Consider the following 108,578-nt stretch of genomic DNA (forward strand, 5'->3'; position numbering starts at 1 on the left):
TTTTATATAAAAATGAGCTCTAATGATAAAATTTATGGATTTTTAATGTATTGCATAAAAATTAAATTTTATACATTAGTTTCCGTGACTACTCAACAAGTATAGTAAGACCAATAAGTATTTGTTTTGCTTATTCTTGCGGGTTTTTCAGTTCTAATAATTTTTTCTTAGTTTTACCTAAATTCCACATCAACTTGAATAACGCTATAATTTGATCTACCACTTCCCTATAAGGATATTTTTCGCTAAGCTTCATAATCACGGTTCTGGAAATAACAACTTTTTCTAACGGTAATTCAGTGCTTCTTATCCTCTTTAAATTATTTCAACCTATTTTCACTTCAATTATTTAAGGAAGTACTACAATATTATTCACTACAGGTCTTTCCTTTCCATCTGAAGGTTTATTTAGAATTCTACCATTATAATACATAGCACTTGAACCCCCACCATCTAGATTGTATGCATCTTTTACACCTAATTCTAACAGTTTATCCTGCAATCTTTCTAAAGTAATACCCGCGCTCCAATTTCCGCGTCTTCCATCTATCACGATTACAATCAAATCATCATTTGCATATTTCCCAATAATTGTTCTAGGATGTCTTGTCTTTTTCCATTCCGATGAAATTTCCTGTTTCTTGCCATTTTTTAATAAAACAGGTGCAAAACTTACTCCTTGATAGGGGGTAAGATTCATAATGTCTTTTTCTGCATGAGGTACCGTTCCTATAACTTCTCCATATTTATTAACCCCAGCGAAAAATAAGTCTCCTGGATACCCATTAAAGGGTTCTACCAACTTCCCATCTATGACTGTATTTCCTATCAATTGCGCATACATCTTGCCATTTTTTTTCTCTGTATAAAATCCGCCTCCATTAATTGCAAGTATCGCATTTTTCCGCTTTGCTGCTTGTGATGTTGTTTCCAACGCTCCAGGGGTATCTTTCCCTAATACAACTTTAAAGGCCTTTGGATCAAACAGTTTGATTTTAGCAATATAGCCTCTATACCCTAGTTCTGTTAATTCGAAAATTTTTATCTCTGTACGATTATTGATATGGTTCTTCACTGCTGGTCCTAGCATTTTTAATATCTTTTGTTCATAAATATCATCTGATAATTTTCTTTGTGCGTCACTAAATTTTGATAACTGGTTAATCTGTTCATCTTGATAATTAAAAACCTCCGCTTGGGTTTGTACAACCAATCCCATTTTTGCAATGTTCTCTTCTAGATCGGCAACTCCATCATATAATTGCTCTACATCTTCTTCCAGTACACTTGTAGAAAATTTTAGCCTCTGACTATCATTTTTAAAGTCTGCACTTACAAAAAACAACCCAATAAAAGGCGCGATCAAAAAAAGCATAAATATATTAATTTTGCCCATTTGGTGCCTCCCGTAATATTTTCAAACTTTTTTCTAGTGTTTTTAATTGCCCATCTAAATCCAATAGCTTTTTGTCGATTTTTTCCTGCACCACCGTAGAATCTGAAATCGTATCCCCCGTGTTTTCAATTCTATTTTTTAGATTTTTGATCTCTTGACTAAGTAATTCAATTTCTTCACTTAAATTCTGAATATTCAATGCATTTTGTTGTTGCACATTTTTTATAGACCCATCAATATAGTTTTTAGCATAAGTATATCCATAATATACTGCACCACTCCAAACCCCTACACTTACAAGAAAAATCAATAACTTAATCCATATTTTATTATTTTTCTTATTTTTCTTCTTTGAGCGTTCTTTGACTTGCCCTTCTTGTGATAAAGTCATATCCGTGTCCATCATCTCATCCTTTCTAAGCTTACGATTATACAAATAGGTTATCGCAAATATCAGCATTTATCAACAAGAATAAATTTACTACTTTTAAAAAGTTAGTTTTTATAACATTTTTATACATAACCACTCTATGACTAAAATTCAAGACAAAAAAATACACATCAACAATCTAACCATTGACGTGAAGAAACATAAGATGTCACTTCTCTAGTTTTGTAATATGTCCCTGTACTGTAAATATTTTTGTACCCTTTTATACATATGCATTTCTCCATCCTTGTTTTTTTCTTTATCATAAAAAGGATTTGATTTATAAATTATAAACTACTTCCTATTTTCCTTGCTTTGCTTAAAATTTTTTCAGAAATATTATTATTTATTTTCGTTCCAGGTTTTACAATTTTTCCCGTTACCTTATAACCACCATAATGCAGAACTTCTTTTACAGCGCTAACTGCTCCTCTACTTTCAGCTGCAATAAAGTTAAATGGCCAAGGAGTAGTACAAGAAACAACAATTACTGCTCTTTTTCCTTTCTGCTTTGCCAAAGGTATACCACTGGCTTTTTCACCCATAAAAACAGGAACATTCCGTTCAAATAGTACTTTTAGTTGTGCGCTCATATTTCCCCAATAAGTAGGCGTTCCAACAATTAGTACATCTGCTTTTTTTATCTTTTCCCCAACAATATGTGCATCATCTTTAGGTAGTACACATGTATCATCTGTTCTACATTTCATACATCCTATACAAGGCTCCATTTGTAGATTATATATATCAATCCATTCTATTTCATTGTTTTCTTCTGCACATTTTATGATTTCTTTTAATAAAGTATAAACGATACCATCTCTACGCGGACTTCCATTTAGTACAAGTATTTTGTTCATTTTATAATTTCTCCCCCTTTACGTTTTTATTGCCCTCACCATAAATTTGAAGGCCTCTTCTATTAATTGAGATGCTTCTACATCATGATAATGTCTTAGGTAGCTTTCTTTTTTGATAATATTATTAAAAACACCTGTAATACTTGCCCATAAAATAACTGCTGTATGATTTACATCTATATTTTCTAGTATGTCTCCTTCCACAATTCCTTGTTGAAGTATTTTTTTTAAACTGTCTAATGATTTCTCTCCTTCTTTATAACATGCGATGATTACCTTATCTTGACTATTAAAATCTAATTTTTGAATATGTATTTTTACATTCTCTGTTAATCATTCCATGAGATTTTTTCTTTTATACTCTAAAGAAAACATCCATTTGCTCCTCGTGCACCTCTATGTTTTGGCATAAAACATAGCGTATAATTTTATTCAAATGATATAGCAAGATTTCTATCAAACATGTACATCATTATGAATACTATTAAAAGCAGGCACAATGCCTGCTTTTAATAGTATTCTCATTCAATATTTTTCAACAAACTAGTATCGTTTAGAAATTTGATATACCTTACACAGCTTTCCATGTTTCGCATATATCCATGCTATTATATAAATGTTTCTTCTAAGGTTTCTTTCCAATTTTTTAATCCTATTTTATCATTACTAACATCTTCGATTATAAGATGATTTCCAAATTCATCTAATTTACCCTTAACTTTATTTATCATTCTCATTGCATCCTTATTCTTCAAGGTTGAAGTTCCTCTAATTTGCTCGTATACGGATGCATTATTAATAATAATTGTTATTTCTTTCTCTTTAAATTCTTCTAATCTCTTTAAAAGAGCAAGTAAAGCCATATGCTCTACGATCACTGGTTTTTTATATTCCTTAAAAGATGCTTCCTTAAATAAAAGCGCCCCCTCTTTAAAAACACAAAATCGAATTTCAATATCTTCACCTTCATAATAGCTTGGCATTCCTAGTAAATAAGCTGTAATCATATTTTTCCTCCCTCTAACGATTTATTGCTTATGCTTTTTTAGTATATCTATAAAGTATTGAATAGGCAATCTAATTTAGTAATTATTATCCCTTAACTATACTCAAGCCTTACCTTACTTCCATCTACGCTATGTTCTGCTGGTGTGACGATAATCTTTACAGGGACTCTATTTTTTAGTTCTTCTACATGGCTGATGATCCCTACTGATAGTTTGTCTGTATGGAGCTTTTCAAGAGATGTCATAACTACCTCTAAAAGATTCGCATCTAATGTTCCAAAACCTTCATCTAAGAAGAAAAATTCCAATGGGGCACTTCCCTTTAATTGTATTTGTGTTGATAATGAAAGTGCTAGCGCCAGTGACGTCAAAAAAGTTTCTCCTCCTGATAGTGAAGCTGTTTCTCTTACAACACCTCCATTTTTATCATCTCGTACTGTAAAGTTTCCTTCATCATCAATCTCTAAGGCATATCGATTGCCTGTAATGGACAACAATCTTCTCGATGCCTCTCTTGCTATATATTTAAGCTGATTCATCGCCACAAATTCTACAAATTTGTTTCCTTGAATAAGCTTATCCATATCATTTAAAAGGCTCAATTTATGTTCAATTTCTTTCGCTCTTTTGTTAAGTTCCTTTAATCCTTCTAAGTCATTTTTCATATGCTTCAATGTGATATCTAAAGCGCCAATTTGTGTGTGATTTTCTTTAAGGCATTCTTCATATTTTTTCTTATCTCCTAAAATTTTATTCCACATATCTCCATCTATGGTTTCATTGTCTAATTGCTTTTTAATTCTTTCAATATTATTCAAAGTATTTCTTAATTGCTCCTCATGTTCTTTTACTTCTTTGTTGCAGTTTTCTATCTTTTCTTTTGTAATGAATGCTTGTACTACCTGTTCTTTACTTTCAAAATCATATTCTTTTAGAAATTGCTCTAATTTTTCATTTCGTTCACTAAAGATCTTTTTGAGATTTTCTTTATTTTGTTGTTTACTGATTACCTCTTTTTCTATTTTTTCTTTTTGAATTTTTTCATTTTCCAATTGTTCGCTTAAAGTTTTTGCACATTCATTGATTTTTTTTATATTATTTCTTACTTCAATTATATATTCTGAAGGATTTTCACCATTTGTCAGTTTTTTTACTTCCCTTTTTTTATGATCAATATGTTCTCTTTTTTCCTGTCCTACATCCTTTACACTTTTTATATCTGCACTTAATCCCGCTATTTCTTTAGTAAATGCGTCCTTTTGTTTATTTATTTTTTCTATTTTATCTCTTAAAGTTTTTTGTTCCTTTTGTAATTGTTCCATTTCTTTTTCATGATCTTTTATTCTCTGCATTTCATCATGGAAATTCCCTATTGCAAGTTCTTTTTTTAAAGTTTCATAGGTATTCGTTAAGTCTTTAAATTCCTGATATTTTTGTGAAAATTCTTTTTTTAATTCTTCAATGGATACTTTATCATGATTTAACCCTTCTTTTATGGATGCCTCTTTTTTATCTATTTCATTTTTTTCATCTTTTAATTTATTCAGTTGTTCGTCTATATTCTTTTTTTCATCATTCCACTTATCTATCTCTTTTTTAAGGACTTCAAAAGCTATTTTCCTACTTTCATAGTCTTTATGAAATGTCTCTAAATCTATGTTTTCTAATTTTTCATCAATAGGCTGTATTTCATCTTTTAGTCTTATTTCTTCATTATTGTAATAAACAAATCGACTTTCTATCTCCCTTAAATTTTTATCTATATTTTTTATTTCACTGTCTAAAGCTTCTTTTTCTTCTTTTATCTTTTGTAGAACGTTGTTTTCTATGCCTACTGCTAATTTTTCATGATGTATAGAACCACATACAGGACAAGCATCACCTTTTTTAAGATTTGTTGCCAATAGTGATGCTATATTTTCCGTTTGTATTTTATCGATTTCTAATTCTAGTGATTTTTTTCTATTTTCTTTATCCTTTATTGCTTCAGTTATTTTCTTTAAATTTTCTTCAAACGTTATTTTGTTTTGATTCGCATCCTTATATTGAAACCTTAACGCATCTCTTTTCTTTACATTCTCCATATTTTCATTTAACTTTTTTTCTAATTGATTTAAATCAAATTGAGATTTCAATAAAATATCATGATCTCCTGGAAAACTTTCTTCTATATTTTTTTGTTTCTGTATAAACGTATGTAACTCTTTTTCCTTTTCTATTTGTCTAGTTACGATTTTACCATGTGCACCTTCATTATTTTTACAGCTTGTCTTTTTATCCTCTAGTTTTTTACTTAAGTCTTTTTGCTCCTTTTGTTGTTTCGTGTAATCACGCGCTACCTCTAAAGCTTTTTCAATTTTTTCTCTATATTCAATATCAATCTTTATTGCATTGCCTCTTTCTTCTTTTTCCGTAAGTTCTTTGTCCAAAATCTCTTTATTTTTTTTATTTTCATCTCGTTTTTCATCTAAATCTTTCTTATTATTATTCAACGCAGTATACTTTTTTAACAACGCATCTCTTTGTTCTTCTAAGTTTTTTATATCTTTTTCTATTTCAATCGCTCTATTTAATTCATTTTCTTTACTGATCAGCATAGGAATTTCAAGTTCTTTTTTTTCCTGTGCTTTTCTATGGCTTTCTTCTGTAATTATAATATTTTTTTTAATTGTTTCTAATTGTTGATTATACTGATTCAGTGCTGCGTCATTTATTTTCATTTCATTTTGTGTATGGATACATTCATCTATATATGGTTTGATTGTATTGGCTTTTTCACCTCTTAAGCTCCTAGCTTTGATATGTTCTATATGCTCTTTTTTATGATTTAAATGACTTAATTTATCATGATAATCTTTTAATTCGTTCTGAAACTTCCATACATCTTTGTATTTTTCATAATCATTTTCTGCTTTTTTCTTTTTCTCTATGATGTCTTTTTCTTCATTTTTTAATATTTCAAGTTCCTGTTTTTTCTCCTTATAACCTTCCTCAGATAGATTTTCAAATCTTTTCAATTCCCCATTTAATTCACTTTGTTTTTTAAGTTCTGTATTTCTAGCACCTTTTATTCTTTCGCCTAATTTTTTACCGTATTTTTCAAGCGCAAATATTCGCTCTAACATATCTCTTTTTTCTCTTCCTTTAAGCTTTAAGAATTCACTAAATTTCCCTTGCGGAAGCACTACTGAACGCGTAAAATCATCTAATGTAAGCCCTACAATTTTTTCAACCTGATTCTTTACCTCTGTAGGCTTTTCTGCTAAAATACATAGTTCTTCATTGGATTTTTTTAGCATGAGTCTTGCGTATTTTGTTTTGATATTGTTATTTTTATCTCTCCTAAAATTTCTCTCAGCTATATAGCATTTTCTATACGCTCCTAAACCAATCTCAAATTCATAGCCAACAAATAAATTATCACAATTTGTATTCATAAAGTCCCTATTTTTTCTTACAATCTCTCCAAATAAAGCAATGGTAACCGCATCTAATATGGTAGATTTTCCACTTCCTGTAGGTCCAAAGATTCCGAATAGGCCCTTATCTGTAAGCGTTTTAAAGTCTATTTTTTGCTCTTTCATAAAGCTGTTTAATCCTGATATTTTTAATGTGATTGGCTTCATCTATTCTTCCTCTCCTTCCTCATTTGCAATACTCAAAAATAAGTTCATTAACTCCTTTGTAGGATTTACTTTTCTCTGATTGTAGTAGAAATCTTTAAATAGTTCATCTATCTTTTTTTCATTTATATCGTAGTCATCTTGCTCTTCCTCATTTTCTCCACAAATAATTGGTTTGATTTCTAATATATCTTTCTTAAGTGCTTTCATGTTTTTTATATCTTCTTGACTAATATACTTATCTGTTTTAATCTCCAAATAAACCCATAGCTCTCTTTCACTGTTTTCTCTACACAGATGCATCGCATGTTCTACATTTTCACACTTCCATATTTCTATTGGCTTATAATTTTTAAATAATATTTTTTCAACACGCGCCTCAGTTCCTGCAACTACATCTACTAAATAGCAAGATTTACTATATCCGATCTCACTTTTACTGTACTGAAGGGGAGAACCTGCATAAAAGATTTTACACCCTTTATTTTTTATCTCTTGCGGTCGATGCAGATGTCCAAGCGCAATGTATTGTGCCTCTAAAGGTAATTTTGACGTGGTAACAGCTAAACTTCCTCCTAGTTGAATATTTCTCTCAGAGGCTGATTCTTCTCCGCCAATCACAAACAAATGCGATACAGCCAAGTTAATGGTATCTGCTCTATACTTTTGAGAAAGCTTTTTAAAAAGTTCTCCTAACCGATCACTATAGGTCCTTTGTCGATCTTCTTCCTCAATGCTGTGGTAGATCACTTCATTTAATCTTTTCTCACTTGGATAAGGTATTGCTAGAATCACTGCTCTTTCTCCATTAATCTCTACCTCCAAATGCCCTTCTCCCCCATCTACAATCTTATGTTTCCCACACTTACCTACCTGTACATGGCTCTTAGGCGTAGCAAGCATTATAATTCCTTGCTCATAAGCTAACGGGCTTGCTGCAACTAATCTTTCAGGATTATCATGATTTCCTGAAATAATTAAAATAATTCGTTCACCATCCTTAGATATTTCTTTTAATGCGCGATAAAACATTTTTTCTGCTTTCGCTGGTGGATTACTATGATCATAAATGTCTCCAGCAATAATCACCATATCTATATTATTTTCTTCAACAATCTCTACAAAATCATCTATAAATTTTTCTTGTTCGTCTATTCTACTCACATTTTCAAGATTTTTTCCTAAATGCCAATCTGAAGTATGTAAAATTCTCATTATTTCTTCTCCTCTTGTTTAAATTTACGTAATCTCTTTTTAAAATTTCTACAAATGATGAATTGTTTCCTTCTATATAGTTTGTTATTTATATTAAACGCTAAAATATTTCTATAAACTAATTATATCGTAACATACAAGTTCTATCCTTCTCATTTCTTGCATATATTGTTATAGGTGATGTGTGATGAATAATATAACTCATGTATTTTCAGACGATCCAAATGACAAAACGCTTGATGAAGTTCTTCTAAGTATATTAAAAATTATCGCAAGAGAAGAGGATGACTAACATTCTCTTCTTTTTAAATACCATAAATTAACAGTATCAATTCATCTATTTTTATAGAAACTAAACCTATGGAGAAGTATCCAATCTATGAAATATCAAAATTATAAAGATAGGTGATGATGAAAATGAGAAAAAAATTTATTGCTTCTATCCTCTTATTATTTATACTCACTGCTATTCCAGTATATGTTGAAGCTGTAGCCAATACTTATACCGTACAATCTGGAGATAGTATGTGGAAAATTGCTGTAAAATATGAAGTAGGATTAAGTGAGATCATTGCACAAAATCCTCAAATTAAAAATCCAAGTTTAATTTATCCAGGACAAAAGCTCAATATCCCAGATATTAAAGATATCAAAGTATTAGAAAATGAAGTAATCAAGCTTGTGAATATGGAAAGATCAAAAAATGGCTTACAACCGCTTACAACAAATTGGCAATTGTCTAGATGTGCACGATATAAATCACAAGATATGATCAATAAAAATTATTTTGCACATCAATCTCCAACTTATGGTTCTCCTTTTAAGATGATGGAATCTTTTGGACTACACTTTTCCGCAGCTGGAGAAAATATTGCGAAGGGACAAAGAACACCCCAAGCAGTTATGAATGCTTGGATGAACTCTCCTGGACATAGAAGTAATATCTTGAGTACTTCATTTAGCGAAATCGGAGTGGGCCTTGCCAAAGATAAATCTGGCGTATGTTATTGGACACAAATGTTTATGCGTGCTACTAAATAATAGCCTTATTAAAGTAATTTTCACATCTACACAACCTATGATAAATGTGAATTTCTAATTTTTTAAATATAATTCATATAAAAGGATGGAAATAGATCTAACTATTTCCATCCTTTTACTTTATACCTATTCTCAAAATTTTATTTGAGAATAATAAAAAAAATACGTAGTTATATATATTTTGTTTTAGCATAATATTAAAGGATTGCTTGATTAACTTATTAATGGAGGCGTTTTTATGAAAATAACTTATCTTCAGAAGATCATTTTTCTAAAAATTTTTACGTTCTGTCTATTTTTGAATACCAGTATGGTTTTTGCATTACAAGAAGGGAAAGATATTGAAATGCCTCAAAATGAATTCCCTACTAAAATTGATTGTAAAGAGTTAAATCATAAGGTTTCTATCCCATTAGAAACCCCTACTGTCTGTGATACGGTCTATGGTGTTGAAAAGTGTAGCAATGATTTCTATTCCTTCAAGTATAATGCGCATGAAATATTGGCTAAACCAGATAATTGTATTCTTTATCTTGGTCATCAAGAAATCTATTGTGAGAATCCTATAAGGATTGAAAACGATATGATTATTCTAAATCCTAATTTAAAATTTTTTTTGGATAATAATCTACCTACCGCTAAAGTATATAGGATTCAAAGAGGCATATTGATAGATAAAATTTCAAATCACAGTAAAATTCATGTTCGAAATACAATGGAGGGAAAAACAATCCGAGCATATTCTACAGGAACACCTGTTAGGATTCTTGAAAAATCATCTCATTCATGGGTAAAAATCATGTTACCTGATTTTTCAATAGGTTATGTACGAGAACTGTTTTTAAGTGCTGAAAATGTTTCAACAAACAATGATATAATAAAAATAGATATAATAAAGCAGAATAGTGATGGATTTTATCTTTTTACTTACGATAACAATCAGTTTTTAGCACACCCAGATCATGCCATCCTCTACATAAATAATGTTGAATTTTATTGTGAAAACCCTATATTCATTGAAAACACTACAATTATTTTGAATTCTGACTTGAGAAACTATTTAGATCATCGTACCCCAACCTCCAAAGTACACCCCATCATACAAGGAGAGTTAATTAATCAAGTAACAGAAAATAACTGCGTAAATATTCACGATGCCATAGATGGAAAAATTTCAAAAACATATAGAGCGAAGACAAAGGTAAATGTTCTTTATCAAAGTTTTGATGGATGGCTGCAAATCATGCTTCCTGATGGTTTCATAGGGTATATTGACGGAAGATATTTACGACTCAAAGAAGATGTAAGTTTACCGCCTGTTGATATACAATCCTTTATGCACAAAGAAATTAAAAGGGATTATATCCTTATCGTAAATCAACAAAATCAGAATTTGCAAATATATAAAAAATTAAACAATCAAACTTATACCCTTGATACTTCTTCAAAAGTTAGCACAGGTTTGTTTAAAACCCCTACCCCAAATGGTTGGTTTACCCTTAAAAGCAAAAGAGGTTCATGGATGTATATTCCTAAATTCAATGTGGGCATTGAATCCTATTCTTCTTTTAAAGGAAGTTATTTATTGCACGGTGTACCTGCAAACAAAAATAAACAACCCTTACGGGCTTCAATCAATAAATTAGGACGCAAGGCCTCTCACGGCTGTATCAGATTACCCATTCACATAGCAAAAAATATATATGATAATGTAGAAACTGGAAGTGTCATAATCATAGATGCTACCCCTCCCTTAATAGAAGATATTCTCTCTAGTTTTAACCAGTTAGAACAAATTTAGCTTATATTCTTTCTTTCAATGAATATTTTTTAATATTTTTGTTTCTTCTTCTTTTTTTGGGGTATTTAAATAAGGTCGTGAAATTTATATTCTATATTTACTATCTATTATATATCTTTTAAATAGCTAAATTCAAAATATTTTTATCTAATAGCACTTGACAAAATACATATATAGATTATAATTGAATTGTAATCATTACAAATTAGTTCTGGTTACATATTTATAACGACTTATCATTTATAAATAAATTTAAAATAGGGGGTTTTCATTATGAAAAAATTTGTCTGTAAAGTATGTGGTTATGTACATGAAGGAGAAGAAGCACCTGACGTTTGTCCTATATGTAAAGTAACAAAAGAAAAATTTGTTCTTCAATCTGAAGAGGTGCTAGCATGGGCTGATGAACATTTTATAGGGGTAGCAAAAGATGCAGACCCTGAAATTGTAGCAGGTCTTCGTGAAAATTTTGTAGGAGAATGTGCTGAAGTAGGAATGTATCTTGCAATGAGTCGTCAAGCAGATCGCGAAGGATTCCCAGAAATAGCTGAAGCCTATAAACGAATCGCTTTTGAAGAAGCAGATCATGCTGCAAAATTTGCAGAACTATTAGGCGAAGTAGTTACAGACAGCACACAAAAGAACTTACAAATGCGCGTAGATGCTGAACGTGGTGCTTGTCTTGGTAAAAAAGAATTAGCTACAAAAGCAAAACAATTGAACCTAGATGCAATCCATGATACCGTACATGAAATGTGCAAAGACGAAGCAAGACATGGTAAAGCTTTTGAAGGTCTATTAAATCGTTATTTTGGTTAGTAAATAAAAATAATGTCCTTTGATTCATCAAAGGACATTATTTTTTTATACATTTAGGACAAAACCCTTTAAAATAAATATGATGTTCATTGATTTTGAATCCCTTTAAATCTATTGTCTGCTTTTTCATTGTATTTATATCAATTCCTATATCATAGATCTCTTTACAACAATCACATTTAAAATGTCCATGAATACACTCGCCCCAATCATACCTTGTTTCATTTTCTTCTATAATGATTACATCTAAAATATTCTTTTCTACAAATAAGCTTAATGTGTTATAAACAGTAGTCTTTGACAATGTAGGGATTTCTTTTGCAACTTCTTCATAAATATCATTCACTGTTGGATGGTTTCTGTGCTTTACAAAATAAGTAAATATTCTCATCCTTTGAAAGGATACTTTTACCCCATGATCACTAAGATATTTAGAAATATCTATATCATTTTTTTTAATAAGACCACCCTTTTCTATAGATTCACATTACTATTTTGTATTCAGTTCAATTATGAATCAACTATAATATAATAATATCTTCCATTCATTTTTTTGTCAAATAGTGCTTATTTCTTCATAAAAAAAAGGATGCATCATGCATCCTTTTTTTTATGAAGTCTATTTTATTGTGGTACTATTTCATTTTCTTCTACTGTTTCTACGTCTGTTTCATAAGATTGCATAGCTGATTTCATTAAATCACTCAAATACATTGTATTTTCAAAAGTTAATGCAGGCTTGTCGATTTCAATCTCTTCATTAATGTTATACATCTTTGTATCAAAGTTTAAACCGATTTTGAATACACCTGTTTTATGTACCGGACTAGCTTTTTGCTCATTATCTATTTTTGTAGCTGCTTTTTCTATCGCTCCTAAATCAATATTTAAATCTATACTACCTTTTTCAGCAACAATAAATCCTTCTTCATTGATTGAATATTCAATTACAATTCCCTTATCTCCTATAATCTTCACATCATTAAAAGCATCCATAAACTGATTCATTTTTTCTTTAAATTCAGGAATATTTTTTTCTAGTTCATTTAATCCTTGTTCGATCTCTGCTTTTGCGTCTTCTTTCTCTACATCTTTTGTCTCTACCATATCTACTGCGATATTCATATACTCTTTTACAAATTTCATCGCATCTTCATTTTCTAACAAATTATTTGCTGAATATTTTATTAGCTTTTTAAATGATTGATCATCTAACTTTAGTTCGTAAACAGCTACATTTTTTCCATCTATTGATTGATTTCCTTTATATTCTACTATGTTTAATCCAGAATTAAATTGTTTCGCATAATCTTTCAAAAACGCTGTAAATTTAGGTTGTAAATCTTTACTAAAAGTCATTAATTTATTGTAATCGATTTTTTGACCTTGATCCATATTCATATCCATGATTTGATTAAAATCATAAACCAAATATTCTTTATTTTGGAATTCTGGTGAAGCTGCAGCCATTGAAGCCATTGCTATTGCAGGCATTTTTATAACTTCAACTAATTTAGGTGTCTTCCCTGAATTATCAACATCCACCCAAATGTTTGTATCGATTCCCATCCCACCAAAAGTCATTCCTAAATCTACTTTTGCTTTAGCAATTGTTTTCTCTTCATTTTGTATCATTTTTTGATGCAAACTAATTTTTGAATCTTTTAACATTGTCTGCATTTGATCAACTTGTTGTTGATCTTGTTGTGAAAGACCTTCCGTACCCAACGTAAAAGTAATGTCCGTATCGCTTTCCATTGATGTAATCTCTTGAGATTGTTGAAATGCATTATACAATTTCATTTCTTCACTACTACATCCAGTAAAGACCATTGCTACTACTAATAAAAGTGCTATGGTGCTTATCTTCTTCATATAATTTCCTCCTGTTTTGTAATTTATTTCTACCTAATTATATATTATACTTCATCATTTGTAAATCAACAAGTTCTGATTCTATAAGACTGTTTGTAAATATTAAGACAATCTTCCTATTTTTTCTTGATGTATTTTCGTGAGTCAATAGCTACTGCAATAATAATGATTAGCCCTTTAATAATGTATTGTAAATATGGATTTACACCAATAAATGATAAACCATATGCAATAACTTGAAATATTAGTACCCCAATGACGATGCCCCCTACGGTACCAATTCCTCCTGAAAAAGATAACCCTCCAACAATGCATGCAGAAATAGCATCTAATTCATACATATTTCCTGTGTTATTCGTTGCACTCCCTATACGCGCTGCTTCTAATGACCCTCCTAATCCATAAAGCATTCCTCCGAGGGTATAAACTATCAATAAGTATTTGACAACATCTACCCCTGATACGGTAGCAGCTTCTATATTTCCTCCGATCGCAAAGATGTTCTTTCCAAATTTTGTTTTATTCCACAAAACCCAAATCATTATGGTGATAATCACTGCATAAATAACAAGATATGGAATTTTAAATCCTAAAACTATAAAGGAACCTTGCGCAAAATTTGTGAAGGCTTTATCTAGTCCTCCAATTGGTTGTGCACCATAAGGTGGTCGATCAAAATAAATGGAGTTTACACCATAAACGATAACCATCATGCCTAATGTTGCAATAAATGGATCCACTTTTAATTTTGCAACCACAAATCCATTGATACAACCAAAAAAACCAGTAACAATCATCACAAACAATATCACTATAAAAATATTTAATTGTGGTAAGTTTGGATACATCTTATACGCATATTCAGATGATTGTAAAAGAGATGCTGATACTACAGCTGCAAGTCCTACTAAACGTCCTAAAGAAAGATCTGTTCCCTTCGCAACAATGATTCCTCCAACTCCTAATGCCATAATAACACGTGTTGACGCTTGAGATAATATATTTCTAAAATTCCTTATAGATATAAAATCAGGTGAAACAGAAATAATCATCATCAGTAAAGCAATAAGCACTACAAAAATAGCATTATTCATTATCCATCTCAAAACATCTTGTTTTGTGAAATGCTTAAAATTTTTCATATCCTTCCCCCTAACCTATAGGTATTTAGCTGATAATTTTAATATTTCTTCTTGCGTTGTTTCTTTTGTATTTACAATACCAGCTACCCTTCCATTACTCATGACTAATATTCTATCCGTAATCCCCAATAATTCAGGCATTTCTGAAGACACCATAATAACAGCCTTTTCTTTATTGGCTAAATGAATCATCAATTGATAAATCTCATATTTTGCACCCACATCAATGCCGCGGGTTGGTTCATCTAATAATAATATTTTAGGATCTGTTAATAACCAACGTCCAACAATCACCTTTTGTTGATTTCCCCCTGATAATGCACTTATTAATGTCTTATGGGATGGAGTTTTTACCCGCATACTATCAATCACCCAATCTGTATCTTTCGTGATTTTTTCCTCATCTAATACGATGCTATTTTTAATATATTTATCAATATTAGCAATAATTGTATTAAATCGAACATCTAGCGCAGAAAAAATTCCGGTTGCACGTCGTTCCTCTGTAACAAGTGCAAATCCATTTTTTATTGCAATATATGGATTTTTGTTTTCTAATTTTTCACCATTCAAATGAATGCTTCCAGATTTTATATGTCTTGCCCCAAAAATCGATTCTATCAGTTCTGTTCTTTTTGCACCTACTAATCCTGCTATTCCTAAAATCTCACCTTTCCTAAGCTTAAATGAAATATCTTGAATAGAGGGCTGATACGTTGCTGTTAAATGATTTACTTCTAATACTACATCTGTCGGATTATTTGTCTTTGGTGGAAACCGGTGTGTTAAATCACGCCCTACCATCAAGTTAATCATTTCATCCGTTGTTATATCAATAGAATCCTTTGTTGCAATCCATTTTCCATCACGCATGATGGTTACTTCATCAGAAATTTGTAGGATTTCTTCCATCTTATGAGAAATATAGATGATACCTACCCCTCTACTTTTTAATGCGCTTATAATCTTAAACAAATGCCGCACTTCTTTTTCTGTTAAAGATGATGTGGGTTCATCCATTACAATTATTTTTGAATGGTAAGAAACAGCTTTTGCAATTTCTACCATCTGGCTTTGTGACACAGGTAACGCGCCAATATTTTGCCGAGGATCTAATGCAATATCTAGCTCCTTAAAAATTGCTAATGTGTCATGATACATTTTTTCTTCATCAATAAAGAATCCATTTTTCGGAAATCGTCCTAACCAAATATTGTCCATGATGTTTGTACTTTGTACTTGATTCAATTCTTGATGTACCATTGAAACCCCATTGTCTAAGGCTTGCCTAGAGGACTCAAAATTCACTTCTTTTCCTTCTAATATTATTTTCCCGTCATCTTTATTGTAAATCCCAAACAAGCATTTCATCAAAGTTGACTTACCTGCACCGTTTTCTCCCATCAACGCATGCACCGTTCCACGTCTAACCTTCAAACTCACGTTATCTAATGCTTTCACACCCGGAAATGCTTTAGATATATGAAGCATTTCAAGCAAAAAATTTTCTTCTTTCATAAACAAGTCCCCCCCCTTTCTTATTTAAAGCTTCCTTAAATATATGAATAAAAGATGCATATGCATTTAGAATGCACCCTGCATCTCTTATATGATCTTTTATTTGTAAATTGAAATAATTATTCTGAATAACAATCCTTTGCAATTTGAATATTATCTAATGTAATCGGTAAGTAAGGTACACGAACTGCTTTTTTGTCATCAAGCTTCCACGTTGTTCCATCTAGTAGTTCTTTTCCTTGCGCAACATTTAGTGCCAAGTCTACAGTAGCTTTTCCTTGGTTTGCTGCATCATTCAATACACTACCCACTAAAGTTCCTGCTTCAATTTGGGTAAGTGCATCTGGAATCGCATCTACACCCACTACAGGCATAAACTTATCCCCTTCAAAATATCCCTCTGCTTTTAATGCGTTCATTGCGCCTAATGCCATTGCATCATTATTGGCAATAACAAATTCAATTCCATCTCCATGCTTAGCAAGCCATGCATCCATCAATTCTTTTCCTTTAACACTGTCCCACATACCTGTTTGAAGTTCTAATTCTTCAACTTCTATGCCTTCAGAAACAATCGTTTCTATAGAATATTTTGTACGTGCTTCAGCATCTGGATGTCCTGGTTCGCCTTTTAATAATACATATTGTATTTTCCCATCACTATTTTTATCCCATTCAGGATGCGCTTTCCAAGAATCAGCAATTAATTTGCCTTGGATTACGCCTGATTCAGATGAATCCGTTCCTACATACCAACATTTATCATAAGATGCCATATCCTCTGCACTTGGCTCTTTGTTGAAGAATATTACTGGTACCTCTTCCTCTTTTGCTTTAGAAATAATTGTTGCTGCTGCTTGTGGATCGACTAAGTTGATGGCTAAAGATTTAACCTCTTTAGAAAGCATCATTTCAACTTGTTCATTTTGTTTTGCTTGGTCATTTTGTGAATCATTTAATGTTAATTCTGCTTTTCCATCCGCATTTTTTTCAATTGCACGGCGTACGAATGACATAAAGTTGTCGTCAAATTTATAAATAGTTACACCAATTTGTGGAATCGCTTCTGCATTTTCAGCCGTCGCTTGTTCTTTTGGGTCACTTTCAGTAGGTGCTTGTTCGCCTCCACCACATGCTACCAATGAAAATGTTAGTAATAGAACCATTAGTAATGCTAATAATTTTTTCATACCTATTCCCCCCATTTCGAATGATTGATATTTCTTATTAAAAAACTATTCCTTATATTATATTTTGTGACATGAGAAATAGAAGTACTTTTTTGTACATTTTTAATATTTGTACATTTTTTATATCTACGATTATTTCATTAACCCTCATATGGTCTTTTGCATACGCTATATTATGGAAGATCTGAAAATTCATAAAGATATAAAATAAAGAGGAGGTATTCAAATGTATTATCATTCTATGGTAAATCCAACTTTATTTCCTAGTGATCACATGGATGAATATGCACAATTCATCCATCAATATGGAGATAAACCAGAATCCTATATTTGGGAGGAAATTACGCGTGTAAAAAATCTTGTTTCTGAAGAAGTATTGCAAAGGTATATGAAAGACCTCAGCTTGTTTTCTAAGATGGATGCATTCATGACAGATACTCAGAAACAAAATATCGATAGACTACAAAGTATGTTAGCAGCACCATCAAATTCTCAAGCTATGTACCAATCTGTTGTTACAAGTGAATCTTTTGGCACAAGTTTATTATTATGGTTTCTAATCCTCACAGCAATATGGCCAAGACCATCCTATCCTCGCCCTAAACCATATCCACCCTATAGGCCCTATCCTCCGTACAGACCACCCTACAGTCCTTTTGGGTTTTTCTAAATAAAAATTAGGCTAAAGAGATCAATTTTTCATCTCCTTAGCCTATAACTTTGTCTAAAGCCTGCAATCATAATCTTCTTTATGCATCTAAAACCTGTTTGGTACTTCCTATTTTTACGATTTGACCTTCATTGAGAACCGTTACCCTGTCAGCAACCATGCACGCTAAATTATTTCTTTTTTCACCAACACATACAAAAGAACAAATCCTGCTATTATAAACAAAGCTGTAAAGACCGCCTCATAAAGTAAATCCATCTTCATTCACCTCATTAATTTTTTTATTTAAGCATAGTATTCTCAAAGAGTAACAAAATAATATATAACGGCTGAAGCTTTATCCATGCTAAATCAATCTATATGGGAGTTGATACAAAGTGAAATTATATTTAGAAATTGTCATTCAAACTTTTTTAGCTTTTTTTACAATCTTGTTCGTTACGAGACTTTTAGGAAGGCAACAGATCTCACAATTAACATTTTATGAGTACGTAAATGGTATTACTTTTGGTTCAATTGCTGCTACATTGGCTACAGATCTTGATGGTAGAACGATGCAACATTTCATTGGACTTGTTTTATTCGGGTTACTTACAGGCATTTTTTCATTCATTGCGCTAAAAAACAGAAGTTTTAGAAAAGTCGTAGAAGGGGAGCCTGTATTAGTCATACAAAATGGTAAAATCCTTGAAAAAAATCTAAACCGGATTCGCTATAGTATAGATGATTTAAATGTTCTTTTGCGGCAAAATGATTGTTTATCTGCAGAAGTTGTTGATTATGGTATATTAGAGAGTAATGGTAAGTTAAGTACCATAAAAAAACCAGAGGAAAACACAGTTACATTAAAAGATTTAAATATAATCGCAAAAGCTGAAACGATTCCTACAGAAATCATTATTGGAGGTCAAATCATCTATGAAAATTTAAAGAAAAGGAAATTAAATGGGAAAGATCTCATGAATAAACTTATCGCTTTTGGCGTGAAAAGAACAGATGAAGTCATGTATGCGACCATAGATACAAATGGAAAAATGTATGTTGACAAATATAATGATCAATTAAAAGATGTAGTTGACTTTAGTGAGAATAATAAAAACATATGAAGATAGATCTACCCCTTTCAAAAAATCTAAAAAAACTGATAGTCCTCTAAATAAAAAAATGTTATAAAATTCTATTTCGTGATATAATTTTACAAACAGGAAAGGGAGGGATTCTATGGATCATAGCACAATTTCATATAATTCTTTATTAATCATTATATTACTAGCAACCTTTGTGCCATTTATCATCAAAAAAATGAAGTGGTTACCAATTCCTATCGTTGTAGGAGAAGTAATTGCAGGAATGATTATTGGAAAGAGTGGCTTTAACCTTATTGAAGAAACTGCTTGGTTAAATTTTCTTTATACCTTTGGATTTGCGTTTTTGATGTTTCTATCAGGTCTCGAAATTGATTTTAACCTTATAAAGTCTACAGGAAAAACATCGCAAGAAAAATGGTATAAAAAGCCTTTTACGCTTGCCTCTTTTTTGTTTATGGGTACACTTTTTCTGGCCTATAGCATTGCCTATATTTTAAAGCAATTTCATTTTATTGCAAATATTCCTTTAATCACATTAATTTTTAGTACCACTTCTTTAGGCATCGTAGTTCCTACATTAAAGGAAAAGAATCTATTGCATGGGGCATACGGTCAGATTATATTGCTGGCTGCATTAATCGCAGATTTTGCCACAATGGTATTGGTAACTGTATATATATCCTTGTATACTTCTGCAGCAGGTTATAAAGTTTTTTTAGTGCTTTTATTATTTATAGCATTTTTTGTTTTTTATAAAATGGGTCTTAAAATTGCTGGAAAAAAGATTATAGAAGATCTTTCGCATGCAACATCACAAATAAAGGTTCGTGGCGCATTTTCTCTCATATTGATATTTATTGCCTTAGCACAAAGTTTAGGAACAGAAATTATTCTCGGAACCTTTTTAGCTGGTTTGATTGTTTCGTTGCTTGATGAAGGAGATCATTCCGATTTATCCGTCAAATTGGACGCCATCGGTTATGGATTTTTTATCCCCATATTTTTTATTATGGTAGGCGCAAATTTTGATATTCGTTCTGTCATTAATAATCCAAAATCCATTTATCTCCTTCCTGCGCTATTGGTCGCTGTATATGCAGTAAAGATCATTCCTGCTTTCATCTTGAAAATGAAATTTTCTTTAAAGGCATCTCTTTCTGCAGGATTTTTATTATCTTCGAGATTAAGTCTGATTATTGCAACTAGTGCCATTGGTTTAAAATTAAATATTATTAGTAAAGAAACAAACGGAACAATCATATTGGTTGCCATTCTTACATGTACCGTATCTCCACTATTGTTTAATAAATTATCTGCTGCATCTCCTAGTAGAAAGAACAATAGTGTTTATATGATCGGTGTAAAACAAAAAACATTATTACTTGCAAAAAGATTGCAACATTCTGGTGCAGATATCTCCTTTATCACCCACAATCCAGAAAAGTATGAAAAAACACGAAAACAAAATTATAACGTATATTTAGGAGATACACTAGATATTGATTTCCTTCAAAAAACGGGTATACAGGACGCAAAAACAGTTGTTATTTATAAAACGACGGATGATATTAGTACTGAAATTTGTAGAATATGTAGAGATGTACTGGGCATTGAGAATCTTCTTTTATTAACGAATAACCAAGAAAATCTGTTAAAAGAAAATAAATATGGTGCAACGGTCATATCTCCTGAATTTGCTACAGTATTTATGGCTGAGAACTTAATTTTACATCCAAAAGCCTTTTCACTTTTATTTGAAGAAGAAGAAAATGATTTTTGTATGTGCGAGATCCATCTTAAAAATCCAAATTATTTTGATTATCCGATAAGATCTTTGAAGTTACCGGGAGATTGTTTGATCTTATCTATCCTCAGAGAAGGGGTAAAAATTATTCCTCATGGGAATAACATTTTAAGATCTGGTGACTTAATTATGCTCGTAGGATCAAAAGAACATGTGAAAGATGCAGAATTGCTATTCGAAAATCTACAGTAACCTGGGTGAGATTCTCTCGCCTTTTTTTACACAAAAATACAGGATCATTGCCTTTAGTGAAACGCTAGATCCTGTATCTATAATGAAATCATAAAAATATTTGCTTTTAATTGATTAAAACTAATTCGCTGGAACGATTAGCTCTTGTCCATTTATGATCAAGTTAGGATTTTTTAATTGATTCATTTGAGCAAGCTTTTCCCAAGTCGTTTTGTATTTTTCTGCGATCTTCCAAAGTACATCTCCAGATTTTACAACGTATACATATGATTTCGTCTTTTGAACTTCTGGAACATCCACTTTAATCTCTTCAGCTTTTTCAGCAACAGAAGCTATAACTCTTCCTTCTATCGTTGGTGCTACTTCTCCTAGCTTTTCCATGTATGCAATCAATGCTTCATCTAGCGCTGAAAATTCTATTAATACAGGTGCATCTTTAAACATTGTATAATTATCTCCTCCTGCAGCTAAGAAGTCATTTGTAGCTACAAGATACGTTTTTTCTAGCTCTAATGGTGCTCCATTTACCATTACATCAACAATTCTATTTCCTACAGGTTTATTTGTATCGATCTTAAAAGTCATTCCTCCTACATGAGGAAATGCACCCTTTGCCTCTGGATATGCATCTGTACCATGTTCTAAGGCCTCTAGTATTTGCTTACCCGTAAGATTTTTTGTCACGATATAGTTTCCAAATGGAAGTACCGTAATGATTTCTTCTTTTGTAATCTCCCCTTTATTAATAGATGCTCTGATGCCACCACCATTTGTAATCGCTACTTCTGCTTTTGTTTCTGCTAACATAGCATCTGCAATTAAATTTCCTAAGTTTGTTTCTCCTACTCTTACATGGTCTCTTTCACCATCTAGTGAAACATTTGTTTTTCCTACTACTTGGCTTAATACTGATTTTTGTCCATTTTTTATATCGGCTACAACTTTTATTACCTCTGCATCTTGTGTTGTATTTGCTGCCTCTTCTTTTGTAATCAATACAGCTTCTTTTGAAACTAATTTGTTATCAGCAAATTTCAATGTGACTTTTCCAAGGTTTTTATCATATTCACCAGCACTTGCAATTAGTGTATTTCCTACTACTTTTCCTTCTGGTAATGTCGTATGACTATGTCCATCGATCATCACATCTATTCCTTCTACTTCTTTTGCAATTTTTTCGCTTGTAACTTTACTACTTTCATCCAATCCTATATGGGTTAGGGCAACAATAACATCTACCTGTCCTTTTAATTCCTGTACCATTTTTTTTGCTTCATCTACTGGGTCAGTAAAGGTTATTCCCTCAACATTCTTTGGATGCGTCATATACGCAGTTTCTGGTGTTGAAAGTCCAAATATTCCAAATCTTATTCCATCTACTTCTTTGATAATATATGACTTTAATAAATTTGTTCCATCCGCTTTTTTTACATTTGCAGCTAAGATTGGGAAATTTGTCATACCGTCTAATTCAATCGTTCTATCTTTTCCATAATCAAAGTCATGATTTCCTGCAGCCATGGCATCATAACCAATCTGATTCATAATCTTTGCGATACTCTCTCCTTTAACTAATGTTGCTATTGTCTGTCCATGAAAAGCATCTCCTGCATCTAAAACCAATACATTGGGATTTTTTTCTTTCTGCTCTTTTATGTATGTTGCTATTTTTGCAAATCCCATGCCGTCATATTTTCCTTCTTCAACTCTTGCATGCGTATCATTTGTGTGAAATAAAAGGATTTCCTTTTCTGTTTGCGCATAGCCATCTAATGCAGAAAATTGGAAACATACGGTAAATACCAACAATACACTTAAAATGATACCGGTTACTTTTTTCATTTTCCTCTCCTCCTTTTATAAAATCTATTTTCCTCTTTGATTATATCAAATTTTTGGACAAAATTATTATTTTTTTATATATTTTCCAATTGTATATTTAAAAAGAAAAAAGAGAATGATGTACGCACTCTCTTTTTTTGGATATTTTATGTTATTATTCTGTGGCATCCATTACAGATAATGCGATATTTGATGCATGATCTCCGATTCTTTCTAAATTACTAATCATATCTAAAAAGACAATCCCAGCTTTAGGACTACATTCTTGTTTTGTCAATCTTTCAATATGACTTGCTCTAAGAGATTTTTCCATAAGGTCAATCTCTCCTTCTCTTTCGATAACTTTTCTAGCTAGATTCACATCTCCTATTTTTAAAGCACGTATTACTTGATTATAAGATTTCATAACTCTCTCATGCATATGTTTTAATTCTTCTGTAGCTTTTTCACTAAAATCTAATTTATTATCAATTCGATAAATAGCATACTCTGCTAAATTGTCTGCATGATCTCCCACTCTTTCAATATCATTGATTGTATTAAATAGTCCATTCATCATCTCATGTTGACTTGCTGATAAAGGTTTATTCGATAGTTTTACTAGATATTCTGCAATCTCGCGTTCCATACTATTTATAACCTTTTCCATTGCAAAAGTTTCATGGGCTAATTTTTCTTTTTTCTCAAAAAAAGCATCCATTGATTTTTTATAACTCTCTAAAACTAAATTTGCCATATTTAATGTCTCTTTGATAACTTGAACAATCGCAACAGATGGCGTCTCTAACATTCTATCGTCAAGATATTGAATTCCTCTTTGATCTGCCTTTTCAAAATCCTTTATTGGCAAAATGCGGTTTGCCAATTTTACTAATATTGTAGCAAAAGGTAATAAAAGTAATGTATTTGCAATATTGAAAAAAGTATGCGCGTTTGCTAACTGTCTTGCCGCATTATCTGGAGAAATTTGCTTAACAGCAATGATTGTAATATTTTTAAACAATACCATAAATAAGATCGTTCCTATTATGTTAAAAGTAAAATGAATAAAAGCTGCTCTCTTTGCTGTTCTATTTGCGCCTATACTTGATAACATAGCCGTAACACATGTTCCAATGTTTGTCCCAAAAATAATGGGTAAAGATGCTTCTATCGGCAATAACCCTTCACTCGCAAGTGCAATCAAAATACCTGTGGTTGCACTACTACTTTGTACGACAGCAGTAATGAAAAATCCAGTGAAAATCGCCATTAAAGCGTCCGTAAATGTACCTTTTCCAAAACTCATAAGCATCGTTTTAAATCCTTCATATTCTCGCAGTGGTTTCACCGCATCCTTCATATAGTCCATACCAATAAATAAAATCCCAAATCCAATAAAAACCTCTGCAATGTTTTTTACTTTTTTATCTTTTGTAAAAATCCAAACACCTACACTAATGCCCACTACAATGGGTGCTATTGCAGATAACTCTAAGGATGCAATTTGCGCCGTTACAGTTGTTCCTATGTTTGCTCCCATAATAACCCCTGTAGCTTGTACCAAACTCATAATCCCTGCATTTACGAAACCTACAACCATTACAGTAGTAGCACTACTACTTTGTATAATCATGGTTACTAAAGCCCCAACCGTTACAGCCATGATTCTGTTACTTGTAAGGACTTCAATAATTTTCTTCATTTTATCCCCAGCAGATTTCTCTAATCCTTCACCCATTATGGTCATACCATAAAGAAATAACCCTAGTCCACCAAGCAGTTCAAAAACAATTCTCATTTTTTACCCTCCTAATAAGTCTCCTATGTAAAATCTCTGCCTTTTATATAATACGTTATTTTTTTGTTGTTTTTGTTAAATCTATGTTAATTTTATTAATTTTCTTTTTGGAAATTTATTGTAATATTTTTCAACTGTTGAAATTTATAGCTAAATTTTTCTGCATTTATAAAAAATCCTTTAGCCTAAGTATCATCTGTTCAAAGGCAAAACTCAGATTATCACTATTTCATAGATAAATATCTGATAAATAAAGTGTCATCGAAATCTCTAAGTGAAGATCAAAATACGAAAAACAACATTGAAAATTTTACAAGAATACTTTCTTTCAAAAAATAATTACCAAAATATAGCTTAGATTAACGCTTATGATATTTCTGTGAAAAATATGAACAGTTTGTATAATCTTTTGATATTAATGTATTAGGAGGTGAAAAAATGCCAAACTATAATCTTATTGGACCAATCAAAGCAAATACAATAACTTCTTCAGAAATTGCATCATCAGAAGGAATTATATTTTCTGTTACTACTGGAGTAGCAATAGTTGCTGCAAATAATTATCTTGGAGTAGATATTTCAAACCCATCCGGTTCTAATAAAACCCTATGTCTATTAAACCTATGCATTAGCTCCAATCTTGAAGTAACCATGGAAATTATTTTAGATGGTTTAGTAAATGGTACAAGTATAACTCCTCACAATTTAAATACAGCATATAGTAGTACTACATTGACAACAGCTAGCTATAAAAATCAAAGTGGTGACCCTATTGCTTCGGGAACGAAAATAATAGGTGCTTTTGCTCAAGCATCAGGAGTCACCATATATCCTTGTAATGGGAATGTAAAAATAACACCTAATCATTCAATCGCTTTCCGTATTCAGAATAAAAATGGTGGATCTAATAATTATATATCCCTTAATGTTGTTTATATAGAATCTTAAAGAACTAAACTATATTTTTATAACTTTCCTATATTAGGAGGTGAAATACATGCCAAATTATAATTCTTTTGGATCAATAAACGTTAATACAATAACTTCTTCAGAAATAGCATCATCAGAAGGAAAAATATATGCTATTACTTCAGCAGTAAAAAATCTTAATCAAAATCAAGAACTAGGAATTTATATTGGAAACCCAAATGGTTCTGATACATCTTTAAATATATTAACAATCTGCGTTGGGTCCTCTATGGAAGCAACTATGGATATTATATTAGATGGTTCATTAAGTGATACAAAGGACGGTGATATCACTCCTTATAATTTAAATACAGACTATACGGATAGCAGTGTAACAACAGTATCTTATTTAGTAAAAACAAATGCAAATCCTACTACAGGTGGAAATACTCTAGGATCTTTTTCGCAAGCATCAGGAGTCACCATCTATCCTTGTAATGGAAGCGTTAAGATAGATTCTAATCATTCCCTTGCTTTGCGCATAAAAAATATGCATGGAACAGTTGGCGTAAATTATATAGCTGTTAATGTTATCTACATGGAATCTTAGAAAAAAGATAAAACTTTTAAACTCCAGAATTGTAATTGTTTATTTAATAAAGTTTTCATTCTTCTTCTCTCCTCAAAATCATTTATAAATCAATACCGAAAATGTATTTCATTTCACTTATTCCAAAAATTTATAGGGTTTTCATTTTTATCAATAGGTACTGTAACATATCTGTTTTCTTTTAAATATTTTAGGATATCAGGAAGGGTCTCGACCGTTCCTTTTCTTTCATGCAATAAAATAACCGGTACTTTTTGTCTCGTTACTTGTTTTTTCACATTTTGTAAAATATCCTTAGGCGCAACATATTTGACTAAGCTATCTTTGCTATCCACATTCCAATCCCACATCTTGTATCCTGCTGTCTCTACTGCTTGCCTATAGTTTTTTTTCATATAAGGAAAGCTTCCATAAGGTACGCGCACCAAATTACTTCTTATACCTACTACGGTTTCTAATGATTCATTGCATATGTTCATTTCAGAAATCACAGTAGCTGGCGATCTATAAATTTTTTTTGCGCTATGGCTAACACCATGGAGTCCTACACTATGTCCGTTATTTATTATTTCTTTAACAACAGCTTTGTTGTTTTTTATTCTTTCTGACAACATAAAAAATGTAGCTTTACAATCATATTCATCTAAAATATCTAGTATTTCACCTGTATATTTTGTTGGTCCATCATCAAATGTAAGGTATGCAATCTTTCCATTTTTTCTTAATTCTAGTCTTTTCCTTATAGCTTCTTCTTTTTTTTTGTTAATTTCAGCTAAAACCCTTTCTTTTTCTTTCATGATTTTGTTTTGTAATAACGAAAACAAATCTTCATCTTTTACAGATAATTGATTGTTCTTCGCCCTTGCAATGGGTCCTTTATCAATATAGCTTACCTCATAATCAAAATAATTTGCAATAAATTTATACGGCGCCATGCTTCGATCGTTCTCTAAAAAAATGCAATCTGTAATAATCTGACCCTCATTTGTAAATAATGCTTTTACAGAAAGATCTAATATAATTTCTTTATCACCTTTTATAAGGAATACACTATTATTTTTTTCATCCCATTTTGTAGTAATATTTAAATGATTTGCTAATACACTGATGGGAACATATGTGATTCCTTTTCTAACTACAGGATACGTATCTTGAAAAGATATCAACTCATCATTTACAACAATATAAATAAGGTTATTTATATTTTCATTGATTGCAAAACTTTGAGAAGGTAATAAAATACTCATTAATACAATAAAACATACTATACATTTTTTCATAATTCGTTACCTTTCTTCGTCGTATTAAAAGTATTATTAAAGCTATTTTTTGTATTTTTCATAAACTTACACCCTGTAAATTATACTATAATAAATAAAATAAACCTAATTTCTTTAATAGACGTACTTATATTTAAAATAATGATTTTAAAATTTCATTTTTCCCATACTATGCTTTATCCTATCTCCATTTTGTCTTAAAGTCAATTCTACTTTATTGATTTTATATTAATTGTCTTCAATCCATACATCCATTTTTATCCAAAATTTATAGTGTATTAAAAACAAAAACTTACAAACGCTATAGAAAGAGGTGAAACCAAATATGATTAAAAATGCAATAGATCCAAATGCAATAAAAGCACTTCATCAAATGAAAGTAGAAACTGCAAATGAATTAGGGATACCCAATAACCTTACAAATAATAACGTTACTTTATCCTCTGGTGAAAATATATTTTGGGGAGGTTATGTTGGCGGGAATATGACAAGGAAACTTGTTGAAATGGGTGAAAAACAATTAATCAATAAAAAATAAGTGTTTAGTGGGAGCATACTCCCACTAAACACTTATTTTCATCTCTTTTCTCTTTTCTAATAAATCAACAAAAGCTTCTATACGCGTTAAATACCCAGCATCGGCTGTCATCTCATCTAATACAATTTTTAATATAGGTATGTCTTTTTCTTTTTCTATCGTAGGTAATATACTACTGGCTACAATTTCAGGCATGCATGTAAAGGGCAGTAGATGGATAACCCCATCAAAATTCTGTTCACCAAATCTTACTGTATTTCCTATGGTGTGCCGCGCATGCCCTCCTATTTCTGTATTCAAATAGTCGCTTGCTGCCTTATGTACTTGACTTTTATCTGAATGGATAAAGGGAAGAAAATCTAATTGTTCTTTTATGAATTCGCTTGCAATCACAGATCTATGCACCTCTATACCCATATTGCCTAATTTTTTAATCATGTCTAAATTTATAAAAGGCTCCACAACCGTATAAATTTCTCCAACAATTCCTATCTTTAAGACATCTTTATGTTTATCAATGTGAATATTTTGTAATTCTTTTTTACTTTTTTTAATAGTTTCTGATATTTCTTTATATCCTTTTGCCTTATTGATTGTTTCTTCAAATTGATAATATACTCTGTCTACTTCTCCTTTATTATATGCTCTAGGTCTTATTTTATTTACAAGTTGGTCAAATGCATCCACTTCATTTAATAATTTTATTCCCTTTATAAATGCCGCGAATATTTTCAAATAGTTTCTTGTTCCCGTTAATGTATATAACTTCTCCAAAAATTTATGGATTTCTTTAGGGCTTTTGAAAGGTTCTACAGTAACAAGCTTTATATCATACCCTAAATTTTTTAATATATCCTTTTGAATGATGTTGTAAAAACCTATTCTGCAAATATCACAGCCGCCCCACATAAAAAGTGTATCGGCTCCCTTTTCAATACTTTCTATATAATTCCCTACAGTAATTTTAAAGGGAATACAAATAAGTTCTGGCGAATATTTTGTACCTATTTCTAAAGTATTTCTATTACATTTGGGTGGCGGAATAACCGCTACCCCTAGTTCTTCAAATACTCCTTTTAATACAATATATAAATTACCCATGTGCGGGAATGTTATTTTCAAATTTATCCCTCCATTTGACCATATCCATAAAAGCTTCAATTCTTGTATTGATTCCTGCTTCTCCACTATGTTCATCTAGTGTTAAGAGCATAAATGGTATATTACTTTTTCTTCGTATATACTTTTCAACCAGATCTCCTACAACAGAATCTACCCCACATCCAAAAGTAGAAATATAAATAATCCCATCTACATTTTTTCTATCTACTAGATACATTGTAGTGCCTATCAATTTTCTCGCAAAAGTCCAATATAAATTTCCTTCAAATTTTTTGGCATATTCATTAATAGTTTTAATATCTATCATCTCTGGTGTTACTACATCTACTTCCTTAGCTTCAAATTTCTCCAATGTATTCATATTTAGATATACATCATATAAATGGTATGGATGACCCATGATCATAATCTTTTTATTGTTTTCTGTATTTCTTTTGTTTTGCATAGCTTTTTTATCGTTTCTATATTTATAATAGGCTCTTTCATAAGCAGATAAAATATTTTTCTCATCATCAGAAAAATATTTCCCCACTTCACAAACAGTCTTTTTTATGCCTTTCGTTGATTTAAAAAGGTTAATTTCTGTAGAAATAATAGTAGGCAAATCCTTTATAGCATGCTTGATCATTTCAGGAAGCCCACAAAACTTTGGACAAATATATTCATCTTTTGCAATGCTCTTGATCCTAGGAATAAATAGATAATCTACCTCATCTTTTATATTCATCACATGACCATGAAACAATTTTATAGGAATACACGCTTCATCCACTGTATTTTTTATACCATCATCAAAAATCTTCTTATTTGTTTTTTCTGATAGGACTACTTTCGCCCCTAAATTTTCAAAAAAAGCGTTCCATAATGGATAATATTCGTAATAAAGAAGCGCTCTTGGAATACCAACGTTTACTGTCATATCTTACCTCCTGCCAAATCTATCACTTTTACATTATTGGCAAATATCTAAAAAGTTATAACAAAGAACTTCCTTTTTCTTAAAAAGGAAGTTCTTTGTTACTATTTTTGCTTAAATATTTTATAAAAGATATGAGTAAATAGGATAAAACAGAGAAAATAATAATTGCAGCCCCTGAAGGAATTTCCATCACATAAGAAAGAAGTAATCCTACAAAACAAAATACAATCCCCATCATGATCGAAATCATCATCATTTTTTTCAAGTCATAAGTAAATTGCTTTGCAATAGATGTAGGCGCTGTAAGCAATGTAATAATCAATATGATCCCAACAACTCTTATTAATATAACAATCGTTAGCGCAATCAAAATAAAGAGTGTGTATTCTAGCAAATGTACCGCAACCCCTATGACTTGTGTAAATTCTTCATCAAATAAATAGGCTTTAAATTGATGAAAATACGCAAAAACGACGAATACAATGATCATATCTAAAAATGATATAATACCTAAATCCAATTTTGATACAGTTAAAATATTTCCAAAAAGATAGGAGGATATATCTGGAGGATATCCAGGGGCTAATCCTATGAAAACAATCCCAATTGCCATACCAAATGACCAAAACATCCCCACTAAAATATCCGCACTGGTATTTATTTTTTTATTTATTTTTGCAATACCCAAAGCCGCAAGGATCGAAAAAACAAGTGCGCCTATAATGGGCTCAATGCCAAGAAAATACCCCATGCCAATTCCACCAAATGCTGTGTGAGCAATGCCTCCACTCATCATGATCAGTTTTTTTTCTGTAATAATCGTTCCCATAATACCACATGCAATACTTGCCAACATGGCACTTAAAATAGCATGTTGTAAAAATTTATATTCAAATATGGCTTCAAGCATTTTGATCCTCCTTATGCTCATGAAAAACTCTATGAGAAATACCATGGGCAATCATATCAATAGGGCATCCATACACCTGGCTTAAAATATCTTTCGTTAATTTTGGCGCACCATGATAAAATAATTTCCTATTCAGACAAGCAATACTTTTTACATAAGAAGATATCGCACCCATATCATGGGTAACCATAATAATGGTCATTTTTTCATTTAGTTCTTTTAATATATGATAAATTTGGGATTTTACATTTGAATCAAGACTTGCCGTTGGTTCATCTAGTAAAAGTATTTTGGGACCTACAGCCAGTGCTCTTGCAATCAAAACACGTTGCAATTGTCCCCCAGATAATTGTCCGATCTGTCTTTCTTTAAATTCAAAAATATTAAGATTTTTCATAATTGTTTCGGCTTTCTTTTCTTCTAATGGTTTTAGCTTCGCAAACATTTTATTATTGTTTTTCAAAAATCCCATGATTACCACATCTTTTACGCTTATAGGAAAGTTTTTATTAAATTTGCTAAATTGCGGTACATAGCCAATCAATCCAAATGTTTTAGCGTTAGATTGACCAAATATCTTGATTTCCCCTGAATCAGGTTTTAATAATCCAAGGATGGTTTTTAATAATGTGCTTTTCCCACCTCCATTTGGTCCAATAATCGCTAAAAAATCATTTTCTTTTACTCTCAAGTTTATATTTGAAAGGGCTTCTACATTTTCATAAGAGACATTTACACCATCTATTTCTAATACATTTCTCATAACCACACCTCAATTTAGTACATCTGCAAATGTTTTTGCCATATTTTCAAGATTTTCAATATAATTTGGTGCCAAAGGTGCAATCGCTTTTGTCTTTCCACCTATTTCTTCAGCAATCACATTTGATTGTTTTGAATCTATTTCTGCTTGATAAAATACAACCTTAATTTTTTCTTTTTTTGCATACGCTATAATTGTTTTGATATCTTCTATGTTTGCTTCTTTTCCTTCTTTTTCTATGGATACCATTTTCAATCCATAATCCTCTGCAAAATATCCAAATGAAGGATGATACACTAAAAATGATTTATACGGTAAATCTTTTATAGAACTTTTAATATCTTTATCTAGTTTATCCAGCTTTTCTATATAGTTTTTCGCATTTTCTTCATAAATGGCTTTATTTTTAGGATCTACTTGCGCAAGCTTATTTTGGATGGTTTCAATCATTACCTTCACACGCTTTGGAGATAACCAAATATGTGGATCTCTATTCCCTTTTGAAAATTCACACGCCTTATAAACCTTCCCTACTTCTTCCTCTAAAGCAACCAATTGTATATCCCTATTGATATCTGCTAGTTTATGTATAATATTTGATTTTTCAGTAGGTACTCCGATTGAGAAATAAAGTAATGCTTTACTTAACATCTGCATTTCTCTTGGAGAGGGTGCATAGTTTGCAGGGCTATTCCCAGGTGGAATCATTGTAACCACTTCAACTAGATCTCCTCCAACAGCCTTTACAAAAGTCTCCTCTGGCACAATTGAAACAGCTACTTTTAATTTTTCATCTATATTTACAGTTTCTTCACTACATCCTACAAAAACAAAAAATAGGATAAAACTAAGACCTATTAAAGCAATTTTTCTTAATCTATTTTGCATAGTTATGCTCCTTTCATATTTTTCTATTTACATTATATACATATATTAAATGTAAATGCAAGTCATTTGCATTTAATATTGATATATTTACCATATTCTCTATTGTTATCCTAAATCCTATCCTTTATCCATAAAAAATTCACATGCTACTAGGCTAGTTCCAAGCAAGTATTTTGGAAATAAAATAGGCAGAAAGTAAACAAGCATAACAAAATAAATACTCATCACTCCCTACACCTTGATATATAAATTTTTAAATCAATCTATCTTCTAGAAAAATCCATAGATAGGCTATTTATTTTTGGTATATATCAAGAATTCTCATATTAAACTTTAAATACTTCCATCCCCTCAGATCGTGTAAGAATCTTTTTATTTAATTCGTGCATAGATATAAATAAAAGCACGCTACCTTCTTAATAGCGTGTTTTTATTCTTTGTATTTTCATTTTTCTTTATTTTATTCATCATTCCTAAAATCCCTCCTCCATGCTCTACTACATTCAAGCCCGTATCATAAAACAATTGTTTTATTCCCGGCAGTCCAATCGCAGTAATTAATAGATCATAATCTTTATTTGACATCCTATTATAAGCTTTTCGAAACGCATGCATATGCATGTTTGCAACAACTCTATCTTTTATTAATTTTTCATAATCTTTTCCATATAGGATGGAACGCGCAGCCATTATTCCTGTTGTAATACTATTCATCACCCCAAATCCTAAAAATGGATCAATACTTCCTGCAGCATTTCCTACAAAGTATATATTTTCTGTTTTATGTGGATATACATATCCGGTTTTATGCTGCAATTTAAATTCCTCTATAATCGTATATTTTATGTTTTCGGTATATAAAAAGGCTTCCCAAAACCAATCTATTTGTTTTTCATTTACATCTGTTGTAATGGATATTAACGAAGCCCTTTTATTATTAAATGGGGTAAGATATACATATCCATTTTTACAATAGTCTTTATTAATCCAAACAATCAATGCATTTGGATCAAAATCGCCTAATACAATAGCACCTCTTACATGCGTAGTCACCCACTGTTGCCAGCATCCTAGTTCTTCTGTAAAATTACTGTTTCCATTTGCAATGACCACATAATCATATTTTTTAGAAAGGTTTTCATAATCAGCTAATTGATTAAATAATATTTTACTTTTTTTAAGTTGCGCGTAAATTTGATTTTTGCAAGAATCCTGCTCTTTTCCTCTTTTCAAAAAATATCCTAGATCTCCATTAATGACCGTTCTTTTATTTGGAGAATAATGGACAATACGATTTACTTTATTTAATGGCTTTAGCTCAATGCCTAATTTTTTATAGTACGTGATAGAGTCCTTTATCGGTCTATGTACAATCCTTAAATCTCCACCTACATGGGGATGGGCTTCTCCAATATAATCATTTTTTTCATATATAGTCGGATTTATTCCGTTCATTTCTAATTCATGCGCACAGCTAAGCCCGCTTAATCCTGCTCCAATAATTGCAACCTTCAAATTTTTCAACCCCCATATTTGTATAACACCTTAAACCAGATATAAATAAATAATGATATAAAAGTCATTATGATTGTATAGAATATTATCTTCATTTTAACCTCTCCCTTTATTTAATATTATGATTGAAAACCAACTTATAATGGTCATAGCACCAATATTAACCATTAAACTACCAAAATAATCCCAATCTATGTATTCCACCACCCCACAATAAACTAGTGTATATTCTGTTAATGAATAGAGTCCTGTAATAACAAACACATTTAGTAATGTCATGCCTCTCTTCTTAGGGTGATATTGAGCGATTAATGTGCCTATAACAAAGACAGGCCCTATTAAGAAAAAAAGAGAACTTCCTAAAATCGATATCACCGCATTATGGATCATATATCTATGATGAATCGCTGTATTATAAAAATCTGTAATAATTGCCATGATTATAGCAAACATTCCTGCTAACATATTGATTTTTAATTCCTTCCAGTCAGCTAACACTAAAAATACCACCCAATTTAAAATACAAAGTATTATCCATTCCATTTTATCCCTCCTATTTTCTGGGCTTTATTGGGAATATTCTCGAAATGATATAGGGCTTTGCATTGAGTCTTTCAATCCTTTTTTGAAGTTTTACAATTTCTCTCATTTCATCATCTCTAAATTGACTAAATAGCTGTCTTACTTCAGGATTTGTAATATAGATCAAATTTTCATTATAAAATAGTTGATTTGAAATTTTATAGTGTAGTAAATCTTTTAATATATCTACATCCTTCATACCATCACCTACCCTTGTATATTTAATTTGATCATAAGATCCTTCATTAATTTAATATGCTCCTTTGAAGTTATCTTTAGTTCCTTCATCATTGTTTTTAATTCCTTGTTATCTAGATCATGATCATAATCTCTATATTTTTCAAGTAAAAGTTCTTCTTGATCTATTGCAAGATTAAATGCTATATCTAATAAATATTCCTGCGAAAGGGTTCTCATACAACTCCTCCTAAATGATTATTCTTATAATATTTTGTTTGATTTTAGTAAATATTATACTTTAGAGATCGTCTGCTATTATTTCTTGTTTTTATGGTCTCAAATCGTATTTAAGAGGTGGTAACATGAATAAAGTGACTTGGACAGGTATTTTCTTTTATGGAAATATCATCATTTTAATCATTCTGCTTTTCATATTGCTTGATAAAAGAAGATTAAAAGAACTTATTCCTATAGCTCTTTTTATCAGCATAGAAAACTATACGGTAGAAATTTTAGGATTACACTATCATATTTGGAAATACCCATTAGAAAATCCAGGCTATCCAGAAGTAACCATCCTCAGTAGTCTTATTTATTTTCCAATCGTGGCAATGCTATTTTCTCAGTATCTTTCAAAAAACATTAAAAAAAATATATTATTAATCATACTCTTTGTCAGTATGAATATGATCATCGAAGTCATCACCCTAAAAACAAGCTATTTATTCATATATGGAGAAAAAATGAATCTATGGATTGCCTTTTTTATGTATTTATCTGCATACCTATTAATTATACTGTTTAAACATTTTTACGAAAAATTAAACTTAAGGATGGAAAAACGATGAAAGTTGCTATCATTGGCAGTGGGTTATCAGGTCTATCTTGTGCTTTTGAATTAAAAAAATATGGAATTACTCCAACAATCTTTGAAAAAAAGAACACTATAGGTGATCCTTTAGACTATACAGTCCTCTCCCTTAGAATGTTTCATCCCTACTTAGAAACACCTATGGATTACTTTGAAAAAAATTATAATTTGAAAATTACTTCCTTTAATCCATTGAGAAAAATCATGATGCTTTCTCCGAATAAGAACACTATCGTACGAGGAAATTTAGGCTATATCTTTAAAAAGAATAGAGAAATAAATTCATTAGAAAATCAAATCATGCAGCAAGTGAATCTTCCCATCGCTTTTGATCAATATATAAATATTAGGGATATACAAAATGATTTTGATCATATTGTATGTGCAAATGGTAATCACGAAATTGCGAACACATTTAATAATTGGACAAGCACACTTAATGTACATACTCGTATTGCAACAGTTGTAGGAAATTTCAAACCCAATGTTGTAAAAATATGGGTCAATACGACCTATGCAAAACATACCTATGCCTACCTACTTCCGTATAGTGCATATAAAGCAAATCTTACTTTAATCGTTGACAATACGTCTTATGATGAATTAGATTACTATTGGAAAAAATTTTTAAACACAGAACATTTGCTCTATAAAATATTGGAGACAAGAGATATTGAACAAACTGTTGGATCTGTAAACACCTTAAAATTAGGCAATCTATATTTTGTTGGAAACGCTGGAGGTTTTCTAGACAGTCTCTTGGGTTTTGGTTCAATGAATGCCATTGAGAGTGGTCTCATGGCTGGAAAATGTATTGCGAACAATCTGGATTATAATAAATTGCTATCCCCAATTTTGAAAGATCTTCAATCCTTGCACAATTTTCGTAAGCGATTGAATACTTTTGAAAATAGAGATTTTGATCGTTTAATCACTTTTTTAGGTCTCCCCATTATAAAACAATATATCTATAATAACCCTTTCTGCAACATATCAAAACTCAGTTCCTTTCAAAATTTTTTTATGTAAAAAATAGTTTTAAAATAAAAAATAACTTACTCCTATTCCGAGGGAAGTTATTTTTTTAAGTAGATACGCTATTTCTTTTTATCATTACCACAATAAAGAGAACAATGGGCAATATTACTTGAAATAAAAATGCATAATAAGGCCATATACTAGAAGCCCACATTGTCATTTCATTTATACTTTTATAGATAAAGATAGCGAAATTAAACATGAGCAACCCTATAGGTGTGACAAAACCGCGATAATCATCCAAATTAAATATCTTTGCAATCCCATTGCAAACAGCCAACAAACATACACTCATCTTAAGAAAAGAGGCCGTCGTTGTTGCGAGAATTACAATAACTTCCATTCTTTGTAGTGTTTCTCCAATATCCACCTTTCTTGCAACGACATGATTTGGAAAGAAGGTAGCACCATATAAGTCAGGTCCTAATACTAAAACTTCAGTTAGGGAAACACCTAAAATGAGCATGCCTCCTAATAATAGTCCCTTTATATAAATATTGTAAGAAGATTTTTTTGTCTTTAATGAAGATACTATCATTGTAAATAAGACTGTTTCTGCAAATGGAAAAGCAAAAGCTTCAAATGTACCTTTTAAAAGAGGATTTATTCCATCATATAATATTGGCTGAATATTATTTATATCCATTATAGGAATAAGCATCAATATGATCATGGAAGGGATAGGTGCATTAAATAGCACAAAAATATTTGCCCATCTACCTAATACTTCTATTCCTTCCTTCACAATCCAAATAGCAAGCATTATCATAGATAGCGTAAATATTGGTATCGGTGTTTCAGGTAATGAAACAGTAACAGGAAATTCGCCAATATTTCTTATGGACAATACCCCTAAATGAAAAGCAAACCAAATAAAAAGTATACCTATCCCCTTCCCTATTATTTTTCCAAACCCATATTCCAAAATATCAAATAAATCCTTCCCTAGAAAAAGAGATAGAAGCTTTGCATATATTAACAAAATAGGTATGGCAATAACTATTGCGAAAAGGATTGCTAGCCATAAATCCCTTCCTGCAGCAGCCCCTGTTGGCATTGCTAAAGTACTCCCTGATATAAACAAAATAACTAAACATATGCCTTCTCTGTCAGAAATAACCTCTTTATGCACCTTTTGTTCCTCCTAAATCATTGCCCTACTTTTATTGGTTTTGATTTTAATCCACTTCCTCTAATATTTACAACTACATTCACTTCTGTCTTTAAGCTTTTAAAAATATCATCCCATTTGGGTTTTATTTTTTTCCATAAATCTGGCATCTCTTTCTTGATACTGCTACTAAATTTAAAAATATCACTGTCATAATCTTTTTGTACTTTCTTAATCGTATCTTCTACTTGTTTTTTTATTTGTTTTTCCGCATCTTTTTTTAGTATCGCTCTTCCTTTCTTACCAATAAAATCTTCTGTTCCTCCAATATTCCCTATGATTACATCTGTCTCAATATCAATTTTCATCATAAGCTCATTTTCGTTATCTATTGGTTTTATCTTTGTTTTACTTTGGATAATTTCTAGCGTTATGGGTGTGAGTTTTTCTGATATCTTTGCGTCTACTTCTATCAGACCTCCTTGTATATGGTCAATAATCCATAAAAAAGATTGACTTTCCATATTACTTATATAACCAACCAATTTATCTCTCTTAAATACAGCAAGCCCCTCTAAAACAGGATATGTTTTCTTCTGATCTGATATATTTTTTACAGCAGGTAGTGTTGGTGAGACGCCTTCAGCATATAGATCTTTTATAAATTTCCATATTTGTGCACTATGATATTTAGCAACAATTTTTTCCGATTTTATTTGATCCTCTAAATGATATCCTATGATAGGGCTTATATCCTTAGCCGTATACTTTTCTAATATTTCTCTTGCTGTTTTCTCCTTCGAAACTACAATCCCCATATCTTCTCTAAATTCTGCATCTCTGTATATATAATCTAGAACAGAGATTATCTTTCTTTTTGCAATCTCTTCACTAATAATAATGACTTTTGCATGCGCAAAATATAATTTTCTTCCTGTTTTCATAATAACATTTCTTATGCCATCAAATGGAAGCTTTCCTCTGCTTTCATATAATTCCCCCTTCATCTTTCCTTCTTTTAGATTAATGATCTCAATGGTAGTAATATATTCATCCTTTTTTTCATCATAATCTATGGCCAATCCTGTAACCAATCTGGTCTCATTCATCTCTCTGTAGTTCCAACATCCCGACAGCGAAAATAAATTTATACATATCATAAAGAGAATTATTTTATTTTTTTTCATCATCCCGCCTTCTTTGTTCTAATTATTTTCCAATTACCATTCTCACTACTTTTTCGATAGGTTTTGCAGGACTTGGAATTTTCACCCCTAAACCAAGCAATACACTTATAACAAATGCTACTCCGAACAAAATACTATAAAGCATTAATTCTCTTTTTTGATTCTTTTTTACTAATGGCACAATTTCAATAATCCCAATGACTATATAACCCAATATGATTAAAACCACTATCATTTAATCGCCCACCTTAATTGATTTTGATCGCAGTGCACTTCCTCTAATATCTACCTCTGCTTTTACTTCTATCTTTAAATCTTTAAAAACCTGATCCCAATTGTCTTTTATTTTTTTCCATAATTCAGGGTATTCTCGTTCAACCATGCTCCCAAATCCAAAAATATCACTATCATACTCTTTTTGTACTTTCTTGATCACTCCTTTTATTTTATTTTCAATATCTTTTTCAGCTTTTTTCTTTACTAAACGACTTCCTTCTTCATTGGTAAAATCGATATGATTCTCTAGTTCATTTATATTCACAATTGTTTTCGTATTAATTTTTATAGTAATCTCACCATTTTCATATATAGGCTTGCTCTTTGTCTTGTTCTTAAATATTTCTAATGCTATTTTCACAGGTTTTTCTGGTGTTTCTTGTGTTACAGTAATAACCCCCCCCTTTATTTCATCAATAATAAATAGAAAAGATTTTGTCTCATCTCCATTTAACCATCCTACTTTTTTTACCCCTTTAAATATACCTGTTCCATACATTTCAGCAATTTTTTTGTCTCTGAAATCACTCACTCTCACCGTTGGAAGCGTAGGAGAAATCCCTTCTGTAGCCAAATCATCTACAAATTTCCACAGTGAAATAACATGATATTTTCCTACTCCACTCTCATTTTCAAAAATATCTTCCAACTGAAAAGAAACAATATCCTGTATCAGTGTATCCGTTTTTAATATTTCACTAGCTGTTTTTTCTTTAGAAAGGATCAGCGATATGTTCTCTCTATATTCTGCATCTCTTTTTATAAAATCAATAATACCAATAAGTACATCTTTATTTTTTGCTACTTCTTCACTAATAATAATGACCTTTGCATGGGCCCAAGACAATTTTTTCCCTGTTACTTGGATGGCATTTCTAATTGCTTCAAATAAATTTTTCCCTTCACTTTTAACCATTTCAGATTTTATTTTTGTTTCTCCATGTTCTATCATAGGGTAAGCAATCTCAGCTGTTAATAATATCTTATCTCTTTGTTTATCATAATCTACTGCTGCGCCTACTGCGATTGCCGCATCATTAATTTCACCATAGTTCCAACATCCAGAAATAAGCGTTGTACCAAATACTATAAAAAAAATAAATATTATTTTTTTCATCTCTTTACCTCTTTTCAGGAATTTTAGCGTTTTTCTTTCGAACAGGATCTTTGGCGCCAATAAGTTTTGGACGATAATACATATACCACCATGGTGCTCTTATTGCTGTATCTTTTATATCCTGCATTTTTAGATCTCCAATGTTTATCATATAGGGTATTCCAAAGCTTCTTATCGCCATTAGATGTATGAATAAACCAATTACCCCAAATATATAACCATATAACCCTAAAAATGCTGAAAGTAATAAAAATATGAATCGCATAATAATGACTGGACCGATCATTTTGGGAGTTAAAAACATTGTGATTCCTGCTAAAGCAGTTACAATTACAATAGGTGAACTTACAAATCTTGCTTCTACAGCAGCCTGCCCTAGAATGATCGCACCCACAAAGCCGATTGTAGAACCAATAGGTGCTGGTAATCTTACCCCACCTTCTCTTATGATTTCAAATGCCAAAAACATCAGTAAAGCCTCTACAATTGTAGGAAATGGAACCCCTTCCCTTGCTGCTGAAATACTTAATATAAGAGGTGTTGGTATCATTTCTTGATGAAAGGTTACAAGGGCAACGTAAACCGCAGGTACACTGGTTGTTAAAAAAAACGAAAAAATTCTTAGTAACCGACTAATTGAAGAATAGATGAAATTGTTATAATAATCCTCATTCGATTGAAAGTATTCAATAAACAAATAGGGAAGGGTTAAAACAAATGGTGTCCCATCTACAACAATTGCAATCCTTCCCTCAAGTAGATTTGCCGCAACAATATCTGGTCTTTCTGTATTGCCAATGGTAGCAAATGGAGACAAAGGCGCATCTTTTATTAATTCTTCTATATATCCTGATTCAAGTATTGCATCAATCTCGATATCGTCTAATCTTTTGTTTACCTCTTTAATAATTTTTTTATTTGCTAATCCTTCTATATAACATACACAGACCTTTGTTTGCGTTCTAGCCCCTATCTCTTTAAATTGGAACTTTAAATCTGGACTTAATATTTTTCTCCTTATTAGGGTTAAATTTAACATGATCGTTTCTGTAAAAGCTTCTCTTGGTCCTCTAACTACTTGCTCTGCTACAGGTTCTGTAATCCCTCTTTGTTCCCATTTTTTTGTGTCTATTGTTAAAGCTTCATTAACGCCTTCAACCAAAACCACTGTATTCCCAGATAATATTGCTGTTATTAATCCATTGACATTTTTTTGTTTTTTCACATCTGAAGCATTGATAATTTTATTGACCAATATATCTAAAATATTTTCCTTTAAATTTTTTTGCAGGTTACTGCTATTCATAATTGGCAAGATCATATTTTCATGAATATTCGTTTTATCAACCATTCCATCAACAAAAATCATGCAACATTTCAAATCCTTCCACTGTCTACTTTCAATCTTTCTAAAAATAATCGTTTCATTGGGATTAAAAATCTTTTTAAATAGTTCTATATTTTTTTCAAGAGATTTTGTTAATTTTATATCTTGAGAATGCCCTAATATTTTTATGTCATTCTTTCCTAGGACTTTGTCTTTCAATATCTTAAACATAAGTATCCTCTCTTTTCATCCATTCTATAATATCTACTATTATTTGTTATAATTCTTTTTTCTATCCAAAAAAGCCACCTATCTATAATAGGTGGTTTACGCTTTATTTTTCTAAAGTTTTTTAAAGTCTCTATGTAAATCAATTTCATCTACCTTAAATACCCTAAGGGCATCTTTAACACCTTTCTCAATCGCTAATTCTCCATACTTATCTATATCTTTTCGATCCTTTGGTCCATGATGAAGGGACGCTGCGCCTCCAATACACCCACCAGTACATGCCATTCCTTCAATGAAGTTTCCTTGTAATCTTCCTACTTTAGCAATTTTTAAAGCTTTATCACATTCTGCGATTCCATCACAAGTAACCGGTGTGAACTCCACTTGAATATTTTCTTCTTCAATTATATGCTTAATAGATTCTGTTAGTCCTCCAGAACGTGCAAAGATTCTTCCAAAGAAGGAAGCATTGTTTAAGACATCTTCTTCACATTTCTCGATTTCAATATCAGCAGCATCAATCATTGCACATAATTCTTCAAACGTTAAGACATATTCTGTACTTCCCTTCACATCTGCTTGATTAACCTCTGCTTTTTTTGCTGTACAGGGTCCTATAAATATTACTTTCGCTTTATGATCCATCTTTTTGATCAATCTAGAAATAGCAATCATAGGCGATACAGAAGTAGAAATATTCTTGCTAAACTCAGGATAACACTTCTCTATATAAGACACAAAAGCAGGACAACATGAACTGGTCATGATCTTTTTATCTTCTATTGTTTCTGCAAACTCATGGGTTTCATGAAGGGCTACCATGTCTGCTCCAAGTGCTGCTTCTACTACATCATGAAATCCTAATTTTTTTATTGCTGTAATCACTTGACCGATTTTTACATCTTTAAACTGGCTGGCAACGGCTGGCGCAATCACTGCATATAAATGAAGATTTTTTTCTTCCTTTGATTTTTTTAATAGATCTATCGTTTCTACAATAAACGATTTATCCATTATAGCACCAAATGGACATTTTACTATACATACACCACATTGTATACATTTTTCATTATCAATAACAATCTTCTTATTTTCATCAATAGATATAGCCTTTGTAGGACAAGCTCCCCTACAGGGTCTTAATACATCAGAAACAGCATTATATTGACATGCATCTCTACATCTTCCACATTCAATACATTTCTCTTGATTGATATAAGCTCTCTGGCCAACATGGAAAATGGCATCAACAGGACAAGCTTCTGAACATCTATGGGCAAGACATCCCCTACATGCTTCTGTAATGGTAAAACGATTAATTGGACACTCATCGCAAGCAGTCTCTATAACTTCTATAATATTGGGGTTTTCCTTGTCTCCTCCCATTGCTAGCTTTACGCGCTCTTCAACAATTGCTCTTCCTTTATAAATACAGCATCTACTTCTTGATTTTGGACCAGGCTCGATCATTCTAGATATTTGATCATACTTGTCCATCAATGTTCCTTCCATGGCAAATCTAGATACTTCTCTTAATACCTCATACTTTATTAACTGTACCTTACTCTCAAATTTCCTCATGTCTACACTCCTCGCTATACATATGTCACTTTCACTTGTTTGCCTAGTTTTTTCATTAATGCGATTAATTCATCTACTACTTTCAGTTTTATCGTTAAATCAATTGGGAAATCCGTGTTTTGGTGTGCAGGATTTACCGCTTTTCCAACCCAAAGATTTAGATGGGTACAATCTTCTATCAGCATCTTTACAAGCTTTGAAGCGCCATCTTTGTCCCCTTGCTTATATGCAGTATTGATTTCTAAATCATCAATATATTGTTTTATTTTTTCTACAACCTTGCACAAAGTCAATACCCCTTCTGTAACAAGATCAATTCCTTTTACGTTTGCAGTAGGTGGGACATCCCCATCATAAAAATCCATATTTACAATTATTTCTTCCTTTAACTCTCGTGATACAATATTTGCAGCAGTTCCTCCGCAAACAACCTTCTTTCCTTCCCCTTCCATAAACTTTTTGATAACCCATGGATCAGTTTCTGAATCTTTAGGAGGACCCGTGAACATGTCAACTTCCTCCCCTTTTCGTAGTTTCACTGTAACTACAGTCGTATCATCCCCTGGTTTATCGGCATATAAGTTTTTACATACTTCAATTAAATTCTTCGTAACATTTTTTGCACATTTTTCTTTTCCTGCTACATGGGTTAAATGATCTTTTACATTTTCCCATTGCCAACCCAAGTTTAGTACAGCACCTACCCCAGCATGGATAACACCGTCACTCACAACTGTCAATGTATCTCCAGGCTCTAATCTAAAATTACTTTCTTTAATAGGTCTTCCATTGATCATGGTACTACTTCTTTTTTCTACATCATAATATCTATTTCCTCGAATGAAAATAAGGGGTGGATTATCATATTCAACCGTATATACGCTACCATCTTCATTTATTTTCAAAATCGTAAATGTAGAATAAGCTATTTTTCTAACATTACATACAGGCAATGTATTTACAATCGTATCTACTGTCTCATCTATGCTGGCTCCTTCCATCAACATAGTCCCAGCTATTTTAGAGGTTAAGGTTGCCAATATATTTGCTTTTACCCCACTTCCAAGTCCATCTGCTAATACGATAATCATACTGTCCTCTGTTTTTATCACTTCTACTTTATCCCCACAAAGTTCTTCTCCATATTTATTAATGCTATCAAATGCAACATCTGTAAAATAGGTCATTGCTCATCACCATTCTCTTCTAATGCTATTTGTTTTAATTTTGTTAAAATTATTTTTGTCTCTGCTGTTGTTTCTCCTAATAAACTTGCGATTTCTTGGGCTACACGCATTTGTTTTTCAATAACCTTTTGGGCTGCATCTATGGTTTTTTCTTTTACTCTAACCAATTCTTTTTTATGTTTTTCTTCTGATGTCGTATTGGTCATAATCGCTAATAGCACATTTTGTTTCTCAAGGTATAAAATACTTTGTAATAATACCACATCATATTGGGGACAGGCAACCTTTTGTCCCATAAAATCTTTTTTTTCTTCCTTCACTTTTAAAAATAAACGATCATCTAATATAACGGATATAGGTTTGTTTTTTATTTCTTCCGCTTTTATATTGAAAATCTTTTCGGCTGTTGGATTAAACTCTTTTACGCGCATTTCTTCATCGATGAGTATAATAATATTGGGCGTATTTTCGAAGATTACATTTGTTAGACGTTCTGCTTTGCTTCTCATAAATGGAAGACACATATTTAATTCTGCCATACCATCAAAAACAGCTTGCGCCTTTTCACGACATGTATTGTAGCCGCATCCCCCACAATTCAATTCATCTGATGCTTCATATTTACCAATTTTTTTTAAAATAGACACAATTTCTTCTTCATTGGCTTTTTTCTTTTTTAAATCTCTATCAAAAAACTTTTTTGAAAAATGTATTTCATCTTTAACTTGAAAGCTCTTTTCTATGGAAGCATCTTCTTTATTTTTTACATAATCTTTTGTTTTTTTCATGATTTTATAAAAATCGTTTTCATTTTTAGGCATTCCCGGTCCACCCACACAGCTTCCTCTACACATATTCACTTCTGCACAAATATTTTTTATATTTCCATTTTCCATCGACTGAAAAATTTTCATACACTGTTCCATGCCATCAACTTTAATGGTTTCATAATTTTTCGGTTGATCCATAAAGCTATCGATAACGCCACCTTCTATTGGAAATCCCCTTCCTCTACTAGAAGCTTTTCTGTCCAATTGCTGCGGTTTTAGTTCCGTTAGGATCATATTTTCTTCTTCAAACCATTTGGTTAATTCTTCAAAAGTCAATACGCCATCAATGATCCCCTTATGTTGAAAATTCATGGATTCTATTTTTTTGGCTGTACAAGGACCAATAAATACTACATAGCTATCCATACCATATTCGTTTTTTAGTATTTTCCCATGTGCAATCATAGGCGAAACAATAGGCATTAGGTATGGAATCAGAGATGGAAAATATTTCTCCACCCAATAGTTGGCCGAAGGACAACTCGTAGTAATTAAATTTTCATATTTACTGCTTTTCACATAATCCTCATACAAATCTGCAACAATTTCTGCCCCAATGGCTGTTTCTTCAACAATTTCAAATCCTATTTTTTTTAAAGCGGATACAATTTGTCCTTCATCCGTCATAGAGAAAGCCCCCGCAAATGAAGGCGCAATACTTGCAATCACTCTCTTTTTCTCTTTTATTGCATGCTTTATCTCTAAAAGATCACTTTTAATTTTTCGCGCATTTTGAGGACAAACAATCAAGCATTGTCCACAACCAATGCATAAATCTTCCACAATTTCGGCTTGTTCATTCTTGATTTTTATGGCCTTTACAGGACATGCTCTTAAACATTTATAGCAGTTTTTACAATTTGCTTGTGAAAAGCTTAATATGCTCAATTTTATACCCTCCCAAGAACATATTCTTCAAAAAATGTTTCTACATTTTTTTCATCTACGGAAAGAATCGGGTTATCATTTACCCTTACAGACACCGCCTTTGTACATTCTCCAAGGCAGAAATTGGCTTTAATTATTATTTGATCCTCTAGTTTTCTATCCTCTACAATTTTTTGCAACCCATGAATTACATTGTATGCACCTTTCAGATGACAAGCACTTCCTATACATACATGAATTATTGTCATACCTACCACTCCATTCTAAAATTTTTGTATCTCACTTTTCAAATCATTCTATAATCTTTTATAAAATATCTGCCTTATTTATTCATCCATTATATTTTATTTTCATATTCCTCTATACTACTTTCAGTATACTATCTTGTTAAAAATGTATCAAGCATTGATATTTTTTATTTATTTATAAAATTGCTGTCTCAAAAAAGGAAAAAAAGTCTTTTTTAAAGACTTTTAAGGTGCACTTCTAACTTATATAACCTTGTCTATACACAATAATATGGTTATAAATAAAATGCATATGATAATCCACATTATTCTTTTTTTCAAATCATCCCCTCCTTGCTATTTCATTATATGCAAAGAGTATCTCTTTCTATTACAATAGAAGCTTTGTAAAAATATTATCCACCTTTTATGTGAATGTGGATAAATTATGTGAATAAATCTTTTTTCTTTACAAGCTAAATCTACACTTCTTGCATGCTCCTTGCCTGCTTGTCCACATATTTTTATAATGAAAAAATGAAACATATGGATAACTATGTGGATAACTGTCTGTTTCTATATCTGTTGATTTTACTTATCTTTAAAATTCCAAGAAAACTTTATGCACATTTTACCCACAAACTGTGTTATCCACTCTCCATCCTTGTTTAAATCTTATTCTTCTCTTGAAAATATCTTAAAATACCAATATACATACTCCAAGCTACCTTTTCTTGGTATTTAGGATCTTGAAACAATTTTTCTTCCATAGGATTAGATAAAAAACCACATTCAACGAGTACTGTAGGAATTGAACAAGTTTTTAACAAGTATATATCACTCTTTTCTTTTGCTACCCTTTTATTATCATTATCAAGTACTCTAATTAATTCTTCTTGTATCCTTTCTGCTAATCTTTTGCTTTCATCAGAATTCTTTGGATAAAAGGTTTGAGCCCCATAGTATTTTGTCTCCTGGAAACTATTCATATGAATACTTATAAATATATCTCCATTGCTTTCTTCTCTTAGCTTCTTTCTATTTTTTAAATCCTCATTTTTTTTGTTTCTTATAGTACCTGTATCAGAATATAGTCCTACATTATCCTCTCTTGTTAGTAATACAATCGCACCCTCTTGTTCTAATAATTCTCTTAATTTTAATGCAATCTCAAGATTTACATGACTCTCAATACTCCCGTTTTCTCCTACTGTGCCTCCATCGATTCCCCCATGTCCTGCATCTATTATAATTACCTTATCTAAAGTTTTAAGTTTTGAAACTTCTAATACCTTATGTACACAAAAAATGCCAACAACTGCGAAAATCATAAAAAAAATGACGCAATATAACCACTTTTTTTTCACAATAAATATTCTCATTTTACATCTCTCCTTCTTTATTTCTTCAATATCCATAATATTTTTACTTTTATATCCTACGACTCCTGAAACCTATCTCCTTACATTGCGCAAAATATACGTCTCTTTTTTAACTTTTTATTTTTTTCAAATACCTCATCATTTCATCTTATTCAGTATTAAAAAAATATATGAAAAAAACAGAGTTTTCACTCTGTTTCATATAAGTATTTTTCCCATTCCTTATTTAACGCTTCTATATTAATCCCTATGACTTTTGGCAAAATCCAATGAAATCTTTTTATGGCTTGTTCATCTACCTCAGCGCCCGTACCTTCTTTGTAAGAGAATTCTCCTAATATTTCTACAATTTCTTTCACTTTTTGTATCCCATACTGTTCTACCATAAATTTTACGATCATGCCAGCATTATCGTAATAATTAGCAATTTTCTTAGGATCTTTCATTTTTTCAAGATTTGCTTTTTCTATCTCTTGAATATTCATTATCAGACCCTTATATGTCCTTAAGTAAGTTGATTTTTTACTATATTCTTTGGATTCATTTTGGAAATTTGCAAAATAAACAGCCAATCCCTCTGTAAACCAATACGGCATATTATTGTTTGATTTACTTATAGTGAATTTATGCATTAACTCATGTTCTAAAATTTTTCTATAGGTTTCTTCCTCTTCATATTTGGTTGTTTTAATAGATTCTGGATACTCATACCATCCAGCAAATTTCCAAGCAAAAGATAACTTTACTGATTGTCTTAATCTTTCCTCATCTTCATACAGTTTTATAACTGTACAATCATTGATAGATTCTCCATAGCGATTTGTGATATTATTATATGCCGTTTCACATACCTTTTCAATTCTTTTTGCATACTTTTTAGATTTCTTAAGATATTTTATTTTGAAATGTGTTGTGTTCATTTCTTCAAAATTTAGATCTCCATCCTTCCAACGCCCTTTTTCCTTTACCAATAATAAAGGATACACTATATTATATTTTTCCTCTTTATATCTATAACTTTGCTTAATCTTTACATATACTTTAGATACATCTAATATCTTTAGCTTCTCTATTGTGAGCGTATAATCCTCAATATTATTATTCTTTATATCTCTAATCCAACTTTTCTTCTCTGCCACATACTCTTCTTGTTCTTTTGAAATAGTATCCATATACTTCTCTATATCTTTTTCTTTTGTAAAGTTTTCTTGGTTTTTGATAAAAATTTTCACTTCGCCTTTTATTTCTTTATTTCCACATGCACCATATGTTAAGGTTAGTATTAAAAGTATTAACACTGATACGTATTTTTTCATTTTTTCTCCTTATACCCACCATTTTCTGTTATTCTTCTAATTTGATATATCCTTTTTTTACTAATTTTTCTATGTGATCATCTACCTTTTCTTTTATATTAATTGCATATTCTTCTTCCAATACAAACATCATCGATACAGCAACTTGTGCTACATCAAGTAACTCTTTGCTGATTAGCTCTATTACTTCTTGTTCTTTTAAATCTACTTTTTCACCATTCATCCCTCTAAATTTTCCTATAGCCTGTGCCAATTCTCCTGCTTCTTCCATCAGTTTTAAACATGTAGATTCTAGTCTTGGTTGTAAATTATTTAATTTTGGTAAACTAATCTGCTTAAACTCTGTATATTTTTCCATTTATTTTCCTCCTTTTAAATTATATATTCTATTATTCATTTTATACTTTTTTTAAATTTTAAAGAACCTTTTTTTATTTCTCTTGTTTTTTCTCCGATATTATTATATAATAACTTTAAACAGTTTTACATTTTATTACATTTTTGTCATAATATCACTTCATTAGACATAATCTCTTGTAAAAACAAGAGTGTTTTTGAGTTTTTTGTCATTTTTTGAAAGGGGGAAGAAACATGTCAAGAAATGAACTAAAGAAAAAAATTGACGAGGCAAATGTAAAATTATGCGACCTACTCAGTATCAACCATTATAACTTACAAAGGCATGAAATTATCCGCTATAGCCAACAACTTGATGAACTGATTGTAGCTTATATGAAATCCTTATCTTAAAAAGCCTTTATGGCTTTTTTCTTTTGAAACGAGCTATACAAAAATAAAACAAACACAATTGTATTTGTTTTATTTCTTGCATTTTATTTCATTTTTTTCTGCCAATCTTTTATCGACAAATCTTTTAACGGCTACTAATATTACAGATATCGCCGGTACACCTAAAAACATACCGATTACACCAAACAGACTTCCGCCTACTACAATGGAGAATATAATCCAAAGTGGGCTAACCCCCATTTTATCTCCCAATATTTTAGGTCCCAAATATAATCCATCAAATTGCTGCAATAGAATAAGAAAAAACAGTACCCACAATGCTTTTGTCATGCTAACAAAAGCTACAAAAACAAATCCAATAATTGCACCAATAAAAGGTCCAAAATAAGGAATCATATTCAAAACCATTACCATAATTCCAATTAACAATGGATATGGACTTTTCATCAAATATAATCCTACTAAAGCAATCAAACCAACAATAAACGAATCAATAGATTTACCTATAACAAACTTTACAAAGGTATTGTCTGCTTCTTTGCAGAACTTTTTAAAACTATTTACTTTTTCATCATTAAATAATGCTCTTAACAATCTTTCTGCACTTTTTAACAGTTTATCCTTATCGATCAATATGTAAAAGGAAACCACTAGAGATAAAAGTATATTTAATGTCTTTGAAGTAGCAGCAATAATACTAAGAAGTACATTTGTTAAGCCTGCCTTAAATATTTCGCTTCCTTTATGAAATAAATTATTAATATTTTTTTGCAATTCACTTTCAATATTATATACATCATTGGTATATAAATCATCAATCCAAGCAATAATATTACTTTCATTTTCATCAATAAATGTTGGTAGTGCACTTGTTAAATCTTTAATACTTACAGCGATTCTTGGTAACACTAAAGCAGTAGTTAATACAATAATCAATATAAATATAACAAATATAAGCGTTGTACTAATCAGTCTATTGTATTTATTTTTCCCATTACGCTTTAAAACTCTGCTTAACAACTCCAATTCAAACCATCTTACAATCGGATTTAATATATATGCAATCATTATCGCCACCATAAACGGTTTGATCACATTGATGATTGTTTCCATTTTTACAGAAATTGAAGCATACAAACCATTCATATTATCCATAAATTTATAAAATATAATAGATAATATAATAACAATAAGTGTTTTCACATAATGTCCTAGGTTTCTTTTATTAATCCATTCCTTCATCTAAGTCACCTCTATTTTTTCTAATAGCTACATTATATATAATTATATCCATTTTGGCTATCTATTTTAAAAGATCCATAAGTAACGCCTCTCTTATAGATACCCAACAGAAAAATTTGATGTTAAAATATTTCATCCCCGTAGTTACTCAGAATCTATACATGGAATTTATAAAGTTTATCTAGAGATTTAAACTGTTTGTATCTATAGATTAAAAGAAACACTACTTAGTTTTAAACTAAGTAGTGTTTTATTCTTATACGTATATACAGAATTATCTCTTAGAGAATTGTGGCGCACGTCTTGCTTTTTTCAATCCGTATTTCTTTCTTTCTTTCATTCTTGGGTCTCTTGTTAAGAAACCTGCTTTTTTTAGGATTGGTCTAAGTTCTCCTTCAGCTTTCAGTAATGCTCTTGAGATTCCATGTCTTAATGCTCCAGCTTGTCCTGTGAATCCTCCACCGTGTACTTTTGCGATAACATCGAATTTACCCTCAGTTTCAGTAAGTACAAGAGGCATTTTAACGTCTCTCTTCAATGTTTCATAATCAAGGTATGCATCTATATCTCTTCCATTGATTGTGATTTTTCCTTCACCAGGAACTAATCTAACTCTAGCGATAGAAGTCTTTCTTCTACCTGTTCCGTAATATTGTACTTTCGCCATTATATTTCCTCCTTTCCTCAGAACTTATATATCTAAAACTTCTGGTTTTTGAGCTTCATGCTTGTGCTCAGCGCCAACATTAACTTTTAATTTTTTGAACATTGCTCTTCCTAGGCTGTTCTTTGGAAGCATGCCTTTTACAGCAAATTCAATAATTCTTTCTGGATGTTTTTGTAACATTTGCTTATATGTTACCTCTTTTAGGTTACCTACATAACCTGTATGATGTCTATACAGTTTTTGATCCATTTTCTTTCCTGTTACTTGGATTTTTTCTGCATTAATGATAATTACATGGTCTCCTGTATCAACGTGTGGTGTATATATTGGTTTGTTTTTCCCTCTTAAAATAGATGCAACTTGAGAAGCTAAACGACCTAATGTTTTCCCCTCAGCATCTACTACATACCACTTTCTTTCTACTTCTTGTGGCTTAGCAATAAATGATTTCATGTATTTCCCTCCTAACACTACTTTAAAAAAATTTAGCGAGTATCTATATTTAAAAAACCCGGGGCTAGTGGATTCTTTAATATGCACATTACCAAGTAATTATAATACATGTTGCCGTGTGTGTCAAGGAATAATCCAAGTTAATAATAAACTTCTGCTAGATATAATCCTTGTGGTGGTGCTGTATGCCCTGCGCTTTCTCTGCTGCATGATTTTATAATATTCGGCAAATCTTTTTCATCAATTCTGCCTCTTCCTATATCAACCAACGTCCCTGTCATAATGCGCACCATATTATATAAAAAACCATTTCCTTTAATGTCTAGTATCAATAATTCTTCTTGTTCATATAATCTTATATCCTGTATAGTTCTTACTGTGTTCTTTATGCTGGTTCTAGATGCCATAAATGCTTTAAAATCATGCTCTCCTATAAAATACGCTGTAGCTTTCTTCATTTTTTCTACATTTAGCGTATATGATGTAAAATACGCATGATTTTTAAGCAATGCACTTCGTAACTGTCCATTATAGATTTTATAAATGTACCTTTTACCTTTAGCATGATATCTTGCATGAAAGTTTTCAGGAACCTCTATCGCTTCTTTGATAGATATATCCTCAGGAATCATTGCATTAAGGGCTAATGGAATTTTCTGTATGGGTATACTAAATGTTTCTTTAAAATTCGCCACTTGTCCTAAAGCATGCACTCCTGCATCAGTTCTTCCCGAACCGTTAATCTTAACCTCTTTTTTTATGATTTTCTTTAGCCCTTTCTCAATCTCTTCCTGCACGGTTCTAGCATTTGGCTGCATCTGCCAACCACTAAAATTCGTTCCATCATATTCTATTATTAATTTTACATTTTTCATACGCTCACCCTTATACAATTCCTTTTTCTATGCAAAACGATTTACAAGTACAGCTACTAACACAAATATTGTCACTATAAAGGCGATAAAATCTCTCGTATGGAGTGATAGTTCCCTCATCCTTGTTCGGTTTTCTCCCCCTCTATAACATCTCGCTTCCATTGCCATAGCTAATTCATCTGCTCTTCTAAATGCGCTTATAAAGAGAGGTACAAGTAATGGTACCAAGCTTTTCGCTCTCTTCAAAATATTTCCACTCTCAAAATCCGCGCCTCTTGCCATTTGTGCCTTCATGATTTTATCCGTCTCTTCTAATAACGTAGGAATAAATCTTAGCGCAATAGTCATCATCATTGCCAATTCATGCGCTGGCACACCTACTTTTTTAAACGGGTTTAAAAGCTTTTCAATGCCATCTGTAAGATTGATCGGCGATGTTGTCAATGTCAAAAGGGATGTACCAATAATCAAAAGGATAAGCCTTGTCGCCATAAAAACAGCTTGACTTATTCCTTCCTTAGTAATATCAAGAGGTCCTAATTGATAAAGGACTTCCCCTTTAGTCATAAAAATATTTATCCCAAAAGTAAGGGTAATGATTAAGAATAAAGGCTTAAGTCCTTTAATCATATAACTAAAAGGTACCTTTGATAAAAAAATGGAAGCTCCTAGAAAAACAAGTATATACGTATAGTCCACAAAATTTTTTACAACGAACAGAGCAATCATATAAACAAAAGTAGAAAGGATTTTCACTCTTGGGTCTAATCTGTGTATAGCAGACGCAGCTGGGTAATACTGTCCTATTGTTATATCCCTTAACATTTTAGTTTCTCCTCATTAATTTTAATATTTCTTTTTTAGCATCCTCAATAGTAAATATATCTTCACGCACAGGTTTTCCTAGTTTATGAAGCATTTTCATGAGGTACGTAATCTGTGGCACCCCTAAGCCAATACTTTCTAAAAGTGCTACATTACGAAAAACTTCGCTTGGTTTGCCTGTTAACGCTACATTTCCCTTATGCATAACAATAATTCGATCTACCAACTTTGCAATATCCTCCATACTATGTGAAACAAGTATAATCGTTATATTGTATTTTTGGTGGAGTGCTTTGATTTGACTGAGTATTTCATCTCTTGCCCTAGGATCAAGTCCCGCTGTTGGCTCATCCAAAATCAGTACTTCAGGCTTCATTGCAACCACTCCAGCTATCGCAACTCTTCGCCTTTGACCACCACTCAGTTCAAAAGGAGATCGTTCCTTTACTTCTTCAAACTTTAGTCCTACAAGCTCTATGGCTTCCTTTACCCTTATATGAACCTCTTCTTCTTCTAATCCTAAATTCAGTGGACCAAAAGCTACATCTTTGTATACAGTTTCTTCAAATAATTGATGCTCTGGATACTGAAATACCAATCCAACTTTCTGACGTATTTCTCGCAAAGATACACCCTTTTTCGTAATATCAAATCCATTAATAATGATTTTTCCTGACGAAGGCTTAAGTAAACCATTTAGATGTTGAATCAATGTAGATTTTCCAGAACCCGTATGTCCAATTAATCCTATAAATTCACCTTTTTCAATATTCAAGTTTATATCATTTAAAGCTTTTGTTTCAAAAGGATTCCCAAAATTATATATATGTGTTAGATTTTCAATTATTATTGACATAAACACTTCACCATCTCATCTACTGTTAGTATATCTTCTTTAATATTTATTCCTTCTTTTCTCAGCCTGTATGCAAGCTCCGTTACCTGTGGTACATCAAGTCCTAGATCTTTTAGAACTTCTACCTGAGAGAATACTTCTTTAGGCTTTCCTTCTAATACAACGTTTCCTTCCTCCATGACTACAACACGATCTGCATCTACTGCCTCATCCATAAAATGCGTAATGTGGACAATCGTAATACCTTCTTCTTTATTAAGCTTCTTTACTGTATCCATAACTTCTTTTCTTCCTACTGGATCTAACATGGCAGTGGGTTCATCTAAAATGATGCATTCTGGCTTCATTGCAATAACGCCTGCAATTGCAATCCTTTGCTTTTGTCCACCAGACAATAGATGGGGTCCTTTTTTACTAAATTCTATCATCCCTACAGCTTCTAAAGCTTCTTTTACTCTTTTACGAATTTCTTTGGGATCAACACCTAAATTTTCAAGTCCAAAAGCAACATCTTCTTCTACAATAGTAGCAACAATCTGGTTATCTGGATTTTGAAATACCATCCCTGCACTTTGTCTTATATTCCATAGACTTGATTCATCTAATGTATCTAATCCATGAACATAAACTTTTCCTCCGCTTGGAAGGAGTAAGGCATTCATGTGCTTTGCCATTGTTGATTTTCCAGAACCATTATGCCCAATGACAGCTAAAAACTCACCCTTCTTTACATTTAAAGATACCTCATTTAATGCTTTTACTTTTTCTTCTTCATTTTTTCTATATTCATAAACTAAATCAATGATCTCTATCATTTTTTCCATTCAATCACCTTACCCATATATTATTCCTATCTATTATACCTTTTATTTAGTAGAATACCAATAGCTTGTTTTTATTTTGTAAAGACACACTCCATATAATCAAGTTGTTTTATCTATTGTTAATATCAAGCTTAAACAAATTTTAATCCTGTTGCCTTGATTGAAAGACTAACAGCCTTATAAATAAAAATAGTAGCAAAGATATTTGTAAAAGCGGTAGGTACTACTACACCAATAAATAATACACTAAATGCAGCTGGTAGTCCTACTATAAAGCTTGCAGAAATCAAAAATATACTTCCACTGATTAACGTTCCTACAAAGGCTATTAACCCTACGCATAGTAAATTGTTTTTATATTTCCCTAACATTTTAATCATCATAAATACAATAATGCAAGTAATAAATTTATCGATCATATTAGGCAACTGCCCCCCTGGAAAAGTCGTTGTCATAGCAGTAATAACCCCTCCTAGTAAAGCTGTTAGCATTACATTTTTGAACTCTTGATTAATCAAAATGCACACAAATATAACAGATAACATTAAATCAAACTTCATCCCACCAATTACACCTGGTACAATTTGACGCAAAATAAACCCGATTGCGATTAATAATGCTGTAATAATATTTTTTCTTAAATTCATTGAAAACATCTCCCTTTTTTGTTGTTTTTATATTCATCCAGTTCCCATCATCTTCATCTATATTTCACAACATGCTAATCACCGCCTTTGGAATAATTAAAATAACTTCCCTAATCTTGCTTATTATTTTTAAATTATTTTCTTATTGAAAATAAAAAAAGCCTTTCATCCCTATAACAAGGGACGAAAAGCTATATTTCGCGGTACCACCCAACTTAGACAACATCAAGCCGTCTCACTCTATAGATACAGAGATTGCTCTCGATATCTTGTTTCTATAACGGGAAACCCCCGACTTCGGCTACTTTCAAAGATTTCACCTCGCTTCTCCCAGGTCCATTCATCAGATATCTCTTTACCGGACTCCCACTATCTCCGACTCGCTGAAAATTAAATATTCTGGTTACTACTCCTGATCAAAGAATTTCAAATATTGATTATACTTATAATAAATCATAATGAAGATTAAGTCAAGAATTATTTATAAAAATTCACATCACGTTATAAATATCCTTATTTTCCCAATCAAATTTCTTAAAACCTATTTCATCCTTCAGTGATTCACATTCTAAAAAATCTATCGTTTCTTAGTAAATAAAATAAAAGGGACTAAGCTATCCACTTAATCCCTTAAAACACTATACTAATTCAATAATAACCATTTCAGCTGCATCCCCTCTACGAGGACCCATCTTTAATATTCTTGTATATCCACCATTTCTCTCTTGATACTTTGGTGCTAATTCATCAAATACTTTTTTTACTACTGTTTCATCTAGTACAAAAGAAAGTGCTTGACGTCTTGCATGTAAATCTCCTCTTTTTCCAAGAGTGATCATCTTTTCCGCAAGTTTGCGTGTCTCTTTTGCTCTTGTTTCAGTAGTATTAATTCGGCCTTCTTTTAATAAGCTTGTTGTAAGATTTCTTAGCATCAGTTTTCTGTGCCCTGTTGGACGACCTAATTTACGATGTCCTGCCATGTCTTTCCCTCCTAACCTATACTATTCTTCACTAGGTTTTAAGCCTAAACCAAGTTCTTCCAGTTTTTGCTGTACTTCTTCAAGGGATTTTTTACCTAGGTTTCTCACTTTCATCATATCTTCTTCTGCTTTATCAGTAAGCTCTTCTACTGTATTAATTCCAGCTCTTTTTAAGCAGTTATAGGATCTAACAGAAAGTTCAAGTTCTTCTATTGTCATTTCCATTACTTTTTCTTTTTTGTCTTCTTCTTTTTCTACCATAATTTCAACATTTTCTACGTGGTCAGTTAAGTCGATGAATAATCTTAAATGATCATTCATAATCTTTGCGCCTAAAGAAGCACCTTCATCTGGTTTTATACTACCATCCGTCCATATTTCAAGCGTTAACTTGTCATAATCAGTAACTTGACCAACTCTTGTATTTTCAACATGATAACTAACTTTTGTGACAGGAGTATATATAGAATCAACAGGTAGCATCCCTATAGGCATTCCTGGTGTTTTATTATTCTCCGCTGGAACATATCCTCTACCCTTAGAAAGGAATATTTCCATTACAAGTTTTGCATCATCTTCAAGTGTTGCGATATGCAGATCAGAATTTAATATTTCTACGTCTGCATCAGCAATAATATCCCCTGCAGTAACTTCTCCTGGTCCTTGAGCTTCAATTCTAACAGCCTTTGGTTCATCAGAATAAAGATTTGCAGATAATTCTTTAAGGTTTAGAATAATTTCTGTAACATCTTCTTTTACTCCAGGAACTGTTGCAAATTCATGAAGTACACCATCTATTTTTACAGATGTAACCGCAACGCCTGGCAAAGATGAAAGTAATATTCTCCGCAAACTATTTCCTAATGTAATGCCGTAGCCTCTTTCTAGAGGTTCAACAACAAATTTCCCATAGGTATTATCATCACTTAACTCTATACAATCTATTTTGGGCTTTTCTATTTCAATCATATTTTTAACCCTCCTTATAATTTTTTATCTATACATTATGAGGGTAACTGATTCTAATCTTTATTATCTTGAATATAACTCGACAATTAAATGTTCAGCTATTGGAATGTCGATATCTTCTCTAGTTGGAAGTGACACTACTTTTCCCTCTAAGTTTTCAGAACTTACAACTACCCAATTTGGTACATTTGTAGCTGCTTGTGTCATTTCTTTGAACTTAGCTGAGCTAACACTTTTTTCTTTTACTTTAATTACATCTCCAACAGAAACAATAAATGATGGTATATCCACTTTTTTACCATTTACTGTGAAGTGTCCGTGTGTTACTAATTGTCTTGCTTCTTTTCTAGATGATCCAAATCCCATTCTATATACTACATTATCAAGTCTTGTTTCAAGGATTCTAAGTAAATTTTCACCAGTAATCCCTGCTTGTTTTTCAGCTTTTTCAAAATATGATCTAAATTGACTTTCTAGTAAGCCATAGAATCTCTTTGCTTTTTGCTTTTCTCTAAGCTGTAAACCATAGTTAGATATTTTCTTTCTTCCTTGCCCATGTTGTCCTGGTGCATAAGCTCTTTTACTCACTGCACATTTATCTGAATAACATCTTTCGCCTTTTAAGTATAACTTTTGTCCTTCTCTACGACAAAGTCTACAAGATGGCCCCGTATATCTTGCCATGATTCCTACACCTCCTAATCCTAATTAAACTCTTCTACGTTTTGGTGGTCTACATCCATTATGTGGTACTGGTGTAACATCCTTAATTAAGTTTATTTCTAGTCCTGCTGTTTGAAGCGCTCTGATGGCAGCTTCTCTTCCTGATCCAGGTCCCTTAACATAAACTTCTACAGTTTTTAATCCATGCTCCATAGCAGATTTTGATGCAGCTTCTGCTGCCATTTGTGCTGCAAAAGGTGTAGATTTTCTTGAACCTCTAAATCCTAATCCACCGGCACTAGCCCATGATAGTGCATTTCCTTGTAAGTCAGTAAGGGTTACGATTGTATTATTAAAAGTTGACTGAATATGTGCTTGACCACGTTCAATATTTTTACGCTCGCGTCTTTTCTTGCGACCTCTTTTATCTGCCTTTTTGGCTACCATGTCATTTTCCCTCCTTTAACTATTTCTTTTTCTTACGTCCAACTAACCGCTTAGGTCCTTTTCGAGTTCTTGCATTTGTCTTCGTTTTTTGACCTCTCACTGGAAGGCCTTTTCTATGACGAATCCCTCTATAACAACCTATCTCTTTTAGTCTTTTAATGTTCATAGAAATTTCTCTACGAAGATCTCCTTCAATACGGTATTCTTCATCTATAATTTGTCTTAGCTTACCTACTTCATCTTCAGTAAGATCTCTTACTCTTGTATCCGGGTTTATTTCTGCTTTTGCGATGATACGATTTGATAATTTTCTACCTATACCATAGATATATGTCAAACCGATCTCTACCCTTTTTTCTCTTGGTAAGTCAATACCTGCGATTCTTGCCATTTTTTTACACCTCCTGAATCTTTACTCCTACAAAACATCTCTCAAAAAATTTAATATATATTTAGATATAAGATATTCCATCAAATTTTTGAATGAAATGCAGCCGCGCACTTATATACCAATATCTAAAACATACAATCATTTGAAATTATATGAAAAAATACTAGCTATTTTGAAAACCCTTCTAATTAACCTTGCTTTTGTTTATGCTTAGGGTTTTCACAGATAACCATAACCTTGCCTTTTCTTTTGATTATCTTGCACTTTTCACATATTGGTTTAACGGATGCCCTAACTTTCACTGTTATCCCTCCTTAATCACTTGCCTTTGCCTCTCCAAGTAATTCTTCCTCTTGTTAGATCATAAGGTGACAATTCAATTGTAACGGTATCACCAGGCAAAATCCTGATGAAGTTCATTCTAAGCTTACCAGAAATATGTGCTAGTATTTGATGTCCGTTTTCTAACTCAACTTTAAACATGGCATTAGGCAGAGCTTCAACAACTGTACCTTGAACCTCTATAACATCGTTTTTTGCCATTAGGAAATATAACCTCCCATTCCTAGGTTAGCTAACACCCAGTTTTTCCAGTTCACGCCTCAAAAACAAATTACTTATCTTTTCATGATTATCTATTCTTTTTTTCACTTCTTCACTAATTATATTATATTTTGCTAAATGCTTCATCTTTTTTTTCTTTGCTTTATCGATTTTTCTTAGGTCTCCATCAGAAACAAGCACATATTGATCATCTATAATATCTAAAACGACAAACAATCGATCCTTATCTCTTCCAGCCTTTGATTTAACAATTTGACCCACTGAAATATCTTGCGTCGTATCCACGTTTTCCACCTCTTTGCCTGACTAAAGACTTGTTAAAATAATCGGATCATCTTTTGTGATGGCAATGCTGTGTTCATAGTGAGCTGACCATTTTTTGTCTAGGGTTACAACAGTCCAATTATTTTGTAGTACTTTTACATTATAGGTTCCCATGTTAACCATCGGCTCTATTGCTAAGCACATTCCAGCTTGTAATCTTGGACCCTTTCCAGGAGGACCAAAATTAGGTATCTGTGGATCTTCATGCATATCTCTCCCTATTCCGTGTCCTACAAAATCTCGAACAACTGAATATCCATGATCCTCTACATACTTTTGTACTGCATGAGAAACATCAGATAGTCGATTGTCAACCCTACAAAATTTTAATCCTTCGTAGAAGCTTTCCTTTGTTACTTCAATAAGTTTTAAAGCATCTTCAGTAACTTTTCCTACGGGATGGGTTTTTGCAGAATCGCCATTATAACCTTTATAAAGTGCTCCAATATCTACACTTATAATATCGCCATCTTTTAATATTTTTAATCCAGGTATTCCGTGAACGACTTCTTCATTGATTGAAGCACAAATACTTGCAGGAAAACCTTGATAACCCTTAAATGATGGTATTGCTCCATATTTTTTTATTTCTTTTTCTGCGATTTCATCTAGTTCTTTTGTTGTAATACCGGGTTTTATGGCCTCACGTACTACTTCATGTGTACAAGCTACAATTTTGCCTGCTTCTTTCATGCATTCAATTTCTTTACTTGATTTTAAGATAATCATTTTACTCCGCTCCCAAAGAAGATAAAACATCTTTAAATACTTTGTCTATTTCCTGTTGTCCATCGATTGTAGCAATCATTCCCTTATTCTTATAATACTCGATGAGTGGTTGTGTTTCATTAAGATATACTTCTATTCTCTTAGAAACTGTTTCTTCATTATCATCTGCTCTCTGATATAATGCTTCTCCACACTTATCGCATACTCCAGCCTCTTTAGGAGGATTGAATTGGATATGGAATGTTGCCCCACAGCTCTTACAAATTCTTCTTCCAACAGCTCTTTCTACTAATATGCTTTTGTCTACATCTATATTGATTACTTTATCTAAAGCTACGTTCATATTGTCAAGTACTTTATCTAATTGTTCTGCTTGAATGACTGTTCTTGGAAAACCATCAAGTAAGAAACCTTTCTTGCAATCTTCTTGTTGTAATCGATCTTCTACAATCGCTACAACCAATTCATCTGGAACTAAAAGCCCTTGATCCATATATTCTTTTGCTTTTTTTCCTAGATTTGTTCCTTCTTTAATGTTTTTTCTAAAGATATCTCCTGTTGATATATGAGGTATATCAAATTTTTCGATAATCCCTGAAGCTTGTGTTCCTTTTCCTGCCCCTGGAGGTCCTAAAAGAATTAATCTCATTAATACCATCTCCCAGATTTTAATGAAAGTATTCATGGGGAAACATTCCCCCATGATATCTTATCTATTTTAAGAAGCCTTGATAATGTCTCATCATCATTTGCGCTTCTATTTGCTTCATCGTCTCTAACGAAACACCTACTACAATCAGTAAGGACGTTCCTCCAAATCTTAATTGAAGACTTGTAAATTGTAGTATAAGTGTAGGCATTACTGCAATAAGTGCAAGGAATACAGCCCCTGCTAAAGTAATTCTATTTAATACCTTACCTAAATACTCTGAAGTTGGTTTTCCTGGACGAATCCCTGGAATAAATCCACCATTCTTTTTCATATTGTCTGCTACTTCTACTGGATTAAATGTAACTGCTGTGTAGAAATAAGTAAAGAATATAATTAAAAGCATATCCAAAATTGAGTAAATCCAAATTCCAGGACTTCCTCCTGGTGATAAATATTTCTGTACAAAGCTTGACAATCCTCCCCCTTGGAAAAAATATGTCAATGTTAATGGGAATTGAAGCAGTGAAATCGCAAAGATTACAGGAATTACTCCTGCTTGATTCACTTTTAGTGGTATATGTGTACTATGTCCACCATACATTTTTCTCCCAACAACACGTTTTGCATACTGCACAGGAATTTTTCTTGTACCTTGTTGAATTGCTACTACACCAGCTATAACAATCACTGCTACTACAGCAAACACAAATAAAGAAATGATAGAAATATTATCGTTTTTCCATAGCTTATATGTTTGAGCAAACCCTAAAGGAACTCTAGAAATAATTCCTGTAAAAATCAGTAAAGAAATACCATTTCCGATTCCATTTTCAGTAATTTGCTCTCCTAACCACATTAGAAAAGCCGTTCCTGCTGTTAGTGTAAGTACGACAACAGTTACTGGCCAAATATCTTGTGATATAAGCGCTTGCTTGAATAAACCTACGCTTACACCAATAGCTTGAATTAAAGCTAATATAACAGTTCCATATCTTGTATATTGTGCGATCTTCTTTCTGCCTTCTTCGCCTTCACGGGCCATTGCCTCTAGGCTAGGAATTGCAATTGTCAAAAGCTGCATAATGATAGAAGCTGTGATGTATGGTGTAATACTTAGAGCAAATATTGTAAACTTCGCAAATGCTCCTCCTGAGAATAAATCAAACAAACCAAATATTCCATTTTCACCTTGTTCAAATAATTGTTTTAATATATTTGGGTTTATTCCTGGAACAGGAATCGTTGATCCTAATCTAAAGATCACCAACATCATAAAAGTATATAGAATTTTCTTTCTCAAATCAGGAATTTTCCAAGCATTCTTTAGGGTAGATAGCACGTTAAATCACCTCTATCTTTCCTCCAGCAGCTTCAATTTTCTCTACAGCTGACTGGCTGAATTTATGCGCCTGTACAGTTATTTTCTTTTGGAGTTGTCCATCTCCTAACACTTTTACACCATCAACTACTTTTTTGATTATACCTTCTTCTAAAAGTAATTCTGGAGTTATAACAGTGCCTTCATCGAATTTATTTAATGTATCTACATTAATAATTGTCCATTGTTTCTTGAATATATTTGTAAAACCTCTCTTAGGTAGTCTTCTGTATAGAGGCATTTGACCACCTTCAAATCCAGGTTTTATACTACCACCGCTACGTGATTTTTGTCCGTCTTGTCCACGACCACCCGTTTTACCTTGACCAGTAGCAGTACCTCTTCCAAGTCTTTTTCTGTTCTTTGTTGATCCTTCAGCTGGTCTTAACTCATGTAGCTTCATGGTTACACCTCCTTCAGCTATATTTCTTTTACTTCTACTAAGTGGTTTACTTTTTGAATCATGCCTCTCATTTGAGGATTATCAATTTTTTCCACTGTTTGTCTAATTTTCTTTAATCCTAGCGCTTCAATTGTTTTTACATGTTGAGGCTTGGACCCAATTGTACTTTTTATCAAAGTTATTTGTAACTTATTAGCCAAGGTCTTTCCCCCCTCTAACCTAATAGTTCTTCTACTGTTTTACCTCTAAGTTTTGCAACGGATTCAACAGTTTTTAAATTTTTAAGGCCTTCTATTGTAGCATTCACCATATTTCTTGAATTGTTTGTTCCTAATGATTTTGCTCTTACATCTTTAATTCCTGCAAGTTCTAAAACCGCACGAACAGGTCCACCTGCAATAACTCCTGTACCTTCAGTAGCTGGCATGATTAATACCTTTCCAGCTCCAAAATGACCCTGGATTTTATGTGGTGTCGTTGTTCCTACTCTTGGAACGAAGATCAATTTCTTTTTAGCATCTTCAATTCCTTTTCTGATTGCATCAGGAATTTCCTGAGCTTTACCAGATCCAACTCCAACATATCCGTTTTCGTCTCCAACTACAACCGTTGCACTAAATCTAAAAGTTCTACCACCTTTTACAACTTTTGTTACACGGCTTATGTTAATAACATTTTCTTTTAAATCTAGTTTGCTCGCATCAATAAGTTGACGTTTCATTCATTTCCCTCCTTCTGCTAGAATTTCAGACCCGCTTCTCTTGCACCTTCTGCTAGTTCTTTGATTCTTCCATGATAAATATATCCGCCTCTATCAAATACAACATTATCTAACCCTTTTTCTAAAGCTCTCTTTGCAACAAGTTCTCCTACTAATTTAGCAGCTTCTTTGTTACCACAGTTGTTTGCTTTATCTTTTATTTCTTTATCTAAAGTTGATGCAGCAGCTAATGTTACACCTGTTACATCATCAATAACTTGTGCGTACATATTGCTTAAGCTTCTATATATACTCAATCTTGGGCGTGTAGGAGTTCCAGACACTTTTTTACGGATTCTTAGATGTCTAGTTTGTCGCTTCTTATTTTTGCTTTCCTTATTGATCACTTCATTTCACTCCTTTCCTACTATTTACCTGTCTTACCTTCCTTACGACGAATTACTTCATTTTCGTATTTGATTCCTTTACCTTTATATGGTTCAGGCTCTCTCCAAGATCTGATTTTTGCAGCATAGTTTCCAACTAATTGTTTATTGATTCCCTTTACAAGGATCTCATTTGGGCTAGGAACTTCTGTTGCAATACCTTCTGGATCTACCATTTCAACTGGATGTGAGAAACCTAGCGATAAAGCAAGTTTGTTCCCCTGTTTTGCGGCACGGTAACCAACTCCATTAATTTGCAACTTTTTCTCATATCCTTTTGTCACACCTGTAACCATATTGTCAATTAAAGTACGACTTAATCCATGTAAAGATCTATGAATTTTATTATTGGTAGGTCTTTCCACGATCAGTACATTCTCTTCTATCGTAATTTTCATATCTTTATTGATTTCTTGTTCTAATTGTCCTTTTGCGCCTTTCACTGTAACAAGATTTTTTTCATCAATCTTGACTTCTACACCATCTGGAATCGTGATTGGCAATTTACCTATCCTTGACATAGCTGCACCTCCTATACCTTAAGATTATCTATTACCAAACGTAGCAGATAACTTCTCCTCCAGTTCCTAACTTTCTAGCATCCTTATCTGTGACAATGCCGTTAGAAGTTGAAAGAATAGCTATTCCTAGGCCACCTAATACCTTTGGTATTTCGTCGCTCTTTACGTAAACCTTTAATCCGGGTTTTGATATTTTTTTAAGACCACTAACAACTCTTTCTTTATTTTGTCCGTACTTCATTTGGACTCTTATGATTCCTTGCTTTCCGTCTTCAATCACATCATATCCTTTAATAAATCCTTCTTTTAGAAGAATTTCAGCAATTGATTTCTTCATGTTTGACGCAGGAATATCTACGTTCTCATGTTTCACTACATTTGCATTTCTTATGCGCGTAAGCATATCTGCAATTGGATCTGTCATCGTCATGGTATAAGTACCTCCTTCCCTATATTTCTACCAGCTTGCTTTTCTAACTCCTGGTATTTCACCTTTATATGCTAATTCTCTAAAACAAATACGACATATACCAAATTTTCTTAAATAAGCATGTGGTCTTCCGCAAATTCGACATCTATTGTATTCTCTTGTTGAATATTTTTGTGTTCTTGATTGTTTCACTTTAAGAGATTTTTTAGCCACTACTTTCCCTCCTTATCTAGCAAATGGCATTCCTAATAGTTTTAACAGCTCGCGTGCTTCTTCATCTGTTTTAGCCGTTGTTACAACTATTATATCCATTCCTCTAATTTTCTCAACTTTATCATACTCGATTTCAGGGAATATTAATTGCTCCTTAATTCCTAATGCATAGTTTCCTCTACCATCAAATGAATTAGGGTTTAAACCTTTAAAGTCCCTCACCCTTGGTAGTGCGATACTAAACAATCTATCTAAAAATTCATTCATTTTTTTGCCTCTTAGCGTTACCTTTGAGCCAACCGGCATACCTTCACGAACTTTAAAGTTCGCAACAGATTTTTTTGCTCTTGTAATGATAGGCTTTTGTCCAGTTATTGTAGCCAATTCTCCTACAGCTACTTCTAAAAGTTTTGCATTATCTTTTGCATCTCCTAGGCCCATATTTAAAACCACTTTTTCTACTTTAGGGATCTCCATTACACTTTTATATCCGAACTTTTCCATTAACGCTTTCGCGACTTCATTGTTATATTTATCCTTTAATCTAGCTGTCACCGATTTAACCTCCCTTCAAGCCTGAGTATTATTCTATTGTTTCTCCGGTCTTTTTGGATACTCTAATATTTTTGCCGTTTTCTAATACCTTGTAACCTACTCTTGTAGGTGCTTTCGCTTTTGCATCCCAAAGCATTACATTTGAAACATGAATTGGACCTTCTTGATGAACAATACCACCTTGTTGTACTTTTGCCGTTGGTTTCTGATGCTTTGTAAGCATATTTACACCTTCAACAATTACTTTATCTTTTTTAGGCATCGCTTGTAATACTTTGCCTTTTTTTCCTTTATCTTTTCCAGATATTACAACTACTATATCACCTTTTTTAACGTGCATTCATTACACCTCCTCAAGCTATAGTACTTCTGGTGCAAGGGAAACGATTTTCATGAAATCTCTTTCTCTTAATTCTCTTGCAACGGGTCCGAAAATACGAGTTCCTACAGGTGTTTTATCCTCTTTTATAACAACTGCAGCATTTTCATCAAATTTTATATAGCTTCCATCAGCACGTCTAGCGCCGTGCTTGCTTCTTACTACTACTGCCTTAATAACTTGCCCTTTTTTAACAACACCGCCTGGTGTTGCATTTTTAACTGCACAAACAATTACATCGCCAATATTTGCATATCTACGCTTTGAACCACCTAGTACACGAATACATAGCAATTCTTTCGCTCCTGAATTGTCGGCAACTTTTAGACGTGATTCCTGTTGAATCATAGTAATACCTCCCTCCAGTTATACAATTACTTCGCTCTTTCCATGATGTTTACTAATCTCCATCTTTTATCTTTACTTAATGGTCTAGTTTCCATAATTCTTACTCTATCACCAATTCTACACTCATTATTTTCATCATGAGCTTTAAATTTCGTTGTTCTTTTTACTGCTTTTCCATATAGCGGGTGACGTACAAAATCAGCTACTGCAACTACAATAGTCTTCTCCATCTTGTCACTCACTACACGTCCTACTCTAGACTTTCTACTTGCTCTTTCCACGAGTAAAGTCCTCCTTCCTTATCCTTATTTATGCATTTTTCTTTAATTCTTTTTCTCTAAGGATGGTTTTTGTGCGTGCAATATCTTTTCGTACACTTTTTACTTTCATTGGGTTTTCAAGTTGACCTGTAGCCAATTGAAATCTTAAATTAAAAAGTTCACTTTTAAGTTCCATTAGTTTACTGTTTAATTCTTGTACGGTCATATCATGAAGCTTATTAGCTTTCATTCGCTTCACCACCCTTTTCTGTATCTTGACGTGTTACAAACTTACATTTGATAGGTAGTTTGTTAATTGCAAGTCTCATAGCTTCTCTAGCTATATCTTCTGGTACACCTGCTAATTCAAACATTACTCTACCTGGTTTTACTACAGCTACCCAGTATTCTGGTGAACCTTTACCAGCACCCATACGTGTTTCAGCAGGTTTTTGTGTTACTGGCTTATGAGGGAATATTTTAATCCAAACTTTTCCCCCTCTTTTTATATATCTTGTCATAGCGATTCTGGCAGCTTCTATTTGATTGGAAGTAATCCATGCTGGCTCAAGAGCCATTATTCCATACTCTCCATAAGTTATTTTATTGCCTCTTTGTGCTGTACCCTTCATTCTACCTCTATGAACTCTACGACGCTTCACTCTTTTAGGCATTAACATAGTCTGTTTCCTCCTTCCCTCCGCAAAAGACTAGTCTCTATCTTGATATGATCTGTTATCTCTTCTTTGTTGATATGCTTTTTTTTCTTTTTTAGGTTTGAATTCTTCTTTTGCTCTGTTTGCTCTTCTCATTTCCTTTACGGCTTCACTTGTTTCTGGCAGGATTTCTCCTTTATTGATCCAAACTTTTACGCCGACTTTTCCATAAGTAGTATTTGCTTCAGCAAAACCATAATCGATATCCGCTCTTAATGTGTGAAGAGGTACATTTCCTTCACTATATTTCTCATTTCTTGCCATTTCAGCGCCACCAAGTCTTCCAGATGTCATGATCTTGATGCCTTCAACACCGGCTTTCATTGTTCTTTGAATGCCTTGTTTCATCGCTCTTCTGAATGATACCCTTCTCTCTAGTGAAAACGCAACATTTTCGGCAACTAATTGTGCTTCTTTTTCCGCTCTTTTCACTTCGTTAACATTTACAATTACGCTTTTTTGTGTTAACTTTTCAAGTTCTGTTCTTAGCTCCTCAACACCTGCACCAGCTCTACCAATAACCATGCCAGGCTTTGCTGTAAATATATTTACTTTAACTTTATTGTTTGCAGCTCTTTCTATAACAGTTCTTGCAATTCCAGAAGTGTAAAGTTTATTTTTTACATACTTACGGATCTTGTTATCCTCTATTAGAAGGTCTGCAAAATTTGCTTTATTTGCATACCACTTGGAGTCCCAGTCTTTAATTACTCCAACTCTTAAGCCGTGTGGATTTACTTTTTGACCCACTACTGATCCCTCCTTCTTTTTATCTCTCTTTTAATACAACACCTATATGACTCGTTCTTTTTAGTATTTTCACACCACGACCCATTGAAGCTGCTCTCCATCTCTTCATTGTAGGAGCTTGATTCGCATATACTTCAGCAACATATAATTTATCCGTATCCATTTCATGATTATTCTCAGCATTTGCTTTTGCTGATTTAATAACTTTTGAAAGTGCGACCGCACCAGCTCTTGGCGTAAATTCCAATATAGCTAATGCTTCATCAGCATTCATTCCTCTAACCATATCGTTGATGGGTTTTAATTTTCTTGGAGATATGTGTACATGTTTTGCAATCGCTCTGGCTTCCACCTTGGCAACCTCCTCCCGTATCTATCTTTTAACTTTTGATGATTTATCGTTATCTGCATGGCCTCTATAAGTTCTTGTAGGTGCAAATTCACCTAACTTATGTCCAACCATATCTTCTGTTACATAAACAGGAACATGTTTTTTTCCATCATGTACAGCGATTGTATGTCCAATCATTTGTGGAAATATTGTGGATGCTCTTGACCATGTTTTTAATACTTTTTTCTCATCTTTGTTATTCATTTCTTCTACTCTTTGTAAAAGCTTAGGCTCAATAAAAGGGCCCTTCTTCAATGATCTGCTCATATCTGATTATCCTCCCTTCAGTAACTTTATCTACGCAACCTGAGGACTATGAGGCCAAGGTCTTTTTTCCATGACCTCGTTTCCTCTACTACTTCTGCTTTCTTCTCTTAACGATGTATTTATCTGATGCCTTATTTTTCTTTCTTGTTTTGTAGCCAATAGCTGGTTTACCCCAAGGCGTCATTGGTGAAGGTCTTCCAACTGGTGCTCTACCTTCTCCACCACCATGTGGATGATCATTAGGATTCATTACAGAACCTCTTACAGTTGGTCTAATACCCATATGGCGCTTACGTCCAGCTTTACCAATTGTAATATTTTCATGATCTAAGTTTCCTACTTGGCCAATTGTTGCTTTACAGTTAATAAGTACAAGTCTCACTTCACCGGATGGTAGTCTTACTTGTGCATATTTTTCTTCTTTTGCCATTAGCTGAGCGGAATTCCCTGCTGATCTAACTAATTGAGCGCCTTTTCCAGGTTTCAATTCCACATTGTGGATAATTGTACCTACTGGGATATTTTTAAGCGGAAGTGCATTTCCTACTTTGATATCTGCTTCTGGTCCAGATACAACAGTATCTCCTACATTTAATTTGTTTGGCGCAATAATATATGTTTTTTCACCATCTGCATAAGTTAATAGTGCAATATTTGCTGATCTATTCGGATCATACTCTATAGCAGTTACTTTTGCTGGGACATTATCTTTATTTCTTTTAAAATCAATGATTCTATATTTTCTTTTTTGACCACCGCCTCTATGACGAACTGTGATCTTACCTTGTGCATTTCTTCCAGCATTTTTCTTTATTGGTAATAGCAATGACTTTTCTGGCTCTTTTTTTGTAATTTCTTCAAATGTCGAAACCGTCATTTGTCTTAGTGCTGGAGAAGTTGGGTTGAACTTCTTAATTCCCATGGCATTTCCCTCCTTCTTTCACTTTTACTTATGCTTACAGACCTTCAAAAAACTCAATTTCTTTACTATCAGCTGTTAATTTAACAATTGCTTTTTTTCTATCAGGTCTTTTTCCGATATTTTTTCCCATTCTTTTATATTTACCACGCATACGTATTGTATTCACTTTTTCTACTTTTACACCAAAAATTTCTTCTACTGCTTTTTTAACTTCTAATTTATTCGCTCTCATATCCACGATAAAAGTATATTTTTTGTCTGCCATAGCATCCATACTTCTTTCGCTGATTAATGGCTTCTTTACGATGTCGTAAGCTGTCATCATTATGCGTACACCTCCTCTATCTTGTGTACCGCGTCTTTCGTTACAATAAATTTGTCATGATTTAAAATATCATAAACATTTAATGTACTAACAAGCGTAGTTGTTACTCCCGGAATATTACTTGCAGATTTTATGATACACTCATTTTTCTCATCAAGAACAATTAGTGCTTTTTTCTCTACATTTAAGTTATTTAAAATATTCACCATATCTTTTGTCTTGTATGCAGTCATATTTAACTCATCTAAAACAACAAATCCATTTTCTTGTACCTTTGCACTTAAAGCACACTTCATAGCAAGTCTCTTTACTTTCTTTGGTAATGCATATCTATAACTTCTTGGTTTTGGTGCGAATGCTACGCCACCACCAACCCAATGTGGTGCTCTAGTAGTTCCTTGACGAGCCCTACCTGTTCCTTTTTGTTTCCATGGCTTTTTACCGCCACCTCTCACATCTGCTCTTGTTTTAGCAGATTGTGTCCCTTGTCTTTGATTTGCTAAATAGTTTTTAACAACTTCATGTAATACACTTACATTTATTTCAGCTCCGAAGATATTTTCGCTTAATTCAATCTCACCCACTTGTTGACCTGAAACATTTATTAAATCAACCTTTGGCATTTTACTTCCTCCTTTCTGTAGCTAGATTCTTACTTAGCCTTAACACTTTCTTTTATTGTAACAACTCCACCTTTAGGGCCTGGAATTGCTCCTTTAATTAATATAAGATTCTTCTCAGCATCCACTTTTGCTACTTCAAGGTTTTGAATTGTTATTTGTTCATTTCCCATTCTTCCAGCCATATTCATTCCTTTGAATACTCTACTTGGGTATGAACTTGCACCAAGTGAACCTGGTCCTCTATGATACTTAGAGCCATGCGCCATAGGTCCTCTTGATTGATTATGTCTCTTAATTGGTCCTTGCGTACCTTTTCCTTTTGAAGTTCCTACAACATCTATTTTGCTTCCTGCAGCAAAGATGTCTGCTTTAATTTCTTGACCAATTTTATAGTCAACTGTGTTTTCTACAATAAATTCTTTTAATAATTTTTTAGCGCTTACATTTGCTTTTGCAAAGTGTCCTTTTTCTGGCTTGTTTGTCTTGTTTTCTTTCTTGTCTTGAAATCCTACTTGGATCGCTTTGTATCCATCTGTGTCTACAGTTTTTATTTGTGTTACATAAACTGGACCAGCTTCTACAACTGTTACAGGAATTACAACTCCTTCTTCAGTAAAGATTTGTGTCATCCCTATTTTTTTTCCTAGAATTGCTTTCATCTTTTACACCTCCTGATAATCTTACAGCGGATTACATTTGATTTTGTAATCATACTAAGAGAGGCATAGGCAAATATATATATTAACCTACTTCTTAGTAGTTACATTCATTATAATTTGATTTCGATATCAACACCTGCTGGTAAATCTAAGCGCATTAGCGCGTCAACAGTCTTAGGTGTTGGATTTAAAATATCTATCAACCTCTTATGTGTTCTTTGTTCAAACTGTTCTCTAGAGTCTTTGTATTTATGAACAGCTCTTAAAATCGTAATGATTTGTTTTTCTGTCGGTAGTGGAACAGGCCCTGATACATTCGCACCTGTTCTTTTCGCAGTTTCAACGATTTTTTCAGATGATTGATCTAAAATTTTATGATCAAAAGCTTTTAATCTGATTCTGATTTTTTGTTTGCTATTTGCCATTGTGTTTCCCTCCTTTTCATCGCACGTAATATTTTTAACGTACGACTAGAACCTCAGTACACTCTCCCGGGTGTTCCTAAAATATTTTTCAAAGTTAAAGTTTACTGATATTCTGTCGCCCGATTCTTGAACGGACATTCTCAGCGAAAATTCCCCAAATCATTGACTAAGCAACCTTTCGCTTCATCGCAGTCCCACAAACACACTATTATAGTATATTTGATTATGAATCATTAAACAAGTCTTGACTTTTATTTTTTTTTGTGATTTGATAAAATAATGTATAAAAATCAAAATTTTATTTTTTAGCCGAGGGAATTCCCTCGGCTACATTTTAAACTATTCTATAATACTCGCAACAACACCTGCTCCAACTGTTCTTCCACCCTCACGAATGGCAAATCTTAATCCTTCTTCGATTGCAACTGGGTGAATTAATTCAATTTCCATCGCAATGTTATCTCCAGGCATACACATTTCTACACCTTCTGGTAATTCAATTGATCCTGTGATGTCTGTTGTTCTGAAATAGAATTGTGGTCTGTATCCTTTAAAGAATGGTGTATGTCTTCCACCTTCTTCTTTCTTTAATACGTATACTTCTGACTTGAATTTTGTATGTGGATGGATTGTTCCAGCTTTAGCTAGTACTTGTCCTCTTTGAATATCTTCTCTTTGCACACCTCTAAGTAGTGCTCCAATGTTATCTCCTGCTTGTGCTTGATCTAGAAGTTTTCTAAACATCTCTACACCTGTTACTACTACTTTTCTTGGCGCTTCTGTTAATCCTACGATTTCTACCTCGTCTTGTACTTTTACTACGCCTCTTTCTACTCTTCCTGTTGCAACTGTTCCTCTACCTGTGATTGAGAATACGTCCTCTATTGGCATAAGGAATGGCTTGTCTGTATCTCTTATTGGCTCTGGAATATAGCTATCGATTGCTTCGAATAATTCTATGATTTTATCTCCCCATGGTCCTTCTGGGTTGTTTAACGCTTCTAATGCTGATCCTCTGATGATTGGTGTATCATCTCCTGGGAATTCATATACATCTAATAATTCTCTTACTTCCATTTCAACCAAGTCTAGTAATTCTTCATCGTCTACCATATCGCATTTGTTTAAGAATACTACGATGTATGGTACACCAACTTGTCTTGAAAGCAGGATATGTTCTCTTGTTTGTGGCATTGGACCATCTGTTGCCGCACATACTAGGATTGCTCCATCCATTTGCGCTGCTCCTGTGATCATATTCTTAACATAATCAGCATGTCCTGGACAATCTACATGTGCGTAATGTCTGTTTGGAGTCTCATACTCAACGTGTGCTGTTGAAATTGTGATTCCTCTTTCTCTTTCTTCTGGCGCTTTATCGATGTTTGCAAAATCTACAGCTGCTCCTGTTCCAAATTTTTTGTTTAATGTCATTGTGATTGCTGCTGTTAATGTCGTTTTACCGTGGTCAACGTGACCGATTGTTCCAATGTTAACATGTGGCTTATTTCTTTCAAATTTAGCTTTTGCCATTTGTTTCTCCTCCTTCTTGAGCTAGATACGACTTTCTTTGCATCTAGTCCTTTATATTATAGAATTTATGATGTCGACAGAAAAAATTTCTAACAACATACTCGATTTATTTACCATTAATAATTTTTTCAGCTACGCTATTTGGTACTTGTTCAAAGTGGTCGAATTGCATTACATATGTTCCACGACCTTGTGTTTTTGAACGTAGGTCTGTTGCATATCCAAACATTTCAGATAGCGGTACATACCCTTTAATTACTTGCGCTCCTGATCTTGCTTCCATGCCTTCAATTTTTCCACGTCTAGAGTTGATATCTCCAATAACATCTCCCATATAATCTTCAGGTACAACAACCTCAATTTTGAAGTAAGGCTCAAGTAATACTGGTTTTGCTTTTTTCATTGCTTCTTTGAATGCCATAGAGCCAGCAATCTTAAATGCCATTTCAGATGAATCTACTTCATGATAAGAACCATCATATAATTCAACTTTTACATCAACTACTTGGAATCCTGCAAGAATACCATTTTGCATAGCTCCTTGAATACCCGCATCAACGTGTTGAATATATTCTTTTGGAATCGCTCCACCAACAACTTTATTGAAGAATTCATATCCAGTTCCTGACTCTTTTGGCATCACTCTTAGTTTAACATGACCATATTGTCCACGTCCACCAGATTGACGAGAATATTTTGTATCAACATCTGTTGCCATAGTGATGGTCTCTTTATACGCAACCTGCGGCTTACCAACATTTGCTTCCACTTTAAACTCTCTTAACAATCTATCTACGATAATTTCAAGGTGAAGTTCACCCATACCCGCAATAATTGTTTGTCCAGTTTCTTCATTTGTCCAAGTTCTAAAAGTTGGATCCTCTTCAGCAAGTTTTGCTAAAGACATCCCCATCTTTTGTTGTCCTGCTTTTGTTTTTGGCTCAATCGCAATTTCAATTACAGGCTCTGGGAATTCCATAGATTCTAAGATAATCGGATTATCTTGGTCACATAAAGTATCTCCTGTTGTTGTATCTTTTAAACCTACAGCAGCAGCAATGTCTCCAGAATATACTTCTGTGATTTCTTCTCTACTATTTGCATGCATTTGAAGAATACGACCAATTCTTTCTTTTTTTCCTTTTGTAGAGTTATAAACATAAGATCCTGCTTGTAATACACCTGAGTATACTCTAAAGAAAGCAAGTTTTCCTACATATGGGTCTGTCATAATTTTAAATGCTAATGCTGAAAATGGTCCTTTATCATCTGCAGGTCTTTCATCTTCTTCTTCACTATCAGGAAGTACCCCTTTTATAGCTGGAATATCTAATGGAGATGGCATAAATTCTATTACAGCATCTAGCATTAATTGAACACCTTTGTTTTTATATGCAGAACCACAGCACACTGGAACCATCTTATTCGCAAGTGTTTGTATTCTAATTCCTTCTCTTATTTCTTCTACTGTAAGTTCTTCACCTTCAAGATATTTCATCATTAATTCTTCATCTGATTCAGCTACAGCTTCTACTAATGCAGTTCTATATTCTTCAGCTTTTTCCATCATATCTGCTGGGATCTCAGTTGTTTCAATTTCTTTTCCTAAATCATCTTTGTAGATTCTTGCATTCATTTCTATAAGGTCTATAAGTCCTACAAAAGTGTCTTCAGCTCCAATAGGTAATTGAATCGGTACTGCATTTGCTTTTAAACGATCTTTAAGCATACCTACAACATTGTAGAAATCGGCTCCCATAATGTCCATTTTGTTTACAAAAGCCATTCTAGGAACGCCATATTTCTCAGCTTGACGCCATACTGTTTCTGATTGTGGTTCAACACCACCCTTTGCACAAAATACAGCTACTGTACCATCAAGTACACGAAGTGATCTTTCAACTTCAACAGTGAAGTCCACGTGCCCCGGTGTGTCAATAATGTTTATTCTATGATTTTTCCATTGAGCAGTTGTTGCAGCAGAAGTAATTGTAATACCTCTTTCTTGTTCCTGCTCCATCCAGTCCATTGTTGCACCACCATCATGTACTTCACCAATTTTATGTGTTCTACCTGTATAGAATAATATTCTTTCTGTAGTTGTCGTTTTTCCCGCATCTATATGGGCCATAATCCCTATATTTCGGGTTTTTTCTAACGGAAACTGTCTAGGCAAAATTTCTCCTCCTTTCTTGTGTCGGTATTGCTATAGAAAATATTGTCCCCAAAATTTGGCGACAATATAACATTTAATAAATTATTACCATCTATAATGTGCAAATGCCTTATTCGCTTCTGCCATTTTATGCGTATCTTCTTTCTTCTTAACAGATGCGCCTGTATTGTTTGCAGCATCCATAATTTCTTTTGCTAGTTTTTCATCCATAGTTTTTTCGCCTCTCTTACGAGTATAGCCTGTTAACCATCTTAGTCCTAGCGTTTGTCTTCTATCAGGTCTTACTTCGATTGGTACTTGATAGTTAGCACCACCCACACGTCTTGCCTTAACTTCTAATACAGGCATGATATTGTTCATCGCTTTTTCAAATACCTCTACTGGTTCTTCACCTGTTTTTTCTTGAATCATAGAAAATGCACTATAAACAATTTTTTGGGCAGTTCCTTTTCTTCCATCAAGCATAATACTGTTGATTAATTTTGTAACCACCTTACTTCCATGAACTGGATCGGGTAGCACATTTCTTTTAGGTATATGTCCTTTTCTTGGCACTTTTCTTCCCTCCTTAATAACAATTTCTCTCATCGGTACTCGACAACCCTAAGATCGCCGTCGTGCGCTAAAATGCTATATATATCAAGTCTATCCTTTAGGATAGACGCATCTTCGCTCGACTATTTTTTTGCTTTTGGTTTCTTTGCACCATACTTAGATCTTGATTGATTTCTGTCTTTAACTCCCGCAGTATCAAGGGTACCTCTTACAATGTGGTATCTAACCCCTGGTAAGTCTTTTACTCTTCCACCTCTGATCAACACAACACTGTGCTCTTGAAGATTGTGTCCAATTCCAGGTATATAAGCAGTAACTTCAATACCATTTGTCAATCTTACTCTGGCAACTTTTCTTAGAGCTGAATTAGGTTTTTTAGGCGTTACAGTTTTTACTGATGTACAAACTCCTCTTTTTTGAGGGGAACTCATATTAGTAGATTTTCTATGCAAAGAGTTAAATCCTTTTTGTAACGCTGGAGCAGTTGATTTGTATTCAGCTTGCTCTCTTCCTTTGCGTACTAATTGGCTAATTGTAGGCATTCTGTGCACCTCCTTCCAAGATTTTCTTTTTATTCTTCATAGGATAAATCCTATGATTTTCATAAGATTACTTTAATATTACTGCTGTTGCAGCAGAAATATTAATGCCACAAGCTTTTCCAAGTTTCTTCATTGATTCCGCATAAACAATTTGAATTTTTCTTTTCTTTGCTTCATCTTCAATTGTTCTAATCACATGTTTTTCTGCATCTTTCGCAATAAACAGTGTTTCTGCTTTATCTTCTTTCAATGCTTTTAAAGCTTGCTTTGTACCGACGATTAACTTTTTTTTATTTTTCAATTCTTCAAACATATAGTATCCTCCTTTATTAAACACCTGAAAGATTATGCATTAGCATAATCTTTCTTGATATTTAAAAAGTCAACTATTCTATCATTTTACACACTATATCATTCTAGCACTAAGTTTATACACTGTCAACTAATAATTATATTTTCCATTATTCAACATTTGCATGCGCGATCGCAATGTTTTTGTATCGTTTCATTCCTGTTCCTGCTGGAATCAGTTTTCCGATAATTACATTTTCTTTTAGCCCAATCAAATGATCTTCTTTTCCTTTTATTGCAGCTTCTGTAAGCACCCTTGTTGTTTCTTGGAACGATGCAGCAGATAAGAATGACTCTGTAGCAAGGGAAGCTTTTGTAATTCCAAGTAAAACGCGTCTTCCTATTGCAGGAGCTAGTCCTTCTTCCTCTACATTTCTATTCACATTCTCAAAATCATGTATATTACACAATCCACCTGGAAGTAATTCTGTATCTCCAGCATCTTCTAGCTTCACTTTTGAAACCATTTGCCTTACAATTACTTCAATATGCTTATCATTAATGTCAACACCCTGTAATCGATAAACCCTTTGTACTTCTTTTACAAGGTATTCTTGTACACCTGCTACACCTTTAATTTTTAAAATATCATGAGGGTTTACAGAACCTCCTGTTATTTCATCCGCTGCTCGTAACTGTTGTCCTTCTCGTACCTTTATTCTAGAACCATAAGGTATTGAGTAGATATTTTGTTCGCCATCATCACCCGTTACAATAACTTCTTTGTTCTTTTTGCTTTCATTGATCGATACAGTACCCGCAATTTCTGTAATAATTGCAAGACCTTTTGGTTTTCTAGCCTCAAACAATTCTTCTACCCTCGGCAAACCTTGGGTAATATCACTACCTGCAACACCACCAGTATGGAATGTACGCATGGTAAGCTGCGTTCCTGGCTCACCAATAGATTGTGCCGCAATAATCCCAACAGCTTCTCCTACATTTACAGATTTTCCTGTCGCTAAGTTTCTTCCGTAGCAACGTGCACATACACCATGTTTTGTCTTGCAGTGAAGAACCGTTCGAATCTTAACCTTTGTAATACCTGCATCAACGATTTTTTCCGCTTGTTCTTCTAAAATTTCTTCATTTTCTTTTGCTAATATTTTACCTGTTTGAGGATGCAAGATATCTTCAAAAGCATATCTTCCTACAATTCTATCGTATACTGGCTCTATCAATTCATTACCATCTCTAAAGTCTTCTACTTCAATGCCCTCTTGTGTACCGCAATCGATCTCTCTAATGATTACATCTTGACTAACATCAACCAATCTCCTTGTTAAATAACCAGAGTCAGCAGTACGCAGTGCAGTATCTGCAAGACCTTTTCTGGCACCGTGTGTTGATATAAAGTATTCAAGAACAGATAATCCTTCACGGAAATTCGCTTTAATAGGAATCTCAACTGTATGTCCTGACGCATTTGCCATCAAACCTCTCATACCAGCAAGCTGACGGATTTGATTTTTACTACCTCTCGCTCCTGAATGAGCCATAATGAATACATTGTTTAAACGACCTAGGTTTGCCATAAGGGCATCTGTCACTTTTTCAGTAGTCTCAGACCAAGTTTTGATTACTTTTTCATATCTTTCTTCATCAGAAATAAGTCCTCTTCTAAAAGCTCTTTGATATTTATCTACTATTTCCTCTGCTTGGGACAGTAAGATCTCTTTTTCTTTTGGTATATCCATATCAGATACACCAATGGTAATGGCTCCAATTGTAGAGTAATGGAATCCCATTTGTTTAATCGTATCAAGCATAATTGCTGTGGTAGTATTTCCATGTTTTCTAAAACATTTATCAATAATGATCCCCAGTTTTTTCTTATCACAAAGGAAATCTATTTCTAAGGAATACAGATCTTTTTCTCTATCCACAAAACCTAAACTCTGCGGAATTCTTTCATTAAAAATAAATTTACCTACTGTACTCTCAACAAGTTTACCGGGATCATCTTTGCTTAATTTTTTTCTTACCTTCACTTTTGCATGTAAACCCACTACACCATTTTGGTATGCCATTAACATTTCATCAAAATCTTTAAAGGCCATACCTTCACCTGGTTCATTTTCTACTTCAACTGTTAAATAGTAACTTCCAAGAATCATATCTTGCGTAGGTGTTGTAACTGGTGCGCCATCCTTTGGTGCTAATATGTTATTAATTGAAAGCATCAGAAATCTTGCTTCTGCTTGTGCTTCCACAGAAAGTGGCACGTGTACAGCCATTTGGTCACCATCAAAGTCTGCATTATAAGCTGTACAAACAAGTGGATGTAGTTTTATAGCTTTTCCTTCAACTAAAATTGGCTCAAAAGCTTGAATTCCAAGTCTATGAAGTGTCGGAGCACGATTTAGTAGTACAGGATGTTCTTTGATTACTGCTTCTAATACATCCCATACTTCAGATTTCCCTTTTTCAACCATTCTCTTAGCACTCTTAATATTATGTGCATAGCCATCGTTTACAAGTCGTTTCATGATAAATGGCTTAAACAGTTCTAACGCCATTTGTTTAGGAAGACCACATTGATAAAACTTAAGTTCTGGCCCTACAACAATAACGGAACGGCCTGAATAGTCAACACGCTTCCCAAGTAAATTTTGTCTGAAACGTCCTTGTTTTCCTTTGAGCATATCTGATAATGATTTTAAAGGTCTGTTTCCCGGTCCTGTTACAGGTCTTCCGCGTCTTCCATTATCGATTAATGCATCTACAGCTTCTTGAAGCATCCTTTTTTCATTTCTAACAATAATATCTGGTGCCCCTAGATCTAGCAATCTCTTCAATCGATTATTTCTATTGATCACTCTTCTATACAAATCGTTCAAATCAGAAGTAGCAAATCTACCTCCATCTAGTTGTACCATCGGCCTTAGATCTGGAGGAATTACAGGTACTGCATCAAGAATCATCCACTCAGGATTATTTCCTGATTTTTTGAATGCTTCTACAACTTCTAATCTTCTAATCGCTCTGATTCTCTTTTGTCCAGAGCTCTCTCTAAGTCTTACTTTTAACTCTTTAGACATTTTCTCTAGCTCAATTTGACTAAGAACCTGTTTAATTGCTTCTGCACCCATCGCGGCTTTAAAAGCATTTCCATATTTATCTCTGTATTCTCTGTACTCATTTTCATTTAGCAACTGCTTATAACTTAATGAGGTTTCTCCAGCGTCAGTAACAATATAAGCAGCAAAATATAGTACTTTTTCAAGAGATCTAGGTGACATGTCAAGAAGTAATCCCATCCTGCTTGGTATTCCTTTAAAGTACCAGATATGAGATACTGGTGCAGCAAGCTCTATATGCCCCATTCTCTCACGTCTTACTTTTGATTTTGTAACTTCAACACCACATCGATCACAAATGACACCCTTATATCTTACTCTTTTGTATTTCCCACAATGGCATTCCCAGTCCTTTGTAGGTCCAAATATTTTTTCGCAGAAAAGTCCTTCTTTTTCTGGCTTTAATGTACGATAATTGATCGTTTCTGGTTTTTTGACTTCTCCTTTTGACCAGCTTCTAATTTTCTCTGGTGAAGCAAGACCAATTTTTATGGATTCAAAATTATTCAATTCAAACAAGGAGTCTCTCTCCCTTCATTATGGCTTATATAATAGTAATCTTTAAACTTTGTTTTAATATTTAAAATCATCATAGCCTTCATATTCGGAATAATTTTCTTCACTTGGTTCCTCAAATTCTAATTCTTCAATCTCTCCTAAGTCGTCTGGCTCTTCTTCAACATTGTCTATTCCTTCTTTGTGAACCTCTTCAGGCATTTCTAGTTCCTCTCCATCAAGAATTGCATCTAAATCGCTACCATCATCATCCACTGATTCTTTGATTTCGATTTCTGAATCTTTAGATGTAAGTACTTTTACATCTAAAGATAAACTTTGTAGCTCTTTAATCAATACCTTAAAGGATTCTGGTATTCCTGGCTCAGGAATATTTTCACCTTTTACAATCGCCTCATAAGCTTTTACACGTCCTACCACATCATCAGATTTAACGGTTAATATTTCTTGAAGTGTATGTGCAGCTCCATAAGCTTCTAATGCCCAAACCTCCATTTCACCAAATCTTTGTCCTCCAAATTGTGCCTTACCACCTAAAGGCTGTTGGGTAACTAAAGAATATGGACCTGTACTTCGTGCATGAATTTTATCATCTACTAAATGGTGAAGTTTTAGCATATACATATAGCCTACTGTTACTCTATTATCAAATGGTGCGCCTGTTCTTCCATCATACAGTTGAAGTTTTCCATCCTCTGGATAGCCTGCTTGTTTTAAAGCTTTCCGAATATCTGGCTCTCTTGCTCCATCAAATACAGGGGTTGCAACATGCCAACCTAGTTTCTTTGCAGCGAGGCCAAGATGTACTTCGAGCACTTGTCCGATGTTCATACGGGATGGCACTCCAAGTGGATTTAGAACAATCTGTAGTGGTGTTCCATCTTCTAAAAATGGCATATCTTCTTCAGGTAATATTCGTGATATAACCCCTTTGTTTCCATGTCTTCCTGCCATTTTATCTCCAACATTAATCTTTCTTTTCTTAGCGATATAGCATCTTACAAGTACGTTTACTCCTGGTGGTAGTTCATCACCATTTTCTCTCGTAAACACCTTTACGTCTACAATAATCCCGTTTTCTCCATGCGGTACTCTTAAAGATGTATCTCTAACTTCTCTCGCCTTTTCTCCAAAGATTGCACGAAGGAGTCTTTCTTCTGCTGTTAATTCTGTTTCTCCTTTTGGTGTAACTTTTCCAACTAATATATCCCCAGATTTGACTTCTGCTCCGATTCTAATAATTCCTCTTTCATCTAAATCTTTTAGGGCTTCTTCTCCTACATTTGGAATGTCTCTTGTAATTTCTTCTGGTCCTAATTTTGTATCTCTCGCTTCAGATTCATATTCTTCTATATGAATGGAAGATAGTCTATCTTCCATAACCAATCTTTCATTAAGAAGAATCGCATCCTCATAATTGTATCCTTCCCATGTCATAAAACCGATAAGTATATTTGTTCCTAATGCAATTTCTCCAGTATCTGTAGAAGGTCCATCTGCAATAGGATCCCCTTTTTCTACACGTTCACCCTTATTCACAATAGGCCTTTGATTAATACATGTTCCTTGATTTGAACGTTTAAATTTTAGAAGTTTATATCTATCACGTCTACCATCTGAATCTCGCTTTATAACAATTTCATCCGCTGCTACACTTTCGATCATACCAGAATGCTTTGCTAAAATTACTACACCAGAATCTTTTGCAGCGATGTATTCCATACCTGTTCCTATAATTGGTGCATCCGTCTGTAAAAGTGGCACAGCTTGCCGTTGCATGTTTGATCCCATCAAAGCACGGTTTGCATCGTCATTTTCTAAGAAAGGGATCATTGCAGTTGCCACAGACACCATCTGCTTTGGTGTTACGTCCATATAATCTACTTCATCTCCAGGAACAACATCAATTTCTCCATTTTGTTTTCTTGAAATAACTCTTCGATTTATAAATCTACCTTCTTCATCTAATGGTTCATTCGCTTGTGCAATAATAACTGGATCTTCTTCATCCGCTGTTAAATAATGGATTTCCTCTGTTACAACACCTCTTTTCTTATCTACTTTTCTGTAAGGCGCTTCAATAAATCCATATTCATTGATTTTCCCATAAGTAGTTAAAGACCCAATCAAACCGATATTTGGTCCCTCTGGCGTTTCTATAGGGCACATACGTCCATAATGAGAGTGATGCACGTCACGAACCTCAAATCCTGCTCTTTCACGAGAAAGTCCTCCAGGTCCTAATGCTGATAATCTTCTTTTATGTGTAAGTTCAGCCAGCGGATTTGTTTGATCCATAAATTGAGACAACTGACTGCTTCCAAAGAATTCTTTAATCGCTGCTGCTACAGGTCGAATATTAATTAAAGCTTGTGGTGTTATGACATCAATATCTTGAATGGTCATTCTTTCTTTTACAACTCTCTCCATTCTCGATAAGCCAATTCGGAATTGATTTTGTAGTAGTTCTCCAACAGAACGTAATCTTCTATTGCCTAAATGATCAATATCATCTACGATCCCTACATCATGAGCAAGATTTAATATATAACTTACAGATGCAATCATATCATCGATAATAATATTTTTAGGTGATAAATCTTTTCTTCGTTCTTTTAATGCCTCTCTGACTTCACTTTCATCTGTGTAGGCATCTAATATTTCTTTTAATACAGGAAAATGTACTCTCGCTTCGATCTTTAAATCATCCACGTTAAACCTTACGTGATTTTTGATGTCAACAAAATGATTCCCAATTACTCTTACAATTTTTCCATCTTCTCCAATAATATTTACTGCTTTAATGCCTTCATTTTCAATCTTTATAGCCATTTCTCTATCTATTTTTTGACCTTCGTCAACATAAATTTCACCTGTATAAGGATTTACAATATTCTCTGCTGCTTTAAATCCTGTAATTCTATTTACAATGCCTAGCTTTTTATTATATTTGTAACGTCCTACTTTTGCTAAATCATATCTCTTAGGATCAAAAAATAATGAATCAATAAGAGATTTAGCACTATCTACCGTAGGTGGTTCACCTGGTCTAAGTTTTTTGTAAATTTCAAGCAAGCCTTCTTCTTGTGATTTGGTATTATCTTTATCTAGTGTATGAATTAAGCGCTCATCTTCCCCTAAAAGTTCTAGTATTTCTGCATCAGTTCCAAATCCCATAGCTCTGAGCAACACTGTCATAGGCTGTTTTCTTGTTCTGTCAACCCTCACAGATATAATATCATTTGAATCTGTTTCATACTCTAACCATGCGCCACGGTTTGGTATAACCGTAGTAGAAAACAATTTTTTTCCTGTTCTATCAAACTGCACTGCATAATAGGGTCCAGGGGATCTAACAAGCTGTGTTACGATAACCCTTTCAGCTCCATTGATAATAAAAGTTCCATTTTCCGTCATGAGGGGAAAATCTCCCATAAACACTTCTTGCTCTTTTACTTCTCCTGTTTCCTTATTGATCAGCCTCACCTTTACCTTAAGTGGCGCTGCATATGTAACATCTCTTTCTTTACACTCTTCTATCTCGTATTTTGGTTTCCCCTCTAGTGAATAATCAATAAATTCAAGAATTAAATTTCCAGTGTAATCTTGAATAGGGGAAATATCTTCAAAAACTTCTCGCAACCCTTCCTGCAAAAACCACGTATACGATTCTCGTTGGATTTCAATAAGGTTTGGCATATCTGCAACTTCTTCAATCTTCGCATAACTCATTCTAGTTCTTCTTCCGACCTGAATAGGATGTGGCATATTTTTCACCCCTTGTAGTAATATAAAAAAACCAAAACTTCACACATGCAATTTTTCTATAAATAATCTATTGTTTATTGAATGTGAAATAGGTCTTTTTTTTGAACATTTTTGTTATATAGTAACAACTTTCAAAAGTTAAGTTGGAAATTAAGGATAAAACTTCTATTATTTTCATAGCTTTTACTATTACCATTTTGCATATTTTTTATACAGATAATTTAAAAACCTGCCTCCTATGGCAGTATATAATGCTATCATGAATTTCACTCATTGTCAAGTCCTCGTTTTTATGTTATAATGATTGTTGATGTGTATCCATATACTACACAAGGGTTTTTATTTGAAAATAAAAAAATCTTCATTCCAAAGATTTCTAAGTGAGACTTTTTTCAGGCAATTCGCCAACACAGTTGTTGAATCTCTATGTGCAAAACTATATTTATCTGAAATCAAAAAAATTCATAGTTTTCTATATATTATAAAAAGATACTCTGGATTTCTCCAGAGTTCTTTTTTATTTTTATTTTATTACTTAACTTCTACGCTAGCACCTACTTCTTCAAGTTGTGCTTTCATTTTTTCTGCTTCATCTTTAGCAACAGCTTCTTTGATTGTTCCAGGAGCTCCATCAACTAAAGCTTTTGCTTCTTTTAATCCAAGACCTGTAATTTCTCTTACAACTTTGATTACTTTAATCTTTTGTGCACCAGCACTAGCTAATACAATATCAAACTCAGTTTTTTCTTCAACTGCTGCGCCACCTGCTGCTCCTGCAACTGCTACTGGCGCTGCTGCTGACACACCAAATTCTTCCTCACATGCTTTAACTAATTCATTTAATTCTAAAACTGTCATACCTTTTATCGCTTCAATAATTTGATCTTTTGTCATTTTATTACACCTCCGAAATTTTTTAAATAAATTTTATGCTTCCGCACTACCTTCATTTTTATCAGCAATTGCTTGAAGTAAGTAAGCAAAATTTGATATAGGCGATTTAATGCTTCCAAGGAACTTCGCAAGTAATACTTCTCTTGAAGGTATTTCTGCGATTTGCTTGATTGTATCAACACCATAATATTGTCCTTCAACAACACAAGATTTCAATTCAAGTGCTTTATGCTCTTTTGCAAAATCATTTAAGATTTTTGCCGGAGTAATAGGATCTTCATATCCAAAAGCAACTGCATTTGGTCCTGTTAAGTTTTCAGTTAAAGGTTCAAATTCAGTTCCTTTTACAGCTAATCTTGTTAAAGTATTTTTGTATACTTTATAATCTACGCCAGCTTCTCTCATATTCTTTCTAAGGGCTGTTGCTTCTTCAACAGTTAACCCCCTATAGTCTACAACTACAGCTGACTGCGCTTTTGTAAATTTTTCTTTGATTTCTTCTACAACCTGTTTTTTAAGTTCTAAATTGCTTGACATTTAGGTGTCCACCTCCTCTGCAATTTTAAAATTACTTAGTTTGTTCTGTTATATTCATAACAGAACCTCTCTACCGTAGACATAGAGAGGTTCTTATAGTTTCTTCGAATCTATAAATAATTACCTCGGTAGGCAAATTTAAACCAAAATGGCACCTACTGTCTACGGTTTGTATTCAAATTTTGTTTGCAACATTATTGATTATATCATTGTGTCTTTTAGATGTCAATAATATTTTAAGATTATTAACCCATTATTTTAAGTGGATTTATTTTAACCCCAGGGCCCATTGTACTCGTTACTGTAATACTTCTTAAGTATTGTCCCTTTGCAGCCGCTGGTTTTGCTTTAACAATTGCATCCATTAACACACGGAAATTTTCATTTAGTTTTTCATGACCAAAAGATGCCTTTCCGATTGGAACGTGAATGATGTTTGTTTTGTCTAATCTGTATTCAACTTTTCCTGCTTTGATTTCTTTTATAGCTTTTTCAACTTCAAAAGTAACTGTTCCTGATTTAGGATTTGGCATTAAACCTTTTGGTCCTAATACTCTACCTAGTCTTCCTACAAGACCCATCATATCTGGTGTAGCTACTACTACATCGAAATCAAACCAATTTTCCTTCTGGATTTTTTCAACCATGTCTTCAGCTCCGACATAATCTGCTCCAGCATTTTCAGCTTCTTTAAGTTTTTCACCTTTTGCAAAAACTAATACTTTTCTTGTTTTACCAGTACCATGTGGTAATACAATAGCACCTCTAACTTGTTGATCTGCATGTCTTGAGTCAACACCAAGTCTAATATGCGCTTCGATTGTTTCATCAAACTTAGCTTTTGCAGTTTCTACTACAACCTTTAAAGCTTCTTCAGTCTCATATTGAACTGTTCTATCAACTAGCTTTGTACTTTCTTGATACTTCTTACCTCTTTTTGGCATGTTCGTTACCTCCTTTGTGGTTTTAACGGTTCTTTAGCGTACCTCCCACCTAATAAATGGTATTATTCTTCAACAACAATACCCATACTTCTAGCAGTACCTTTAATCATACTCATAGCAGTTTCTATACTCCCTGCATTTAAGTCAGGCATTTTAAGTTCTGCAATTTCTCTTACTTTATCTGCTGAAATTGTAGCAACTTTCTTTCTATTTGGTTCACCAGAAGCACTTTCAATACCTGCTGCTTTCTTTAATAGAACAGCTGCTGGTGGTGTTTTTGTAATGAATGTAAAGGATCTATCTTGATAAACTGTAATAACTACTGGTATAATCATACCTGGTTGGTCTGCAGTTTTCGCATTAAATTCTTTACAAAATTGCATAATATTTACACCTTGTTGTCCAAGTGCTGGACCTACTGGTGGCGCTGGAGTAGCTTTTCCTGCAGGAATTTGTAGTTTAACATATCCTGTAACTTTTTTTGCCATTGGTACACCTCCTCATTCTATGCGCAACATTTTTGCACATAAATTTTTATATTTAAAAGCATATAAGCTTTTTAAAGCAAACTACAACTTTTCTACCTGCGTAAAATCTAATTCCACAGGTGTTTCTCTTCCAAACATTGAAATAAGTGCTTTTAATGTTTGTCTATCTAAATTAATTCCTTGAACAACTCCAATAAAACTCTCGAATGGTCCCGATATAACCCTTACTGAATCTCCAACAATCATATCGATTTCAACTACTGACGCTTCAATACCCATACGCTTTACTTCATCATCACTTAACGGAATTGGTTTTGACCCTGGTCCTACGAATCCAGTAACACCTCTTGTATTTCTAACCACATACCAAGAATCATCATTCATAACCATCTTAACAATGACATAGCCTGGAAAAATTTTTTTTTGTTTCGCTTTTTTCTTGCCATTTTTTATTTCTATTTTTTCTTCTGTAGGTACAGCAATTTCAGTAATAACATCCTCCATACCTCTATTCTCAACAAGTTTTTCAATATTGGCTTTCACCTTATTTTCATGTCCAGAATAGGTATGCACTACATACCACTTAAGGTTTTCTGACATATATGAAAGTAGCCAGCTCTATCGCTTGGTCTACTCTTCCCTCCCTCACTATTTAATGATTAGTTGAAGAGCTTTCCCAAAAATCGTATCTGCCAACCAGATTCCACCTGCTACAACTATACAAGTTGTCAGTACGACTGTAGTGTATGATGTCAATTCTTTTTTATTTGGCCAAATTACTTTTTTTAGTTCTGCCCTAACATTTTTAAAGAACTTACCCATATTCTTAGATTGATTCACTTTGTTTGTATTTGTTTGTACTGCCATATCATTCCACATCCTTATATGTTAATTGTACGAAACATACATTTTCTAAAAAAGGACTATTTTGTTTCCTTGTGCGTTGTGTGATTTTTACAGAATTTGCAGTATTTTTTTAGTTCTAATCTGTCTGGATTGTTCTTCTTATTCTTCATTGTATGATAATTTCTTTGCTTACACTCTGTACATGCTAAAGTAACTTTAACTCTCATGCTTACACCTCCTACAATGCCATTGTTTATATTAATTTTCTCGCAATTCGACACAGATATCTCATTATGACACCATTACTTAATAAACCTATCATATTTTTTTATTCATGTCAATATAGTTTTTAATCAGTATCAAACTATAGCTACCTGCATCTATAAGCACAGAGAAAAAAACACTTCAAAAGCCTAGTGCTTTTTTCTCTGTGTTTATCCATACATCCTAAGCAGTTTTCTATAGTTTAACCATCATTTCTTTTTATTATTATATGCCTATTTTAAAAGACTAGGCTTGGGTTTCAAACCTAGTCCTATTTTTTACAATGATTACTCTACAATGCTCGCAACAACACCTGCTCCAACTGTTCTTCCACCCTCACGAATGGCAAATCTTAATCCTTCTTCGATTGCAACTGGGTGAATTAATTCAATTTCCATCGCAATGTTATCTCCAGGCATACACATTTCTACACCTTCTGGTAATTCAATTGATCCTGTGATGTCTGTTGTTCTGAAATAGAATTGTGGTCTGTATCCTTTAAAGAATGGTGTATGTCTTCCACCTTCTTCTTTCTTTAATACGTATACTTCTGACTTGAATTTTGTATGTGGATGGATTGTTCCAGCTTTAGCTAGTACTTGTCCTCTTTGAATATCTTCTCTTTGCACACCTCTAAGTAGTGCTCCAATGTTATCTCCTGCTTGTGCTTGATCTAGAAGTTTTCTAAACATCTCTACACCTGTTACTACTACTTTTCTTGGCGCTTCTGTTAATCCTACGATTTCTACCTCGTCTTGTACTTTTACTACGCCTCTTTCTACTCTTCCTGTTGCAACTGTTCCTCTACCTGTGATTGAGAATACGTCCTCTATTGGCATAAGGAATGGCTTGTCTGTATCTCTTATTGGCTCTGGAATATAGCTATCGATTGCTTCGAATAATTCTATGATTTTATCTCCCCATGGTCCTTCTGGGTTGTTTAACGCTTCTAATGCTGATCCTCTGATGATTGGTGTATCATCTCCTGGGAATTCATATACATCTAATAATTCTCTTACTTCCATTTCAACCAAGTCTAGTAATTCTTCATCGTCTACCATATCGCATTTGTTTAAGAATACTACGATGTATGGTACACCAACTTGTCTTGAAAGCAGGATATGTTCTCTTGTTTGTGGCATTGGACCATCTGTTGCCGCACATACTAGGATTGCTCCATCCATTTGCGCTGCTCCTGTGATCATATTCTTAACATAATCAGCATGTCCTGGACAATCTACATGTGCGTAATGTCTGTTTGGAGTCTCATACTCAACGTGTGCTGTTGAAATTGTGATTCCTCTTTCTCTTTCTTCTGGCGCTTTATCGATGTTTGCAAAATCTACAGCTGCTCCTGTTCCAAATTTTTTGTTTAATGTCATTGTGATTGCTGCTGTTAATGTCGTTTTACCGTGGTCAACGTGACCGATTGTTCCAATGTTAACATGTGGCTTATTTCTTTCAAATTTAGCTTTTGCCATTTGTTTCTCCTCCTTTTCTTTCATCTATCCAGCATTGTCTTTAAACAAAAACATCAAAACCGGATAAAATCTCTCTAAGATCCAGTAAAAAACTAAATTCCCTCTGAATCCAGTTCAACTTTTATTAAAGATTATTTTAATTTTTAAAGTAAACTCGTCCTAGTGTGTCTATGTATATAAAACTAAAAATGGAGCCCATGAGCGGATTCGAACCGCCGATCTCCGCCTTACCAAGGCGACGCTCTAACCATCTGAGCCACATGGGCATTCACCATTAATTATTTTACTACGAATCATAATAGAAGTCAATGTTTTTTATTGTTTATCAATTTATAATTTTAGTTGCCTCTTACTTCTAAGTATCTCTCTAATTTTCTTTTTACACGCTGCAAAGCATTATCAATAGATTTTACATGTCTATTCATTTCCACAGCCATCTCTTGATAAGATTTTCCTTGAAGATATTCCATTAATACCGTCCATTCTAATTCACTTAAAATTTCTCCTATTTTCGATTCAATATGGGTGATTTCTTCTCTTGATATAATTAATTCTTCTGGATCAGAAATTTTCGCTCCCGATATTACATCCAGTAGTGTCCTATCTGATTCCTCATCATATATGGGTTTGTTTAAAGATACATATGAATTTAAAGGGATATGTTTTTGTCTCGTAGCTGTTTTGATTGCCGTAATAATTTGTCTTGTAATGCATAGTTCTGCAAAAGCTCTAAAAGAAGATAGCTTGTCCGGTTTAAAGTCTCGGATTGCCTTAAAAAGACCAATCATACCTTCTTGAATAATATCTTCTCGATCAGCACCAATCAAAAAATAGGATCTAGCCTTTGCTCTGACAAAATTTTTATATTTTTTAATCAAATGCTCTTGAGCTGCATCATTGCCATTTCTAGCATCTTCAACAACATCTTCATCAATCCTCAGTTCAATTTTTTGAGCAAATTCTTCTTGTACACTACTACTCCCCACCAACATCTCCTCCAGCACTTATTTGTTTTTGTGCTACACAGGTTATGTTCTATAGAAAACAAGAACATTCTCAATAAAAAACACAAAAACTATATTCATTAGCACAAATTTGTATATTCATTATAACTTAATTTTTGCAACTGCGTCAAGGAAATCATTGATTCCTGCGCCATTTTTCAAGCTTTTCGACAACTTCCTTGTCAATTCGATCTCCAAGGGTAGATCTTGCTTGTTTGGTAGCTTCTGTTTTTTTATATATTTTCTTTGTTATGTTATTTAGTTCGATTTTTAATTCCCTAGCAGAAATTCTTGTAGCACCACTTCCTAATACCATTTGTTGTTCAGCCCAATCAGACGTTGCCACACGTACAACGTTTTTTCTATCTTTTGTTAAAGATTCTACTTTTTTTTCAATATATGAGTCTGCCGTTTGGTGTTCTTTTGTAAAAATAACCTCTATTCCTTTTATAAAATATTGTTTTAGATCATTTCCTTTTACATATTGTGCATCAAATACAATCGTCACATGATATCCCATATAATGTTTATAATCAACTAACTCCTGAATAAGAATATCTCTTGCTTCTTCTAGGTTGATCTTTCCTATCTCTTTTAATTTCGACCAAGCATTGATAATATTATATCCATCTACCAATAAAATTTCCTTCAAATCTCAATCACCCTATTCTGTTTTCTCTTTTTGGCGCATTACTTCATACATAAGAATAGATGCTGCAACAGAAGCATTGAGAGAGCCAATTTTCCCTTTCATCGGTATATTCACTAAAAAATCACATTTTTCCTTTATAAGTCTCCCTATTCCTTCTCCTTCACTTCCTATAACCAAAGCAATTTTACCTTTCATGTCTTCTTCATAATGTTTTTTTTGCCCTGCCATGTCTGCACCAACGATCCATACGCCTTCTTTCTTCAAAAGCTCTATTGTTTGAGCTATATTTGATACTTTCGCAACAGGAACATACTCAATAGCGCCAGCAGAAGTTTTTGCAACCACACCCGTAAGACCTACAGATCTTCTTTTTGGAATAATGATTCCATGGACACCAGCAGCATCTGCTGTTCTCATAACAGATCCTAAATTATGCGGATCCGTAATTTCATCAAGTATAATAATAAAAGCATCTTCATTTTTTTCTTCTGCTTTTTTCAAAATATCTTCAATCTCTACATAAGTATGGGCTGCTACAAAAGCAATTACCCCTTGATGGGCATGCGACTCGGATATTTGATCTAGTTTTTGTTTTTCTACATATTGAATGATAATCCCTTTATCTTTTGCCATACCAATAATTTTTTTCACTGAACCTTCTGCACCTTTTGTAATCATAATCTTATCTATTTCTCTATCTGCTCTTAAAGCTTCCATTACAGGATTTCTTCCCTCTATTTTATCTGAATTCATCATTAATCCGCCACCTCTTTATCTTTACGTTTTCTTTAAGAATTCTCAACATATTTTTTTCTAAGTATTTTTTTTCTTATCCATTAATATTTCCAAATCATTTATATTTTATAGATTTTGTCCAAATCGTTTTCTTATATCTTCTATCTTTCCACAAGTCATATTTCCTTCTGGACATGCCCCTCCTACACACATAGGTCCTGCCTTTCTAAAGATAGTAGGTGCTACAGTTCTGACTTGTTTTAGCATCTTTGTAGCCATTTCTCTTATTTCCCACTGTGCCCTTTGACAACATCTATGGTTGAGAAAGTTTAAGAGCGTTCTTGCATTCATAGTAAATACAATTTTTGTCTCACATGCATTCGGAAAAACATATCTACCATCTTCAATAGCCATTTTTTCTGACATGTTCTTTGCTTGTTTTTCGTTTTTTCCATCTCGAATCAGTTTATCATAATGCTTCTTTTGTAAAATTTCTACTAATTCATTATAGTTTCTTTGATCTTCTTCCATAGCCTCTATAAACTTTTCTTTTGCCTCAGAAATCTCCTTAATGCTCGGTGGAATAATATACTCAAATTGCTCTAGCTTCACATATCTTTGAGATTGTTGAGAATAAGATGCGATCCTATGTCTTACAAGTTGATGCGTCAAAACTCTACTGACTCCTTCTACGGCAAAGGTAAAGTTTATATGTTCTATCGTCGAATGGTGTCCCAAACTCATAATCATATTTAAAAACTTCTCTATCTTCTCAGTTGACAAATCCTCCATAATTTCATCTACTCCAACTCTTGAATAGCAAAGCTTTGCAGCAGCAGTTACAACTTTTTCTGGCTCTGGTGTATATTGAATTAATTGTACTTTCATACCCAATCCTCCTAATCTATTGCTCTTTCGTCCACTCACTCTTCACTTTAAACTCCTTATAGGGAATTACATGAAAAAGATAGCCTCTTATCTTTGCAACATAAGCGCCTTGAATTTCTATTGCATTACCTTTTTTTCCAGCATTGTCATAAGCAATAATACTCGAAGTTCCCTCTTTCTCTACTTTCTTTATAGAAACCACTTTATAAGTAGTTACTCCATGTTTTTTCAAAAAACCATTGTACTTTTCTTCTTCATCTACTGATTTTTCAACAAATTGTTTGAAAACAAGTGCATCTCCTATAACTTTCACGTCATCTAAAAACAATGATTTTGTAACAAGTACTACAAGCAATAATAAAATCACGTATACCATATTTTTTTCTCTTTTTGTCATCTACTTCACCCACTTTACGCTTCTATGATTTGTATACCTCTTTTTACAATTTCCTCTATTCGTTTCGTCTTTCCTAATAGATATAAATATCCAATCAGTGCTTCAAACCCTGTCGCATATTTATAATCTGTAAGATCCGCATTTTTAGGAACAGTACCTGACTTTTGATTTCTTCCCTTTTTAATCATCGTCCATTCTTCTTCACTCAGTTCTTCTTCTATAGCATGTGCAATTTTTGCCTGAGCCTCTGCCTTTACAAATTTCGTAGACAGCTTGTGCAACTTATTCACATTGCCTCCATATTTATAAATAATAAACTGCCGAACATAAACTTCATACACTGCATCTCCTATATAAGCGAGTACTAGTGGGGGAACAAACTTTACATCTTGCTCACTTTTTGGTGCTAGATTCATATATTCAATAAAATTTTTATCCATTCAAAACCCTACCTTATGATTATTTTGTTTTTACTGCGTTATACCCTTATTATGCTTTTGTTCTATATTCCATCATACTATAATTTATGAAAACATAAAAGTTATTTCAAAAAATCTATCCGCAACAAATATGAAAATTTTTCTTTTTTCTATTTATTTCTCGGGAAATACTTTTTTATTTTTCTATATTCTATCTTATTTCCCCATCATTTTCATAGCCTTCCCTTTCAAAAACAAATTCGTCGACCCATAGTTTTTACATCCTACTAGCCGACGACATCTATTTCTATTTCATTTTAAATGAACTCTTAAGAGATACAATTCTATTGAACACTATTTTTTCTTCTGTTGAATGTTTCGGATCTACATTGAAATATCCATGTCTAAAGAATTGGAATTTTTCTTGAGGTTTGCTATCTTTCATATTTGGTTCAATAAATCCTTGTACTATTTCTAAAGAATTTGGATTGACACAATCTAAGAATGTTTTTCCTTCTTCTTGATCTTCATCTAAAATCAATGGCTCATACAGTCTAAATTCGGCAGGAATTCCATTCTTTGCATCTACCCAGTGAAGGGTTCCCTTTACTTTTCTTCCTGTAAATCCTGTTCCACTCTTTGTTTCAGGATCGTAAGTGCAATGAATTTCTACCACGTTTCCATCTTCATCTTTGATCACTTCATTACATTTTATAAAGTATGCATGTTTTAGTCTCACTTCGTTTCCTGGAAACAATCGGAAGTATTTTTTGGGTGGATTTTCCATAAAATCCTCTTGTTCAATATAGATTTCTCTCGAGAATGGGATTTGTCTCGAACCCATTTCTGAATTTTCAGAATTATTCTCTGCATCAAGCATTTCTACTTGATCCTCAGGATAGTTTGTAATCACTACTTTAAGTGGATTTAGAACGCCCATTGTTCTTCGTGTTTTTAATTTTAAATCTTCTCTTATAAAGTGATCTAACATTTGAGAATCTACTGTACTATTATTTTTTGCAACGCCAATTTCTCTTGCAAAATCGCGAATCGCTTCTGGTGTGAATCCTCTTCGACGAAGACCTGATACAGTTGGCATACGGGGATCATCCCATCCATCAACATAGTTTTCATCTACTAATTGTTTTAATTTTCGCTTACTCATGACTGTATTTGTCATATCTAATCTTGCAAATTCAATTTGTCTTGGAACATGCTCCATTTCACATTCTCGAACGACCCAATCATACATTGGACGATGATCTTCAAACTCTAATGTACAAATAGAGTGGGTAACTCCTTCTATTGCGTCTTCTAATGAATGCGCAAAATCATACATAGGATAAATGCACCATGCATCTCCTGTGTTATGGTGTGTCGCATGGGCAATACGATAAATAATAGGATCCCTCATATTCAAGTTAGGTGATCCCATATCAATTTTCGCTCTTAAAACCTTCTCACCATCTTTGAATTCACCTTTTCTCATTCTTTCAAATAAATCAAAATTTTCTTCTACGCTTCTATTTCTATATGGACTCTCTTTTCCTGGCTCCGTTAAGGTTCCACGATATTCTCTCATCTCTTCTGCTGATAAATCACACACAAAAGCTTTTCCTTTTTTAATCAATAAAACAGCACGCTTATACATTTCTTCAAAATAATCGGATGCAAAATACAAATTGTCCCATTCGAAACCTAACCATTTAACATCTTCTTTGATCGATTCAACATATTCTATATCTTCTTTTACTGGATTTGTATCATCAAAACGCAGATTGGTTTTGCCACCAAATTCATCTGCTAATCCGAAATTTAAGCAGATTGATTTTGCATGTCCAATATGTAAATATCCATTTGGCTCTGGTGGAAAACGTGTAATGATTTCTTTATGTTTTTCTGTTTTCAAATCATCTATAATAATGTTTTTTATAAAATTTGATGAAGTTTGTTTGTTCTCCATATGTACACAACCTTTCTCCCTCACTACTTTATTAATTTTTTGTATTTTGAATATAATTATAACGTATTCATGTAAATATATCAAAAAATTTTATCTTCTTTTAGTAATCCACAATTGGTCAATAAATATGTATCCGAGCAACCCACCCATTACATTTAACAGCACATCATCTATATCGCAAGTTCCTACATCAAAAATATATTGCATCATCTCAATAAAACATGTAAGGGTAAAAGATCCAATCAACACCTTCATATAGCTATTTGCTTTTTTGAAAACCAATGGAAGAAAGAATCCGAATGGTACAAATGCTAAAATATTGCCTCCAATATTCACCATGATATTTTTTATACTATGTTTAAATGATAAATATTCTATAATGGTATTAAATAGTATTAAATTATAACTAGTTTGATTAGATCCTCTTCCATAATAATCACTAAAAAAAACCAAATAAAATAGATAGAATACATATCCTAGAAACAATATGAAAAATATTTTTTTATATTCAAAAATTTTCATCCTAATTTATATTCCTTCCCCCGATATCCTAAATTATTCCTTTAAAAATACTAGTTCTTCACTTGTCATACTTGGTATAAATTCAACAATTTCATATTTTGCTACTTCATTTTTATAAAAAGGGTCTTCTTTAACGACGTCCATAAGTAGTTTCTTATCCTTCAGATTTGATAAAATAACCCCCCCAATTCTTGGAACCTTTCTTCCCGATGCTATAAATACTCCTTTTTCATACTGTTCTTTTAAATACGTAACGTGTTCTTTAAGATAAACGTCTACTACCTCAATTTCTTTGATATACGTAAGTGAAATGATAAACATGTTCTTCATCCTCTCTTTTTATGATTGTATGATTATTTATGGCAGTAACGAATGTATAAAATTAACATTTTTCATTCTACATCCTTAAGAAAAACTTTTAATATTAATGCCCAATCTGCTGTTTTCGCCATATCTTCTATTTTAACTTTATTTTCATAATCTCCTGCAAACAATCCCCATACTGCAACTTCTTCATCATCTTTAAATTTAATAGTTTCCTTCAATGGAACAGCTCCCCAACTATAGGATTGATCAAACCGATCGATAAACTTTGTAGAGATAGCAGAACCCCTTTTATCCATTATTACAGTTTTCATTACCATGTTTGGTGCCCATTCTAAATTATCTAATAACCTTTCTCTCAGAGAAATACTCACTTCCCCATCATATTCACCATCTATAATATAGGTGCCACTCCCCGTTACATCTATCAATTTTCCTTTTTCCCAAACTTCATATTTACAACTCATGCCATTTTTATTGCCTTTATATTTCACTTTTACACAACCAGTAGTTAATCCTAAATGAGGTTCTAATTTTTTTGCATCCCCTTCAAATAAAGATGAAGGCGCTATAGTTACTACTCCAAAACCTGAATGCTCCCCATCAATAGTCTCGGTGCATCCACCTATTAAAAGTAGAAGGCAAATTAATAAAACATATAGCTTTTTATTTAGATAATCCCATGTCATTACTTCCCCCCTCACACTCCCAGCTAAAATCAATTAATATTAATGTTTTTGAAGATGCCTTATAGGTATATATAATGCTACCAACACAATCCAAACAATGAAATACGTAATAATCATAGAGTTAATTGATCCAGCCAAGAAAATTACCGTTGGCCCATCAGCTCCTCCAATGATTCCTATGCTTGAAGCAGCATTCTGATTAAATAATAGTTCATCGAACACTCCAATTACTGGACTCAAAACAACAATCCCTACAATAATGGTTGATACAATTATGTGCAATTTGAAACTCCATCCATTTTTTAAGAAACGCATATTCCCCTCCTAGTATGTTATATATTTTTTTTCTATTTTTTAGATGATATGCATATTATTTATACCCTATCCCACACTACTCATAAATCCATTAATAAATAAAACATATGTCCCATTAAACAAGAAATACTTAAGCAGTTCATTAAAAGTCCTGTTCATGAACATTTCCTTATGATACTTTCTTACAGCTTTTTTATTGGGTGGTCCTAGCTTACTAACGGGTAGAAGTTTTATGGAATAATTTTCACTTCCCTTACTTATATTTTAAACAAAGCAAAGCAAAGCAAAGCAAAGATTTTATCAAACGCTGTAATGAAAAGTAAATATTTCTTTTATCCTAACATGAATAAAAATAATTTTTTACCCATAAAAAACTGTTGTTGCCTTAAAAAGTTCCCCGTCCTTAAGTCAACAACAGTTTTGCTCTTTAATCGTCTTCTATTTTTTAATACTCCATTTTGTTCCTTGTGGTGTATCCTCTAGAATAATCCCTCTTTCTTTCAAGTCATCTCTTATTTTATCTGATAATGCAAAGTCTTTATTTTTTCTTGCTTCTAATCTTTGTTGTACCAGCTTTTCAATTTCTTCATCTAACGCTTCGTCTTTTTTTGTTAAAAGATTTAAGACATCTGAAAGCTCCATAAATAAAGTATAACTTTTCTCTACAAATACTTTTGAAGCTTTTTCATTCACATTCGAATTGATTTCTTTCACCAATTCAAAGATCGCAGCAATACCATCTGCTGTATTTAAATCATCATCCATTGCAGCAATGAATTTTTCCCTATATTTTTCAAATCCTTCTAATTTTATTTTCTCTTCTTGATGTATATTTTCATCTATAGCATTCTTTAATAAATGCTCTAGGTTGTTTTTTGCATTATATAATCTTTCTAATCCATTTTTCGCTTGGTCTACAAGTTCTCTACTAAAATTGATTGGATTTCTGTATTGTGCAGATAATAAGAAGAAACGAATCACTTCTCCATCAAATTCTTTTAGTACATCTCTTACTGTAAAGAAATTTCCCTTTGATTTAGACATTTTTTCATTGTTAATGGTAATATATCCATTATGAACCCAATAGTTTGCAAATGGTTTCCCAGTGCATGCTTCACTTTGGGCAATCTCATTTTCATGATGTGGGAAAATCAAATCTTGTCCTCCTGCGTGGATATCTATGGTTTCTCCTAAATACTTCGTAGACATTACAGAACACTCAATATGCCATCCTGGTCTACCTTTTCCAAAGGGACTATCCCATGCAATTTCTGAAGCCTTTTGGCTTTTCCATAAAGCAAAATCCATCGGACTTTTTTTTACTTCATTCACTTGAATCCTTGCGCCCACTTCCAAATCTTCTATACTTTGTTTTGATAATTTTCCATACGCTTCAAATTTGGTTGTATCATAGTATACATCCCCATTTATTTCATATGCATATCCTTTATTCACAAGTTTTTGCACAAAGGTAATGATTTCTTGTATATTTTCTGTTACCTTCGGATGTACATCTGCTTTTTTAACCCCTATTGCCGCTGCATCTTTAAAATATTCTTCAATATATCTTTCACTTAATTCATTAGGGGTGGTTCCTTCTTCCTTTGCACGATTGATGATTTTATCATCTACGTCTGTAAAGTTTTGCACAAATTTCACTTTGTACCCTCTATACGTTAAATATCTTCTTAGGGTATCAAATACAACAAATGGTCTTGCATTTCCAATATGAAAATAGTTATATACAGTTGGGCCACAAGCATAGACCTTCACTTCATTTGGATTCATTGGAATAAATTCTTCTTTTTTTCTTGTAAGTGTGTTATATAGCCTCATTTTTCTTTTCCCCCTCTTGCATTTTTGCTTCTAAATAACTAATTCTTTTTCTTAAACATTCAAGTTCTTGCGCGATTGGATCTGGCAAATGAATTTGATCTAGATCAATATCGGGTTTATGCATACTTCTTACCTTAACATTATCTTTTATAACGATATGTCCTGGCACCCCTACTACTGTACAATTTGGCGGGACTTCTTTAAGAACAATGGAACCTGATCCTATTTTTGAATTATCTCCAACTTTAAAAGGTCCTAATACTTTGGCCCCACTGCTTATTACTACGTTATTTCCTATTGTAGGATGTCTTTTTCCACTCTCTTTTCCTGTTCCTCCTAATGTAGCACCTTGATAGATGGTTACATCATCTCCTATCTCTGTTGTCTCTCCAATCACTACACCCATTCCATGATCTATAAAAAACCGCTTTCCTATTTTTGCACCTGGATGTATTTCTATCCCTGTAAAAAATCTAGCGATTTGAGATGTAAGTCTAGCAAGTACTACAAATCCTCTATTATATAAGGTGTGGGCAATCTTATGACTAATCATACTATGGATGCATGGATAGCATAAAAACACTTCTATTTTACTCTTTGCCGCTGGGTCTCTTTCTAAAACAGCTTGCATATCTTCATTAATCTCTCTTAAAAATTTTAACATATCTTGTTCTCCTTTCCAATATGATAAGTGGTAATAGTTGTAAGTAAAAACCGCGAAACCTATCGTCTCTCTATACAGAGACGATAGATTTCGCGGTTCCACTCTGCTTGGGATTTCTCCCCAGCTTTTAATGCATATAACGGTGCTTACCGGTTGTGCCTACTTAAAATTTCGGACAACTGCTCATAGGTGCATTTGGGTTTAAATAACGCTTAAGCTACTCTCAGCCGGTGATAGCTTTTCTCTGTTAGGCTCTTTAAACTTACTCTCCTAATCCCTGCATTTACTTATTTAATAAGTGTGTTTTTACATATTCTATGCGACGCAGTATGTTTTGTTTCCCTAAAACTTTCATCATTAAGTTTAGATCAGGACCATGTACTTCTCCTGTTAATGCCACTCTGATTGGCATAAAAAGATTTTTACCTTTGTATCCTGTTTCCTTTTGTATCGCTTTTAATGTAGTTTTTCCAAATGCCTCGTCAATCACTTCAGCTTCTTCTACCTTTTGCACAAATACATCTAGTAAATGTGGTAGATGCTCAAGTTTTAATATTTCCTGCGCATTTTCATCTTCAGGCGCAATTTCTGTTTTGAAGAAAATATCTACTTTTTCTATGATTTCACCAGCATAAGAAAGTCGGTCTTTTAATAATTGTACCATATCTTTTAACCATTCGTACTTTTCTTTTGCTTCTTTTTCTGTAATATATCCCGCCTTTATAAGATGCGGGATTGCTAAGTCAGTAATACGAGCGTTTTCGCCCTCTTTCATATAATGTGCATCGATCCAATTTAATTTATCTGTATCAAATACACCCCCACTTTTAGAAACTCTTTCTAATGAGAATTTTTCAATTAATTCTTCCATAGAAAAAATTTCTTGGTTGTCTTCAGGACTCCATCCAACAAGCGCTAAATAATTTACGAGTCCTTCTGGCAGATATCCTTTCTTTTTGAAGTCTTCTGCCGCAACATCTCCTTGTCTTTTGCTTAGTTTCTTTCTATCTCTATTTAAAATATTTGGAAGATGTACAAATTTTGGTGCTTCCCAACCAAACACTTCATACATATATACATGTTTGGGTGTAGAAGGCACCCATTCTTCACCACGAATTACGTGGGTAATGCCCATTAAATGATCATCCACAATCACTGCAAAATGATACGTTGGATATCCATCTGTTTTCATTAATACTTGATCATCTAAATCATCTGTATTTACAACTACCTTTCCTCTGACCATATCTTCAAAAACTACATCATGATTCTTTGGAAGTTTTAATCTTACTACATGATCTTCACCATTTGCAATACGCTTTTTAGCTTCTTCTATTGAAACGGCTCTACAATGTCCATCATATTTTGCAGTCTCACCATGCGTTTTTTGCTCGTCTCTTACTACATCTAATCTTTCCTTTGAACAGAAACAATAGTAAGCATGGCCATTTTCAATCATTTTATCTATGTATTCTTTATAAATATCTAACCGCTCTGATTGAATATAAGGACCATATTCACCTTTTTGAACAAGTTTTCCATCCTCAAGTACTACGCCTTCATCATGTTCAATACCAGCCCACTTAAGCGCTTCAATCATATTTTCTATTGCACCTTCAACATATCTGCTTTGATCTGTATCTTCTACCCTTAATATATATTTGCCTCCATTTTGTTTTGCAAACAAATAATTATATAGGGCAGTTCTTAAACTTCCTATATGTACAAACCCCGTAGGACTTGGTGCAAAGCGAACTCTTACTGTCATCCTATTTCCTCCTAATTTAAAAACTTTTTATATTCATTCATTATATCTAAAAACACTTCACTTATCAACATTTTTACCTTTATGCGCGCCAGCTATCCCATAAAATATAATTTTACCGATAACGTTTAACAAATATTTTTTATTAAATCATAGGTTAGACACGCCTTAGATATTTTTTAATACGATTAGTATTTCTAAAAAACGAGTATATCATTATATTTTTTTGAAAGCCCTATGAACTTACTACACCCATTATTGTAGTGGAAGTGGTTTCTCCATCTAGTAGAAGTCGTGATTATGTTCAAAAGCTTGATCTGTATATGCGGTCCGGGGTAAGAGAGTACTGAATCATCGATCCAATACAAAAGAAAATTCTTCAGTATACATTTAAAGAGCAAACTATTGAAAGTGTAAATACCTATACTGATATAATACCATCGGCTGTATTTGAGGGATTGAACATCAACCTAGAAGATATATTTTAAATAATAAATCAGGTAGAAAGATCTACCTGATTTATTATTTTTTTGATCCGTTTTTGTATATTTTAGAAGTTTTTTGACTACTTTTAGGATTCCATTATGGCATTATTATTTTTTGTATATTGTGGAATTATACTGTTAGGCTAAATTCAAGCACGCCGGAACATTATAAAATAAATAAGTTTACGGACAGGCACCACTACTTTTTTTATTCATTAATTAAATTAGCTTTAATTAATAAATTTCTAATTGCTGTAGCTGCCTCTGCATATGTAAAGGTTCCCTTTGGTACTATTTCTTTGTTTGTTCTTCCATTAAATACGCCTGCACTTAAAGTTTCCTTCACAGCCTCGTATGCCCATTTTGAAACTTCTTCTTTGTCTTTGTAGCTTTCTATTCTATCTTCATCTGTACTTTTAAGTTGTACGATATCTATTGCTTTTGCATACATTACCATTGCTTCTTCTCTACTTATTTTTGCATTTGGTTTAAATGTACCATCTGGATATCCTTTAATGATACCGTATTCTACAGCTGCTGTGATTCCATCAGCAAATTCATCTGTTACTTTTACATCACTAAATTGATCTTCTTTCGCTATTTGTGTTCTATAAACTCCAATTGCTTTTGTAATATATTCTGCAAAATCCGCTCTTGTAATATCTTCATCTGGCATAAAATTTTCTGGATTCTTAATAATTAGTCTTGATGCCATATCGTTCACACTTTCTTTTGACCAATGATTTTCTACCGATTCCACTGTGATTGGATTCCAAATGACAGAGTAATTTGAATTCGTCAATGAATTTATTCTTGCAAAATATACTTGTTCTGTATGATATACATCTGTTGGAACATGCGACAATGTACCATCTAAGTTATATACTATACCTGTTGTAATTTTGCTTGAATCAATATCTTCTGGTATTTCTATCAATCTTTCTACATACTGACTAAACTTAGAAATCTCTACTTCGTTTTCTTCTCCATTTTCTGAGGTTGTTTTAGCTACTACTTTAAATTCTACTGGGGGCGCAACGATTCCATAATTGTTTTGTTTTGCTTTTTTTGTTATTTCATCTACAATCGCTTCGGTTGCTTTTTCTATTCTTACTTCAACTTTTATTTGTTTTAATGATTCGTTTTTTACACCTAATCTGCTAGCTACTTTTTCTATTCCAATTTCTTTTGCTGGAATACTATAACTTAATCCTTTTACTTTGACAAGTAGTTTAAACTCATGTGCATCCATATTTTTTATGATGTCACCTGTCAATGCTGTAGTAATTTTATCTGCATTTTCATAAGCCACAGGTATTTCTATAACATTGTTAATTTCTTTTTTATTTTCATCTGTTAGATTAAGTTGCTCTTTTATAACTTCTTCAATCTTTTTATTAACTACTTCTGCATTCACAATTAATGCTACTTCTTTCTTGCCTTTTTCTTCCTTGACTATTTCTTTTCCCGCTGTTTGTTCTTGTCCATTCACAATTACTTTAATACCTGTTTCTTTATTTTGAGATGTTGGACTTGAACCTCCACCCGAACTTGAATCTCCACTAGATTTTTTTACCCATTTTGCATACAATGTTATATCGCTTGTTACTGTGTCTGTACCAAAATTCCATTTGTTTGTATAGCTTGCTTCTTTGTACCATCCATCAAATGTATAGCCACTTCTTGTCGATGCTGTTGGAGCTGTTATCGTTCCACCTTCACTGACATTTCTTATATTAGGTACTGTACTTCCGCCTTGGGAATCAAATTCTACTGTATAGGTTATTGTTGATGGTGTAACATTTATCTCATTAGAAAATCCACTTTCTCCATCTGCATTGTTAGCTTTCACTTTAAATGCGTATTGTGTCCCATTATTAAGACCTGTTGCATGATAGCTGTATACATAATCACTAACTGTATAAACTGCATCGGCTACTACCATTGAATCCTTATAAACAATGTATCCTGTCGCTCCTGAAACTTCATCCCATTGAATCGTTGCATATCCATCTCCTGATCCTCCTAGGCTGATTTCTGGAGCCGATGGTGCTGATAATGGTATTTCTGTCCATTTTGCATACAGTATTATATCGCTTGTTACTGTGTCTGTACCAAAATTCCATTTGTTTGTATAGCTTTCTTCTTTGTACCAATCATCAAATGTATAGCCACTTTTTGTTGGGGCTGTTGGCTCTGTTATGGTTGCATCTTCACTGACATTTCTTATACTGTGTACTGTACTTCCGCCTTGGGAATCAAATGCTACTGTATAGGTTATTGCTGGTGGTGCTGCTGATGGTGTAACATTTATCTCATTAGAAAATCCACTTTCTCCACCTGCATTGTTAGCTTTCACTTTAAATGCGTATTGTGTCCCGTTATTAAGACCTGTTGCATGATAACTATATACATAATCACTAACTGTATAAACTGCATCAGCTACTACCATTGAATCCTTATAAACAATGTATCCTGTCGCTCCTGAAACTTCATCCCATTGAATCGTTGCATATCCATCTCCTGATCCTCCTAAGCTGATTTCTGGAGCCGATGGTGCTGATAATGGTATTTCTGTCCATTTTGCATACAGTATTATATCGCTTGTTACTGTGTCTGTACCAAAATTCCATTTGTTTGTATAGCTTTCTTCTTTGTACCAATCATCAAATGTATAGCCACTTTTTGTTGGGGCTGTTGGCTCTGTTATGGTTGCATCTTCGCTTACATCTGTTATGTCGGATACCGCACTGCCACCTTTAGAATCAAATGCTACTGTATAGGTTGGTGGTATTATTAATGTTGGATAACCTGAATTAACGGCTGAATCTTGTTGCCAAAAATACCAATCTGAATTTGAACCTCTACCAGTATTCAACCTATTAACTAAGGGTCCTTCAACTTCACCTGGTGAACCTGCCATTTCTGCTGCTTGTATTCCATATGCAGCCCCTGTACCAGATCCAATACCTGTAGCAATTTGTAAACTGCCATCTACTGTCTGGTCTGTATTGACATTATAATATCCAGTTACCGTTCCTCCATTCTCATTGACGCCTACTAGCCCTCCTACATTGGCACCACTAGCTCCTGTTACATCCCCTGTTGCATAACTGTTATTGATTGTTCCAGAAATACTATTATAGGATACTAGTCCTCCTAATTTGGCTGTTGTTCCTCCTGTTACATCCCCTATTGCATAACTATTGATTATTGTTCCTGTATTAGGGCCTACTAATCCTCCTATTCTTGCGTTATTTCCTCCTGTCAGATTCCCTATTGCATAGCTGTTGATTATTGTTCCCGTATTATATCCTGCGATTCCTCCTATAGCTGAACTACTATAGGAAGAATGTATACTTACACTCACGCCAGTATTTTTTATGTTTCCAATCGTATACCCAAATAATCCTGCATACTTGTAAGTATTATCTAGACTATTTGTTGTTCCTATAAAAACATGACTTATCTTATGTCCTTTTCCATCAAATTTTCCTTCAAACATATTAGAATTATCACCTATAGGCGTCCATTGATGTGCTGCTAAGTCTATATCCTGTGTTAATTGATAGTATGCTTTATTATAATCTGCATTTCCTGCATTGACTTCTTGTGCCATAAAGGCTAATTCTTCCCCACTGCTTATTCGATAAGGCTCTGCCTCTGTTCCAAAACCCGTAAGGCTTGATACCCCACCTACATGATCCTTCCAATAGCTCATTGGTTTGATATCACCGGCTGCTAGTTGTTTTTGATAAAATCCTGCTACTTTTCCATTGGCATCTACGTCATATATCTGTAAATATTTATTTTCTTCTACCCCTGTTGTTATATTGGATTCAGATGTATAGGGATCTACCCGATTATCCCCGCTTGTTGGTGCAGCATCTGATGTATTGGGTGTAGTGACTTCACTATCTGTGATATTCACTACAAATTTTGATGTTTCTGTTTCTGTGATATCTGCTTTGGTTGAGCCTGTAGCTGTTCCTTCTGATATCGTTACGGTTAAAGTTGGTGCAGGTGTTGGCATTGCTATACATGTTGGATAGTTGTCGGATACAAATATCCATTCGTTCCAATCATCATGGCCCGTTCTATTTGTATTTAGGGTATCAATAAATGCTTGTAATTGCATTTCTGTGGATGTTCTACCTGTTGTGGTTTGACTATTGTTATCTTGTCCAATACCTATTGACATTTGTATAGAAGAACCAACCTTTTGTATCGCATTCGTATTATAATAACCATTGGCTATAGTTGAAGAATTTAGTCCTACTAATCCCCCTACTTTTGAA

119 protein-coding genes, 1 tRNA gene and 3 other annotated features are annotated in these 108,578 nt (G+C 33.0%); of the genes, 13 read left to right on the forward strand and 107 right to left on the reverse strand.

Going from position 1 to position 108,578, the window contains the following annotated elements; translation table 11 throughout:
* Positions 1-349: 349 nt before the first annotated feature.
* From EV214_RS08585 to EV214_RS08615, 7 genes are all read right to left on the reverse strand, one after another.
* Positions 350-1,396: a phosphodiester glycosidase family protein gene (locus EV214_RS08585; RefSeq protein ID WP_132244750.1), complete on the reverse strand. Its 1,047-nt coding sequence runs from the start codon at positions 1,394-1,396 to the stop codon at positions 350-352.
* On the reverse strand, positions 1,383-1,799 hold the full coding sequence (locus EV214_RS08590) for a hypothetical protein (protein WP_165916314.1): 417 nt from the start codon (positions 1,797-1,799) through the stop codon (positions 1,383-1,385). Before EV214_RS08590 ends, EV214_RS08585 begins: the two co-directional genes overlap by 14 nt.
* A gap of 314 nt (positions 1,800-2,113) precedes the next feature.
* Positions 2,114-2,686 (reverse strand): flavodoxin family protein, encoded by a 573-nt coding sequence (locus tag EV214_RS08595; RefSeq protein WP_132244754.1) that lies wholly within the window; start codon positions 2,684-2,686, stop codon positions 2,114-2,116.
* Positions 2,687-2,704: 18 nt separating this feature from the next.
* Positions 2,705-2,890 (reverse strand): hypothetical protein, encoded by a 186-nt coding sequence (locus EV214_RS19670; protein WP_408631298.1) that lies wholly within the window; start codon positions 2,888-2,890, stop codon positions 2,705-2,707.
* A 404-nt stretch (positions 2,891-3,294) separates the two neighbouring features.
* Positions 3,295-3,693 carry a reverse transcriptase-like protein gene (locus EV214_RS08605; protein ID WP_132244758.1) on the reverse strand — a complete coding sequence of 133 codons (399 nt, stop codon included), beginning with the start codon at positions 3,691-3,693 and terminating at the stop codon, positions 3,295-3,297.
* 92 nt (positions 3,694-3,785) lie between these two features.
* A complete protein-coding gene (locus EV214_RS08610; RefSeq protein ID WP_132244760.1) occupies positions 3,786-7,319 on the reverse strand; it encodes an SbcC/MukB-like Walker B domain-containing protein in 3,534 nt (1,177 codons plus the stop codon).
* The gene (locus EV214_RS08615) at positions 7,320-8,531 is read right to left on the reverse strand and encodes a metallophosphoesterase family protein (protein WP_132244762.1); all 1,212 of its coding nucleotides are present in this window, start codon (positions 8,529-8,531) and stop codon (positions 7,320-7,322) included. It lies immediately after the preceding gene.
* Between the two features lie 417 nt (positions 8,532-8,948).
* On the opposite strand from EV214_RS08615, the gene safA reads away from it, so the two are divergent.
* The 3 genes from safA (at position 8,949) to EV214_RS08630 (ending at position 12,192) form a co-directional block, all read left to right on the forward strand.
* A complete protein-coding gene (safA, locus tag EV214_RS08620; RefSeq protein ID WP_132244764.1) occupies positions 8,949-9,572 on the forward strand; it encodes a SafA/ExsA family spore coat assembly protein in 624 nt (207 codons plus the stop codon).
* Between the two features lie 238 nt (positions 9,573-9,810).
* On the forward strand, positions 9,811-11,373 hold the full coding sequence (locus EV214_RS08625; protein ID WP_132244766.1) for a L,D-transpeptidase family protein: 1,563 nt from the start codon (positions 9,811-9,813) through the stop codon (positions 11,371-11,373).
* 273 nt (positions 11,374-11,646) lie between these two features.
* Positions 11,647-12,192: an NADH peroxidase gene (locus EV214_RS08630; RefSeq protein WP_132244768.1), complete on the forward strand. Its 546-nt coding sequence runs from the start codon at positions 11,647-11,649 to the stop codon at positions 12,190-12,192.
* 37 nt (positions 12,193-12,229) lie between these two features.
* On the opposite strand, the gene EV214_RS08635 is transcribed toward EV214_RS08630, so the two are convergent.
* From EV214_RS08635 to mglB, 5 genes are all read right to left on the reverse strand, one after another.
* Positions 12,230-12,670, reverse strand: coding sequence for a Fur family transcriptional regulator (locus EV214_RS08635; RefSeq protein WP_330571287.1), 441 nt, complete (start codon positions 12,668-12,670; stop codon positions 12,230-12,232).
* 146 nt (positions 12,671-12,816) lie between these two features.
* Positions 12,817-14,067, reverse strand: a complete 1,251-nt coding sequence (locus tag EV214_RS08640; protein ID WP_132244772.1) for a hypothetical protein — start codon at positions 14,065-14,067, stop codon at positions 12,817-12,819.
* 116 nt (positions 14,068-14,183) lie between these two features.
* On the reverse strand, positions 14,184-15,209 hold the full coding sequence (mglC, locus tag EV214_RS08645) for a galactose/methyl galactoside ABC transporter permease MglC (RefSeq protein ID WP_132244774.1): 1,026 nt from the start codon (positions 15,207-15,209) through the stop codon (positions 14,184-14,186).
* 15 nt (positions 15,210-15,224) lie between these two features.
* Positions 15,225-16,727 carry a galactose/methyl galactoside ABC transporter ATP-binding protein MglA gene (mglA, locus tag EV214_RS08650; protein ID WP_132244776.1) on the reverse strand — a complete coding sequence of 501 codons (1,503 nt, stop codon included), beginning with the start codon at positions 16,725-16,727 and terminating at the stop codon, positions 15,225-15,227.
* 119 nt (positions 16,728-16,846) lie between these two features.
* Positions 16,847-17,917 (reverse strand): galactose/glucose ABC transporter substrate-binding protein MglB, encoded by a 1,071-nt coding sequence (gene mglB, locus EV214_RS08655; RefSeq protein ID WP_132244777.1) that lies wholly within the window; start codon positions 17,915-17,917, stop codon positions 16,847-16,849.
* Positions 17,918-18,143: 226 nt separating this feature from the next.
* Between mglB and EV214_RS08660 the strand changes: the two genes are divergently transcribed.
* From EV214_RS08660 to EV214_RS08670, 3 genes are all read left to right on the forward strand, one after another.
* Complete coding sequence (locus tag EV214_RS08660) at positions 18,144-18,587, forward strand: hypothetical protein (RefSeq protein WP_132244778.1); 444 nt, start codon at positions 18,144-18,146, stop codon at positions 18,585-18,587.
* 377 nt (positions 18,588-18,964) lie between these two features.
* On the forward strand, positions 18,965-19,693 hold the full coding sequence (locus EV214_RS08665) for a YetF domain-containing protein (protein ID WP_132244779.1): 729 nt from the start codon (positions 18,965-18,967) through the stop codon (positions 19,691-19,693).
* Between the two features lie 115 nt (positions 19,694-19,808).
* Complete coding sequence (locus tag EV214_RS08670) at positions 19,809-21,671, forward strand: monovalent cation:proton antiporter family protein (RefSeq protein ID WP_132244780.1); 1,863 nt, start codon at positions 19,809-19,811, stop codon at positions 21,669-21,671.
* Positions 21,672-21,791: 120 nt separating this feature from the next.
* On the opposite strand, the gene EV214_RS08675 is transcribed toward EV214_RS08670, so the two are convergent.
* Positions 21,792-23,513 (reverse strand): 5'-nucleotidase C-terminal domain-containing protein, encoded by a 1,722-nt coding sequence (locus EV214_RS08675; protein ID WP_132244781.1) that lies wholly within the window; start codon positions 23,511-23,513, stop codon positions 21,792-21,794.
* 154 nt (positions 23,514-23,667) lie between these two features.
* A complete protein-coding gene (locus EV214_RS08680) occupies positions 23,668-25,293 on the reverse strand; it encodes a Na/Pi cotransporter family protein (protein ID WP_132244783.1) in 1,626 nt (541 codons plus the stop codon).
* A gap of 438 nt (positions 25,294-25,731) precedes the next feature.
* Between EV214_RS08680 and EV214_RS08685 the strand changes: the two genes are divergently transcribed.
* Together EV214_RS08685 and EV214_RS08690 are read left to right on the forward strand one after the other, a co-directional pair.
* Complete coding sequence (locus EV214_RS08685; RefSeq protein WP_132244785.1) at positions 25,732-26,241, forward strand: hypothetical protein; 510 nt, start codon at positions 25,732-25,734, stop codon at positions 26,239-26,241.
* Between the two features lie 49 nt (positions 26,242-26,290).
* Positions 26,291-26,812 (forward strand): hypothetical protein, encoded by a 522-nt coding sequence (locus EV214_RS08690; protein ID WP_132244787.1) that lies wholly within the window; start codon positions 26,291-26,293, stop codon positions 26,810-26,812.
* A 113-nt stretch (positions 26,813-26,925) separates the two neighbouring features.
* On the opposite strand, the gene EV214_RS08695 is transcribed toward EV214_RS08690, so the two are convergent.
* Positions 26,926-28,092: a polysaccharide deacetylase family protein gene (locus EV214_RS08695; protein ID WP_132244789.1), complete on the reverse strand. Its 1,167-nt coding sequence runs from the start codon at positions 28,090-28,092 to the stop codon at positions 26,926-26,928.
* A 325-nt stretch (positions 28,093-28,417) separates the two neighbouring features.
* On the opposite strand from EV214_RS08695, the gene EV214_RS08700 reads away from it, so the two are divergent.
* Positions 28,418-28,630 carry an alpha/beta-type small acid-soluble spore protein gene (locus EV214_RS08700; RefSeq protein ID WP_132244791.1) on the forward strand — a complete coding sequence of 71 codons (213 nt, stop codon included), beginning with the start codon at positions 28,418-28,420 and terminating at the stop codon, positions 28,628-28,630.
* A 24-nt stretch (positions 28,631-28,654) separates the two neighbouring features.
* Here the strand turns inward: EV214_RS08700 and EV214_RS08705 are convergent, their stop codons facing one another.
* From EV214_RS08705 to EV214_RS08745, 9 genes are all read right to left on the reverse strand, one after another.
* Complete coding sequence (locus EV214_RS08705; protein ID WP_132244793.1) at positions 28,655-29,752, reverse strand: acyl-CoA dehydratase activase-related protein; 1,098 nt, start codon at positions 29,750-29,752, stop codon at positions 28,655-28,657.
* Positions 29,724-30,671, reverse strand: coding sequence for an acyl-CoA dehydratase activase-related protein (locus tag EV214_RS08710; RefSeq protein ID WP_132244795.1), 948 nt, complete (start codon positions 30,669-30,671; stop codon positions 29,724-29,726). The genes EV214_RS08705 and EV214_RS08710 overlap by 29 nt, the downstream gene beginning before the upstream one ends.
* 79 nt (positions 30,672-30,750) lie before the next feature.
* Positions 30,751-31,581: a metal ABC transporter permease gene (locus EV214_RS08715; protein ID WP_132244798.1), complete on the reverse strand. Its 831-nt coding sequence runs from the start codon at positions 31,579-31,581 to the stop codon at positions 30,751-30,753.
* The gene (locus tag EV214_RS08720; RefSeq protein ID WP_132244800.1) at positions 31,574-32,344 is read right to left on the reverse strand and encodes a metal ABC transporter ATP-binding protein; all 771 of its coding nucleotides are present in this window, start codon (positions 32,342-32,344) and stop codon (positions 31,574-31,576) included. The genes EV214_RS08715 and EV214_RS08720 overlap by 8 nt, the downstream gene beginning before the upstream one ends.
* Positions 32,345-32,353: 9 nt before the next feature.
* Positions 32,354-33,232 (reverse strand): metal ABC transporter solute-binding protein, Zn/Mn family, encoded by an 879-nt coding sequence (locus tag EV214_RS08725; protein WP_132244802.1) that lies wholly within the window; start codon positions 33,230-33,232, stop codon positions 32,354-32,356.
* Between the two features lie 408 nt (positions 33,233-33,640).
* The gene (locus EV214_RS08730) at positions 33,641-34,747 is read right to left on the reverse strand and encodes an NAD(P)/FAD-dependent oxidoreductase (protein WP_132244803.1); all 1,107 of its coding nucleotides are present in this window, start codon (positions 34,745-34,747) and stop codon (positions 33,641-33,643) included.
* A 96-nt stretch (positions 34,748-34,843) separates the two neighbouring features.
* On the reverse strand, positions 34,844-35,290 hold the full coding sequence (locus EV214_RS08735) for a hypothetical protein (RefSeq protein ID WP_132244804.1): 447 nt from the start codon (positions 35,288-35,290) through the stop codon (positions 34,844-34,846).
* A gap of 10 nt (positions 35,291-35,300) precedes the next feature.
* Entirely contained in the window at positions 35,301-35,528 is a 228-nt protein-coding gene (locus EV214_RS08740; RefSeq protein ID WP_132244805.1) for a ferritin family protein, read from the reverse strand.
* Positions 35,529-35,536: 8 nt separating this feature from the next.
* Positions 35,537-35,746, reverse strand: coding sequence for a hypothetical protein (locus EV214_RS08745; protein ID WP_132244806.1), 210 nt, complete (start codon positions 35,744-35,746; stop codon positions 35,537-35,539).
* A 125-nt stretch (positions 35,747-35,871) separates the two neighbouring features.
* Between EV214_RS08745 and EV214_RS08750 the strand changes: the two genes are divergently transcribed.
* Positions 35,872-36,357, forward strand: coding sequence for a CBO0543 family protein (locus EV214_RS08750; RefSeq protein WP_132244807.1), 486 nt, complete (start codon positions 35,872-35,874; stop codon positions 36,355-36,357).
* Positions 36,354-37,409 carry an NAD(P)/FAD-dependent oxidoreductase gene (locus tag EV214_RS08755; RefSeq protein WP_132244809.1) on the forward strand — a complete coding sequence of 352 codons (1,056 nt, stop codon included), beginning with the start codon at positions 36,354-36,356 and terminating at the stop codon, positions 37,407-37,409. The genes EV214_RS08750 and EV214_RS08755 overlap by 4 nt, the downstream gene beginning before the upstream one ends.
* 55 nt (positions 37,410-37,464) lie before the next feature.
* On the opposite strand, the gene EV214_RS08760 is transcribed toward EV214_RS08755, so the two are convergent.
* The 12 genes from EV214_RS08760 to EV214_RS08815 form a co-directional block, all read right to left on the reverse strand.
* Entirely contained in the window at positions 37,465-38,550 is a 1,086-nt protein-coding gene (locus tag EV214_RS08760) for a GerAB/ArcD/ProY family transporter (RefSeq protein ID WP_132244811.1), read from the reverse strand.
* Positions 38,551-38,567: 17 nt separating this feature from the next.
* Positions 38,568-39,716: a Ger(x)C family spore germination protein gene (locus EV214_RS08765; RefSeq protein WP_165916315.1), complete on the reverse strand. Its 1,149-nt coding sequence runs from the start codon at positions 39,714-39,716 to the stop codon at positions 38,568-38,570.
* Positions 39,717-39,738: 22 nt separating this feature from the next.
* The gene (locus EV214_RS08770) at positions 39,739-39,951 is read right to left on the reverse strand and encodes a hypothetical protein (RefSeq protein WP_132244815.1); all 213 of its coding nucleotides are present in this window, start codon (positions 39,949-39,951) and stop codon (positions 39,739-39,741) included.
* The gene (locus EV214_RS08775) at positions 39,952-41,109 is read right to left on the reverse strand and encodes a Ger(x)C family spore germination protein (protein WP_132244817.1); all 1,158 of its coding nucleotides are present in this window, start codon (positions 41,107-41,109) and stop codon (positions 39,952-39,954) included.
* A gap of 4 nt (positions 41,110-41,113) precedes the next feature.
* Complete coding sequence (locus tag EV214_RS08780) at positions 41,114-42,667, reverse strand: spore germination protein (protein WP_132244819.1); 1,554 nt, start codon at positions 42,665-42,667, stop codon at positions 41,114-41,116.
* Positions 42,668-42,778: 111 nt separating this feature from the next.
* Entirely contained in the window at positions 42,779-44,248 is a 1,470-nt protein-coding gene (locus EV214_RS08785) for a 4Fe-4S dicluster domain-containing protein (protein ID WP_132244821.1), read from the reverse strand.
* Between the two features lie 14 nt (positions 44,249-44,262).
* Positions 44,263-45,435 carry a SpoIIE family protein phosphatase gene (locus EV214_RS08790; protein ID WP_132244823.1) on the reverse strand — a complete coding sequence of 391 codons (1,173 nt, stop codon included), beginning with the start codon at positions 45,433-45,435 and terminating at the stop codon, positions 44,263-44,265.
* Positions 45,432-47,153 carry a [Fe-Fe] hydrogenase large subunit C-terminal domain-containing protein gene (locus EV214_RS08795; RefSeq protein WP_132244825.1) on the reverse strand — a complete coding sequence of 574 codons (1,722 nt, stop codon included), beginning with the start codon at positions 47,151-47,153 and terminating at the stop codon, positions 45,432-45,434. Before EV214_RS08795 ends, EV214_RS08790 begins: the two co-directional genes overlap by 4 nt.
* 2 nt (positions 47,154-47,155) lie before the next feature.
* Entirely contained in the window at positions 47,156-47,401 is a 246-nt protein-coding gene (locus EV214_RS08800; protein ID WP_132244827.1) for a (2Fe-2S) ferredoxin domain-containing protein, read from the reverse strand.
* A gap of 647 nt (positions 47,402-48,048) precedes the next feature.
* Positions 48,049-48,762 (reverse strand): N-acetylmuramoyl-L-alanine amidase CwlD, encoded by a 714-nt coding sequence (gene cwlD / locus EV214_RS08805; RefSeq protein ID WP_132244829.1) that lies wholly within the window; start codon positions 48,760-48,762, stop codon positions 48,049-48,051.
* A 188-nt stretch (positions 48,763-48,950) separates the two neighbouring features.
* On the reverse strand, positions 48,951-50,078 hold the full coding sequence (locus EV214_RS08810) for a gluzincin family metallopeptidase (protein WP_132244831.1): 1,128 nt from the start codon (positions 50,076-50,078) through the stop codon (positions 48,951-48,953).
* A gap of 28 nt (positions 50,079-50,106) precedes the next feature.
* The gene (locus EV214_RS08815) at positions 50,107-50,436 is read right to left on the reverse strand and encodes a MazG-like family protein (RefSeq protein WP_132244833.1); all 330 of its coding nucleotides are present in this window, start codon (positions 50,434-50,436) and stop codon (positions 50,107-50,109) included.
* Positions 50,437-50,669: 233 nt separating this feature from the next.
* On the opposite strand from EV214_RS08815, the gene EV214_RS08820 reads away from it, so the two are divergent.
* Entirely contained in the window at positions 50,670-50,828 is a 159-nt protein-coding gene (locus EV214_RS08820) for an aspartyl-phosphate phosphatase Spo0E family protein (RefSeq protein ID WP_132244834.1), read from the forward strand.
* A 69-nt stretch (positions 50,829-50,897) separates the two neighbouring features.
* Here the strand turns inward: EV214_RS08820 and EV214_RS08825 are convergent, their stop codons facing one another.
* The 70 genes from EV214_RS08825 to gltX form a co-directional block, all read right to left on the reverse strand.
* Positions 50,898-52,070: an AI-2E family transporter gene (locus EV214_RS08825; RefSeq protein WP_132244836.1), complete on the reverse strand. Its 1,173-nt coding sequence runs from the start codon at positions 52,068-52,070 to the stop codon at positions 50,898-50,900.
* Positions 52,071-52,344: 274 nt separating this feature from the next.
* A complete protein-coding gene (gene rpsI / locus EV214_RS08830; RefSeq protein WP_132244838.1) occupies positions 52,345-52,737 on the reverse strand; it encodes a 30S ribosomal protein S9 in 393 nt (130 codons plus the stop codon).
* 24 nt (positions 52,738-52,761) lie between these two features.
* Complete coding sequence (rplM, locus tag EV214_RS08835) at positions 52,762-53,190, reverse strand: 50S ribosomal protein L13 (RefSeq protein WP_132244840.1); 429 nt, start codon at positions 53,188-53,190, stop codon at positions 52,762-52,764.
* A gap of 140 nt (positions 53,191-53,330) precedes the next feature.
* Positions 53,331-54,065, reverse strand: a complete 735-nt coding sequence (truA, locus tag EV214_RS08840; protein WP_132244842.1) for a tRNA pseudouridine(38-40) synthase TruA — start codon at positions 54,063-54,065, stop codon at positions 53,331-53,333.
* 27 nt (positions 54,066-54,092) lie between these two features.
* Positions 54,093-54,890 (reverse strand): energy-coupling factor transporter transmembrane component T family protein, encoded by a 798-nt coding sequence (locus EV214_RS08845; protein ID WP_132244845.1) that lies wholly within the window; start codon positions 54,888-54,890, stop codon positions 54,093-54,095.
* A 1-nt stretch (position 54,891) separates the two neighbouring features.
* The gene (locus tag EV214_RS08850; protein WP_132244848.1) at positions 54,892-55,746 is read right to left on the reverse strand and encodes an energy-coupling factor transporter ATPase; all 855 of its coding nucleotides are present in this window, start codon (positions 55,744-55,746) and stop codon (positions 54,892-54,894) included.
* Positions 55,737-56,570, reverse strand: coding sequence for an energy-coupling factor transporter ATPase (locus EV214_RS08855; RefSeq protein ID WP_132244850.1), 834 nt, complete (start codon positions 56,568-56,570; stop codon positions 55,737-55,739). The genes EV214_RS08850 and EV214_RS08855 overlap by 10 nt, the downstream gene beginning before the upstream one ends.
* A 131-nt stretch (positions 56,571-56,701) precedes the next feature.
* Positions 56,702-57,217: a tryptophan transporter gene (locus tag EV214_RS08860; RefSeq protein ID WP_132244853.1), complete on the reverse strand. Its 516-nt coding sequence runs from the start codon at positions 57,215-57,217 to the stop codon at positions 56,702-56,704.
* 176 nt (positions 57,218-57,393) lie between these two features.
* Positions 57,394-57,646 (reverse strand) — a binding site (T-box leader).
* A 209-nt stretch (positions 57,647-57,855) separates the two neighbouring features.
* The gene (gene rplQ, locus EV214_RS08865; RefSeq protein ID WP_132244855.1) at positions 57,856-58,197 is read right to left on the reverse strand and encodes a 50S ribosomal protein L17; all 342 of its coding nucleotides are present in this window, start codon (positions 58,195-58,197) and stop codon (positions 57,856-57,858) included.
* 21 nt (positions 58,198-58,218) lie between these two features.
* Positions 58,219-59,166 (reverse strand): DNA-directed RNA polymerase subunit alpha, encoded by a 948-nt coding sequence (locus EV214_RS08870; protein WP_132244857.1) that lies wholly within the window; start codon positions 59,164-59,166, stop codon positions 58,219-58,221.
* A 63-nt stretch (positions 59,167-59,229) separates the two neighbouring features.
* On the reverse strand, positions 59,230-59,850 hold the full coding sequence (gene rpsD, locus EV214_RS08875) for a 30S ribosomal protein S4 (protein ID WP_132244859.1): 621 nt from the start codon (positions 59,848-59,850) through the stop codon (positions 59,230-59,232).
* 24 nt (positions 59,851-59,874) lie between these two features.
* Positions 59,875-60,276 carry a 30S ribosomal protein S11 gene (gene rpsK, locus EV214_RS08880; RefSeq protein WP_132244861.1) on the reverse strand — a complete coding sequence of 134 codons (402 nt, stop codon included), beginning with the start codon at positions 60,274-60,276 and terminating at the stop codon, positions 59,875-59,877.
* A 19-nt stretch (positions 60,277-60,295) separates the two neighbouring features.
* Positions 60,296-60,667 carry a 30S ribosomal protein S13 gene (gene rpsM / locus EV214_RS08885; RefSeq protein ID WP_132244863.1) on the reverse strand — a complete coding sequence of 124 codons (372 nt, stop codon included), beginning with the start codon at positions 60,665-60,667 and terminating at the stop codon, positions 60,296-60,298.
* 188 nt (positions 60,668-60,855) lie between these two features.
* A complete protein-coding gene (rpmJ, locus tag EV214_RS08890) occupies positions 60,856-60,969 on the reverse strand; it encodes a 50S ribosomal protein L36 (protein ID WP_029267374.1) in 114 nt (37 codons plus the stop codon).
* 16 nt (positions 60,970-60,985) lie between these two features.
* Complete coding sequence (infA, locus tag EV214_RS08895; RefSeq protein ID WP_132244866.1) at positions 60,986-61,210, reverse strand: translation initiation factor IF-1; 225 nt, start codon at positions 61,208-61,210, stop codon at positions 60,986-60,988.
* Positions 61,211-61,237: 27 nt separating this feature from the next.
* Entirely contained in the window at positions 61,238-61,516 is a 279-nt protein-coding gene (locus tag EV214_RS08900; RefSeq protein ID WP_132244869.1) for a KOW domain-containing RNA-binding protein, read from the reverse strand.
* A 21-nt stretch (positions 61,517-61,537) separates the two neighbouring features.
* Positions 61,538-62,284, reverse strand: coding sequence for a type I methionyl aminopeptidase (gene map / locus EV214_RS08905; protein WP_132244871.1), 747 nt, complete (start codon positions 62,282-62,284; stop codon positions 61,538-61,540).
* A gap of 1 nt (position 62,285) precedes the next feature.
* A complete protein-coding gene (locus EV214_RS08910; RefSeq protein ID WP_132244874.1) occupies positions 62,286-62,933 on the reverse strand; it encodes an adenylate kinase in 648 nt (215 codons plus the stop codon).
* Positions 62,934-62,997: 64 nt separating this feature from the next.
* Positions 62,998-64,275, reverse strand: a complete 1,278-nt coding sequence (gene secY / locus EV214_RS08915) for a preprotein translocase subunit SecY (protein WP_132244876.1) — start codon at positions 64,273-64,275, stop codon at positions 62,998-63,000.
* Between the two features lies 1 nt (position 64,276).
* On the reverse strand, positions 64,277-64,717 hold the full coding sequence (rplO, locus tag EV214_RS08920; RefSeq protein WP_132244879.1) for a 50S ribosomal protein L15: 441 nt from the start codon (positions 64,715-64,717) through the stop codon (positions 64,277-64,279).
* A 17-nt stretch (positions 64,718-64,734) separates the two neighbouring features.
* Positions 64,735-64,917, reverse strand: a complete 183-nt coding sequence (gene rpmD / locus EV214_RS08925; RefSeq protein ID WP_132244881.1) for a 50S ribosomal protein L30 — start codon at positions 64,915-64,917, stop codon at positions 64,735-64,737.
* 14 nt (positions 64,918-64,931) lie between these two features.
* A complete protein-coding gene (gene rpsE / locus EV214_RS08930; RefSeq protein ID WP_132244884.1) occupies positions 64,932-65,438 on the reverse strand; it encodes a 30S ribosomal protein S5 in 507 nt (168 codons plus the stop codon).
* Between the two features lie 17 nt (positions 65,439-65,455).
* A complete protein-coding gene (gene rplR / locus EV214_RS08935) occupies positions 65,456-65,824 on the reverse strand; it encodes a 50S ribosomal protein L18 (protein WP_132244887.1) in 369 nt (122 codons plus the stop codon).
* Between the two features lie 20 nt (positions 65,825-65,844).
* Positions 65,845-66,384 carry a 50S ribosomal protein L6 gene (gene rplF, locus EV214_RS08940; protein ID WP_132244889.1) on the reverse strand — a complete coding sequence of 180 codons (540 nt, stop codon included), beginning with the start codon at positions 66,382-66,384 and terminating at the stop codon, positions 65,845-65,847.
* A gap of 31 nt (positions 66,385-66,415) precedes the next feature.
* A complete protein-coding gene (gene rpsH, locus EV214_RS08945; RefSeq protein WP_132244892.1) occupies positions 66,416-66,814 on the reverse strand; it encodes a 30S ribosomal protein S8 in 399 nt (132 codons plus the stop codon).
* 27 nt (positions 66,815-66,841) lie between these two features.
* Positions 66,842-67,027: a type Z 30S ribosomal protein S14 gene (locus EV214_RS08950; protein WP_132244894.1), complete on the reverse strand. Its 186-nt coding sequence runs from the start codon at positions 67,025-67,027 to the stop codon at positions 66,842-66,844.
* Between the two features lie 12 nt (positions 67,028-67,039).
* Positions 67,040-67,582, reverse strand: coding sequence for a 50S ribosomal protein L5 (gene rplE / locus EV214_RS08955; RefSeq protein WP_132244897.1), 543 nt, complete (start codon positions 67,580-67,582; stop codon positions 67,040-67,042).
* Between the two features lie 28 nt (positions 67,583-67,610).
* Positions 67,611-67,922 carry a 50S ribosomal protein L24 gene (gene rplX, locus EV214_RS08960; RefSeq protein ID WP_132244899.1) on the reverse strand — a complete coding sequence of 104 codons (312 nt, stop codon included), beginning with the start codon at positions 67,920-67,922 and terminating at the stop codon, positions 67,611-67,613.
* An 18-nt stretch (positions 67,923-67,940) separates the two neighbouring features.
* Complete coding sequence (gene rplN / locus EV214_RS08965; RefSeq protein ID WP_132244901.1) at positions 67,941-68,309, reverse strand: 50S ribosomal protein L14; 369 nt, start codon at positions 68,307-68,309, stop codon at positions 67,941-67,943.
* A gap of 26 nt (positions 68,310-68,335) precedes the next feature.
* A complete protein-coding gene (gene rpsQ / locus EV214_RS08970) occupies positions 68,336-68,590 on the reverse strand; it encodes a 30S ribosomal protein S17 (RefSeq protein WP_132244904.1) in 255 nt (84 codons plus the stop codon).
* 28 nt (positions 68,591-68,618) lie between these two features.
* The gene (gene rpmC / locus EV214_RS08975; RefSeq protein WP_132244906.1) at positions 68,619-68,819 is read right to left on the reverse strand and encodes a 50S ribosomal protein L29; all 201 of its coding nucleotides are present in this window, start codon (positions 68,817-68,819) and stop codon (positions 68,619-68,621) included.
* Positions 68,809-69,249 (reverse strand): 50S ribosomal protein L16, encoded by a 441-nt coding sequence (gene rplP, locus EV214_RS08980; protein ID WP_132244908.1) that lies wholly within the window; start codon positions 69,247-69,249, stop codon positions 68,809-68,811. The genes rpmC and rplP overlap by 11 nt, the downstream gene beginning before the upstream one ends.
* 30 nt (positions 69,250-69,279) lie before the next feature.
* Complete coding sequence (rpsC, locus tag EV214_RS08985; protein ID WP_132244911.1) at positions 69,280-70,035, reverse strand: 30S ribosomal protein S3; 756 nt, start codon at positions 70,033-70,035, stop codon at positions 69,280-69,282.
* 19 nt (positions 70,036-70,054) lie between these two features.
* On the reverse strand, positions 70,055-70,387 hold the full coding sequence (gene rplV / locus EV214_RS08990) for a 50S ribosomal protein L22 (protein ID WP_132244913.1): 333 nt from the start codon (positions 70,385-70,387) through the stop codon (positions 70,055-70,057).
* Between the two features lie 21 nt (positions 70,388-70,408).
* Positions 70,409-70,693 (reverse strand): 30S ribosomal protein S19, encoded by a 285-nt coding sequence (gene rpsS / locus EV214_RS08995; protein ID WP_132244915.1) that lies wholly within the window; start codon positions 70,691-70,693, stop codon positions 70,409-70,411.
* An 88-nt stretch (positions 70,694-70,781) separates the two neighbouring features.
* Positions 70,782-71,615 carry a 50S ribosomal protein L2 gene (rplB, locus tag EV214_RS09000; RefSeq protein WP_132244917.1) on the reverse strand — a complete coding sequence of 278 codons (834 nt, stop codon included), beginning with the start codon at positions 71,613-71,615 and terminating at the stop codon, positions 70,782-70,784.
* 34 nt (positions 71,616-71,649) lie between these two features.
* Positions 71,650-71,940: a 50S ribosomal protein L23 gene (gene rplW, locus EV214_RS09005; protein ID WP_408631299.1), complete on the reverse strand. Its 291-nt coding sequence runs from the start codon at positions 71,938-71,940 to the stop codon at positions 71,650-71,652.
* Positions 71,940-72,563: a 50S ribosomal protein L4 gene (gene rplD, locus EV214_RS09010; RefSeq protein WP_132244919.1), complete on the reverse strand. Its 624-nt coding sequence runs from the start codon at positions 72,561-72,563 to the stop codon at positions 71,940-71,942. Before rplD ends, rplW begins: the two co-directional genes overlap by 1 nt.
* 29 nt (positions 72,564-72,592) lie before the next feature.
* On the reverse strand, positions 72,593-73,222 hold the full coding sequence (gene rplC, locus EV214_RS09015) for a 50S ribosomal protein L3 (protein ID WP_132244922.1): 630 nt from the start codon (positions 73,220-73,222) through the stop codon (positions 72,593-72,595).
* 110 nt (positions 73,223-73,332) lie between these two features.
* Positions 73,333-73,647 (reverse strand): 30S ribosomal protein S10, encoded by a 315-nt coding sequence (gene rpsJ, locus EV214_RS09020; RefSeq protein ID WP_132244925.1) that lies wholly within the window; start codon positions 73,645-73,647, stop codon positions 73,333-73,335.
* 339 nt (positions 73,648-73,986) lie between these two features.
* Positions 73,987-75,180, reverse strand: a complete 1,194-nt coding sequence (gene tuf, locus EV214_RS09025) for an elongation factor Tu (protein ID WP_132244927.1) — start codon at positions 75,178-75,180, stop codon at positions 73,987-73,989.
* Positions 75,181-75,286: 106 nt separating this feature from the next.
* A complete protein-coding gene (fusA, locus tag EV214_RS09030) occupies positions 75,287-77,356 on the reverse strand; it encodes an elongation factor G (protein WP_132244930.1) in 2,070 nt (689 codons plus the stop codon).
* 84 nt (positions 77,357-77,440) lie between these two features.
* Positions 77,441-77,911, reverse strand: a complete 471-nt coding sequence (rpsG, locus tag EV214_RS09035) for a 30S ribosomal protein S7 (protein ID WP_132244933.1) — start codon at positions 77,909-77,911, stop codon at positions 77,441-77,443.
* Between the two features lie 122 nt (positions 77,912-78,033).
* The gene (gene rpsL, locus EV214_RS09040; protein ID WP_132244934.1) at positions 78,034-78,453 is read right to left on the reverse strand and encodes a 30S ribosomal protein S12; all 420 of its coding nucleotides are present in this window, start codon (positions 78,451-78,453) and stop codon (positions 78,034-78,036) included.
* A gap of 67 nt (positions 78,454-78,520) precedes the next feature.
* Positions 78,521-78,766, reverse strand: a complete 246-nt coding sequence (locus EV214_RS09045; protein WP_132244937.1) for a ribosomal L7Ae/L30e/S12e/Gadd45 family protein — start codon at positions 78,764-78,766, stop codon at positions 78,521-78,523.
* A 148-nt stretch (positions 78,767-78,914) separates the two neighbouring features.
* The gene (gene rpoC / locus EV214_RS09050) at positions 78,915-82,403 is read right to left on the reverse strand and encodes a DNA-directed RNA polymerase subunit beta' (protein WP_132244939.1); all 3,489 of its coding nucleotides are present in this window, start codon (positions 82,401-82,403) and stop codon (positions 78,915-78,917) included.
* 54 nt (positions 82,404-82,457) lie between these two features.
* Positions 82,458-86,168: a DNA-directed RNA polymerase subunit beta gene (gene rpoB / locus EV214_RS09055; protein ID WP_132244942.1), complete on the reverse strand. Its 3,711-nt coding sequence runs from the start codon at positions 86,166-86,168 to the stop codon at positions 82,458-82,460.
* A 531-nt stretch (positions 86,169-86,699) separates the two neighbouring features.
* Entirely contained in the window at positions 86,700-87,062 is a 363-nt protein-coding gene (rplL, locus tag EV214_RS09060) for a 50S ribosomal protein L7/L12 (RefSeq protein WP_132244944.1), read from the reverse strand.
* 33 nt (positions 87,063-87,095) lie between these two features.
* The gene (gene rplJ, locus EV214_RS09065; protein ID WP_132244946.1) at positions 87,096-87,599 is read right to left on the reverse strand and encodes a 50S ribosomal protein L10; all 504 of its coding nucleotides are present in this window, start codon (positions 87,597-87,599) and stop codon (positions 87,096-87,098) included.
* 49 nt (positions 87,600-87,648) lie between these two features.
* Positions 87,649-87,785, reverse strand: a sequence feature (ribosomal protein L10 leader region).
* 59 nt (positions 87,786-87,844) lie between these two features.
* A complete protein-coding gene (gene rplA, locus EV214_RS09070) occupies positions 87,845-88,543 on the reverse strand; it encodes a 50S ribosomal protein L1 (protein ID WP_132244949.1) in 699 nt (232 codons plus the stop codon).
* Positions 88,544-88,605: 62 nt separating this feature from the next.
* Complete coding sequence (gene rplK, locus EV214_RS09075; protein ID WP_132244952.1) at positions 88,606-89,031, reverse strand: 50S ribosomal protein L11; 426 nt, start codon at positions 89,029-89,031, stop codon at positions 88,606-88,608.
* Between the two features lie 81 nt (positions 89,032-89,112).
* Positions 89,113-89,631, reverse strand: a complete 519-nt coding sequence (nusG, locus tag EV214_RS09080; RefSeq protein ID WP_132244955.1) for a transcription termination/antitermination protein NusG — start codon at positions 89,629-89,631, stop codon at positions 89,113-89,115.
* Between the two features lie 48 nt (positions 89,632-89,679).
* Positions 89,680-89,898 carry a preprotein translocase subunit SecE gene (gene secE, locus EV214_RS09085; RefSeq protein WP_132244957.1) on the reverse strand — a complete coding sequence of 73 codons (219 nt, stop codon included), beginning with the start codon at positions 89,896-89,898 and terminating at the stop codon, positions 89,680-89,682.
* Positions 89,899-89,954: 56 nt separating this feature from the next.
* Positions 89,955-90,104: a 50S ribosomal protein L33 gene (gene rpmG, locus EV214_RS09090; protein WP_132244960.1), complete on the reverse strand. Its 150-nt coding sequence runs from the start codon at positions 90,102-90,104 to the stop codon at positions 89,955-89,957.
* A gap of 324 nt (positions 90,105-90,428) precedes the next feature.
* The gene (gene tuf, locus EV214_RS09095) at positions 90,429-91,622 is read right to left on the reverse strand and encodes an elongation factor Tu (RefSeq protein WP_132244963.1); all 1,194 of its coding nucleotides are present in this window, start codon (positions 91,620-91,622) and stop codon (positions 90,429-90,431) included.
* A 189-nt stretch (positions 91,623-91,811) separates the two neighbouring features.
* Positions 91,812-91,888: transfer RNA gene (locus EV214_RS09100), tRNA-Thr, on the reverse strand.
* A 72-nt stretch (positions 91,889-91,960) separates the two neighbouring features.
* Positions 91,961-92,614, reverse strand: a complete 654-nt coding sequence (sigH, locus tag EV214_RS09105) for an RNA polymerase sporulation sigma factor SigH (protein WP_132244965.1) — start codon at positions 92,612-92,614, stop codon at positions 91,961-91,963.
* 148 nt (positions 92,615-92,762) lie between these two features.
* Positions 92,763-93,278: an NYN domain-containing protein gene (locus EV214_RS09110; RefSeq protein ID WP_132244967.1), complete on the reverse strand. Its 516-nt coding sequence runs from the start codon at positions 93,276-93,278 to the stop codon at positions 92,763-92,765.
* Between the two features lie 12 nt (positions 93,279-93,290).
* Positions 93,291-94,031, reverse strand: coding sequence for a 23S rRNA (guanosine(2251)-2'-O)-methyltransferase RlmB (gene rlmB, locus EV214_RS09115; protein ID WP_132244995.1), 741 nt, complete (start codon positions 94,029-94,031; stop codon positions 93,291-93,293).
* 108 nt (positions 94,032-94,139) lie between these two features.
* On the reverse strand, positions 94,140-94,901 hold the full coding sequence (gene thyX / locus EV214_RS09120; protein WP_132244969.1) for an FAD-dependent thymidylate synthase: 762 nt from the start codon (positions 94,899-94,901) through the stop codon (positions 94,140-94,142).
* Positions 94,902-94,917: 16 nt separating this feature from the next.
* Positions 94,918-95,298 (reverse strand): hypothetical protein, encoded by a 381-nt coding sequence (locus tag EV214_RS09125; protein ID WP_132244971.1) that lies wholly within the window; start codon positions 95,296-95,298, stop codon positions 94,918-94,920.
* A 14-nt stretch (positions 95,299-95,312) separates the two neighbouring features.
* Positions 95,313-95,738, reverse strand: a complete 426-nt coding sequence (locus EV214_RS09130) for a Mini-ribonuclease 3 (RefSeq protein ID WP_132244973.1) — start codon at positions 95,736-95,738, stop codon at positions 95,313-95,315.
* 286 nt (positions 95,739-96,024) lie between these two features.
* Positions 96,025-97,680, reverse strand: coding sequence for a glutamine--tRNA ligase/YqeY domain fusion protein (locus tag EV214_RS09135; protein ID WP_132244975.1), 1,656 nt, complete (start codon positions 97,678-97,680; stop codon positions 96,025-96,027).
* 90 nt (positions 97,681-97,770) lie between these two features.
* The gene (locus EV214_RS09140) at positions 97,771-98,202 is read right to left on the reverse strand and encodes a VanZ family protein (RefSeq protein ID WP_132244977.1); all 432 of its coding nucleotides are present in this window, start codon (positions 98,200-98,202) and stop codon (positions 97,771-97,773) included.
* 33 nt (positions 98,203-98,235) lie between these two features.
* Positions 98,236-98,523, reverse strand: coding sequence for a YciI family protein (locus tag EV214_RS09145; protein WP_132244979.1), 288 nt, complete (start codon positions 98,521-98,523; stop codon positions 98,236-98,238).
* 71 nt (positions 98,524-98,594) lie between these two features.
* Positions 98,595-99,215 carry a hypothetical protein gene (locus tag EV214_RS09150; protein ID WP_132244981.1) on the reverse strand — a complete coding sequence of 207 codons (621 nt, stop codon included), beginning with the start codon at positions 99,213-99,215 and terminating at the stop codon, positions 98,595-98,597.
* A gap of 39 nt (positions 99,216-99,254) precedes the next feature.
* Positions 99,255-99,530, reverse strand: a complete 276-nt coding sequence (locus tag EV214_RS09155) for a sodium ion-translocating decarboxylase subunit beta (RefSeq protein WP_132244983.1) — start codon at positions 99,528-99,530, stop codon at positions 99,255-99,257.
* A 438-nt stretch (positions 99,531-99,968) separates the two neighbouring features.
* Complete coding sequence (gene cysS / locus EV214_RS09160; protein WP_132244985.1) at positions 99,969-101,366, reverse strand: cysteine--tRNA ligase; 1,398 nt, start codon at positions 101,364-101,366, stop codon at positions 99,969-99,971.
* Complete coding sequence (gene cysE, locus EV214_RS09165) at positions 101,353-102,030, reverse strand: serine O-acetyltransferase (protein ID WP_132244987.1); 678 nt, start codon at positions 102,028-102,030, stop codon at positions 101,353-101,355. Before cysE ends, cysS begins: the two co-directional genes overlap by 14 nt.
* Before the next feature lie 73 nt (positions 102,031-102,103).
* Positions 102,104-102,317: a binding site (T-box leader), on the reverse strand.
* Positions 102,314-103,798, reverse strand: a complete 1,485-nt coding sequence (gene gltX, locus EV214_RS09170) for a glutamate--tRNA ligase (RefSeq protein WP_132244989.1) — start codon at positions 103,796-103,798, stop codon at positions 102,314-102,316. (Overlaps the previous feature by 4 nt.)
* Before the next feature lie 254 nt (positions 103,799-104,052).
* Here gltX and EV214_RS19675 point away from each other — a divergent pair, with 254 nt between their 5' ends.
* Positions 104,053-104,145, forward strand: a complete 93-nt coding sequence (locus EV214_RS19675; protein ID WP_408631300.1) for a Uma2 family endonuclease — start codon at positions 104,053-104,055, stop codon at positions 104,143-104,145.
* 343 nt (positions 104,146-104,488) lie between these two features.
* Here EV214_RS19675 and EV214_RS09180 read toward each other — a convergent pair.
* The coding region (locus EV214_RS09180; RefSeq protein WP_132244991.1) for an InlB B-repeat-containing protein at positions 104,489-108,578 on the reverse strand (4,090 nt) is incomplete at its 5' end.

The sequence above is a fragment of the Marinisporobacter balticus genome (assembly GCF_004345705.1).
In the GTDB taxonomy this organism is placed as follows: domain Bacteria; phylum Bacillota; class Clostridia; order Peptostreptococcales; family Thermotaleaceae; genus Marinisporobacter; species Marinisporobacter balticus.

What these genes read in the sequence shown, in the direction of transcription:
- EV214_RS08585 (WP_132244750.1), bottom strand. Translation starts at nt 1,396, where the DNA reads ATGGGCAAAATTAATATATTTATGCTTTTTTTGATCGCGCCTTTTATT.
- EV214_RS08590 (WP_165916314.1), bottom strand. Translation starts at nt 1,799, where the DNA reads ATGGACACGGATATGACTTTATCACAAGAAGGGCAAGTCAAAGAACGC.
- EV214_RS08595 (WP_132244754.1), bottom strand. Translation starts at nt 2,686, where the DNA reads ATGAACAAAATACTTGTACTAAATGGAAGTCCGCGTAGAGATGGTATC.
- EV214_RS08605 (WP_132244758.1), bottom strand. Translation starts at nt 3,693, where the DNA reads ATGATTACAGCTTATTTACTAGGAATGCCAAGCTATTATGAAGGTGAA.
- EV214_RS08610 (WP_132244760.1), bottom strand. Translation starts at nt 7,319, where the DNA reads ATGAAGCCAATCACATTAAAAATATCAGGATTAAACAGCTTTATGAAA.
- EV214_RS08615 (WP_132244762.1), bottom strand. Translation starts at nt 8,531, where the DNA reads ATGAGAATTTTACATACTTCAGATTGGCATTTAGGAAAAAATCTTGAA.
- safA (WP_132244764.1), top strand. Translation starts at nt 8,949, where the DNA reads ATGAGAAAAAAATTTATTGCTTCTATCCTCTTATTATTTATACTCACT.
- EV214_RS08625 (WP_132244766.1), top strand. Translation starts at nt 9,811, where the DNA reads ATGAAAATAACTTATCTTCAGAAGATCATTTTTCTAAAAATTTTTACG.
- EV214_RS08630 (WP_132244768.1), top strand. Translation starts at nt 11,647, where the DNA reads ATGAAAAAATTTGTCTGTAAAGTATGTGGTTATGTACATGAAGGAGAA.
- EV214_RS08640 (WP_132244772.1), bottom strand. Translation starts at nt 14,067, where the DNA reads ATGAAGAAGATAAGCACCATAGCACTTTTATTAGTAGTAGCAATGGTC.
- mglC (WP_132244774.1), bottom strand. Translation starts at nt 15,209, where the DNA reads ATGAAAAATTTTAAGCATTTCACAAAACAAGATGTTTTGAGATGGATA.
- mglA (WP_132244776.1), bottom strand. Translation starts at nt 16,727, where the DNA reads ATGAAAGAAGAAAATTTTTTGCTTGAAATGCTTCATATATCTAAAGCA.
- mglB (WP_132244777.1), bottom strand. Translation starts at nt 17,917, where the DNA reads ATGAAAAAATTATTAGCATTACTAATGGTTCTATTACTAACATTTTCA.
- EV214_RS08660 (WP_132244778.1), top strand. Translation starts at nt 18,144, where the DNA reads ATGTATTATCATTCTATGGTAAATCCAACTTTATTTCCTAGTGATCAC.
- EV214_RS08670 (WP_132244780.1), top strand. Translation starts at nt 19,809, where the DNA reads ATGGATCATAGCACAATTTCATATAATTCTTTATTAATCATTATATTA.
- EV214_RS08675 (WP_132244781.1), bottom strand. Translation starts at nt 23,513, where the DNA reads ATGAAAAAAGTAACCGGTATCATTTTAAGTGTATTGTTGGTATTTACC.
- EV214_RS08680 (WP_132244783.1), bottom strand. Translation starts at nt 25,293, where the DNA reads ATGAGAATTGTTTTTGAACTGCTTGGTGGACTAGGGTTATTTCTTTAT.
- EV214_RS08685 (WP_132244785.1), top strand. Translation starts at nt 25,732, where the DNA reads ATGCCAAACTATAATCTTATTGGACCAATCAAAGCAAATACAATAACT.
- EV214_RS08690 (WP_132244787.1), top strand. Translation starts at nt 26,291, where the DNA reads ATGCCAAATTATAATTCTTTTGGATCAATAAACGTTAATACAATAACT.
- EV214_RS08695 (WP_132244789.1), bottom strand. Translation starts at nt 28,092, where the DNA reads ATGAAAAAATGTATAGTATGTTTTATTGTATTAATGAGTATTTTATTA.
- EV214_RS08700 (WP_132244791.1), top strand. Translation starts at nt 28,418, where the DNA reads ATGATTAAAAATGCAATAGATCCAAATGCAATAAAAGCACTTCATCAA.
- EV214_RS08710 (WP_132244795.1), bottom strand. Translation starts at nt 30,671, where the DNA reads ATGACAGTAAACGTTGGTATTCCAAGAGCGCTTCTTTATTACGAATAT.
- EV214_RS08715 (WP_132244798.1), bottom strand. Translation starts at nt 31,581, where the DNA reads ATGCTTGAAGCCATATTTGAATATAAATTTTTACAACATGCTATTTTA.
- EV214_RS08720 (WP_132244800.1), bottom strand. Translation starts at nt 32,344, where the DNA reads ATGAGAAATGTATTAGAAATAGATGGTGTAAATGTCTCTTATGAAAAT.
- EV214_RS08725 (WP_132244802.1), bottom strand. Translation starts at nt 33,232, where the DNA reads ATGCAAAATAGATTAAGAAAAATTGCTTTAATAGGTCTTAGTTTTATC.
- EV214_RS08735 (WP_132244804.1), bottom strand. Translation starts at nt 35,290, where the DNA reads ATGGAATGGATAATACTTTGTATTTTAAATTGGGTGGTATTTTTAGTG.
- EV214_RS08740 (WP_132244805.1), bottom strand. Translation starts at nt 35,528, where the DNA reads ATGAAGGATGTAGATATATTAAAAGATTTACTACACTATAAAATTTCA.
- EV214_RS08745 (WP_132244806.1), bottom strand. Translation starts at nt 35,746, where the DNA reads ATGAGAACCCTTTCGCAGGAATATTTATTAGATATAGCATTTAATCTT.
- EV214_RS08750 (WP_132244807.1), top strand. Translation starts at nt 35,872, where the DNA reads ATGAATAAAGTGACTTGGACAGGTATTTTCTTTTATGGAAATATCATC.
- EV214_RS08755 (WP_132244809.1), top strand. Translation starts at nt 36,354, where the DNA reads ATGAAAGTTGCTATCATTGGCAGTGGGTTATCAGGTCTATCTTGTGCT.
- EV214_RS08765 (WP_165916315.1), bottom strand. Translation starts at nt 39,716, where the DNA reads ATGAAAAAAAATAAAATAATTCTCTTTATGATATGTATAAATTTATTT.
- EV214_RS08770 (WP_132244815.1), bottom strand. Translation starts at nt 39,951, where the DNA reads ATGATAGTGGTTTTAATCATATTGGGTTATATAGTCATTGGGATTATT.
- EV214_RS08775 (WP_132244817.1), bottom strand. Translation starts at nt 41,109, where the DNA reads ATGAAAAAAATAATATTTATTTTTTTTATAGTATTTGGTACAACGCTT.
- EV214_RS08780 (WP_132244819.1), bottom strand. Translation starts at nt 42,667, where the DNA reads ATGTTTAAGATATTGAAAGACAAAGTCCTAGGAAAGAATGACATAAAA.
- EV214_RS08785 (WP_132244821.1), bottom strand. Translation starts at nt 44,248, where the DNA reads ATGAGGAAATTTGAGAGTAAGGTACAGTTAATAAAGTATGAGGTATTA.
- EV214_RS08790 (WP_132244823.1), bottom strand. Translation starts at nt 45,435, where the DNA reads ATGACCTATTTTACAGATGTTGCATTTGATAGCATTAATAAATATGGA.
- EV214_RS08800 (WP_132244827.1), bottom strand. Translation starts at nt 47,401, where the DNA reads ATGACAATAATTCATGTATGTATAGGAAGTGCTTGTCATCTGAAAGGT.
- cwlD (WP_132244829.1), bottom strand. Translation starts at nt 48,762, where the DNA reads ATGAGAATATTTATTGTGAAAAAAAAGTGGTTATATTGCGTCATTTTT.
- EV214_RS08810 (WP_132244831.1), bottom strand. Translation starts at nt 50,078, where the DNA reads ATGAAAAAATACGTATCAGTGTTAATACTTTTAATACTAACCTTAACA.
- EV214_RS08815 (WP_132244833.1), bottom strand. Translation starts at nt 50,436, where the DNA reads ATGGAAAAATATACAGAGTTTAAGCAGATTAGTTTACCAAAATTAAAT.
- EV214_RS08820 (WP_132244834.1), top strand. Translation starts at nt 50,670, where the DNA reads ATGTCAAGAAATGAACTAAAGAAAAAAATTGACGAGGCAAATGTAAAA.
- EV214_RS08825 (WP_132244836.1), bottom strand. Translation starts at nt 52,070, where the DNA reads ATGAAGGAATGGATTAATAAAAGAAACCTAGGACATTATGTGAAAACA.
- rpsI (WP_132244838.1), bottom strand. Translation starts at nt 52,737, where the DNA reads ATGGCGAAAGTACAATATTACGGAACAGGTAGAAGAAAGACTTCTATC.
- rplM (WP_132244840.1), bottom strand. Translation starts at nt 53,190, where the DNA reads ATGAAATCATTTATTGCTAAGCCACAAGAAGTAGAAAGAAAGTGGTAT.
- truA (WP_132244842.1), bottom strand. Translation starts at nt 54,065, where the DNA reads ATGAAAAATGTAAAATTAATAATAGAATATGATGGAACGAATTTTAGT.
- EV214_RS08845 (WP_132244845.1), bottom strand. Translation starts at nt 54,890, where the DNA reads ATGTTAAGGGATATAACAATAGGACAGTATTACCCAGCTGCGTCTGCT.
- EV214_RS08850 (WP_132244848.1), bottom strand. Translation starts at nt 55,746, where the DNA reads ATGTCAATAATAATTGAAAATCTAACACATATATATAATTTTGGGAAT.
- EV214_RS08855 (WP_132244850.1), bottom strand. Translation starts at nt 56,570, where the DNA reads ATGGAAAAAATGATAGAGATCATTGATTTAGTTTATGAATATAGAAAA.
- EV214_RS08860 (WP_132244853.1), bottom strand. Translation starts at nt 57,217, where the DNA reads ATGAATTTAAGAAAAAATATTATTACAGCATTATTAATCGCAATCGGG.
- rplQ (WP_132244855.1), bottom strand. Translation starts at nt 58,197, where the DNA reads ATGGCAGGACATCGTAAATTAGGTCGTCCAACAGGGCACAGAAAACTG.
- EV214_RS08870 (WP_132244857.1), bottom strand. Translation starts at nt 59,166, where the DNA reads ATGATTGAAATAGAAAAGCCCAAAATAGATTGTATAGAGTTAAGTGAT.
- rpsD (WP_132244859.1), bottom strand. Translation starts at nt 59,850, where the DNA reads ATGGCAAGATATACGGGGCCATCTTGTAGACTTTGTCGTAGAGAAGGA.
- rpsK (WP_132244861.1), bottom strand. Translation starts at nt 60,276, where the DNA reads ATGGTAGCCAAAAAGGCAGATAAAAGAGGTCGCAAGAAAAGACGCGAG.
- rpsM (WP_132244863.1), bottom strand. Translation starts at nt 60,667, where the DNA reads ATGGCAAGAATCGCAGGTATTGACTTACCAAGAGAAAAAAGGGTAGAG.
- infA (WP_132244866.1), bottom strand. Translation starts at nt 61,210, where the DNA reads ATGGCAAAAAACGATGTTATAGAGGTTCAAGGTACAGTTGTTGAAGCT.
- map (WP_132244871.1), bottom strand. Translation starts at nt 62,284, where the DNA reads ATGATTATCTTAAAATCAAGTAAAGAAATTGAATGCATGAAAGAAGCA.
- EV214_RS08910 (WP_132244874.1), bottom strand. Translation starts at nt 62,933, where the DNA reads ATGAGATTAATTCTTTTAGGACCTCCAGGGGCAGGAAAAGGAACACAA.
- rplO (WP_132244879.1), bottom strand. Translation starts at nt 64,717, where the DNA reads ATGAAGCTACATGAGTTAAGACCAGCTGAAGGATCAACAAAGAACAGA.
- rpsE (WP_132244884.1), bottom strand. Translation starts at nt 65,438, where the DNA reads ATGAAACGTCAACTTATTGATGCGAGCAAACTAGATTTAAAAGAAAAT.
- rplF (WP_132244889.1), bottom strand. Translation starts at nt 66,384, where the DNA reads ATGTCAAGGATAGGTAAATTGCCAATCACGATTCCAGATGGTGTAGAA.
- rpsH (WP_132244892.1), bottom strand. Translation starts at nt 66,814, where the DNA reads ATGACGATGACAGATCCAATTGCAGATATGCTTACGCGCATAAGAAAT.
- rplX (WP_132244899.1), bottom strand. Translation starts at nt 67,922, where the DNA reads ATGCACGTTAAAAAAGGTGATATAGTAGTTGTAATATCTGGAAAAGAT.
- rplN (WP_132244901.1), bottom strand. Translation starts at nt 68,309, where the DNA reads ATGATTCAACAGGAATCACGTCTAAAAGTTGCCGACAATTCAGGAGCG.
- rpmC (WP_132244906.1), bottom strand. Translation starts at nt 68,819, where the DNA reads ATGAAAGCTAATAAGCTTCATGATATGACCGTACAAGAATTAAACAGT.
- rplP (WP_132244908.1), bottom strand. Translation starts at nt 69,249, where the DNA reads ATGTTAATGCCTAAAAGAGTGAAGCGTCGTAGAGTTCATAGAGGTAGA.
- rpsS (WP_132244915.1), bottom strand. Translation starts at nt 70,693, where the DNA reads ATGAGCAGATCATTGAAGAAGGGCCCTTTTATTGAGCCTAAGCTTTTA.
- rplB (WP_132244917.1), bottom strand. Translation starts at nt 71,615, where the DNA reads ATGGGAATTAAGAAGTTCAACCCAACTTCTCCAGCACTAAGACAAATG.
- rplW (WP_408631299.1), bottom strand. Translation starts at nt 71,940, where the DNA reads ATGATGACAGCTTACGACATCGTAAAGAAGCCATTAATCAGCGAAAGA.
- rplD (WP_132244919.1), bottom strand. Translation starts at nt 72,563, where the DNA reads ATGCCAAAGGTTGATTTAATAAATGTTTCAGGTCAACAAGTGGGTGAG.
- rplC (WP_132244922.1), bottom strand. Translation starts at nt 73,222, where the DNA reads ATGAAAGCAATTCTAGGAAAAAAAATAGGGATGACACAAATCTTTACT.
- rpsJ (WP_132244925.1), bottom strand. Translation starts at nt 73,647, where the DNA reads ATGGCAAATAGCAAACAAAAAATCAGAATCAGATTAAAAGCTTTTGAT.
- tuf (WP_132244927.1), bottom strand. Translation starts at nt 75,180, where the DNA reads ATGGCAAAAGCTAAATTTGAAAGAAATAAGCCACATGTTAACATTGGA.
- rpsL (WP_132244934.1), bottom strand. Translation starts at nt 78,453, where the DNA reads ATGCCTACAATTAGCCAATTAGTACGCAAAGGAAGAGAGCAAGCTGAA.
- EV214_RS09045 (WP_132244937.1), bottom strand. Translation starts at nt 78,766, where the DNA reads ATGTTTGAAGAATTGAAAAATAAAAAAAAGTTAATCGTCGGTACAAAG.
- rpoB (WP_132244942.1), bottom strand. Translation starts at nt 86,168, where the DNA reads ATGCCACATCCTATTCAGGTCGGAAGAAGAACTAGAATGAGTTATGCG.
- rplL (WP_132244944.1), bottom strand. Translation starts at nt 87,062, where the DNA reads ATGACAAAAGATCAAATTATTGAAGCGATAAAAGGTATGACAGTTTTA.
- rplJ (WP_132244946.1), bottom strand. Translation starts at nt 87,599, where the DNA reads ATGTCAAGCAATTTAGAACTTAAAAAACAGGTTGTAGAAGAAATCAAA.
- rplA (WP_132244949.1), bottom strand. Translation starts at nt 88,543, where the DNA reads ATGCCAAAAAGAGGTAAGAAGTATCAAGAAAGTACAAAGCTAGTTGAT.
- rplK (WP_132244952.1), bottom strand. Translation starts at nt 89,031, where the DNA reads ATGGCAAAAAAAGTTACAGGATATGTTAAACTACAAATTCCTGCAGGA.
- nusG (WP_132244955.1), bottom strand. Translation starts at nt 89,631, where the DNA reads ATGTCAGAAAACCTTAAGTGGTATGTAGTGCATACCTATTCTGGACAT.
- secE (WP_132244957.1), bottom strand. Translation starts at nt 89,898, where the DNA reads ATGGCAGTACAAACAAATACAAACAAAGTGAATCAATCTAAGAATATG.
- rpmG (WP_132244960.1), bottom strand. Translation starts at nt 90,104, where the DNA reads ATGAGAGTTAAAGTTACTTTAGCATGTACAGAGTGTAAGCAAAGAAAT.
- tuf (WP_132244963.1), bottom strand. Translation starts at nt 91,622, where the DNA reads ATGGCAAAAGCTAAATTTGAAAGAAATAAGCCACATGTTAACATTGGA.
- sigH (WP_132244965.1), bottom strand. Translation starts at nt 92,614, where the DNA reads ATGTTGGTGGGGAGTAGTAGTGTACAAGAAGAATTTGCTCAAAAAATT.
- rlmB (WP_132244995.1), bottom strand. Translation starts at nt 94,031, where the DNA reads ATGAATTCAGATAAAATAGAGGGAAGAAATCCTGTAATGGAAGCTTTA.
- thyX (WP_132244969.1), bottom strand. Translation starts at nt 94,901, where the DNA reads ATGAAAGTACAATTAATTCAATATACACCAGAGCCAGAAAAAGTTGTA.
- EV214_RS09125 (WP_132244971.1), bottom strand. Translation starts at nt 95,298, where the DNA reads ATGACAAAAAGAGAAAAAAATATGGTATACGTGATTTTATTATTGCTT.
- EV214_RS09130 (WP_132244973.1), bottom strand. Translation starts at nt 95,738, where the DNA reads ATGGATAAAAATTTTATTGAATATATGAATCTAGCACCAAAAAGTGAG.
- EV214_RS09135 (WP_132244975.1), bottom strand. Translation starts at nt 97,680, where the DNA reads ATGGAGAACAAACAAACTTCATCAAATTTTATAAAAAACATTATTATA.
- EV214_RS09140 (WP_132244977.1), bottom strand. Translation starts at nt 98,202, where the DNA reads ATGAAAATTTTTGAATATAAAAAAATATTTTTCATATTGTTTCTAGGA.
- EV214_RS09145 (WP_132244979.1), bottom strand. Translation starts at nt 98,523, where the DNA reads ATGTTTATCATTTCACTTACGTATATCAAAGAAATTGAGGTAGTAGAC.
- EV214_RS09150 (WP_132244981.1), bottom strand. Translation starts at nt 99,215, where the DNA reads ATGACATGGGATTATCTAAATAAAAAGCTATATGTTTTATTAATTTGC.
- EV214_RS09155 (WP_132244983.1), bottom strand. Translation starts at nt 99,530, where the DNA reads ATGCGTTTCTTAAAAAATGGATGGAGTTTCAAATTGCACATAATTGTA.
- cysS (WP_132244985.1), bottom strand. Translation starts at nt 101,366, where the DNA reads ATGAGGCTATATAACACACTTACAAGAAAAAAAGAAGAATTTATTCCA.
- cysE (WP_132244987.1), bottom strand. Translation starts at nt 102,030, where the DNA reads ATGTTAAAATTTTTAAGAGAGATTAATGAAGATATGCAAGCTGTTTTA.
- gltX (WP_132244989.1), bottom strand. Translation starts at nt 103,798, where the DNA reads ATGACAGTAAGAGTTCGCTTTGCACCAAGTCCTACGGGGTTTGTACAT.